This window comes from Shewanella morhuae (assembly GCF_003028295.1).
Lineage (GTDB): Bacteria > Pseudomonadota > Gammaproteobacteria > Enterobacterales > Shewanellaceae > Shewanella > Shewanella morhuae.
In genome coordinates, this window is sequence record NZ_PYSG01000003.1 from 288357 (window position 1) to 403699 (window position 115343).

The following is a 115343-nucleotide window of genomic DNA, read 5'->3' on the forward strand; positions in this document are numbered from 1 at the left end:
CCTGCGATTGCTGAAGGTAATGCTGAAGCGGGAAAAACGAAAATCATTGTCTGTTCAGCCTGCCACGGTATGGACGGTAACAGTATGATCGATATGTACCCTAAACTTGCGGGCCAACACGCCACTTACCTCCAAAAGCAACTACATGATTTCCGTAGTGCAGCACAAACGGGCGGTAAAGATGGTCGTATGGATCCTATCATGAGTGGCATGGCAATGCCTCTAAGCGATCAGGATATTCTCGATATTAGCGCATATTTTTCTAGCCAAGCGATTCAAGTGGCTGAAGCAAAAGATGTCCCTGAGTTAGGCGCTAAACTTTATAAAGGCGGCGATGTTTCTCGTGGTATCACTGCTTGTATGGCATGTCATGGTCCAGATGGTAAAGGCGCTGAGCTTGCTGGTTTCCCGACATTAGCAGGCCAGCACGCTAGTTATATCAAAATCCAGCTAACAAAATTCCGTGAAGTGGGTCGTCATAACGATCTGAACGGTATGATGCAAGATGTCGCTAAAAAATTAAGCGATAATGATATTGATGCTTTATCTAAATACCTTTCTACTCTGAAGTAATCTTAGTTTAGTAATTTTAAAAGGGTGTACTGTCACCCTTTTTTTACACCACCAAGTTGACGTGGACGTAAACTGCAAAGATTCGTGCTTGACATAGATCACAGATTTCTGTTTAATAAGCCCCGTACCGAGATAAACCCATCTGTTTGTATAAAAAGATTAATAATAACTCACAGGTTTCGGTATCATTGACATTCAAGATATAAGAATAAAGACAACTAATAACAATAATATACTTAAGACCACTCTATATAATAATAACAAGAGTCGTGATTTCAACTTGAGATCCAGGTCAGTACTATTTTGTAAGGGATGGCCGATAACGCCAATTTGCTTCTAGCAAAACACCTTGCACTCAGGGTAACTTGCCCCCATCAGGACATCAGTTTACACGATGTAAACTGTAGCAAAGGAAGCGATAAGCTTAGGATGCACTGGCTGGATGCTTGTTATCACTGGAAGATACTTAAGTAACAAGGATGGTTAACTAAACGTCAAAGACGACGATGCTATAAAAGATGTGTCGCGAGACTATCTACGGAAACTGTGGTCAGGATGGCAACAGAAAAAAATAAAGTGTCTGGAAGACCATTAACAATAAAATGCAGGGAAAGCAGTAAAAAAAAGAAGGATACCGACCGGGAAAGTCGCATAGCAAGTATGGATACTTGGAATCAGGATAAGGTGCTAAAGCACCCTTTATAAGGCGGCAGTTTAACTGCCGCCTTTTTTCTTTGATGCAACACACCGCTAAAGCCTAAAATGTGCACTCAACCAATATAATTGGTACAATCAAAGCCTTAATCACCATTTCAGCAGACTCAATGCGCAGATGCCCTCTTTGTCATAACAGTCAAACACGACTCCTTTATCAAGATAGAAAGCGGAGTTTTTATGTCTGCAAGACATGTGAGTTAACCTTTGCCGATGCTAATAGCCATTTACCTCCAGCGGCTGAGAAACAAAGATATGGCCGTTCACGTATTGCATCGAAGCAAAAACAGTTATCGCAATTTATTTTGCCGCTGTTAGCACAATTAGAGCAGCAACAGGCTGGCAGTTTATTGGGGCTGAATTTTGGACGCACTCTCGATAACGAAAGCCTAGCAACCATAGAAAATGCGGGCCACAAATTAAATCAATATGATCCCTTTTTTGCTCCTAATCATGATGCTCTAAAACAAGAATATGATTTTATCTGCTGTTATCGGGTTTTTGAGCATTTTCAGTATCCAATAAAAGAGTGGGCTTTACTCACTCGACTACTGCGTTGTGGTGGTTGGTTGGCGATAAGCACGCCATTACTGACTGAATTGGATGGTTTTGCTAAGTGGCATTATAAGAACAACCTTACCCATGTGAGCTTTTACCAGCGAGAAACCTTCGAGTACCTAGCAAACAATAGCGATTTTGAGCTATTATTTGCCGCAAAGGATCTCGTTTTGATGCAAAAAACATCATAATCTGGTATAACACTCGGCCTAATTTCGCACCTTGTAGATAAGCTCAACCTTAGTCTGCAGGGCCATACGTTGTAAACAATTGAGAAGACCATGTCTCGTAGCAAGAAAACACGCAAGGGCGGCGAGAACAGCCCTAAGTTGCAGCCAAGAGTGAAAAAGCAAGATCGCGCAGTGGCTACTGGCAAACGCAAAGAGAAAGAATCAGGTAATAAATCAGGTAGTCGCCATAATGAAGGCTTAATTTTAGCGCAAGCGCCGCAACAGCAGGCAGCTAAGAAAAAAGATCCTCGTCATGGCAGCAAAAAACCGGTGGCATTAGCGATTCCAGCTGCTGCGGTAACAGATAAAGCTGTTCAGTCTAAAGTAAAGCAAGCTAAGCTGACTGACGAACAAAAGCTGCTGAAATTGGAAGAAGATCCGAGACTTAACCAATTACTAGATATGCTAGAAGAAGGTCGCGATCTTAATGATGTTGACCAAAAATGGTTAGATCAACAGCTAAATAAAATTGAGACTCTAATGGTTAAGCTTGGAATTAGCGACGATATGGATGCTGATGCGCCTTCATCTCCAGCTAAATCTTTGTCTGACGATGAGTTGTTCGATAAGTTTGAATCCGGTGCGGACTTGCTCAAAGATTATCAAGACAAGTTCTAACTGCTAAGCCATAGGGGTTGTAGTATTTGTACTATGACCCTTATGCCGTTCATATAAGGAGTCTTTGTGCCTACCGCTATTATTACTCTCGGTTTGATCATCATCGTTGCGCTAAGTAGCTATGCCGCCTTCTTAATTTTGAAACTCAAACAGCAAAAAAAACGTCAACAGACCGAACAAGCGGAGCGAGAAGTCACTGCGAACGCGAAACGAGCTAAAGTTTTAGATGATATCCGCTATATTGCGACGGCAATGATTGAAGATCGTTGTGAAATCTCTGAAGGCGTTGTTCGGATTGGTCGATTATTTGAAATTTTATCCTTAAGTGAACGTGTGGCTCCTGAGTATCCTTCACTATTCCAACACTTTGAACTCATCAAAGAACATCCCATTATGGATGCTCGACAAGCCTTACCAAAGCAGCAAAGAATGAAGTTAGACTTAATCAGAATGAAGTCTGAAGCGGCATTAGAACAAGGCATTAGCGATGATGCGAAAAAACTTTCAGACTACCAACCCAAAGCAATGCATTAAACGACTACTATCTCAGCCTCAAAACGGCTTAATTAGGTAGTTTTGAGGTTAGCTTTAACGTTATCTTAGCCACGACCTCCCCCCTTGGCTGGTTTTAAACATTCATCTCACCCTGCGCGCAAAATAACCTATCAGTTACAGATAAACGTCATGGTTTAGTCGATATTGTGTCATTTCTAAAAAAACAGACCTCATTTTTACAACATAGATCAAGGTTATTTACTAAAGAACCTTGCATACTTCGCCTGTTGCTAATTTACCCCTCGGAGGACACATCTTGAAGCAGCCCACTCAGATTAGCTGGGATCAATCGATGATCGAAAAATATAACTACAGCGGTCCCCGTTATACCTCTTACCCAACGGCACTGGAGTTCGATGATGCATTCACCGAACAAAACCTGCTCACGGCTATTGAACATAGCAAAAGTGATAAACTGTCGCTGTATATTCATATCCCGTTCTGCGCCAAGCTTTGCTATTACTGCGGCTGTAATAAAGTCATTACTCGTCATCAACATAAAGCCGATCAGTATATTGAATACTTAAGCCAAGAAATTATTAAACGTGCGCCGCTGTTTAAGCATTACAGTGTGACACAAATGCATTGGGGCGGCGGCACACCAACTTTCTTAACCCCAGAACAGATTCTTACGCTAACGGCATTAATTAAAGCCAACTTTAATTTTGCAGATAAAGGCGAATTTTCGATTGAAGTCGATCCCCGTGAAATTGAGCTTTCTATGCTTGATACTCTTAAGGAGGCCGGCTTTAACCGTATCTCCATCGGCGTACAAGATTTCAATAAACAAGTGCAAATTGCCGTTAACCGTGAACAAGATGAGCAGTTTATTTTTGATCTGATGGCCAAAGCTAAAGCCATGGGCTTTGTGTCAACCAACATAGATTTAATCTACGGTTTGCCTCATCAAACACCAGAGACGTTTGCGGTCACTATGCAGCGTGTTTTAGATTTATCGCCTGACCGTTTATCCGTATTTAACTATGCTCACTTACCTGCGCGTTTTGCTGCTCAGCGTAAGCTCAAAGATGAGCATATGCCTTCCCCAAAACAAAAACTCGAAATGCTACACCAAACTATCGAGACCTTAACAGGTGCAGGTTACCAATATATTGGTATGGACCACTTTGCGAGACCCGATGACGAGTTAGCCAAATTACAACGCGAAGGTAAACTGCACCGTAACTTCCAAGGTTATACCACCCAAGAAGAATGCGATTTGTTAGGGCTTGGCGTTTCGTCTATCAGTCAGATTGGTGACTGCTATGCACAAAACCAAAAAGATATCCGTCCTTATTATGACGCTATAGAAAATGCGGGCCATGCTCTGTGGAAAGGTTGCAGCCTAAACCGCGACGATGAAATTCGCCGCGTAGTGATTAAGCAGCTGATTTGTCATTTTGAATTAGATATGGCGAAAATTGATGAGAAACTAGGGATTAACTTCGAAACCTATTTTGCTGAAGATCTTAAGTTGATGCAGACATTTATCAATGATCAGTTAGTTGAAATCGTTGATAGGCAGATCACTATCAGCCCAACAGGCCGTTTGTTGATCCGTAATATTTGTATGTGCTTTGACCTTTATTACCGTCAAAAAGCACGTCAGCAACAGTTTTCGCGCGTGATCTAAAGCGCCTATGGCCGCAGTTGCTAATATTGATAATAAAAATCCGACCTAGAGTCGGATTTTTTATTGACCAATTTTTCAAACACTTAAAACTGACTTACGCCTTAGCGGCATACAGCGCTTTGCGCTCACTGTCTGATAAAAAGGCCATTTCTACGCCATTGCGTTGCACCTGTGCGAGCTCAGCATCGGTTAATTTGAGTTCAGATTTAGCAATACGATACTCGTGATTAATATCGATAGCGCTCACACCAGGATCATCGGTATTAAGGCTTATTAATACACCGGCATCCATAAAGGTTCTAAAAGGATGTTCAGCATAAGAGGCCACTGTAGAAGTATGCAAGTTACTGGTTGGACAAGATTCAATACCGATACGATGCTTAGCAAGGTATTCCATCAGCTTAGGATCGTGAATTGCGTTCACACCATGACCAATTCGCGTAGCCCCAAGTTCTTGAATCGCTTGCCACATACTTTGTGAACCCGCCGCTTCACCGGCATGGGCCGTAATCGCAAGGCCAGCATCACGCACACGCTTAAAGTGATCGTTAAATAACTCTCCAGGGAAACCTAATTCATCGCCTGCTAAGTCCATCGCCACGAGATGTTGTTTATGGGCGAGTAAGCCTTCAAGTTCTTGAGTACAAGCAGCTTGACCGAATGAGCGTGACATTATACCAATCAGATTAATCTTCACATTGTAGTCTTTGATGCCCGCTTTAACGCCGTCGATTACCGCTTCAACAACGCCTTCAATCGGTAACTTATGGTTCATGGCCATATAGTAAGGACTAAAACGTAGCTCAGCGTAATCTAAGCCAGACAACGCCGCATCGGCGACGTTTTCATAGGCAACGCGTTTAACCGCATCCAAATCTGCAAGTACGGCAACCATCCAATCGAGCTTCTTTAAGAAGGCGACTAAGCTAGTTTCTTTGCCTTGAATTTGCACAAAAGGAGCAAGAGCCTCTAAAGAATCGGCAGGTAGCGCAATGCCGTGTTGGTGTCCTAGTTCCCAAATGGTGTTTACTCGTACATTACCGTCTAGGTGACGATGCAAATCTACCAATGGAATGGATGTATCAATCATATTTAACCCCTATTTGAACTACCCAGCCAATGCTTTTGTTATTTGGTCGCGGGCGGACACTAAGTTTAACATGCATTTTCAGGGGCATTTATGCGCCAAACGCATTTAAATTCACATTCTGTCACAATTCTGCTTAATATCCATACAAGGCACAGCTGTATCCATCAGGCATAATGACTTGAATAACTAAAATATCAGGGATCTTACATGCACAAACTCTTAACCCCCAGTTTATTGATATGCGCACTTAGCGCCTGCAGCGCCACTCAAACCACAAACAATATTCAACCCGTAGCGCCACAAACAATATCGGCAGTCCAATCGCAAGTTGAGCCCATTGCTCCCGCGCTACAGGCTATTATCGACCAAAGTTGGCAATTACAGCTCAGCGCGAGCCCTGAAATGGCTTACAGCATGGGTGATGCCAGTGCCGCAGGAAAGTTAGCAGATCTTTCGCCAGCGGCGCTCGCTAAGCTCAATCAAGGCCAAATCGCAGTATTAGCACAGCTCAAAGCACTCGACCGCAGCAGCTTGAGTAAAGAAGATAGGATTAACGCGCAAATACTGGAAGATCAGATCCAAAACGATGTCGACCTGTACCGCTTTAAAGATTATTACTTGCCCATTACGGCGGAAAGTGGTTTCCACGCTTATATCACGTCAATCGCACAAGGTAGATTCAACACCCTTGAGGATTACCACAACTATATTGCCAAACTCAATGCACTCCCAACTTATTTTGCCCAGCAAACTCATTGGCTAAAACAAGGATTAGCCGAGGGAATAACACCACCTAAAGTGACACTTAACGGCTTTGAAGACAGTATCAGTGCTTATATCGTCCCTGTGGAAAATAGCGGTTATTTCAAACCTTTTACGCAATACCCCAGCTATTTCACTGAGGCACAAAAAGCTCAGCTAACCCAAGAGGGTCGCGCTTTAGTTGAACAAAAAGTGTTACCGCTGTACCAAAACTTTTATAACTTTATGACCCAAGAGTACATTCCTAATGCTCGGGAAAATATCGCCGCCAACAGCTTACCTAACGGCGCAGAGTTTTATGAAAATCGGGTACGCTACTATACGACCTTAAATATGACATCGGCGCAAGTGCATGAGCTGGGCTTAAAAGAAGTACAGCGTATTCGTCAAGAGATGGAACAAGTCATCAAGTCCGTTGGCTTTAAAGGCAGCTTTGCCGACTTTTTACATTTCCTACGGACCGATCCACAGTTCTACACCACCAGTGCCGAACAGTTACTCAAAGAAGCAGCCTTTGTCGCTAAAAAAGCCGATGCAATGCTACCTAAATACTTTGGTAAACTCCCACGTAAAACTTATGGTATAGCGCCGGTTCCCGCTGAAATTGCGCCAAAATACACCACAGGACGGTATTCAGGCTCTAATAGCGATGACGAACCCGGTTACTATTGGGTTAACACTTATGCGTTAGATAAGCGCCCACTCTACGAGCTAGAAGCGCTAACTTTGCACGAAGCTGTACCCGGTCATCATCTACAAATTTCACTCAACTCTGAGCTAACGTCACTCCCTGACTTTCGTCGTTATGGTTATATCTCTACCTTTGGTGAAGGTTGGGGACTGTATTGCGAATACTTAGGCTTAGAGGCGGGTTTCTATCAAGATCCTTATAGTAACTTTGGGCGTTTAACCTATGAAATGTGGCGCGCGGCGCGCTTAGTTGTTGATACCGGCATGCATGCCCAAGGGTGGAGTCGTCAGCAAGCTATCAACTTTATGGCGAGTAATACCGCGTTATCATTGCATAATGTTACCACTGAAATTGACCGTTACATTTCATGGCCAGGACAAGCCTTATCCTACAAGATTGGTGAGTTAACCATCAAGCGGTTACGCACTAAGGCTGAACAGGAACTCGGCGATAAGTTTGATATTCGTACCTTCCATGATGCAGTGCTCGAAAATGGCTCAGTACCTATGCCAATTCTCGAACAGCAAATTAATGATTTTATTGAAGCTAAAAAGGCGACACGCTAAGTTAATCACAACCATGGGAGTCGGTATTTTCAGACTCCCATGGTTGTCTGTTACACTCTAGTAAACCATTCAAACCAAGTGATTTCGACTGAGTATGAGCCAAGCCAAAGCGATTTTTTCAACTGAACACGATTTAAATACCTCAGAGCAACAAGCTTTCTGGCAAAGCGTTGTGCAAGACACACTGATCGCAGCCGATGGTATCACGCTGGCTTATATGATGGTTGAGCACCCACAAGCACATGCCACTATCGTCATCAGCAGTGGCCGCGTTGAATCCTATTTAAAATACCAAGAATTAGTCTTCGACTTATACCAACAAGGTTACTCGGTTTATGCTATTGATCACCGTGGCCAAGGCCTATCGGATCGGATGACAAGCAATCCTCATATGGGTCATGTGCAAAAATTTACTGATTATGTCGATGATTTTGCGTTGTTTATACACACAAAGGTATTACCACAAAACAACAAACCATTACTGCTGCTCGGCCATTCTATGGGTGGGGCGATTGGTACACTCTATTTAAGACAGTATCCTAAAATTTTTACGGCTGCTGCTTTTTCTGCACCCATGTATGGCATCAAATTACCGATGCCAAAAAAAATCGTGCGTTGGTTAGCTAGTAAACTTGATAGCACGCTCAATGGTGGTGAGCCTAACTATGTGCTTGGAGGGCAAAATTATAAACCTGTATCATTCAACAATAATGAGCTAACTCACTGCCAAAGTAGATATCAAGCTTACCGAGAGTTATATGATGCAGTGCCTAAATTGCAATTAGGCTCCCCCACCAACCGTTGGTTAATTGAAGCCCTAAATGCGGCAGATGCCTGCGTTATAGCTACGGCACAAATGGACACTCCCATACTGGTATTACAGGCTAGTGAAGATAGAATTGTTGATAATGCGGCTCAAAATCTCGCCGTAAGTGCCCATTGCCAATTAAAGGTCATTACTGGTGCCGCTCATGAGATTTTTATAGAAAAGGATGCCTATCGCAACCAAGCATTAAATAATGTACTTGATTTTTTTACACACTACGCCGCTGAAGGGAAGAATTAACAAGTTGAATAAAATCTGTTTGGTTTAGTGCTCGGCTAAATAAATAGCCCTGATAACTATCACAGCCAAGTTCAGCAAAGGCTTGATATTGCTCAGGAGATTCAACACCTTTAGCGATAACCCGCAAATTGAACTGCCGTGCCGAGACGATTAGTGCATTCACTCTTTGCGGCATGCTGATTAACGACTCAACACAACTTATATCCAACTTAACCGCCGCTAATGGCTGGTTAACAAGGCAGTTCAGGGCACTCGAGCCAGAACCAAAATGATCGAGTACGATACTCACACCAGCATCAACTAACTTACGAATTCGCTGCTCAACAAACTGTGGCTGCATCAATAGTGCCGTCTCGTTGAGTTCAATACCCAATTGTTCGTTGGTAACCTCATATTCCTTCACGAGCGTAACAAATGCATCGACAAAATCTGCCTGACCAAAGGAGAATGTACTGATATTTAGCGTTAGCGTAGGCAACGATCGGCCCTGCTGCTCCGATTGCTGAATAAATTGGCATACTCTTTTAGTGGCCCAAAGATCAAGCTGAGTAATTATCGCCCCTTGCTCTGCTAACGCAATAAATTCTGCAGGAGCAATATACTCTCCATCAGCGCGATACCAGCGAGTAAGCACTTCGGCAGAAATCAGTTCACTATTCACATTCATCACGGGCTGAAACATTAACGTCAGACTCTCTTTTTTTAATGCCTCCTGTAACTCTCGTAACAATTGTTCATCGCGGCTCTGATGTAAGTCCATTTCTGAATGATAAAAAGCGCATCCTGCTTGATCGGTTTTCTTAGCATTTAATACGGCTAATTCAGCTCGATACATGACTAGAGCAGGATCTAGCATTTCTATACTATCCAATAAACAAATACCGATATTCGAGTTAAGCTCAAAGTAATGACAGCCATAATGAAACGGTCTGGCAATCACTTGGCGTAACTCGCTGGCAATCGCTAAAGAGCGACGCGCAGCAATAGCAGCATCTATTGCTAAATCCTTCGCAAGTAACACAAAATGACCTGATTCTAGCAAAGTCACAATAACGTTTTCAGTGAAATAGCTCGATAACCTAGCAACAACTTGTGTCATTAATCGTTCTAATTCATGTGAACTCAATGTTGTAACCAAACCTAAACTATCAATCTCAACAAGGAACAATGCACCCCACTGACCGGCACTATTTCCTTCGATTAAAAACTGCGACAAACGCGCCATAAAGACATCAGGTAACATCTTTCGACCCGCGACCGATTGATCGACAAGCGCAGTAATTGCGGCATGATTCTTTGCACTTTCAGACACGTCGATATGAATGCCTATCATACGTGTAGGACGGCCTTGAGGATCCCAATCGACCAGCATGCCTCGATCCAGTACCCAGACGTAATGCCCATCTCGATGTAGCAAACGATGCACACTTTCAAACTCTTTACTCTTACCACTCACGTATTCTTGCAAAGCATCTAATACACTATGTTTATCGTCCGGGTGTAAACGAGTTTCCCATGTCAAAAATACCTCCGCCAATTCATCTGGTGCATAACCAATCATCTCCTTCCAACGATCAGAAAGAAAAACTTCACCAGTACTAATATTCCAATCCCAAATACCATTGCGTGAGCTTTCCACCGCAAATAGCCAACGCAGCTCACTATCATTGAGTTGCTGAACTGTCCGCTCTAACCGCTGATGTGCTTGCTGTAAACTTGATTTTAATGATAAAACCTCCGATGAACCCCAAGGAATCAATACAGAAAAAGCAGACGTTCCAACATTTTTTGCAGCCTGACTCAATATATGTAATGGACGAATGACTAAAAAATATAGCATCAAGGTGAAGCCGATTAATAGCAGACCTCCAATCCCCCAAATCCGTATAAAACGTTGCTGCAATTTTGAGGATGCTTCAATTGCCAGAGGAGCTAAATCAGACTCTAAATAGATCAAATCTATCGCTCCACCATACTGCGGGATAACAGGATAGTAAGCTTGAATCGTTAAGCGTTGAAAGTTAACTAAAATCTGGGGAAGAAAAGCCTGAGTCACTACTTGATGTCTTGCGGCATCAAAACCATCAATAACTTGTATCGCGTTGCTATCACGCCACACAGTATGGTTTGCAAAACGAATTCGGCTCTCTGCATCGACTAGGATATAAACCATAGTGTTCGTATCAAGCCCAGTCAAAGCAACCTCTTGCTCAATACGCTCTACATCCTGAGAAGATTGCGCTGATTGAACCACATTCTGCATACGAAATAATTGTTGTTTAATTAGTGCTGACTGTCGTTGAGCAAGCTCCACCAGTACCTGCTCACTTTCAAACAGGTATTCACCTATGACTAACACTAAATATAGCGTTAGCATGCAAAGGGGAAGTAGTACCGCGAGTGAAAGCTTACGAAACATAACTGGCATAAAGCCTTTAATAGGAATTGGTTTTATATGCTAACGGGAAATTAATCACTAAGCAAAAGGACTTATCGCTGTTAGCGAGATCTGCATGTAAATAATTAACTGGTTGTATAAAAATAAGAATTAGTAGCCTAAAGAAACGATTAACAACAGTTCAATTTATCCATAAAAAGCAGGTAGAATAATGCCAATTACTTTAATTATATGATCTAATAAGTCGTCACTTTCTCACCTGGCAAAGTATGAACTAAAGCATTCGTACAGCAACGAAGCCTCTCTGAGCAAGGCGGGAGACTGATGGCTAAGGATCTCAGCCATTTTATTCAGTCTGAATTTGGCGTGACATTCAAACAAGCTAATATCTACCGTTTACTTCATCAATTGGGTTTTTTATGGATAACCACTCGCTCTCGCCACCCGAAACAATCGGAAGCTGTGCAAGCAGCTTTTAAAAAACTTCCTAATGGCAACGATCCGTGACACCCCGGGGCATGTTGCGCTCGCTCGCATTGATGTTTGGTTTCAAGATGAAGCCAGATTTGGTCAACAAAATACTACCCCCCGTATTTGGGCCAAGAAAGGGACGCGTCCACGCGCAGTAAGGCAGCAACAGTTTGAATCGGCGTATTTATATGGCACAGTGTGTCCTGCAACTGGCGCAACAGAAGCGATTATTGCCACATGCTAACAGCAAATACATGTACCAACATTTAAAGTTAATTTCTGCTGCAACGTCATTTGGGCGCCACGCCCTGATCATTATGGACGGCGCTGGCTGGCATCAACAAGCGTTAGCCGACGACTTTGATAATCTGACTGTCCTCAAGCTGCCTCCTTACTCACCCGAACTCAACCCCATAGAGCAAGTCTGGCAATGGCTACGCCAAAATGTGTTAGCCAATCGCTGTTTTAGTGGTTATGACGAATGCTCCATCGCATGGAATAGCTTCATTGAGAATAAAGAAAGGGTGAGCAAATTGTGCTTAAGACAATGGGCAATGTTGAGCAGTTAATTAATATAAATGTTATTTTACCATGGAATTTTAAAAAGTAGGTGCAGTTGCCTAGACGCTTACTAAACATCGGATAAATACGTAAATTTGTTATTAAAAAACATAACGAAAAAAGCCTCATCTTTCGATGAGGCTTATCTCTTTATGTTGGCGGAGCGGACGGGACTCGAACCCGCGACCCCCGGCGTGACAGGCCGGTATTCTAACCAACTGAACTACCGCTCCTTTAAGTTAACGCTTACACATTAACCTAAATTAGGCGCTTGGCGATGACCTACTCTCACATGGGGAGACCCCACACTACCATCGGCGCGTTTGCGTTTCACTGCTGAGTTCGGGATGGGATCAGGTGGTTCCACAAGGCTATTGTCACCAAGCAAATTCTGTTTATTACCGTGTCCATCACTGGCTCACGTTAATAATAATTCGGAAAGCTGATTTCTTGCTTGAGTTCGACAAGTACAAGGATGTACTTATGTCATAAATGCAGGAGCATTTTATGACCACTTTATTAAGTGTCACTATTCGTCTAAGGCCATATAAAACCCATCTGGGTTGTATGGTTAAGCCTCTCGAGTCATTAGTACATGTTAGCTCAACGCCTCACAACGCTTACACACCATGCCTATCAACGTCCTAGTCTCGAACGGCTCTTTAGAGGAATTAAATTCCTAGGGATGACTCATCTCAGGGCTCGCTTCCCGCTTAGATGCTTTCAGCGGTTATCGATTCCGAACGTAGCTACCGGGCAATGCCATTGGCATGACAACCCGAACACCAGCGGTTCGTCCACTCCGGTCCTCTCGTACTAGGAGCAGCTCCCTTCAATCATCCAACGCCCACGGCAGATAGGGACCGAACTGTCTCACGACGTTCTGAACCCAGCTCGCGTACCACTTTAAATGGCGAACAGCCATACCCTTGGGACCGACTTCAGCCCCAGGATGTGATGAGCCGACATCGAGGTGCCAAACACCGCCGTCGATATGAACTCTTGGGCGGTATCAGCCTGTTATCCCCGGAGTACCTTTTATCCGTTGAGCGATGGCCTTTCCATTCAGAACCACCGGATCACTATGACCTACTTTCGTACCTGCTCGACGTGTATGTCTCGCAGTTAAGCTGGCTTATGCCATTGCACTAACCGTACGATGTCCGACCGTACTTAGCCAACCTTCGTGCTCCTCCGTTACTCTTTGGGAGGAGACCGCCCCAGTCAAACTACCCACCAGGCACTGTCCCGAACCCCGATAAGGGGCCGCGGTTAGAACATCAAAACTACAAGGGTGGTATTTCAAGGACGACTCCATCATGACTAGCGTCACAACTTCATAGTCTCCCACCTATCCTACACATGTAGGTTCAATGTTCAGTGCCAAGCTATAGTAAAGGTTCACGGGGTCTTTCCGTCTAGCCGCGGGTATACGGCATCTTCACCGCAATTTCAACTTCACTGAGTCTCGGCTGGAGACAGCGTGGCCATCATTACGCCATTCGTGCAGGTCGGAACTTACCCGACAAGGAATTTCGCTACCTTAGGACCGTTATAGTTACGGCCGCCGTTTACCGGGGCTTCGATCATGAGCTTCTCTTGCGATAACCCAATCAATTAACCTTCCGGCACCGGGCAGGCGTCACACCGTATACTTCCTCTTGCGAGTTTGCACAGTGCTGTGTTTTTGATAAACAGTTGCAGCCACCTGGTATCTGCGACTCCCGTCAGCTTAGAGAGCAAGTCTCATCACCAACAGGAGCGTACCTTCTCCCGAAGTTACGGTACCATTTTGCCTAGTTCCTTCAGCCGAGTTCTCTCAAGCGCCTTGGTATTCTCTACCCGACCACCTGTGTCGGTTTGGGGTACGATTCCCACTAACCTGAAGCTTAGAAGATTTTCCTGGAAGCATGGCATCAACTACTTCAGTCCCTTAGGACCTCGTCATCAGCTCTCAGTCTGCACACTAAAGTGCGATTTCCCGGATTTGCCTAAGAAATCAACCTACCACCTTAAACGCGGACTACCAACGCCGCGCTAGCCTAGCCTTCTCCGTCTCTCCATCGCAGTTAGCGGAAGTACAGAAATATTAATCTGTTTCCCATCGATTACGCCTTTCGGCCTCACCTTAGGGGTCGACTCACCCTGCCCCGATTAACGTTGGACAGGAACCCTTGGTCTTCCGGCGAGGGGGTTTTTCACCCCCTTTATCGTTACTCATGTCAGCATTCGCACTTCTGATACCTCCAGCGTGGGTTACCCCTTCACCTTCAACGGCTTACAGAACGCTCCTCTACCGCGCAGTCCTAATGGACCGCACCCGTAGCTTCGGTGACTAGCTTAGCCCCGTTACATCTTCCGCGCAGGCCGACTCGACTAGTGAGCTATTACGCTTTCTTTAAATGATGGCTGCTTCTAAGCCAACATCCTAGCTGTCTAAGCCTTCCCACATCGTTTCCCACTTAGCTAGTACTTTGGGACCTTAGCTGACGGTCTGGGTTGTTTCCCTTTTGACGACGGACGTTAGCACCCGCCGTCTGTCTCCCGAGTAGTACTCACTGGTATTCGGAGTTTGCAAAGGGTTGGTAAGTCGGGATGACCCCCTAGCCTTAACAGTGCTCTACCCCCAGTGGTATTCGCTCGAGGCGCTACCTAAATAGCTTTCGAGGAGAACCAGATATCTCCGAGTTTGATTGGCCTTTCACCCCCAGCCACAAGTCATCCGCTAATTTTTCAACATTAGTCGGTTCGGTCCTCCAGTTGATGTTACTCAACCTTCAACCTGCCCATGGCTAGATCACTCGGTTTCGGGTCTACACCTTGCAACTAAACGCGCAGTTAACACTCGGTTTCCCTACGGCTCCGCTATTCGCTTAACCTCGCTACAAAATGTAAGTCGCTGACCCATTATACAAAAGGTACGCAGTCACGGTCTCAAGAACCGCTCCCACTGCTTGTACGTATACGGTTTCAGGTTCTATTTCACTCCCCTCACAGGGGTTCTTTTCGCCTTTCCCTCACGGTACTGGTTCACTATCGGTCAGTCAGGAGTATTTAGCCTTGGAGGATGGTCCCCCCATATTCAAACAGGATGTCACGTGTCCCGCCTTACTCGTTTTCATCTATGGTTAGTTTTCATGTACGGGGCTATCACCCTGTGCCGCTGAGCTTTCCAACTCATTCCACTAACACCCCATAGACTTAAGGGCTAATCCCCGTTCGCTCGCCGCTACTAGGGGAATCTCGGTTGATTTCTTTTCCTAAGGGTACTTAGATGTTTCAGTTCCCCTCGTTCGCCTCTACACACTATGTATTCATGTGCAGATAACAGCTTATGCTGCTGGGTTCCCCCATTCGGACATCGTTAGCTCAAATGCTTGTTACTAGCTCGCCAACGCTTTTCGCAAGTTACTACGTCCTTCATCGCCTCTGACTGCCAAGGCATCCACCGTATACGCTTAGTCGCTTAACCATACAACCCAAATGAGTTTCACTCATCTGCGCCGCATTGCGACCAGCTTGGTTTTACTTGTCTCACTCCCGACCAGGAAGTGGACGCGCCTTAGACGTGAAATACTCTGCCACCACAGCAAAATACTTCACTTTGAATATTCAAGACACTTAATAAAGTGTTTGAGAACTCATGATGCAAGTGTTTCCACACTTACATCGGTTTGTAATTAACATAACGACAGACATCATCATGTTAATCACTATCAGCTTTCCAAATTGTTAAAGAACAACATCTACCTGCAAGAGGGATGTTTCGCTCTGCTTCTCCTAAGAGAAGTTAAACAAGCAATCTGTGTGAACACTCAACAAACATTAAGTTAGTCGTATAGGTAAGGAGGTGATCCAGCCCCAGGTTCCCCTAGGGCTACCTTGTTACGACTTCACCCCAGTCATGAACCACAAAGTGGTGAGCGCCCCCCCGAAGGTTAAGCTACCCACTTCTTTTGCAGCCCACTCCCATGGTGTGACGGGCGGTGTGTACAAGGCCCGGGAACGTATTCACCGTGACATTCTGATTCACGATTACTAGCGATTCCGACTTCATGGAGTCGAGTTGCAGACTCCAATCCGGACTACGACGAGCTTTGTGAGATTAGCTCCACCTCGCGGCTTTGCAACCCTCTGTACTCGCCATTGTAGCACGTGTGTAGCCCTACTCGTAAGGGCCATGATGACTTGACGTCGTCCCCACCTTCCTCCGGTTTATCACCGGCAGTCTCCCTAGAGTTCCCACCATTACGTGCTGGCAAATAAGGATAGGGGTTGCGCTCGTTGCGGGACTTAACCCAACATTTCACAACACGAGCTGACGACAGCCATGCAGCACCTGTCTCACAGTTCCCGAAGGCACAAGTCCATCTCTGGTCTCTTCTGTGGATGTCAAGAGTAGGTAAGGTTCTTCGCGTTGCATCGAATTAAACCACATGCTCCACCGCTTGTGCGGGCCCCCGTCAATTCATTTGAGTTTTAACCTTGCGGCCGTACTCCCCAGGCGGTCTACTTAATGCGTTAGCTTGAGAGCCCAGTGTTCAAGACACCAAACTCCGAGTAGACATCGTTTACGGCGTGGACTACCAGGGTATCTAATCCTGTTTGCTCCCCACGCTTTCGTGCCTGAGCGTCAGTCTTTGTCCAGGGGGCCGCCTTCGCCACCGGTATTCCTCCAGATCTCTACGCATTTCACCGCTACACCTGGAATTCTACCCCCCTCTACAAGACTCTAGTTCGCCAGTTCAAAATGCAATTCCCAGGTTGAGCCCGGGGCTTTCACATCTTGCTTAACAAACCGCCTGCGCACGCTTTACGCCCAGTAATTCCGATTAACGCTCGGACCCTCCGTATTACCGCGGCTGCTGGCACGGAGTTAGCCGGTCCTTCTTCTGTAGGTAACGTCACAGTAACGGGCTATTAACACGCTACCTTTCCTCCCTACTGAAAGTGCTTTACAACCCGAAGGCCTTCTTCACACACGCGGCATGGCTGGATCAGGGTTGCCCCCATTGTCCAATATTCCCCACTGCTGCCTCCCGTAGGAGTCTGGGCCGTGTCTCAGTCCCAGTGTGGCTGATCATCCTCTCAGAACAGCTAGGGATCGTCGCCTTGGTGAGCCATTACCTCACCAACTAGCTAATCCCACCTAGGTTCATCCAATCGCGAAAGGCCCGAAGGTCCCCTTCTTTCCCCCGTAGGGCGTATGCGGTATTAGCAGTCGTTTCCAACTGTTATCCCCCTCGACTGGGCAGATCCCTAGGTATTACTCACCCGTCCGCCGCTCGCCGCCTCAGAAGTAAACTCCCTTGCGCTGCCGCTCGACTTGCATGTGTTAGGCCTGCCGCCAGCGTTCAATCTGAGCCATGATCAAACTCTTCAATTAAAGTTTTTTGCTTCTCAACCTCTTATAAATAAGAAGCCAATCAGCGGCTCAATGAATTCTGATTTTTTTGTCTCCACATCCTTATAAAGGAAGCAGAAACAAACTGTACATATTGCTATGAACACTCATTGTTACATTGATTTAAATTTTTGACTGCCAACCCGAAGGCTAAGCAGTTTCGATTAACTCAACACCTGTGAGTGTCCACACAGATTTCTTGTTTTATATTGTTAAAGAGCAACTCAATCTCATCAGAGAATCTGAGTACCACACTGAGCATCAAATGCTTCCAAGTGGCTAGGGCTGCGTATTCTACGCATTTCCCATTGTGCGTCAAGGAGTTTTTACAAACTTTCTCAACACTCATCAATCAGTAAACTTATCGATGAACTGTCACATCAGGCGGCTTAACGCTGTCTGCCGTGTCAGTGGATGCGCATTATAGGGAGATTGAGAAAGTGCGCAACCCCTATTTTTGAGATCATTGTCATTTTCTCGCTGTTAGCGGAATATTTGACCTGACCAGCTAGTTTTTAACCTTTATAATAGAAAAAACCACTCAATTAGGGACTTTTCTATGTCAGAACCACTCAGAACTTATCAAGGCACTTATCCTCAATTAGGCAATAACGTATATGTAGATGAAGCTTCAGTGCTTGTTGGTGATATTGCTTTAGATACGGATGCCAGTATCTGGCCTATGGTGGCGGCACGTGGTGATGTGAACCATATTCGAATTGGTAAACGCTCAAATGTACAAGATGGCAGCCTATTGCACGTAACTCGAAAGTCCGCTTCTCGTCCCGATGGTCATCCACTGATCATTGGTGATGATGTGACAATTGGTCACAAGGCTATGCTTCATGGCTGTAAAATCGGTAACCGTGTATTAGTAGGTATGGGTGCAATTATTCTTGACGGTGCAATTTTAGAAGATGATGTGATTTTAGGTGCGGGCTCATTAGTCCCACCGGGTAAAGTATTGGAGAGTGGCTACTTATATGTAGGAAGCCCGGCGAAGCAATCACGCCCATTAACGGCGGCCGAAATTGCCTTTTTACCAGAGTCTGCTGATAACTATGTCAGATTGAAAAATGAGTACATGCTTGAACTACAAAAAAGCTAGTCACTATAGATAGTCAGAAAGGCGGTAAAGACTGATTAGTTTCTGCCGCCTTTTGCTATCAGCTGCCTTAAATCTCTTTTCATTGCAGTTAGCCTAAATGAACGGCACCAAACTCATCGAAGTCTTCGGCTGCAATTAAATCTTCTGCTATTTCCTCAGCATCAAATCTTACCGCATCAAACAATGCCAACATAGCCGCAGCTTCAGAACTTGGCTGCTCAGAAAAATCATTCAGCTCGGCTAGCTTATTTGAACTGATATAACATTTGATATTCATTCCTTGCGATTGCGCTATAAAACAGATTTGCCCTTGGGCATCGTCCCAGTACTGTAAATCGGGGAAAAGAATACTTTGATTCATGCTTCCAACTTAGGCTCAGCCATTAGTTTATCCCTCAAAAGACTCAATACCACTTGAGTGTCGGGTTCAACACCTCGCCATAGGGTAAAGCTCTTAGCCGCTTGCCCCACTAACATACCCAGTCCATCAATAACTTTCGCGGCACCTTGAGATAATGCCCATTGGTTAAAAGCGGTCATTGAGGCGCCATACATCATGTCATAGCAAACGGTTTGCGTAGTGATGATGCGCGCAGGTACGGAAGGTAATTCACCGGCAAGGCTAGCCGAAGTAGAATTAATGATGATATCGAACTCACCTGTAAGCTCACTCATTTGAATCACGCTGACTTTACTCGCGTAGGCGCCATCATTAACCGCGATAAAAATATCAACTAAACCTTGTGCCTTACTGTGAGTGCGATTGCTGATGGTAAGCTGTGCAATACCTGCATTTAATAGCGGCAGAATGCAACCGCGTGCGGCGCCGCCTGCACCGATAAGTAATACTTTTTTATCGTGCAAACTGCCTAAGTTCGCGATGAGATCGGCCACCAGCCCTAAGCCATCGGTGTTATCACCGCGAATAGTGCCATCAGGCAATAAAGTTAAGGCATTCACCGCGCCGGCGAGTTTGGCCTCTGGACTGATACTGTCACACAGTGCAAAAGCTTGTTCCTTAAAAGGCACCGTCACATTGGCACCTTTGCCACCCGCGTTGAAAAACGTAGTCAACGAGGCTTCAAAACTATCAATTGGTGCAAGAATGGCTTCGTAAGCCAATGACTCTTGGGTGAACGCAGCAAACTGACCATGGATGAACGGTGATTTACTGTGGCGAATAGGGTTGCCGAACACTGCGTATCTGTCTGTCATAGCGATATTAAACTTTCAGTTTGATGGCTTTGCAGTCTACCGCGCTTTTAGGTCCACGCAAGCCGAATTATGCTCAACTGAATTTCACACTATGTTTCACGCTATAATGCGCCATCGGCTCAATGCACTCTATTCAGTGAACGACTATACCAATGAACTGGCTTAAGAAAATTTTTAGTAAACACACTCAAACTCCAACAGAGGATGATCGCGATCCGAATCAATCTAATGCCTATGACTTAATTGGTGGCGAAAAGGTACTCCGTGCTATTGCTCAATGCTTTTATCAGAAGATGGCAAGTTCGGAAGAAACAACAACCTTGTTTGCTATTCATAGAGCGCCAATTGCGGAATCAGAACAAAAGCTGTTTGAATTTTTAAGTGGATGGCTTGGCGGGCCGCAACTCTATCAGCAAAAACATGGCCATCCAGCATTGCGAGCACGACACATGCATTTCGCCGTTGATGAGGCGATGCGTGACCAATGGTTGTTGTGTATGAAGTTTGCGATTGAAGAGAACATTAAAAAGCCAGAACATCGAGCCGCCATTTATGAGGCGATTTCAACTCTGGCTGATCATATGCGTAATTAATAATAATGTGGATGTGGCGTCCACTTTTTAAGATTAACGACTAAACCCAGTCGCGAGGCTTGAGATAGTTATCATACAAGTCAGCCTCTGGGCTGCCAGCCTCTGGGGTGTAAGCATATTGCCAACGCACTAATGGTGGTAATGACATTAAAATTGACTCAGTACGGCCACCCGTCTGCAACCCAAACAAGGTACCTCGATCGTACACTAAATTGAACTCAACATAGCGACCACGGCGATACAATTGGAACTGACGCTCACGCTCACCAAAGTCAATATCTTTACGACGCTCAACAATCGGCGCATAGGCCGTTAAAAAGCCATTACCTACCGCTTGCATAAAGCTAAAGCTCTTATCAAATCCTTCTTGATTCAAGTCATCAAAAAACAATCCACCCACGCCACGGGTTTCATTACGATGCGGTAGGAAGAAATACTCGTCACACCACTTTTTATACTTGGGATAAACCTCATCGCCGAAGGGCGCGCAAATGTCCTTAGATGTTTGATGCCACTCGCGCACATCTTCCTCAAATGGATAATAAGGTGTTAAGTCAAAACCACCACCAAACCACCACACGGGATCAGCGCCGTCTTTTTGGGCGATGAAGAAACGCACATTAGCGTGAGTTGTTGGGATATAAGGGTTATTAGGATGGATCACTAAAGAAACCCCCATAGCTTCAAAGCTACGACCGGCTAATTCAGGGCGATGAGCTGTAGCAGATGCCGGCATAGCTGCGCCTGTCACATGGGAAAAGTTAACTCCAGCTTGTTCGAACACAGCGCCTTGAGTTAATACTCTGCTGGTGCCGCCACCGCCTTCAGCGCGGGTCCATGAATCGGCAGCAAAGCTTGCTTGGCCATCCAGAGCCTGTAGCCCAGTACAAATTCGATTTTGAAGATCGAGTAAAAAAGCTTTAACTACTGCAACATCTGGCACGCTCATCTTATTATCCTTACTTGTATTGGATCATTGTCCATTTCGTAAAATTTTTCCGCTACGCGCATCAATAATGGTCGATGGCTGACGTTGTACGCCTAATTCGCCTAATACCAGTGCATCAATTTTACCTTCAAAATTGATGAGGATTTCTTCGGCAGCTAATGCAGGTTCTTCACCGGCAAGATTAGCACTGGTCGAAACTAAAGGTTTATTAAGCGCGCGGCATAGGGCTTGTACCTCCGCGTGAGCTGACACCCGCACTGCAATAGAGTCAAATTCACCACAGAGGTATTTTGAAACATGCGCCTTGATTGGCATCACAAAGGTAAAAGGACCTGGCCACTTAGAAAATGCAAATTCGAGCTGCTCAGCCGTTAATTGCGCTTCATCAACATAGGCTAACAGCTGCTGAAAATCACTGGCGACTAAGATCAGTCCTTTTTGCCATGGGCGCTGTTTTACCGCCAATAACTTTTGAATAGCAGTGTCGTTATCAGGGTCGCAACCTAGGCCATAAACCGCCTCGGTTGGATAAGCGATAACGCCACCTTGAAGAATAATGTCTTTTATATCGGATGGGTGTAGCTGCAACATCTTAGGATCACCTTTTGAGTATTGTCGATTTCTACAATCAAGTTCTTGGATAAATTCGAATACTGACCAGCCCATCAACGGTCAGCCGAAGATTATACGCAAGCCAGTTTCATCGGCCAAATAATAAGATGCAGATCACACAATAAACTACAGTGGTCTTTTGTATTTACAGCTTTTTTGCGGACATTCTACGCGCATACCTGCCGCCCCTTTACGCTCAACTAAAATCCCAAAACCACAACTCGGACAATTTTCAGCCACGGGTGGATAATTCACAATAAACTTGCACTTAGGATAAGCGCTACAGGCATAAAAACTCTTTCCAAAACGGCTGGTTCTATGCTCAAGTTTACCCAGTTTGCACTCAGGGCAAGGAATGTCAGGCTGATCGCGCGTTTGATCCTGTTTTTCAATATGCGTGCAGCTAGGATATTGTGTACAACCGATAAAAATACCAAATCGACCAGACTTTACGGCCAGTTCATGCCCGCATGCGGGACACACAGAGCCTTCTATCACTTGCGTTTCAATCGATTCATGTTGTACTAAAGGGCGCACATAATTACAGCTGGGATAGTTATTACAACCGAGAAAACCACCATGCTTACTGTGCTTCACCGATAACTCACTGCCACATTCAGGACAAAGCTCGTATTCTTTTTCCAGTGCGTGTTCGTGGGCACTAAATAATTGTTCATCGATCTTAGACATAATCATTCACCACCTGTCGTAGCGCATTAGGATATCAAGCGCTGTGCCATCAAGAAATTAATGGCATCAAAAAAGGAGGTCTTAGCCTCCCTTCTCTCATAATGCATCTCTTGCAACGATTAAGAATGTAGCCTGCCTTCCGGTTGCTCGAAGATTAAATCTTCCATTTGCTCGTAAGCGGATTCATGACCGGGTGCATTGAATAACACCATCAAGATAACCCACTTCAAATCTTCTAAAATCAGTGTTGGTTCATCCAACTCCATGACTCTATCGATCACCATTTCACGGGTTTCAACATTTAGCACTGTCACTTGCTCTAAAAACAGTAAGAAACCGCGGCACTCAACATCCAGTTTTTCCATTTCGTCTTTTGTATAAATACGAAACGAATGCTGATCATGATTACAAAGATAAGGCTGATCGCCTTCTTGTAATTCAGCTAAGCGCTCTAACCAAGTTAACGCTTTTAAAATCTCGGACTTATGAAATCCAGCGCGAGTGAGTTCTTTGGTTAACTCGTCTTCATCAACGAGTAATTCAACTTCACTGTGAACATAGTTTTCAAATAGATACATGAGGATATCAAACATGGCTAGCTCCTCTTTACTCTGACGTAACCACCGGGTATTGCGATAACCCAACCTTGTAATTCTAGTTCAAGCATTTGTTCTAACACCAGATCTATCGTTTTCCCACTATGTTCAACTACAGCATCAAGGGTTGTAGTTTCATAACCTACACTAGCTAACAGCGACGAAAATGGCAAATCACAAACATCATCCTGCTGTATATGGTGCTGCAGCCTCAATTCTTCAAGGTGAAAAGCGGTTAAACTTGCTAATTCTTCCACTATATCGGCCGCGGTCTCTACAAGTTTTGCGCCATCACGTAATAAATCATGACAACCCTGATGGTAACCACCGAGAATTGAGCCAGGAACGGCAAACACCTCACGCCCTTGCTCCATTGCTAGCCTCGCAGTGATTAAAGAGCCACTTTTACGGCAAGCCTCAACCACGAGAGTGCCAAGAGAAAGACCGCTAATAATGCGGTTTCGTTTCGGAAAATTACCCGCAAACGGCCCAACATCTGGCCAAAACTCGCTAAGTATACAGCCTTGCTGCTGAATATCATGATAAAGCTGCCGATGTTTACGTGGATAAATCGTCTCTATGCCAGTACCCAGCACGGCAATTGTCCGTCCGTGATAATCAACACAGGCTTTATGAGCCGCGCCATCAATCCCCATCGCCATGCCGCTACAGATACTAAATCCCATCGATGACATCTCTGCAGCAAGTTGATAAGCAATCTGTAAACCTCCCGGCGATGCATTACGACTGCCAACAATAGCAAGCGAAGGCAATGCGAGAGCTTCTATACACCCTTTCAAAAACAAGACCGTAGGCGGATCAGTAAGCTGCTTTAAGAGTGGCGGATAGAGCGGATCGGAGAAACAAAGTAAATGATGGTCAGCTGATTGCTGTTGCCATTCAAGGGCGATATCTACTTTTTGATAATCAATAGCAAGGCTCTGGAGCAGATGCTTAGATAAAGGTAGCGCTTCTTTCTCGTGCTCTAACCTTTGCCTAAGATCGTCCACTTCCATGTGCGTTAATAATTGTTGGATCTTAGCGGGTCCCAGCCCAGATACAGCGCCAACAATTAACCAATCGACCAAGTATTCAGAAATTATTGCCCCCTGAAGGCTAAAGACTCTGGTGCGACTAATTTATCGCCAACACGGACAGGGCGCTCAGTCGTGACGATTAATCCTAAACTCACTTTATCGAACACCTTAAATACTAACAATTTACCATGATAGATATCCGGCATTTGAATGGCACGATCAGTAGACGTTGAAGCAATTAAGTTTTCGTAAGCAGTACGTTCGATAACAGGCACCGGCATACCATTTTGGTCGATGACAATCACCTCACCATCACGGAAAATTGAAAACACCACTCCAGGCTCAATACCATCTTCAGTCCCCTTATCAAGATAAACGACATTCAGCTTGCCCGCTTCACGTAAATTCGACTCTGTAGCCAAGACTAAGGCCGGAGCCTTTAACTCTGCAGATTTTGGCGTGAAGTAAGCAGACATTAAAGAATCACTTCCCATCGGTAGCACTCTAAAGCCAGCTTTGGTTTCGCGAAAACTGCTTAATAACTTGATCTTTGAAACCTTGCCGGACTCAATCACCTGTCCAGTCGAAGCTAAAATGGCTTCTTGACCTAACACGTCACCCGATTCTTTATTCAAAAACTCGCGGCCGCGTTCATAAGCACCGTATTTTTGCCCCAGCGGTAGAACGCCATCGATATAAATTACATCACCAACAATGTGATGACGTGATGGGCTTTCACCTGATAGCACCATAGGTTGTTCAGCAAGCCAGTTATTATCAACCACTCGATTTTGAACTAGATATTGCTCTATCAAAGTGAGATCAACAGCTGGTATTGCATTGCTTTTAGCAATAACCCGCCCCTCTGGACTCTTCTTTATATGCGGCTTAGCACTATCACTAGAGGCACCATTACGTACTAATCGAGGTTGACCATCGACAAATACCAGAGTGAGCTGATCGCCAGGGTAGATGAGATGGGGATTAGCTATCTGTGGGTTAACATCCCACAAGCGTGGCCATTTCCAGGGATCATTTAGAAACACAGTGGAAATATCCCAAAGAGTGTCGCCCTTTTTCACTACATATGACTCAGGATATCCCGCTTTTAGCGTGAGAGTATCGGCGGTAACAAACGTACAATTTAAAGTCATTAACGCGATTAAAATTAACCGTTTCATGGGCATTTCCATGTTGTTTGGCTCTTAGTTTGAGCTTTTACTATTATTGATAGGAACTAAAGATTAAAATTAACCCATTAGCATCAGTGAGTATAACTAACTGATAGGTATTTGACAGACTTGTTAAGAGTTTATGTATGACACTATTAAAAGTTTTACAATTTCCCGATGAAAGATTACGGACACAAGCCACACCTATCACTGAGTTTAATGCTGAATTGCAGACTCAAATCGATGATATGTTCGAAACCATGTACCAAGAAAAAGGAATTGGATTAGCTGCAACTCAAGTGGATTACCATAAACAGCTTATTGTTATGGACTTACAAGATGAAGTCGAGCGGCCAAAGGTGTTTATCAACCCTGAGATTATCGCCAGTAGTGGTGACTTCTGCAACGAAGAAGGCTGCCTATCGGTTCCTGGTATTTATGCCAAAGTTGATCGCGCTGAATTTGTTACAGTAAAAGCCTTAGACAGGCACGGTAATGAATTTATTATTGAGGCTGATGAGCTCTTCGCTATCTGTATTCAACACGAAATGGATCACCTCAAAGGTAAATTGTTTGTTGATTATCTATCACCGCTAAAACGTCAGCGGATCAAACAGAAACTTGAAAAAGCGGCCCGATTGGACGCCAAAGAAGCATAGGATTAGATTTGAAACCACTCAACATCATCTTTGCCGGAACACCAGATTTTGCAGCTCGCCACTTACAAGCACTGTTGGACTCACACCATAATGTGATTGGCGTTTATACCCAGCCCGATAGACCTGCAGGTCGCGGCAAGAAGCTAACCGCAAGTCCAGTAAAAGAACTGGCCATAGCCAATAATATCCCTGTTTATCAACCCGGTTCATTACGTAAAGAGCCAGCACAACAACAGCTTGCCGAGCTTAATGCCGATATTATGGTAGTGGTTGCTTACGGTCTAATTCTGCCAAAAGTCGTACTAGATACACCACGTTTAGGCTGTATTAATGTTCACGGTTCTATTTTGCCACGCTGGCGCGGTGCAGCGCCTATTCAGCGCGCACTGTGGGCGGGCGACACTGAAACGGGTGTGACTGTCATGCAAATGGATGTCGGCTTAGACACGGGAGACATGCTGCTTAAAACCTATCTACCAATTGAAGATAGCGACACTTCAGCCAGTCTTTACGAAAAACTGGCGGAACAAGGCCCTGTTGCCCTATTGCAAGCCCTCGAAGGCTTAGCTAACGGTACCTTAACCGCCGAAAAACAAGATGAAGCCTTAGCCAACTACGCTGAAAAACTCAGCAAAGAAGAAGCCAGGCTCGACTGGAATAAATCTGCCAAACAACTTTGGCAAGAGGTCCGAGCCTTTAATCCTTGGCCAGTGAGTTACTTTGAGCACCAAGGCAATACCATTAAGGTGTGGCAAACTCAAGTTAGCGAAACCACCAGCACAGCCGCTCCGGGTACGATTATCAGCGCCAGCAAGAAAGGCATCGACATCGCCACTGCCGATGGCGTGCTAACCCTGCTAAGCATGCAGCTACCGGGGAAAAAACCGCTCAGTGTTGCTGATATTCTCAATGCTCGAGGTGAATGGTTTAGCCCAAATACTCGCCTCGCAAGCGAGGCACAATAGCCATGAACTTGCGCGCGCTGGCAGCTAAAGCCATCTTCGAAGTATTAGAAAAAGGTGTGTCACTGTCAGTGGCACTGCCCGATCAACAAAAGCATCTTGCCAGCGGCAAAGATAAAGCCTTACTCGCTGAGCTTTGCTACGGCGTGATGCGCACTCTGCCACAAATAGAAAAACGCATCAGCGAATGCCTTGAGAAACCCCTCAAAGGTAAACAAAGGATTATCCACCAGCTGTTGATCATTGGGTGTTATCAGCTTTACTTCACTCGCATTCCAAGCCATGCCGCAATTTCAGAAACTGCCGAGGCCTGTCGCCAATTAAAATTTGAAGGCATGGTTAAGGTTGTAAACGGTGTCCTACGCAACATTCAGCGTCAGCTTTCGCCACTAAGCACAGAGTCTGATACGTTAAGTTACAACACACCCGCTTGGTTGATTAAGCGCTTAAAAGAAGCTTATCCCGAGCAGTGGCAAGAAATTATCCAACAGAGTCATGAGCGCCCACCTATGTGGCTGCGTAATAATCGCTTATCCCAGAGCCGTACCGAATACCTCGCCGCCTTAGCCGAACTTGATATTGAAGCGAGCGAAGGCACTAGCGCCGATGCCATTCTCTTGGCCCATCCCAAGGATGTCGCCACCCTGCCACGCTTCCATGACGGTGCGGCATCAGTACAAGATGGCGCAGCGCAATGGGCGGCGACACTGCTTGCCCCACAAGCTAATGAGCTAATACTTGATGCCTGCGCAGCGCCCGGTGGAAAAAGCTGTCATCTACTCGAGCTTGAGCCGAGTATCAAACTCGTCGCCGTCGACTTTGATGCCAAACGCCTCGAGCGCGTGCAACAGAACCTTGACCGCCTATCATTAAAAGCTGAGCTTATACATGGTGATGCGGCCAATATTGACTCATGGTGGCAAGGTGAACAATTTGATCGTATCTTACTGGACGCGCCTTGCTCTGCCACAGGAGTGATTCGCCGTCATCCCGATATCAAGTGGTTACGTAAAAACCATGACATTGAAGAGCTCGCAGGGCTACAACAGCAAATTCTCGATCATTGCTGGAAATGGCTAAAACCGGGCGGTACGCTGCTGTATGCCACTTGCTCGATTTTACCGCAGGAAAATCGCGACCAGATTAGTGCGTTTTTAGAAAGAACGGCAGATGCTAAGCTAGATACATTACCCCAGCAAAATTCGCCACAAGATATAGGTTGGCAAATCACGCCAGGACAAGACAATATGGATGGGTTTTATTATGCCCGTTTATTAAAAGCGACCGATTAGGAAGTAAGCAAGGCCATGAAAATTATCATATTAGGCGCAGGTCAAGTCGGGGGAACCTTGGCAGAAAATTTGGTAGGTGAAAACAATGACATCACCATAGTCGATAATGACAAATCCAGATTACGCGCCCTGCAAGATAAATACGACCTTCGCGTTGTAACAGGCCACGCAGCTAACCCTGATGTACTCAGAGAAGCGGGCGCGGAAGATGCCGACATGCTAATCGCCGTCACTAACAGTGATGAATGCAACATGGCCGCCTGCCAGATTGCTTACACCCTTTTTGGTACCCCCACTAAAATTGCCCGAATTCGTTCAGAACCTTATTTGGCAATGCGCGATAAACTGTTTATCGACAGTGAAACGAAAAATAGCGATGGTCGTCCCCGCGGTGGTTTTGTGATCGATGAGTTAATCGCCCCTGAACAGTTAGTGACTGCTTACATTCAACGTCTTGTTGAGTATCCTGGCGCATTGCAAGTGCTCGAATTTGCCGAGGGTCGCCTAAGTTTAGTGGCTGTTCGTGCCTATTATGGTGGCCCGCTGGTGGGTAATGCTTTAGCGGCACTTCGCGAACATATGCCAAATATTGATACCCGGGTCGCGGCAATTTTTCGCCAAGGTCGAGCAATTATGCCCCGCGGCACCACGATTATCGAGGCCGATGACGAAGTCTTCTTCGTTGCTGATAGTCGTCACATTCGCGCAGTCATGAGCGAAATGCAAAAACTCGATAGCACCTACCGCAATATTATGATCGCTGGCGGCGGTAACATAGGATTAGGCTTAGCCAAACGCCTTGAACGTACTCACTCAGTCAAGTTGATTGAGCATAAATATGAGCGGGCAGAAGCCTTATCGGAACAACTCGAAAATACCACCGTATTTTGCGGTGACGCATCAGATCAAGAATTACTGCTTGAAGAACACATAGACCAAACCGACGTATTCATTGCCGTTACCAATGATGATGAAGCCAATATCATGTCGGCTTTATTAGCCAAACGCATGGGCGCAAAAAAAGTCATGGTATTGATCCAGCGCGAAGCCTATGTTGATATCGTGCAAGAAGCGAATATTGATATCGCAATTTCACCACAACAAGCGACGATTTCAGCCCTATTAACCCATATTCGTCAGGGTGATATTTGTAACGTTTATTCGTTACGCCGCGGCGCGGCAGAAGCGATTGAGGCCATTGCCCACGGTGATTCAAGTACGTCAAAAGTGGTTGGTAAAGCCATTGGTGATGTGAAATTACCACCAGGTACTACAATTGGCGCCCTTGTCCGTAATGACGAAGTACTGATGGGCCACGATAAAACAGTGATAGAACAAGGCGATCACGTCATTTTGTTTTTAGTGAATAAAAAATTTGTTGGCGAAGTCGAGAAACTTTTCCAACCCAGTGCTTTTTTCTTTTAAACCTCTAAGCCCTATCCATGCTGAACTTTAGACCGCTATTGTTTATTTTAGGGCTGTTTTTGTCGATGCTGACAGCCTTCATGTTAATTCCACTACTTCTTGCTATATTCAATGGCGAAGAAACCGTGGGCTCTTTCATGCTATCTGCTTTATTAACTGGCATTAGTGCCAGCCTGTGTTTGCATAATGGGCAGAGTAAAACCATCAATCTTAATATTCGCGATATGTTCTTATTGACCAGCTTAACGTGGTTAATCGTCAGTTTATTTGCTGCCATGCCCTTTACCCTTTACCACGGCATTGGTTACACGGATGCTTTCTTTGAAACCATGTCAGGTATCACGACCACCGGCTCTACCGTCCTATCGGGTTTAGATACCATGGATCACAGTATCCTGATTTGGCGCTCTTTATTACAGTGGTTGGGCGGTATCGGCTTTATTGTGATGGCGGTAGCCATTCTGCCTTTTTTAAACGTCGGCGGAATGAGGCTATTTAGAACAGAATCCTCCGATTGGAGCGATAAAGCGGTTCCTCGTACTCAGAGTATGGCTAAGTATCTATTTCTTGTGTATATCACCCTTACCAGTATCTGTTGCGTAGCCTATCATCTTGCGGGCATGACTTGGTTTCAAGCCGTTAACCATGCTATGACTACCCTATCGACTGGCGGTTACTCAACCTCTGATAACTCAATGGCGGCATTTTCAAACTCTGCTCATTGGGTCGGTGTGGTGTTTATGGCTGCGGGTGGCCTGCCGTTACTGATGTTTGTACACAGCATACAGCAAAGAGATGTGCGGATTTGGAACGATGCTCAGGTTAAGGGCTTTCTGTTTTTTCTGACCATAGTGTCTTGCTCTATTGGATTTTGGCTATGGCAAACCCGCGATATCGCATTACTTGATGCATTGCGTTTATCCAGCTTTAACGTGGTTTCAGTGGTGACCACCACAGGTTATGGCTTAACGGATTACGGTGCTTGGGGCGCCTTTGCAAACATTGCTTTTCTATTTTTAATGTTTGTCGGCAGCTGCTCAGGCTCTACCTCTGGCGGGATAAAAATTTTCCGTTTTCAAATTGCTGGCGCTATTATGCGCGAGCAATTAAAACAACAGTGTCATCCGAATGGTATTTTTAGAGAACGCTACAATAACCGCATCATCAGTGAAGATATTGTGCGTTCACTGATCACTTTTGTGCTGTTATTTATGATGGTTATCGTGGGCTTATCAGTGATTTTAGTATTAACGGGACTCGACCCGATGACGAGCTTTACCGGTGCAATCACCGCGGTTACAAACGTAGGCCCAGGTTTAGGCCCTATTATCGGCCCTGCGGGTAACTTTTCGACGCTACCCGATGTGGCTAAATGGGCATTGGCTCTCGGCATGTTACTCGGACGCTTAGAGATATTGACCGTAGCGGTATTATTTCACCCGAGTTTCTGGAAGTATTAATTCTGTAGAGCTTGGATACTAAAAAGGCGCTTAACTTGTTAAGCGCCTTTTCTATTAAGCCTGACTCGTCCTAAATAGCGGTAACGTCGACTAATTCAAGCAGATGATCGGCATAGACCTTCACATCTTCCCAGTCGGTGTAATCGATAACCGACTTAGGATCGGTTGGGCCTTTGGTCATCTTCATAATCAACTGGATCATCCACCGGTCGTACCAAGGCCATGAAGGATAATCCACTTTACCGGCAATAATTTTAAGGTCTGCAGGTGTCCAAGGTGATAGTGTAATAAACTTTTGCAGATATTTATTATTCTCTGGGATGCGCTTTTCAGGGTTTCTCGCCACCACGTTGACGCAAAAGAAACTGTTTGGTAAGGCATCCAAAGCACGTGCATGCTGCTCAATAAATTGAAACACACTTTTATCATAACTGCCGTAGAGTACACAGGCGCCTAAAGCAACGGCTTGATAATCAGACCAGTTAATAGACTTAGCTGCTGCACTGTTGATATCAATGAGATCAACTTGAACTCCACGTAATATTAATTGGTCGGCAATTGCACTGGCTATCTTGGCGGTGTGGCCGCCACGGGTAAAATAAAGCACAAGAACACGTATCATAGGAAATTCCAAATCTACTCAGTTAGTAGGCTATTGTGGCAAGATTACGCGACATAAACCTCTGATAGGATCACAAAGTAGTCGTATCTCATATTCTTAGATGCAAAAATTGAGATCTACATGGCTGAGCAGTATGATTACGTTGACAGATGTGTTCAATTAGAATTATCTAATAAAAAGCGATAAAGTGAGTGACCTTATGCAAAATGATATAGATGTAGCTGCAATGGTAACTAATGCAGAAAGTGCGGCAAAATGGCTCAAAGCTATAGCGAACCCTTATCGCCTAATGATTTTGTGCCTACTACTCGACAAAGAGTTGAGCGTAACTGAGCTTAATGCCACGGTGCCTTTAAGCCAGTCGGCACTATCCCAACATTTAGCAGTATTACGTACTGAAGATTTGGTTGATACCCGTAAGAGCTCGCAAATTGTTTACTATAAGCTCAAGGACGAACAGGTAACTCAAGTAATTTCAATTCTGTATAGCCGCTACTGCGCGGCATAATACGGCAAATCAGTAAAGTTAAGCTCTAGCATTTTATGCCACTGGGGCTTAAATATCGTTAAGCTTGGCTAAACCGGTTACCAAAAGCGTCAACCTTATCCCAATCAGTAAACTCGAAGGTGCCCGAGATATCAGTAGGGCCTTTTGTCACCCACATGATGAAACGTATCATAGTTCTATCGAATAAACCGTATTTAGGATAATCAATTTTACCCGCAAATACTTCTAACAGCTGTGGTTGCCATAATGATAATTGCAGAAATTTTTGCATGTAAGGGTTAGTTTCTGGTGTATTTTTTAACGGTTTGCGCGCCACAACATTAACGGTAAAAAAACCATTAACCTTAGTATTTAATACTGCATGGTGGCGATTTACAAACTGGTAAAGCGCCGGTCTATGCTTACCATAACGAATGCTGGCACCAATCAATACTTTGTCAAAATCAACCAAGTTCAAAGCTTCAGCCTGTTCTAATGTAACTAACGAAACTTGTTCACCAGCTTGCTCAGCAATGAGCTTCATTTTTTGGCAAATAGCTAAGGTTTGGCCATCTATTGTTGAATAGATTATTAATGTTTGCATGATTAGTTCTTCCAAAAAGTTGGCGTAAACAAAATGAGTAAAGTAAAGACTTCTAATCGCCCAAAAAGCATAGCAATCAAGAGTACCCATTTAGCGCCATCACCAATACTGGCATAGTTGCTGGCAACGGCGCCTAAACCTGGGCCTAAGTTATTAAGGCATGCTGCTGTCGCGCTAAAAGCGGTAATATCATCAAGCCCTAGCGCCATCAGAGCGAGCATAGATACAACAAAAACAAGGGCATAAGCTGAAAAGAACCCCCACACTGCATCAATAACGCGATCAGATAGCACTTTAGAACCAATACGAATCGAAAACATCGCTTTAGGATGGACTAAACGTTTTAACTCACGGGAGCCTTGCAATAATAATAGAATAATACGGATAACTTTAATGCCGCCAGCAGTAGAGCCACCACAGCCGCCAATAAAACTTGAAAAAATCAATAGGATGGGTAAAAAGAGTGGCCATAAATGGAAGCTTTCACTACCAAATCCTGCGGTAGTCGCCACCGATACCACCTGAAATAACGCATGATCGAGTGTTTCTTCAGGTGTATCGTAAATGCCAGACTGGTAAAGGGTTACAAAACAGATCGCCGTCAAGGTAAACTGAATCGCCACCAGCATTTTAAATTCAGTATCTTTAAAATATACTTTTACGTTGATACCTCTGCGGGAAAACGCCGCAAAATGCACACTAAAATTGACGGCTGAAACGATTAAAAAGAACGCACAAATAAGATTAATCGCAGGGCTATCAAAATAGCCCATACTGGTATCATGGGTAGAGAATCCGCCAATCGCAATCGTCGAAAATGAGTGACAAACCGCATCAAAAAGACTCATACCCGCCAACCAATAAGCGCTTGCACAAACAACGGTAAGGAATAAATAAATATACCACAGTGCCTTAGCTGTTTCGGCAATACGCGGGGTCATTTTATTATCTTTCACCGGTCCAGGAATTTCTGCCCGATATAGCTGCATTCCTCCAATCCCTAGTACAGGTAAAATAGCTACGGCTAATACGATAATCCCCATACCACCGAGCCATTGCAGCAAATGTCGATAAAATAAGATGGCTTTAGGTAGGGAATCAAGCCCTTCGATAACGGTTGCACCAGTGGTGGTTAATGCCGAAAAAGATTCGAAGAAACTATCCGTCCAGCTAAGATCTGGCTCGCTAGAGAATATAAAAGGTAATGCACCAATCGACCCCAGTACGGTCCAAAATAGAACAACAATAAGAAACCCCTCTCGGGTTCGTAACTCTTCTTTACAGCGACGATTAGGATACCAAAGCCAGAAACCAATAAACAAACTGACAAAAAAGGCTTGCACAAATGCTGTACCACCACCATCGTTGTACCATACGGCAATTAGTGCTGGGGGCAACATAGTGATGGAAAACAAGCCGACTAATAGGCCTATAATTCTTATTATTGTTTTATATTGCATTACGCGAGTTCAATTATTCCATAGGCTGCAAAGGTATTTTCAGCATTTAAGCTATTTTGGCATAGTTTACGCAGGCATCACAGCTCAAACTCAGGCAGCAAACTTCCCTGGCTAAGTGTTGCCAGCAACTCACAAAGTAATGCTTGTTGCTGCCGTCCGATTTCAAACTCAATATCAACAGCCTCAGTAAATTGCTTATCAATAATCACCGCATCTACTTGCTGTAAGACATGCTCAACGTCGCGCAGCTGCGCATAATCACAATGCAACTTGGCGGGATAACGTAACTGTTTTAGTCGCGTCGGCAATTGAACCAAACCTTGCCTTAAGCCCGACGTATAAGCCCGAACCAGTCCACCTACGCCTAGCTTAGTACCGCCATAATAACGCACCACAACAGCACCCACTTCGCCGATATTCGCCCCTTGCAACACAGCTAACATAGGGCGACCAGCACTGCCGGCAGGTTCGCCGTCATCACTCGAACCAATCAAGACGCTATCATCCGGTGCGCCAGCCACAAAAGCTGAGCAATAATGGCTTGCGCCGGGATAGTCACGCTTTATGTCAGTGAGTACTAACTTAAATTTATCAAAGCTATCGCAATGAAACAGAAAAGAGATAAAGCGGCTATGCTTTATCTCTTCTTCGACCACGATATCTTCACAGGGAACGCTATAACTTTCGAGCACATATCCGCCCTAACGCTTACCGATGATCAAGTCAAACCGAATTCACGAGTCATATTCTCGTTCCTATCTTGATGTACTATGACGTTATCCTCAATACGAATACCGCCAAAAGGCCTTAACTCATCCACGGTTTTCCAGTTAATCTGCTGGCTACGATCATCTTGTTTTAGCTCATTAAGCAAGGTATCGATGGTGTATAAACCTGGTTCCATCGTCAGCACTTGGTTTGGCGCTAAAACTCTAGTACAACGCAGAAACGGATGAGCCGCTGGCGCAGCAATATGAGTACCGCGTTCATCGTGGGAGAAGCCGCCAACATCATGCACTTGCAGACCCAACATGTGACCTAAACCATGGGGGAAAAAAGCACTGGTAATGCCCTGTTCGACCAAGCCTTGGATATCACCAGTGGCGAGATCAAAATCCAGCAGCATTTGCGCGATTTTAGCGTGGGTAGCCAAATGCAAATCTGGATAACGCACCCCTGGGCGCATCATGTCGATGAGCTCTAGCTGTGCTTTATTCATTGCCGCGATCAACTCATCAAAACGATTCTTCTCAAATGCATAGGTACGAGTGATATCAGAGGCGTAACCAAAGTAATTTGCTCCCGCATCGATTAAAAATGACAAACGACGCGTAGGATTTTGATTTTCTAATGCGGTGTAATGCAAAATAGCTGCATTTTGGTTGAGGGCGATAATATTACCATAGGGTACTTCGTTCTCGCCCTGACCGACTGCAGATAAATAGTGCTGCTGAATTTCGAACTCACTCGCACCATTATAAAAAGCATTTTTAGCCGCTAAATGCCCCTGCACTGCGATGTGGTTAGCGCGGCGCATACATTCCAGTTCATATTCGGTTTTGGTACTTCTGTGATAATGCAAATAACTCATTACTGCATCGGGGTTACGGCTAGTAAATCCCAATACTTCAGCCACATCTAAATGTTCCCCCAGATACGCCCAATTCGCGATATCTGTTGGTAATAATTCGGCGACCTTATCGGCCTTAGTTAATAATTTAATATCAAAATGCTCAGTCCAAAACATCTCTGGCACATCAGAAACTTTATGCCAAAAATCAACGGGACGATAAAAAATCAATTGCGGCTTATCGCGGCCATTAACCACTAACCAACAGTTTGGATTGTCCAAAACAGGTAACCACGCCTTGAAGTGCGGATTGGTCTTAAAGGGATAATTAATATCATCCAAAAACATCCGATGGGGCTGACCCGAATGGATCACTAAACCAGAAAAGGCTTCTCGAGATAAAACCTCTGCAACTCGACGATTTAATTCGGCAATATGGGCACGATAGTGATGAGCCAGCTGATCCATTTGTCATCTCCTGCAATGAATAAAAGTTAATAATATGTGCCAGATTTGCTCACATTATCTTAATCTGATCATGAACAACAGATTCACCCAAAACGATAAATTGTTACTCAATCTAAGATGTATAGCCACTAAGTAAGGGACGATAAGCATGTAACTATCTGATTATATTTTAAGTTATATTAAAATATAATATAACTTAAGCTTTGAACTTCTCAGGTAAACAGCTACAAAGACCTATTTATCGGCAAAGTAATCTAATGCATTCTAAGTGTATTGTACTCTGTGCAGTGTATCACAAAGGTGAAAAACCACTCTAGCTGGCAACAAATTAAACAGTCGTTTAAATTGAGTGTTGTAATTTTTCGAATTTCAAAGCACACTGACATACAACTGGTCAAATGATGGCCGAAGCTGCTGTGAGATAGAGAGTTGTACTAATCACCAACACATAATGGTGGGTATTACTTTTAAGCCAAAAGGAAGCAAGCAATGATCTACCAAAGTCCTACAATTCAAGTTGAGTTACTCGAGGATAATATTGCCAAGCTGTGCTTTAACGCACCCGGTTCGGTGAATAAATTCGATAGAGAAACCCTCGCCTCGCTCGATGCAGCATTAGATAGCATCAAGCAAGATTCTAATATCAAAGCATTAGTGCTGACCTCAAGTAAAGACACCTTTATTGTAGGTGCCGATATTACCGAGTTTTTAGGTTTATTTTCGCAAGATGACGCAGTTCTGCTCTCTTGGGTTGAACAAGCTAACGCTGTATTTAATAAACTCGAAGATTTGCCTTTCCCAACAGCATCAGCAATCAAAGGCTTTGCCTTAGGTGGCGGCTGTGAAACTGTTTTGGCAACCGATTTCCGTATCGCAGATACCACAGCCAAAATCGGTTTACCTGAAACTAAACTCGGCATCATCCCAGGTTTTGGTGGCACGGTTCGTTTGCCACGCGTGATTGGTGCAGATAACGCACTTGAGTGGATAACCACAGGTAAAGACCAACGCGCTGAAGATGCATTAAAAGTCGGTGCTGTCGATGCTGTGGTTGCACCGCAAGTACTAGAAGCCGCTGCGATTCAAATGCTGAAAGATGCGGTTGCTGAGAAGCTAGATTGGCAAGCACGACGTAAGCGTAAGCTATCGCCGCTCACGCTGCCAAGACTTGAAGCTATGATGTCATTTACTACTGCTAAAGGCATGGTGTTTGCGGTTGCGGGTAAACACTACCCTGCACCAATGGCAGCCGTTAGCGTGATTGAGCAGGCATCAACTAAAGGCCGCACTGAAGCATTACAAATCGAACATCAAGCCTTTATCAAGTTAGCTAAAACTGACGTAGCTAAAGCACTTATTGGTATTTTCCTTAATGATCAATTTGTTAAAGGAAAAGCGAAAAAAGCAGGTAAGTTAGCCAAAGCAGTAAACAATGCGGCCGTATTAGGCGCAGGCATTATGGGCGGCGGCATCGCCTACCAAAGTGCCAGCAAAGGTACACCAATTGTCATGAAAGACATTGCCCAGCCAGCATTAGATTTAGGCCTCAATGAAGCCGCTAAACTACTGACGGCGCAAGTTGCCCGTGGCCGCTCAACGCCTGAAAAAATGGCTAAAGTACTGAACAACATTACGCCTTCATTAGATTATGCTGCGGTCAAACACAGTGATATCGTCGTAGAAGCCGTTGTTGAGCATCCAAAAGTTAAAGCACAGGTTTTAGCCGAAGTTGAAGGTTATGTGAGTGAAGATACGATTATCGCATCAAATACCTCAACGATTTCAATCAACTTGCTCGCTAAGAGCATGAAAAAACCTGAGCGTTTCTGCGGTATGCATTTCTTCAACCCAGTGCACAAAATGCCATTAGTTGAAGTCATCCGCGGCGAGCATAGCTCTGAAGAAACTATCGCTTCAGTTGTGGCTTACGCCAGCAAAATGGGCAAAACACCCATAGTAGTTAACGATTGCCCTGGTTTCTTTGTTAACCGTGTACTTTTCCCTTACTTTGCCGGCTTTAATGGCTTACTTGCCGATGGTGGTGACTTTGCCGCTATCGACAAAGTGATGGAAAAACAATTCGGCTGGCCAATGGGCCCAGCTTACCTGCTTGATGTAGTAGGTTTAGACACAGGTCATCATGCTCAAGCAGTTATGGCCGAAGGTTTCCCTGACCGTATGGGTAAATCTGGTACTGACGCCATTGATGTGATGTTTGACAATAAACGTCTTGGCCAGAAAAACGGTAAAGGTTTCTATGTCTATTCAGTCGATAGCCGTGGTAAGCCAAAGAAAGATGTCGATCCAGCGAGCTACGGCCTATTGAAAGATGCCTTTGGCGAGTTAAAAGCCTTTGAAGCTGATGACATTATTGCCCGTACTATGATCCCGATGATCATCGAAACCGTGCGCTGTTTAGAAGAAGGTATTGTCGCATCGCCTGCCGAAGCGGATATGGGCCTAGTTTATGGTTTAGGCTTTCCACCATTTAGAGGCGGCGTATTCCGTTATTTGGATACCATGGGTGTCGCAAACTTTGTGGCCTTAGCCGATAAATACGCTCACTTGGGCGGCCTGTATCAAGTCACAGATGCGATGCGTGCAAAAGCCACCAATAACGGTAGCTACTACCAAGCCTAATTAGCGGGAAAGGAATTTAATCATGAAACAAGCTGTTATCGTAGACTGTATTCGTACTCCTATGGGCCGTTCTAAAGCAGGCGTATTTCGTAATGTGCGTGCAGAGACTCTGTCTGCCGAATTAATGAAAGGTCTGCTGCTGCGTAATCCGCAACTCGACCCAAACCTGATTGAAGACGTGATTTGGGGTTGCGTGCAACAAACCCTAGAGCAAGGCTTCAACATCGCCCGTAACGCTTCGCTATTAGCGGGCATTCCAAAGACTGCTGGCGCTGTGACGGTTAACCGTTTATGCGGATCGTCAATGGATGCAATCCATCAAGCGGCACGTGCAATTATGACTGGTATGGGCGACACCTTTATTATTGGTGGTGTTGAACACATGGGCCACGTACCAATGAGCCATGGGGTCGACTTCCACCCAGGTCTTGCCAAGAACGTGGCAAAAGCCTCTGGCATGATGGGTTTAACGGCTGAAATGCTAGGTAAACTTCACGGTATTACCCGTGAGCAGCAAGATGCTTTTGCAGTACGTTCACATCAACGTGCCTATGCTGCGACTGTAGAAGGCCGCTTTGCCAAGGAAATCTATGGCATTGAAGGTCACGATGCTAACGGCGCCTTAATTAAAGTACTGCAAGACGAAGTAATCCGCCCAGAAACCACAATGGAATCTCTGGCGGCACTGCGCCCAGTATTTGACCCGGTAAATGGTACTGTAACAGCGGGTACTTCTTCTGCATTGTCTGATGGCGCTTCAGCTATGCTGATCATGGAAGAATCTAAAGCACGCGCACTTGGCTTGCCAATTCGTGCACGTATTCGCTCTATGGCGGTTGCAGGTTGTGATGCGGCGATTATGGGCTATGGTCCAGTTCCTGCCACGCAAAAAGCACTGGCTCGCGCCGGTATTACCGTTGCAGATTTAGATGTGATTGAACTTAACGAAGCATTTGCAGCGCAGTCTTTACCTTGTGTAAAAGATTTAGGCCTAGCAGATGTGGTTGACGACAAAATCAACCTCAACGGCGGCGCGATTGCACTAGGTCATCCATTGGGCTGTTCAGGCGCACGTATCTCTACGACGCTGATCAACTTGATGGAAGACAAAGACGCGACCTTAGGTTTAGCAACTATGTGTATTGGTTTAGGCCAAGGTATCGCAACAGTATTCGAACGCGTTTAATTTATTGTTCGAATCATTAAAGCCGGAACACATGTTCCGGCTTTTTTATATTAAAAATTAGCTATCACTCTATTTACAGCCGTTGTACATAACAGAATCTATAAATGTTCCACGTGAAACATTTAATATCTCACATGAATAATGACTCCCAATGATACCCCAGAACAACTCACAAATTTAAATCATCAACTTGGTTTATCATGGGTGCTGGAGTAACATTAGCTCATTCTGCTTAAACGTTCAGTAGAGGTAATATGAACGACGCTTTCTCAACCGCACAGCATAAACTCGACGCCCTTGGCTTACGCTGCCCAGAACCCGTAATGATGGTACGTAAAACAGTAAGACAAATGGCAGCTGGTGAGACACTACTGATCATTGCTGATGATCCTGCAACAACGCGCGATATTCCAAGTTTTTGTGAGTTTATGGATCACACTCTTATCGCCAGTAAAACAACGCAAACACCCTATCAATATTTGATCAAAAAAGGCCTTTAAGTCGTATAGCAATACAATAACTCTAATCTACTGTGGGAGCATAAAGTTATGCCAAAACTGTTGGGTATTGCCTATAAGACTACAAGGCGCGGCACTATGAACGAAGTTTTCTGCGCTAACGTCACCCAATTGAAAGGTGTAGAGAACGATATCTTTGGCCGTCCAGGTAAGCGCCAAGTAACGATTATCTCCCAGCAACAGTGGCTACAGGCATGCCAGAGTATTCAGGCTGATTTACCCTGGATAACTCGCAGAGCAAACTTGCTTATTGATGGTCTGATGTTTAACCGTGCAGACGTAGGTAAACATTTACTGATCGGTGAGTTACGCTTAGAAATTACCGGCGAGACTGATCCCTGCCAAAAGATAGAAATAGCTCATACTGGCTTAGAAGCGGCGTTGAGCCCAGATTGGCGCGGCGGTGTAACCTGCCGAGTTATACATAATGGTATGATCCACCTCGGTGACGACGTCGAAATATTGATAGTCACCATCTAAATCCCGTCTCTTATCTTAAACTCCTTCAGCTCGCTAAACACAAACGCTTTGTTTGCTGCTTTATTTTACCCACGACATGCCCTCAGTCATCACTTGAAACAGTATTTACGTTCTCCTTCTTAGCTATTTATGCGATAACTAGGTTAAACATTAACAAAACTTAATTTTGCGATAAATACAATTTGAGTAGTCCATAAGAACGAGAACAGGAAGTGACATGTTTAAACCTAAACTTACCCCGCTTTACATCGCCCTCACTCTAGGGATAAATACCTTCGTAGTAAATGCCGCAGACACTAAAGAATCAACATGGAATGTTAACGCACCAGCAAATTCCCCCTTACAACAAGTCAATATTGATGTGAATGAGGGAACATGGATGAACCTCAGTGTCAGCCCAGACGGTAAACATATCGTCTTTGACCTACTCGGAGACATTTATCAAATTCCTGTCAATGGAGGTGAGGCTAAGCCATTAGCACGGGGAATTGCTTGGCAGATGCAGCCCATCTATAGCCCAGATGGCAAGCACATTGCATTTACTTCAGATGCCGATGGCGGAGATAATATTTGGATAATGGATGCCGATGGCAGCAATCCACGAACCGTCACCCAGGAAACGTTCAGACTATTAAACAGCCCAGCTTGGAGCCCTGATTCTCAGTATCTTGTTGCCCGTAAGCATTTTACCGCTAGTCGCAGTTTAGGCGCTGGCGAAGTATGGCTCTACCACGTCGCAGGTGGAGAAGGCATTAAACTAACCGAACGCCCTAATGAAGAGAAGGATTTAGGTGAACCGGCATATTCGCCTGATGGCCGTTATATCTACTTTAGCCAGGATGATACGCCTGGTAAGTCCTTCCACTACTCAAAGGACTCGGTAAATGGCATCTATAAAATTAAACGCTATGATACTCAAAGCGGTGATATCGAAATACTAATTGAAGGTACCGGTGGTGCAATTAGACCAACACCGAGCCCTGACGGTACTAAGCTTGCCTATATCAAGCGGGATGATTTTCAATCAGCGCTTTATTTGCTAGATCTAAAGTCTGGCGAAAGCACTAAACTGTTTGGCGAGCTAGACCGCGATATGCAAGAAACTTGGGCAATTCATGGTGTCTACCCAACAATGGCGTGGACTCAAGATAATAAGGATATTTTCTTCTGGGCGAAGGGAAAGATTAACCGCTTAAATATTGCTAATAAAACAGTTACTCATATTCCATTTAATGTAAAAACCGAGTTAGCAGTTCAGCCCTCAGTGCGTTTTAAGCAAAATATAGATAACGATGTTTTTGATGTGAAAATGTTGCGTATGGCGCAGGTATCCCCAGATGGCAATAAGGTGGTATTCGAAGCACTGGGTAAAATTTGGTTAAAATCATTACCAGACGGAAAAATGTCACGTTTAACTGAACTCAGCAACGGGATTGAAGAACTGTATCCACAATGGTCCCGTGATGGTAAAAATATTGTTTTCACCACTTGGAACGACCAAGACCAAGGGACAGTTCAAGTGATTAGCGCTAACGGTGGTAAGCCTAAGCAACTCACGTCTGACCCAGGAAAGTATGTCGAAGCCACCTTTTCCCCCAATGGCGAACTTGTGGTGTATCGCAAAGCTCAAGGCGGTAACCTTACACCTCGAACTTGGTCGCAGGAACCAGGACTATATAAGGTCGATATCAAAGGTAAAAACAATAAAAAAATCAGCACTGATGGCTACCAAGCACAATTTGGTGCCAATGCCGAACGTATCTTTTTTATGGATAGCAGCGAAGATGAAACACCACAGTTAGCCTCCATCAACTTAGATGGCTTCGATAAGCGGGTTCATTACAGTAGCAAACATGCGACTGAGTTTAGAGTTTCACCCGATGGTGAACAACTCGCGTTCGCTGAACGCTTTAAGGTATGGGTGACTCCTTTTGCCAAGCACGGCGAGACTGTTGAGATTAGCCCCAATGCCAGTAACCTACCCGTTAGTCAATTAAGCGTCCGCGCCGGTGAAAGTATCAGCTGGAATAGTAAGAGTGATCAACTGTATTGGACACTCGGCCCTGAGCTTTATCAAGCTAAGGTTGATACTCAATATCTCAACAAAGATCAAAAAGCCCAACCAAACATTATTAATTTAGGCTTTACCGAAAATGCAGATGTTCCACGTGGAACAATCGCCTTCGTCGGTGGCAAAGTGATTACCATGGAAAACGACCAAGTCATTGATAATGGCGTGGTCATAGTCAAAGACAATCATATTGTCGCCGTTGGTGATACCAATATTACCATTCCTAAAGATGCGCAGATTATCGATATCAAAGGTAAATCAATCATGCCGGGGCTATTCGATGCTCATGCCCATGGACCACAGGCGGATGATGAAATTGTGCCACAGCAAAACTGGGCATTATATTCAGCCCTTTCCTTGGGTGTCACCACTATTCACGATCCATCGAATGATACCTCTGAGATTTTTGCCGCTTCCGAACAACAAAAAGCAGGACATATCGTCGGCCCGCGTATTTTCTCTACTGGTACTATTTTATATGGCGCCAATGCACCGGGGTATACGTCGCACATCGACTCACTTGATGATGCCAAGTTTCACCTTGAGCGCCTTAAAAAAGTCGGCGCGTTTAGCGTAAAAAGTTACAACCAACCACGCCGTAATCAGAGGCAGCAAGTGATTGCTGCCGCACGTGAACTCAAAATGATGGTTGTTCCTGAAGGTGGCAGTTTGTTGCAACACAATCTCACTATGGTCGCTGATGGCCATACTACGGTTGAGCATTCTCTACCCGTTGCGACAATTTATGATGATATCAAACAATTCTGGAGCCAAACTAAAGTCGGTTACACGCCAACCTTAGTCGTCGCTTACGGAGGCATTTCTGGAGAAAACTATTGGTATGATAAAACCGATGTATGGGCACATCCGCGCCTATCCATGTATGTGCCAGCAGATATTTTACAAGCTCGATCAATGCGACGCCCACATGCGCCCGATAGCCATTACAATCATTTCAACGTAGCTAAAGTTGCAAATGAACTCAATAAGGTCGGTGTTCATCCCAATATAGGTGCCCATGGACAGCGGGAAGGTTTAGCAGCACATTGGGAAATGTGGATGTTTGCCCAAGGCGGCATGAGCAATATGGAGGTACTTAAAGCTGCCACTATTAATCCAGCAACAACTTTTGGTATGGAACATCAACTTGGGTCTATTAAACAAGGTAAGCTCGCAGACTTGATCGTGATTGATGGTGACCCACTCGCTGATATACACGTCACTGACAGAGTCAGTTATACCATGGTCAACGGCAAGCTTTTTAACGCTGAGACAATGAATGAGCTTAATGGGGATAAAGAAAAACGTCAGCCGTTTTTCTTTGAGAAAATCTAAGTTAATTCTAAAAGGCTAAAATTGCAGAATAGTTTGTTGCTGTAACTATTTTGGCCAGCAATACATAACCTTAAAAATCAAAAGGCATGTTCCACGTGGAACATGCCTTTTTGTCTCTGGATTTTAAATAGCACTGTGGTGCGTATGGCCGTCAAAAAATCAGCCAATAAAGTGATTAATGCTTCTCAAGATTATGCGTAAGTTAACTGAGTTCAACACATGCCTGATACGAAATACAATCGACTAGGTGATCGTTCACCATACCTACCGCCTGCATAAAGGCATAACAAATTGTTGGGCCGACAAAATTAAAGCCCTGCTTCTTTAATGCTTTAGACATAGCTTCTGATTCTGCTGTCTGTGTCGGAATCTGCGACATTGATGTGAATTGATTAACTATGGGTTTGCCACCAACAAAACTCCATAAAAATTCAGAGAAATCCTTTCCATCCGCTGTATAAGCTAAATAACCTTTAGCATTCTTGATGATAGAATTCACCTTTAAGCGATTGCGTACTATGCCAGCGTTTAACATTAACTCTTCAACTTTCGCTTCATCAAAAGTCGCAATCACTTCAGGCTCAAAATTGGCAAAGGCTTGTTCATAGTTTTGTTGTTTCTTCAGGATAGTGATCCAAGATAATCCGGCCTGCTGCCCATCTAAACATAACTTGGCAAATAGCTCCCGAGGATCTCGAACCGGTCGCCCCCACACTTTGTCGTGGTATTCCCTATATAAGGGATCATCACTTACCCAGCCGCAGCGGATCTCATCCATCTCACATCCCCTATTGTTTTAATTAAGAAGGTAGAAAATAACCTACATAAGCAGATATCTACAAGGTATAATCGAAACCATTTTCTATTCAGGCTGACGGCAGTAGACAAGTAGACATGACGACAAAACACGACGTAAAAACATTCCAGGGTTTCATTCTCACCCTGCAAGAATATTGGGCACAGCAAGGCTGTGCAATCGTTCAACCTCTAGATATGGAAGTCGGCGCGGGTACATTCCACCCACAAACTTTCTTGCGTTCTTTAGGGCCAGAACCTATGAGCAGTGCCTATGTGCAGCCATCGCGCCGCCCTACAGACGGTCGTTACGGTGAAAACCCTAACCGTTTACAGCACTACTACCAATTCCAAGTCGTGTTGAAGCCTTCTCCTGACAATATCCAAGAACTCTATTTAGGCTCACTGCAAGCATTGGGTATTGATACTCAAATCCATGACATCCGCTTTGTAGAAGATAACTGGGAATCTCCAACGCTAGGCGCTTGGGGCTTAGGCTGGGAAATATGGCTCAACGGTATGGAAGTGACTCAATTTACTTACTTTCAACAGGTTGGCGGCATCGAATGTAGTCCGGTCACAGGTGAAATCACCTATGGTCTTGAACGTCTAGCCATGTATATTCAAGGTGTTGATAGTGTTTATGATCTCGTTTGGACCGATGGTCCGCTGGGGCGCATCACCTATGGTGATGTATTCCATCAAAACGAAGTCGAGCAATCGACCTATAACTTTGAGCACGCCGACGTAGATTTTATGTTTACCTTATTCGATCAGTGCGAAAAAATGTGTCAGCATTTATTGTCACTGGAAAAACCGTTACCTCTACCCGCCTATGAGCAAGTAATGAAAGCCTCACACGCCTTCAACCTACTCGATGCTCGCCACGCCATTTCAGTTACCGAGCGCCAACGCTACATCTTACGCGTTCGAACTATGGCAAAAGCGGTCGCTGAATCTTATTATCAGGCACGCGAAGCACTTGGCTTCCCAATGTGTAAGTAGAGGTAAAAACATGAATTTTGAAAACTTACTCATAGAGTTAGGCACGGAAGAATTACCACCTAAATCATTACGTAAACTAGCTGAATCATTTTTAGCTAACTTTACCGAAGAACTCACCAAAGCCGATTTAGCGTTTAGCTCAGCCGTTTGGTACGCAACGCCACGTCGTCTGGCGATTAACATCACTGAACTTGCCCTTGCACAAGCCGACAAAGTGGTTGAAAAACGCGGCCCCGCTGTGAGTTCTGCCTTTGATGCTGAAGGTAAACCGACTAAAGCCGCTGAAGGTTGGGCACGTGGCAATGGCATTACCGTTGAGCAAGCCGAGCGTTTAGCTACAGATAAAGGCGAATGGTTAGTCCATAACGCCAAAGTAGAAGGCGTTGAAACCAAAAGTTTAATTGCAGCTATGGCGCAGCGTGCACTCGATAAACTGCCTATTCCTAAGCCAATGCGCTGGGGTAATAATAAAACCCAATTTATCCGCCCTGTCCATACTGCCACTATGTTGTTAGGCAGTGAGTTGATTGAAGGTGAATTATTAGGTATTAAATCGGCACGTACCATTCGCGGTCACCGCTTTATGGGTCTCAAGCAGTTTGAATTAGCGCATGCTGATAACTACCTTACTGAGCTAAAAGAAAAAGGTAAAGTCATCGCCGATTATGAAAGCCGTAAAACGTTAATCAAAGCTGATGCCGAAAAAGCCGCTGCTAAGATTGGTGGCGCAGCCGATATCGAAGAAAACCTGCTTGAAGAAGTGACCTCTTTAGTTGAATGGCCGGTGGTATTAACCGCAAGCTTTGAAGATAAGTTTTTGGCCGTACCGTCTGAAGCTTTGGTCTACACCATGAAGGGCGATCAGAAATACTTCCCTGTTTTTGATGCTGCGGGTAAATTGCTACCCAACTTTATCTTTGTAACCAACATAGAATCTAAAGACCCAGCACAAATTATCTCTGGTAATGAAAAAGTTGTCCGTCCACGTTTAGCCGATGCCGAATTCTTCTTTAATACCGATAAAAAGCACACTCTAGAATCGCGCCTGCCAAGCCTTGAAACCGTATTATTTCAAAAGCAATTAGGCACATTAAAAGATAAAGTTAACCGTATCAGCGCCCTAGCCGCTTATATTGCGGAGCAAACTGGCGTTAATACCGTTGATGCAGCCCGTGCAGGTTTATTATCTAAAACCGATTTAATGACCAATATGGTAATGGAGTTTACCGACACTCAAGGCACTATGGGTATGCATTACGCCCGCCTTGATGGTGAAACTGAAGCCGTTGCTTTAGCACAGGAAGAGCAATACAAGCCTAAGTTCTCTGGTGATACAGTACCAACAGCGGGCGTATCTTGCGCCGTCGCATTAGCAGATAAGCTTGATACATTAGTCGGTATCTTTGGCATTGGCCAAGCACCTAAAGGCGCAGCGGATCCATTTGCCCTACGCCGCGCGGCCATTGGCGTACTACGTATCATAGTTGAAAATAAGTTACCGCTTGATTTGGTTGACCTTATTACTAAAGCACAAGCACTACACGGCACTAACTTAAGCAACGCCAATGCAAGCGACGAAGTGTTAGAGTTTTTAATGGCACGTTTTCGTGCTTGGTATCAAGATAAAGGCATAGGTGTTGATGTGATCTTAGCCGTGCTTTCACGTCGTCCAACACGCCCTGCTGATTTTGATAGTCGTGTCAATGCGGTATCTCATTTTAAAGGCCTAGAAGCTTCTAGCGCACTTGCGGCAGCGAACAAACGTGTATCTAATATTCTCGCTAAGGTTGAAGGGACTTTACCGACAACCATCAATGCGAATTTATTAACCGAAGTCGCAGAACAAGCATTAGCAGCCAAATTAAACGAGCTGCAACCACAGTTAGCACCATTATTTGCCAATGCCGATTACCAGCAAGCATTAACTCTGTTGGCAGGCCTACGTGAAAGCGTAGATAAGTTCTTCGAAGATGTAATGGTTATGGCAGATGATGATGCTTTGAAAAACAATCGCTTAGCTTTATTAAATAACCTACGAGAGCAGTTCTTGCACGTAGCAGATATTTCACTACTGCAATAACGATACGGTACTTACGCTTTATAAAAACGCGCTAACTAGCGCGTTTTTTTATTGTCCCGATTTTATTTAGCCCTTAAACGATGCGCCTAATTTAGCTAAACGGTAGGAATCTACATAACCTGAATTAGGGATAATGAGTATCGAAAAATCTACATTTAACAAACTAAATCAATGCTATAAATGAGTAGTTTGAAACGAAAAATCTATTTTCCGACTGAATGCGCATATCAAGGCGCTCTGTCTAACCCCATAGCGAGCTATGGTTAGACAGAGCAACGCAGAGAGGCCCGAAAAGATGCCTATTCAGCGGATCTGCTTATACCGAGCTCAGGTTACATAATAAAAATGTGCTAAATAGTAGATATAAAAAGGGAAAGCCTAAGCTTTCCCTTAATTACTAACTTCATCACGCGTCACTTAAAACGCATTACCTAGCTAGCACTATACGTCTAAGTTTGCCACGTTCAACGCGTTAGCTTCGATAAACTCGCGACGTGGTTCAACTTGATCACCCATCAAACAAGTAAATAACTGATCGGCACCCACGGCATCATCAATCGTTACTTGCAACATACGGCGTGATTCAGGATCCATTGTAGTTTCCCACAATTGCTCAGGGTTCATCTCACCCAATCCTTTATAACGTTGGATATATAAACCGCGTTTGGCTTCCGAAATCGTCCAATCTAGTGCTTCAAGGAAGCTATCGACTTCTTTAACACGTTCGCCACGCTGTACATAACCACCTTCTTCAATCATGCCTTCTAACGCTGCACCTAACTTACCGATACGTTGATAATCGCTTGATTGGAAGAAATCATAAGTAAACAGATAATTAGTGTCGATACCGTGTTTACGAATAGTGACTTTAGGCAGATAAACTTTACGCTCTGGATCCAGAATTGGCTCAGCAGAATACAAGACGCCGCTACTCTCCATTTCCACCAGCTCATTAATAAAGGCATCGATCCATTCTTTCATCTTGCCTTCATCGGCCAACATCTCATTGGTGATCATTGGGTGGTAAAGCATACGGTTAGTAATATGTGTTGGATAGCGCTGTGCTAAACGAGCCACAATGGCTTCTACTTCACGATATTGAGTCACTAAACGCTCTAACGGTTCACCAGACATTCCCATTGCGCCCTGCGTCGGGTACACAATAGTGCCATCCAATGCTTGAGTTGTTAGGTATTGAGTCAACGCAGGCTCATCTTTAAGATACTGTTCTTGTTTACCCTTTTTAACTTTGAATAAAGGTGGCTGAGCAATATAAATGTAACCACGCTCAATCAATTCAGGCATTTGACGGAAGAAAAAGGTCAACAGCAAAGTACGAATGTGCGAGCCGTCGACGTCAGCATCCGTCATGATGATGATGTTGTGATAACGCGTTTTATCAGGGTTATATTCATCGCGACCAATGCCACAGCCAAGTGCCGTGATAAGTGTGGCCACTTCTTGAGAAGACAGCATCTTATCGAAGCGCGCTTTCTCAACGTTTAGAATTTTACCTTTAAGTGGCAAAATCGCTTGGTTTTTACGGTTACGCCCCTGCTTGGCACTACCACCAGCAGAGTCACCTTCCACAATATAGATTTCAGAAAGACCTGGGTCTTTCTCTTGGCAATCGGCCAGCTTACCTGGCAAACCACCTAAATCGAGTGCGCCTTTACGACGAGTCATTTCACGGGCTTTACGCGCCGCTTCACGGGCACGAGCCGCATCAACAATCTTACCGACGATTAACTTAGCATCTGAAGGGTTTTCCAACAGATAATCGTTCAGTTTTTCACCCATGGTTTGCTCAACCGCGGTTTTCACTTCGCTTGAAACCAGTTTATCTTTGGTTTGTGAGCTGAACTTAGGATCAGGTACTTTAACAGAGATAACAGCAGTCAAACCTTCGCGGGCATCGTCGCCAGTCGCGCTAGTTTTACCTTTTTTGTTATAGCCTTCATTTTCCATGTAACTGTTAAGGTTACGCGTTAAAGCACTACGGAAACCGACTAAGTGAGTACCGCCATCACGTTGTGGAATATTGTTGGTAAAACAGAAGATACTTTCTTGATAACCATCATTCCACTGCATAGCCACTTCAACAGTAATACCGTCATCACGTTCTTGAATGAAGTGGAACACATCTTTGTTGATGGGTGTTTTATTGCGGTTCAAGTAATCAACAAATGCGCTAATGCCGCCTTCGTATTTGAATAATTCATTTTTATTATCGCGTTCATCAATCAGGCGGATACCCACGCCTGAGTTGAGGAATGACAATTCACGCACACGTTTTGCCAGAATTTCAAAATGAAACTCGATATTACTAAAAGTATTTTCACTTGGCCAAAAACGGATTTCAGTACCGGTTTTAGTCGCATCACCAATCTCTTTTATTGGCGCATCAGGTACGCCGTGTGTATAAAATTGCTCATACACTTTGCCTGCACGACGAATGGTCATCTGCAGCTTTTTAGATAAAGCATTAACTACCGACACGCCCACACCGTGTAAGCCGCCAGACACTTTATAAGAGTTATCGTCAAACTTACCACCGGCATGCAATACCGTCATAATAACTTCAGCTGCCGATACACCCTCTTCTTCATGGATAGAAACCGGAATACCACGGCCATCATCCTTAACAGACACAGAGCCATCAACATGGATAGTAATCGTAATTTCACTACAGTGGCCGGCTAAGGCTTCATCGATAGAGTTATCGACTACTTCGAACACCATATGATGTAGACCCGTACCGTCGTCGGTGTCACCAATATACATCCCAGGTCTCTTACGTACTGCATCAAGGCCCTTAAGGACCTTAATACTCGAAGAATCGTAACTATTCTCTGACATATTATTCTCTCAATGGTTATTCAATTACCGTTACACGTCCCTGTTCCACATGGAACATCCTACTAGGAGGCGTGTGTAACGAATCGACTATTGCAGCAGGATCGATAGCGGTCACAAACACTTGTGCTCCGGTATCCGTTAACTGCTTAAGCAATAGCTGCCTATGCTGTGCATCCAACTCGGACGGAAGATCGTCCACAAGATAAATACTGTGCTTATCTATTTGTTGTTTGAGCAACTTTCCCTGTGCAATACGCAGTGCACAGACTAATAATTTTAATTGACCACGGGACAGGGCATCCTGCGCTGGCAAAGTGCCTACACGGAGTCTAAGATCAGCTTTATGGGGACCGCTGACGGTATGACCTGTGGCCAAATCTCTGGAATATTGATTTTCGAGTAGTTCAGCAAAATCCGTTTTACTATCCCAGCCGCGCGTAAATGAAACCTTCACATCTACACTCGGTAAAAACTCCCCGATTATACCCTTAAGTAGCTCATTTAACGAGTCTACATAATGGTTTCGTATTTCGGTAACCTGCTCGGCATAACGTACAAACTCTTGGTCCCAAAATTGAATATTACTATAGGATGAGCCATTTCTAAGTAGTTGATTTCTTTGTTTAAGAACTCGTCTAACATTCACCCAAGCAGTGTAAAACTGTGGATCAGCATGAAATGCTCCCCAATCGATAAATTGTCGACGAGATTTAGGGCCTTCAAACAGTAGAGAAAAACTTTCAGGCGTGATCACTTGGATAGGTAAAGTTTCAGCCAGTGTCGATAATCGTTTAACTTTTTCGCCATCAATTTTTACTTCGGTCTCACCACTACGAAACCGTCGTAAACCGATTTTACTGTCACCACGCGCTAGGTTTAACGTGGCAAATAAGGTCAACTTCTCATCATCGTTATTAATCACGCGCTGGGATAAATGGCTGCGAAACGAGCGTCCCATGCCAAGAAAATAAATCGCCTCAAGAATACTAGTTTTGCCACTGCCATTTTGGCCGTAAATCAAGTTAATCCCCGGTGCAGGAATTAGCTGGGCAGATTGAATATTACGAAAGGCTTCGATATTAAGACGAGTCAGGCTCATGTATTACTCATAGCGCCGCGTAAACAGCATAGACAAAGACTCATAGCACTTAGCATATCGAGCTCGCTGCTGACCGTCAAAACGACTGGAACATAAATGAAGGAGTCGCCAATGCTGCATATTAAACATAACGCCGCGCTTAGGCGGCATCAGCATTAAAGACAAAGGAACTAACACGGATAGCGTAAAAATAGAGCTTATAAGCGCATCGGCATAACCACATACATGGAATCTTCTTCCAAATGGTTTTCGATTAGGGCACTGGAGTTACCATCAATCAGCGTGATACGTACATCGTCTGACTTAAGATTGTTAAGCACGTCCAGTAAATAACTTACGTTAAAACCAATTTCTAAGGCTGGATGATTGTATTCAACATCGATGATCTCTTCCGCCTCTTCCTGCTCAGGATTATTAGCAGTGATTTTTAGCAAACCATTTTCGAGTTGAATGCGTACGCCACGGAATTTTTCATTAGATAAAATAGAGGCACGTGTCAGCGCTTGCTTTAAGTGATTACGACTCGCTATCACAATTTTATCACCACCCTTAGGCAGTACACGTCGATAATCAGGAAAACGACCATCGACTAATTTACTGGTAAAAACGGTATTACCGGTCGTGGCTCGAATGGCGTTATCGCCAATAGCAATCGTGATATCAAGATCATCCGACTCTAATAAACGTGCCATTTCCATTATGCCTTTACGCGGCACAATCACTTGTTTTTCAGGTAATTGCGCTTCAATCTTTCGATGACTTAAGGCTAGACGATGGCCATCAGTCGCAATCGCACGTAACGTATTACCTTCGGTTTCAAACAGTAAACCATTGAGGTAATAGCGCACATCTTGGTTAGCCATAGAAAACTGCGTTGAATCAATAATCGACTTTAACATGCCCTGCTTTATGCTAAATTCAATCTCTGCTTGGAAAACTTCAACGTTAGGATATTCTTCCGCGGGTAAAGTCGCTAACGAAAAACGGCTGCGGCCTGAACGCAGCAACCATTTGTTATCTTGTTGTTCGACTTTTAATTCACTTTGTTCTGGTAAAGATTTAACAATATCGAGTAGCTTCCTAGCCGGCACTGTAGTGCGGCCTTCAGCGATATCGCCGTGAATAGCGGCTTGGCCAACGAGTTCAACTTCTAAATCTGTGCCGGTCAATTTAAGTGTGTGACCACTTACTTCTACAAGAAGATTCGACAAAATTGGCACATTATGGCGCTTTTCAACGGCACCACAGACCAATTGTAACGGCTTTAATAGGGTGTCCCTATCAATTGAGAATTTCATCGTGTCCAAATTCCTTGTTTAAGAAGATAAAGTTCTAATTAAATTAGCGTAATCTTCTTTTATATCGTGACTTTCTTCCCGTAGCTGAGCAATTTTACGACAGGCATGCAATACAGTGGTGTGATCTCGACCACCAAAAGCATCACCTATTTCCGGCAAGCTTTGGTTAGTTAATTCTTTAGATAACGCCATTGCAACTTGTCTTGGCCGCGCCACACTGCGTGAACGGCGTTTAGACAACATATCAGCCATCTTAATCTTGTAGTATTCCGCTACGGTTTTCTGAATATTGTCTATAGTGACTAATTTTTCTTGAAGTGCCAAGAGGTCACGTAAAGCTTCACGAACAAAATCAATGGTTATTGGCCGACCGGTGAAGTTAGCGTTAGCAATAACACGGTTTAACGCCCCTTCCAGCTCTCGCACGTTAGAACGTAAACGCTTGGCAATAAAGAAGGCCACTTCATCAGGCAAATTAATGCCACTTTCTTGTGCTTTACGCATCAAAATCGCGACACGGGTTTCTAACTCGGGTGGTTCAATTGCTACCGTTAAACCCCAGCCAAAGCGCGATTTTAATCTATCTTCGACACCATCGATTTCTTTTGGATAACGATCCGATGTTAAAATAATTTGGTGATTACCCTCAAGCAAGGCATTGAAAGTATGAAAGAACTCTTCTTGTGATCTGTCTTTGTTGGCAAAAAATTGAATATCATCAATAAACAATGCATCGACGCTACGGTAGTAACGCTTAAATTCTTCGATCGCATTATTTTGCAGTGCTTTAACCATATCCTGCACAAAACGCTCGGAATGCATATAAACCACTTTGGCATTGGGATTATTTTTAATGATCCCGTTACCGACAGCATGTAACAAATGCGTCTTACCCAAACCCGTACCGCCATACAAGAAAAGTGGGTTATAAGCACCACCTGGATTTTCAGCCACTTGCATTGCTGCAGCTTTACCTAATTGGTTTGACTTACCTTCAACGAAGTTATCAAACTGGTAGCTTGGGTTAATGTTACTGCGATGATTTGCATTCGCCATAGGCTCAGCTTGGACATTAAATGTTGTACCCACAGTCGCTTTAGTTTGAGTATACGGAGTCCGAGTTGGCGCAATAGGTGCCGGCACGCTAGGCTTTTTCGCCGAAGGGCGACTACCAATATCAAAACGTAATTTAGGCGCATTACTGCCCATTTGCTCAATAAAGAACTGATTAATTATATTAATGTATTTATCTCTGACCCAATCAAGCACGAAGCGGTTGGGCGCATAAAGCACCAGAGTATCTCCATCCATTTCAGCTTGTAACGGTCTGATCCACATACTAAACTGCTGAGCAGAAAGCTCATCTTGCAGACGTCCGATACATTGTTGCCAAAGTGAAACCGCCACTTAGTTATCCCCAAAAGATCATCAAAAAAGAGGTGTATTCTATAGCGAGATCTCAATGATCGCCATCCTTAAAAAATATTTATCCCCAGCGAGATCATTCTGCTTAAAACTCGTCGATCATCAAAGATCTAAAACGATCCTTTTATTCTGCACTAAGCGCAAATCCTGCTTTATTAAGCGATCCACATTGATCTATAATAGAGGCCCTTAGATCGGCTTGAACATAGGCTTAACTACTATATGTAGTGTCTATGCACAGAGTTATCCACATCTTATAGTGTATTTTGAGGATTAATCTAAGGACTCGCTGGCAGAAATAAAATACTTACTTACTTTCGTTGTTGACGGGACTCAGTAAAGTGATTACAATTCGGCCTCTTTTTTGCCCTTACCTCTAACTTTGGAGATAAGGATATATTCACTAATAACAAAGACGGATTGCCATCATGAGTAAACGTACTTTTCAACCTAGCAACCTGAAGCGCAAGCGTTCTCACGGCTTCCGCGCTCGTATGGCTACTGTAGGCGGCCGTAAGGTGCTTGCACGTCGTCGTGCGAAAGGTCGCGCTCGTTTATCTGCTTAATAAGTGGGTAACTAGTTGACTAGCTATACCTTTACGCGGGAGTTACGTTTGTTAACTCCCGCGCAATTTAAATCTGTATTTTCCAATCCCATCAAAGCATCTTCTGCTGAAATTACCTTGCTCGCTATTCCTAACACGGAACAACATCCGCGTATGGGCCTTACTGTTGCTAAACGTTATGTAAAACGCGCTAACCAACGCAACCGTATTAAACGCGTAATAAGAGATAGTTTTCGCTTAAATCAACACGACATTCCTCATCTTGATATTGTTGTGCTTGTCAGAAATGGCGTGATGGAAATGGAAAACGCTGAAATCAACAAATTGATAGAAAAGCTATGGCGCAAACTCAGTCGCCGCTACAATGGCTAGCGACCACGTTTATTCGTGGCTATCAAGTATTCATAAGCCCTATACTGGGCCCTAGATGCCGTTTCAATCCCACCTGCTCTCACTACGCTATTGAAGCAATAAAAGTGCATGGAACTGCAAAAGGTTGTTGGTTTGCATTGAAACGCATATTAAAATGTCACCCTTTACATCCCGGCGGTAGTGATCCCGTCCCCCCTAAAAATGACAGGTGTAATAAATAGGCTATGGAATCTCAACGCAATATATTGCTCATAGGACTACTGTTTGTCAGCTTTTTGCTGTGGCAACAGTGGCAAACGGATAAAGCTCCTAAACCCGTTACAACCGAATCGTCATTAGTGGCGAACGCGGCAAGCTCACACAGTGCCGATGTTCCAGAAGCTGATACTGGTGTTCCTGCTGCAGCTGTAACAGCAAACAGCAAACTGATTACCGTAAAAACTGATCAGTTAGATATTCAGATTAATCCTGTTGGTGGTGATATCGTATTTGCTGCGTTAGTTTCGCACAAAATGGAACAGGACAAAGAGCAGCCATTCGTATTGCTTGAGCAAACGAAAGATTTCACTTATATCGCCCAAAGCGGTCTAATTGGTCGCGATGGTATCGACAGCAGTGCAAAAGGTCGGGCGTTATATAACACCGCAGCCACTGAATATACGTTAGCTGAAGGCCAAGACACCTTAGAAGTGCCGTTAACCTACGTAGCTGACAATGGCGTAACTTATACTAAAGTATTCGTATTCCATCGCGGTAAGTTCAATGTTGATGTTGATTATAAAATCAATAATACTTCGACAACACCGTTACAAGTTCAGATGTATGGTCAAATTAAGCAAACCATTAAACCGTCTGAAAGCAGCATGGTTATGCCCACCTATCGTGGCGCTGCATTCTCAACGCAAGATGTGCGTTATGAGAAATACAAGTTTGATGACATGGCAAAAGGCAACCTGAACCAAGCGACATTGGGCGGTTGGGCAGCCATGCTACAACATTATTTCGTTTCAGCTTGGATCCCACCTGCTACCGACAGCAATACTATTTTTTCTAGTGTTAGTGCCGGCGGTTTAGCTAATATTGGTTTTCGCGGCGCAGTATACGATATTGCACCTGGATCAACTCAAGAAATCAGCTCACAGTTCTATGTTGGTCCTAAGGATCAAAAAGCACTGTCTGCAATCTCTGATACCTTAAACCTAGTCGTTGATTACGGTTTCCTATGGTGGTTAGCGGTTCCAATTCACTGGTTACTGATGTTCTATCAGTCATTTGTTGGTAATTGGGGTGTCGCTATTATCCTGATCACTTTAACCGTCCGTGGTTTACTGTTCCCGCTAACAAAAGCACAGTACACCTCAATGGCGAAAATGCGTAACCTACAACCTAAATTGACAGAGTTGAAAGAACGCTTTGGTGATGACCGTCAAAAGATGGGTCAGGCCATGATGGAACTGTATAAGAAAGAAAAAGTTAACCCTATGGGTGGCTGTTTACCTATTATTTTACAGATGCCAATCTTCATTGCCTTATACTGGGTATTGCTAGAAAGCTTCGAACTACGTCATGCACCATTTATGTTATGGATCCACGATTTATCGGTACAAGATCCTTACTACATATTGCCGTTGCTGATGGGCGTATCTATGTTTGTGATGCAGAAAATGCAGCCTATTGCACCGACAATGGATCCAATGCAAGTGAAAATGATGCAGTGGATGCCAGTCATCTTTACCGTATTCTTCCTGTGGTTCCCATCAGGTCTAGTATTGTACTGGTTAGTAGGTAACATCGTTGCTATCACGCAACAAAAGATTATTTATGCAGGTCTGGCGAAAAAAGGCTTAAAATAAGCCTAAGATTTCCAAGACTCTAGCGCATCGTTACATATTAATATGAACGATTGACACTAAAAGGCGGCTTAATTGGCCGCCTTTTCCTTTATATGATTAGTAGACATTAGTTGGGTAGGTATTCTTGTGACAACTGACACTATTGTGGCTCAAGCCACCGCGCCCGGACGTGGCGGCGTTGGCATCATTCGAATTTCAGGCAACAAAGCCTGTGATGTCGCTATGGCCGTATTAGGTCATCTTCCTAAAACTCGATACGCCGATTATTGTGATTTTAAAAGTGCATCGGGCCAAGTGATAGACCAAGGTATTGCGCTATTTTTTAAAGGACCTAATTCCTTTACTGGCGAAGATGTACTTGAACTGCAAGGCCACGGTGGACAAATCGTTCTCGACATGTTGATCAAACGTGTAATGGAAGTCGGTGGCATTCGTATCGCAAAACCCGGTGAGTTCAGCGAACAAGCCTTTATGAACGATAAGCTCGATTTAACCCAAGCTGAAGCGATTGCTGACCTTATTGACGCAACCAGTGAGCAAGCCGCTAAAAGTGCGCTGCAATCTTTGCAGGGTGAATTTTCTAAGGAAGTCCACGAGCTAGTGGACCAAGTCACTAATCTACGTTTATACGTAGAAGCTGCGATTGATTTTCCCGATGAAGAAGTCGACTTTTTAAATGATGGCAAAATTGCGAATGCACTCTATAAAATCATCAACAAACTCGACCTAGTACAAGCCAGCGCGAAGCAAGGTTCTATCATCCGTGAAGGCATGAAAGTCGTGATTGCAGGTCGTCCTAATGCCGGAAAATCGAGTTTATTAAATGCATTAGCCGGTAAAGAGTCGGCGATTGTGACCGAAATAGCCGGTACAACACGTGATGTATTACGTGAACATATTCACTTAGATGGTATGCCACTGCACATTATTGATACCGCAGGTCTACGTAATACTACTGATACAGTTGAACAAATTGGCATTGAGCGAGCATGGCATGAAATTAATACAGCCGATCGCGTACTGTTTATGGTTGATGGCACCACAACTGCCGCCGTGGATCCCCATGATATTTGGCCAGACTTCGTCGATCGCCTGCCTGCAAACTTGGGCGTAACTGTGGTTCGTAATAAAGCCGATCTCACTGGTGAAGACTTGATGGTGACCGAAGAACAAGGTTATAGCGTCTATCGGATCTCGGCTAAAACAGGCCTAGGTATCGAAGAATTAAAACAGCACTTAAAGTCACTTATGGGTTATCAGAGTAATCTCGAAGGTGGTTTTATCGCCCGTCGTCGTCACTTAGAAGCCCTTGAATTAGCAGCTGAACACTTACAACTAGGTAAAGAACAGTTAGAGGTTTATTTAGCAGGAGAGCTACTGGCCGAAGAGCTACGTATGTGCCAATTAGCATTATCAGAAATTACTGGCCGCTTCACCTCAGATGATTTACTCGGCAAGATTTTTAGCTCTTTCTGTATCGGGAAGTAAGATTCTCGCCGTGTAAACTGCTTTCTAGCTAAGGCTTGTTGTGCTCAACAAGCCTTTCTTTTAACTAAAATCTCGTCAATTCCGCTTATATTCATTACTAAATCCCTCTCGTTTTACGTGCATAAATCCCAGATTTACACACCATCTCATAGAGACAAGCCTTGTTTTACCTTATGATGACTCCGTATTAGCACCTGAATACAGCCCTAAAAAGGGAGTAAACGAGTGCATTTCAGCTAAATTATCTACAAAAGGTATCGTCATAAATGGCAAAGATTGAAGTAATAGTCGGCACAACATTGGGCAGTGCAGAGTACGTCGCTGACGAAATGATGGCGCAATTGACAGAACAAGGGCACCAAGTTCAAGTACATTTAACGCCAACACTGTATGAAATAGATACCCATGCTCTATGGATTATCGTGTCATCAACTCACGGGGCAGGTGATCTTCCAGATAATATTCAGCCTTTTTTTAACGAAATTACCGAGCAGAAACCGGATCTCAGCCAAGTAAATTTCGCCCTATGTGCAATTGGTGATTCAAGTTACGACACTTTTTGCCAAGGCCCCGAAAAATTAATTTCAGCGATTCAACACTGCGATGCAAAAGCTTTTGTGGATAAGATCCAGATCGATGTACAACTCGATCCTGTACCAGAAGACCCTGCCCTTGCATGGTTAGCGCAATGGCAACAAGATATTTAAGATCGCATATAGAATAAGGTCGCGATCTATGTACAGTTTAGATCATACTTACCCACAATTTACTTATAAAAAGTATAAAACTGTGGATAAGCTATTATTTAGATCTGATCAACCTCTGTACTATTCACACTCCGATCTGCTTAATGATCGACCCTGTGGATAAGTAGCCGATCTATCCCCATGTTTAATGCAGTTAGATCGCAATCAGATCACAGGATCCAGATCATGCTAAGTAATGATAAATAAGGATAATTAGGCTTATACACAGAAAATAGCGATCCTAATAGTAAACATAATAAGAAGATCTATATAAAGATCTTAAGATCTATTAGTCCGGATCAACTCGATCGAACAGCGTAAAATGATCATTCACCTATCGCAAAGCAAGTGCTAAAATACGCAGCTCGTACTGAGTCTCTTAGCAATTAAAGGTAGTGGAATGCATTTTCATGAACGGTTTGATGTTATTGTTGTTGGTGGTGGTCATGCCGGAACTGAAGCAGCGCTAGCCGCAGCAAGAATGGGATCTAAAACATTATTACTAACGCACAATATCGATACGTTAGGACAAATGTCATGTAATCCAGCAATCGGTGGCATAGGTAAAGGCCATTTAGTGAAAGAAATTGATGCCTTAGGTGGTTCAATGGCAATCGCAACCGATTATGCAGGCATCCAATTTAGAACCTTAAATTCAAGTAAAGGACCAGCAGTACGAGCAACACGGGCACAAGCAGATCGTGCATTGTATCGTCAAAAAATCCAAAATATATTACAAAACCAACCTAATTTACGTATATTCCAACAAGCCGTAGATGACTTAATTGTTGAAAATAATCAAGTAGTTGGTGTCGTGACTCAAATGGGATTAGCTTTTAAATCCCCTACTGTTGTACTAACAACAGGTACATTTTTAAGCGGTAAAATACACATAGGTTTAGAAAACTACAGCGGTGGCCGTGCAGGCGATCCACCCGCTATTGCATTAGCAAATCGTTTACGTGAATTACCGATTCGAGTAGGTCGTTTAAAAACGGGTACACCACCGCGTATCGATGCTAACACCATTGATTTTTCACAAATGGCTGAGCAAAAAGGTGATTCTCCTTTAGCGGTAATGTCGTTTATGGGGGATGTTAGTCATCATCCAAAACAGATTTCTTGCTGGATCACCCACACCAATGAAAAAACCCATGAGATTATTCGTGGTGGTTTAGACAGAAGCCCAATGTATTCAGGAGTAATTGAAGGTATTGGTCCACGTTATTGCCCTTCAATTGAAGACAAAATTCATCGTTTCGCAGATAAATCTTCACATCAAATTTTCATTGAACCTGAAGGCTTAAATACCAATGAGATCTACCCTAACGGGATTTCTACTAGCTTGCCTTTTGATGTGCAATTGAATTTAGTTCGCTCTATTCAAGGCATGGAAAACGCGGAAATTATGCGCCCTGGTTATGCGATCGAATATGATTATTTCGATCCTAGAGATCTAAAAAACTCATTAGAAACTAAAGCGATTAATGGTTTGTTCTTTGCGGGACAAATCAATGGCACTACGGGCTATGAAGAAGCGGCTGCTCAAGGTTTATTAGCAGGCATGAATGCTTCACTGCAAATTCAAGGTAAAGAAGCTTGGTGTCCACGTCGTGATGAAGCCTATCTTGGTGTATTAGTTGATGATTTATCAACACTTGGTACCAAAGAACCGTATCGCATGTTCACAAGTCGCGCCGAATATCGTTTATTGCTGCGTGAAGACAATGCTGATATTCGTTTAACTGCAAAAGGTCGTGAATTAGGCTTAGTTGATGATATCCGCTGGGCGGCTTTCAGTGAAAAATTAGAATCTATTGAACTTGAGTTACAAAGATTACGTAGCCAGTGGGTTCATCCTAATTCACCATTGCTTCCAGCATTAAATCCGCATTTAAATACACCTATTTCACGCGAAGCTTCTTTTGAAGAATTATTGCGTCGTCCTGAAATGGACTACAGCAAGCTAATGCAGATCGAAGGTTTTGGTCCAGGACTTGAAGATCCACAAGCTGCAGAGCAAGTTCAGATCCAAGTTAAATACTCGGGTTATATTCAACGTCAGCAGGAAGAGATCAACAAAGCCGTGCGTAACGAGAACACAGGTTTACCTTTAACACTCGATTACAAAGAAGTACCTGGTTTGTCGAACGAAGTGATTGCTAAGTTAAATAACCATAAACCAGAAACCATAGGTCAGGCATCACGGATCTCTGGTGTTACCCCTGCGGCTATTTCAATTTTATTAGTGCATCTCAAAAAGCGTGGCTTATTACGTAAGAGTGCCTAAAAGCTAGTTTAATCGCTGCTTAGGTCATAGAAGGGAAGCATTCAGGCTTCCCTTCATCGTTTTCGGGCTTCATAATAGCCTTCGCATTCATAATCGTATTTTTGTTGAGGTTGCTCCGTGTTATCTGCCCAGTTAGAGGCTTATTTAGCCGAAATTAATTTGCCCGCAACTATCGAGCAAAAAAAACAACTAATTGATTTTGTTGGCATGCTCAACAAATGGAATAAAGCCTATAACCTAACGGCAGTTAGAGATCCTGAGGCTATGCTAGTGCGTCATATCATGGACAGCTTAGTAGTTTCAAAACATCTGCAAGGTGAGCGTTTTATCGACGTGGGTACAGGACCGGGTTTACCGGGTATTCCGTTAGCGATTATGAATCCAGATAAACAATTTGTGTTATTAGACAGCTTAGGTAAACGTATTCGTTTTCAAAAACAGGTATCGTTTGAATTAGGCATTCATAACATCAGTTCCGTTGAAAGTCGTGTAGAAGCTTATCAGCCAGAGCAAAAGTTCGACGGTGTTTTAAGTCGTGCATTTGCTTCAATCCAAGATATGCTAACTTGGTGCCATCATCTACCCGCCGAACATGGACAGTTTTATGCGCTTAAAGGCCAGTTGAATGATGAAGAAATGCAACATATCCCAGGCGGGTTTGCAGTAAAAGAAGTCATCGAGCTTAAAGTGCCTAAACTCGATGAACAAAGACATTTATTGAAAATAATCAAAGAATAACAGGCTTGAAAGTGATGAATAAATTCATATTCAAGCAAGGGCAATAAACCAGCATTTACATACAGGGTGATATTGTGGGTAAAGTAATTGCCGTGGCTAACCAGAAAGGTGGCGTAGGAAAAACAACTACTTGCGTTAACCTTGCCGCTTCGTTAGCAGCAACAAAACGTAAAGTATTATTGATCGATCTCGATCCCCAAGGTAATGCCACTATGGGGAGCGGCGTCGATAAATATGAGGTTGAAAATACCGCCTACGAATTACTGGTTGAAGACAAACCCTTCGACGAGCTAGTGATTAAAAATACTGCGGGTAAATATGATCTTATTGCTAGTAATGGTGATGTGACAGCAGCAGAAATAAAACTAATGGAGTTTTTTGCTCGCGAGGTGCGTTTACGCCATGCGTTAGCGCCGATTAAAGATCAATATGATTATATCTTTATCGATTGCCCTCCTTCATTGAACATGCTGACGGTAAACGCTATGTCTGCTGCTGATTCAGTACTCGTGCCAATGCAGTGTGAATATTATGCACTTGAGGGCTTAACTGCATTGATTGATACCATTACTAAGCTTGCCGCAATGGTCAATCCTGGGCTTTGTATCGAAGGGATTTTACGTACTATGTATGATCCGCGTAATCGTTTATCTAATGATGTGTCCGATCAGCTAAAACAGCATTTTGGTGACAAGGTATATCGTACTGTGATCCCGCGTAATGTCAGATTAGCTGAAGCGCCGAGTTTTGGTGCCCCGGCTATGTATTACGATAAATCCAGTGCCGGCGCTAAGGCGTACCTAGCACTTGCGGGTGAAATGATCCGTCGTTCAGAACAACAAACTCAGGCTAAGCAAGCGTAAAGGATCACCATGACGTTAAAAAAAAGAGGATTAGGCAAAGGGCTAGATGCCCTACTGAGTAATAGCCATGCAGCCAGCAAAAAGCACATCGAAGAAGCTGGTGCTATTGAAAAAAAAGAAGAACTTATCCATCTCGATTTAGACTTATTACAACCGGGTAAGTATCAACCACGTAAAGACATGTCACCTGAAGCGTTAGAAGAATTAGCGCACTCTATTCGCAATCAAGGCATTATTCAGCCCATCGTTGTGAGACAAGTGACCAATGATATGTATGAAATCATTGCTGGCGAACGTCGCTGGCGTGCAGCGCAACTTGCTGGTTTAAATAAAATACCCTGTATTGTCAAACAAGTCCCCGACGAAGCCGCTGTTGCTATCGCTTTGATTGAAAATATTCAACGTGAAGACTTAAATGCCATGGAAGAAGCCATTGCATTACAACGTTTAATGCAAGAATTTGAGCTAACTCACCAACAAGTTGCCGATGTTGTGGGAAAATCCCGAGCGAGTGTATCTAACTTGTTACGTTTAAACGGTTTAAATGAGCCGGTGAAACGATTACTTGAGTATGGCGATATTGATATGGGCCATGCACGCGCTTTGTTGGCAATTGAGGGAGAAGAACAAACAAATCTTGCGAGATTAGTGGCAGCTAAGGAATTAACCGTTCGTGAAACTGAACGATTAATTAATCAAACCTTAAATCCATCCAAACCAGCCGAAACTACGACTAAAGATCAAGATGTTTGTCGTTTAGAACAGCAGTTAATTGAAAGATTAGGCGCCAAGGTTTCTATTGCTCATAGTAGTAAAGGAACGGGGAAAATTGTAATTAACTATCAGAACCTCGCTGAATTAGACGGGATTCTTAGTAAAATACACTAAGTTCTGTAGATTAACTGTTTTTAATGTAAATTTGTGACATGTGCAAATATTACATTTTACTTGTTTGGTGTGAGATAACGTTAAAAGTGCTGTTTTTCCTCATCTCAAAGTTGCAATGAAGGCGTTAAACGGTATACTTTCGCAAGCTTTTTGTGCATCGACTAAATACGGATATTTGTCATCCGGTCATCGAAACAAAAAGTAAAAATGCGGAGATGATGAATTGAGTAAGGTTTTAGCGCGTCGTGGCCGGTGGTCAGCCTATAAATTGGTGATGATGCAGGCGGCGGTCGCTGGGGGTACTTCAATTCTCTTTTTCGCCGTGTGGGGAGTTCAGTTTGGCTATTCTGCATTAGCAGGTGGTTCAATTGCTGTACTCCCTAATTTTGTATTCGCAACCCTCGCTTTTTCCCACACGGGAGCAAGTTCAGCTGCAAAAGTCATAAAGACTTTTTACTGGGGGGAAGCGGTAAAGTTGCTGTTAACCATCGCAATGTTTTCGTTTGTATTTATCAATATTAAGGTCGCTTTTATGCCGCTTTTTGTTTGCTATGTGCTGGCGCTAACTGTGCATTGGACAGCTCCTTTATACTTCAAGCAAAGTTAAGTGGGATGAATCATGGCTGCAACTGGTGAAGCGTTAACACCGCAGGGCTATATCCAACACCACCTTACCAACCTAAGTGTTGGTGAAGGCTTTTGGACATGGCACATTGATTCGTTGTTCTTTTCGGTTGGTCTTGGTGTTCTGTTCCTGTGGATTTTCCGCAGCGTTGCTAAAAAAGCGACTTCAGGTGTTCCTGGCAAACTTCAATGTTTTGTCGAGATCCTTGTAGAGTTCGTTAATAACAGCGTTAAAGAAAGTTTTCATGGTCGCAATGCTCTGATCGCGCCTTTAGCTCTGACCATTTTTGTATGGGTATTCATGATGAACCTCATGGATTTGATGCCGATAGATTGGCTGCCTCACGCAGCAAGTTTGATTGGTATTCCCTATCTTAAAGCGGTTCCGACTACTGACGTTAACATCACTTTTAGCTTAGCTATTGGTGTGTTCTTGCTGATTATTTTCTACAGCATTAAAGTCAAAGGTGTGTCTGGGTTTGTTAAAGAACTGACACTACAGCCCTTTAACCATAAGGCAATGATACCCGTCAACCTCCTATTAGAGACTGTTACTTTAGTTGCTAAGCCTATTTCATTGGCATTGCGACTGTTTGGTAATATGTACGCAGGTGAGTTGATCTTCATCCTTATTGCGCTGATGTATGGTACCAACTTGTTATTATCTACCCTAGGTGTGACTCTGCAACTGGGTTGGTTAATTTTCCACATTTTGATTATCACACTGCAAGCGTTTATCTTCATGATGTTGACCATTGTTTATTTAAGCATGGCACATGAAGATCATTAAGGATTGCTGAAGAAATTTTAAACTAAATCATCAACTAACATAGATTTAGATACTGGAGATACTGATGGAAACGATTTTAGGCATGACAGCCATTGCTGTTGCTTTGCTGATTGGTATGGGTGCACTTGGTACTGCTATCGGTTTCGGCTTATTAGGCGGTAAGTTCTTGGAAGGCGCTGCGCGTCAACCAGAAATGGCTCCTATGCTACAAGTTAAAATGTTCATCGTAGCGGGTCTTCTTGACGCCGTAACAATGATCGGTGTTGGTATTGCATTATTTATGCTGTTTACCAACCCATTGGGTGCAATGCTGTAAAAAACGCTTCTGTCTTAACTCTAAATAGGAGGCTGTTGTGAATTTCAACGCTACCCTAATCGGTCAGACGGTCACCTTTGTTATCTTCGTGTGGTTTTGCATGAAGTTTATTTGGCCCCCTTTGATGAATGCCATCGAAACGCGCCAAAAAAGGATTGCTGACGGTCTAGCTGACGCTGATCGTGCGGTAAAAGACCTGGAGTTGGCACAAGCGAAAGCGACTGACCAACTAAAAGAAGCCAAGGTAACGGCAAACGAGATTATTGAGCAAGCTAACAAGCGCAAAACTCAAATAGTCGAAGAAGCCAAAACCGAAGCAGACGCTGAGCGTGCTAAAATCATCGCTCAGGGTAAAGCAGAAATTGAAGCTGAACGTAATCGCGTGAAAGAGGATCTGCGCAAGCAGGTTGCTACTCTAGCCATCATGGGTGCTGAGAAGATCCTTGAGCGTTCTATAGATCCAGCCGCCCACAGTGACATAGTTAATAAACTAGTCGCTGAAATTTGATAAGGGAGTTGAGTTATGGCTGAATTAACCACCATCGCTCGCCCTTACGCAAAGGCAGCTTTTGACCTTGCAATTGAACAAGATGCAGTTGATACCTGGGTAGAAATGCTCACGTTTGCTGCCATGGTAAGTGAAAACGAAACCATGCAACCACTGTTAGCTGGCTCTTTAGCCAGTACTAAGCTTGCAGCACTCTTTATTAGTGTGTGTGGTGAGCAAGTCAATGCGCAAGGCCAAAACCTGATAAAGGTAATGGCTGAAAACGGTCGCTTAAAGGTACTACCTGCTGTATCTCAGTTATTTACTGAATACCGTAATGAGTGGGCAAAAGAAGCTGAGGCCACTGTGGTTTCTGCAACTGAGCTTAGCTCTGAACAAAAGCAGCAGATTAGTATTTCTTTAGAGAAACGTCTCGCACGCAAAGTTAAGCTGAATTGTAGCACTGACGCCGCGCTCATAGCCGGTGTAATCATCAAGACAGGAGACCTAGTCATAGATGGCTCGGTCCGCGGTAAGTTATCGCGTCTGTCTGATAAGCTGCAGTCGTAATTGGGAGTTTGAGCATGCAACTGAATTCCACTGAAATCAGCGATCTGATTAAGCAGCGGATCGAGCAGTTCGAAGTCGTTAGCGAATCTCGTAACGAAGGAACTATCGTTGCGGTAAGTGACGGCATCATCCGCATCCACGGCCTAGCCGATGTGATGCAAGGTGAGATGATCGAATTGCCTGGTAACCGTTTTGCAATCGCGTTGAACCTTGAACGTGATTCTGTCGGTGCCGTAGTAATGGGTCCTTATGCTGATTTAGCAGAAGGCGTAAAAGTAAAAACGACTGGCCGTATTCTGGAAGTTCCAGTTGGCCGTGGCCTATTAGGTCGCGTTGTTAACACTCTAGGTGAGCCTATTGACGGAAAAGGACCTATCGAAAACGATGGTTTCTCTCCTGTTGAAGTAATTGCTCCTGGTGTTATTGAGCGTCAGTCGGTAGATCAACCCATACAAACAGGTTATAAAGCCGTTGATGCCATGATCCCTATCGGTCGTGGTCAACGTGAACTGATCATTGGCGACCGTCAAACTGGTAAAACAGCAATGGCGATCGACGCAATCATCAACCAGAAAGATTCTGGCATTAAATGTGTGTACGTAGCGATTGGCCAAAAAGCCTCTACTATCGCTAACGTAGTACGCAAGCTAGAAGAACACGGTGCTTTAGCTAATACTATTGTTGTGGTTGCAACCGCTTCTGAAGCCGCTGCACTGCAATATTTAGCACCTTATTCTGGTTGTTCTATGGGCGAATATTTCCGCGACCGCGGTGAAGATTCTTTGATCGTATACGATGACCTGTCTAAGCAAGCAGTTGCTTACCGTCAGATTTCGTTATTGTTAAAGCGTCCACCAGGCCGTGAAGCTTACCCAGGTGACGTATTCTATCTACATTCACGTTTGTTAGAGCGTGCATCACGCGTTAACGCGATTTATGTAGAAAAGTTCACTAAGGGTGCAGTAACAGGTAAAACTGGTTCATTAACCGCGTTGCCTATTATTGAAACTCAAGCAGGTGACGTATCTGCATTCGTACCGACTAACGTAATTTCGATTACTGACGGTCAGATCTTCCTAGAAACAGACCTATTTAACTCAGGACTTCGTCCAGCGGTTAACCCAGGTATTTCTGTTTCTCGTGTTGGTGGTGCGGCTCAGACTAAAATCATCAAGAAACTGTCTGGTGGTATTCGTACCGCGCTAGCACAGTATCGTGAACTTGCTGCGTTCTCACAGTTTGCATCTGATCTTGATGATGCAACTCGTGCTCAGCTAGAGCATGGTGTGCGTGTTACCGAACTGATGAAGCAAAAGCAATATGCTCCAATGAGCGTAGCCGCTCAAGCTGTGTCTATTTTTGCAGCTGAAAAAGGTTACCTGAAGAGTGTTGAGCTGAACAAGGTCGGTAATTTCGAAGCCGCTCTGCTCTCGTTCATGAACAGCGAGCATGCTGCTTTAATTAAGCTTATTAACGATACTGGCGATTATAACGCTGAAATCGAAGCGGAATTAAAAGCTAGCCTCGACAAGTTCGTAGCAACCCAAACCTGGTAACAATGATAGAGGTGTCTTAAGACACCTCAGGTCCAGATTGGAGAGTAGAGATGGCCGGCGCTAAAGAGATTAAAACCAAGATCGCGAGTGTTAAAAATACTCAGAAGATCACGTCCGCCATGGAAATGGTGGCAGCCAGCAAAATGCGCAGAGCGCAGGAACGCATGGCTGCAAGCCGTCCATATGCGGAAAGCATGCGTAAGGTGATCGGTCACGTAGCGCAAGGTTCTCTCGAGTATAAACACCCCTATTTGGAGGTGCGAGAGGCTAAGCGGGTTGGTTACATTGTTGTGGCAACCGACCGTGGTCTTTGTGGTGGTCTGAACGTTAACCTTTTCAAAAAGGTTATGGCAGACATGAAAATCTGGAAAGCCCAAGGTGCAGAATTTGAATTTTGCCCTATTGGTGCACGTAGTGTTCAGTTTTTCAAAAACTTCGGTGGACAAGTGTCTGCTCATGCTTCAGGTCTTGGCGATGCTCCAAAGCTCGCAGACTTGATCGGGACAGTCAGTGTCATGCTTGAAGCTTACAACGAAGGCAAACTGGATCGTCTGTATGTAGTGTTTAACAAATTTGTGAACACTATGACGCAGACTCCTGTGATCGAGCAGCTGCTACCTTTGCCTAAATCGGAAGACGATGAAATTGCTCATCGTTGGGATTATATCTACGAGCCAGATCCAAAAGCACTTTTGGATACGTTATTGGTTCGTTATGTAGAATCTCAGGTTTACCAAGGTGTTGTTGAAAATATTGCGTCTGAGCAAGCTGCCCGTATGGTGGCAATGAAGGCCGCAACAGACAACGCTGGTGAGCTAATCGACGACTTGCAATTGGTCTATAACAAAGCACGTCAGTCTGCGATTACGCAGGAACTGTCGGAAATTGTTTCTGGCGCCTCTGCGGTTTAGGTTAGGTAACGAATACAAGTTTTAGAGGATTAATCATGAGCACAGGTACTGTTGTCCAAGTGATTGGCGCGGTTGTGGACGTCGAGTTTCCGCAAGATGCTGTACCTCAGGTATATGACGCTCTGAAGATCACAGGTGAAGGCACTTGTAATGGTTTGGTGCTGGAAGTTCAGCAACAGCTAGGTGGTGGCGTAGTCCGTACCATCGCTATGGGTTCTTCTGATGGTCTGCGTCGCGGTCTTGAGGTCGTAAATACGGGTTCACCTATTTCTGTTCCAGTTGGTACTGCCACTCTTGGTCGTATCATGAACGTATTAGGTGAGCCTATTGATGAAGCGGGTCCAATCGGTGAAGTTGAGCGTTATGAAATTCACCGTGCAGCGCCTTCATATGAAGATCAATCGAGCTCTACTGAGCTATTAGAAACGGGTATCAAGGTTATCGACCTTGTTTGTCCGTTTGCTAAGGGTGGTAAAGTCGGTTTGTTCGGTGGTGCGGGTGTTGGTAAAACAGTTAACATGATGGAACTGATTAACAACATCGCTAAAGCCCACTCGGGTCTTTCTGTATTCGCCGGTGTAGGTGAACGTACTCGTGAAGGTAACGACTTCTACTACGAGATGAAAGATTCTGGCGTTCTCGATAAAGTGGCCATGGTTTATGGTCAGATGAACGAGCCACCAGGTAACCGTTTGCGCGTTGCACTGTCAGGTTTGACAATGGCAGAAAAATTCCGTGACGAAGGTCGTGACGTATTGTTGTTCGTTGACAACATTTACCGTTATACCTTAGCCGGTACTGAAGTATCTGCATTGTTAGGTCGTATGCCTTCTGCGGTAGGTTATCAACCAACATTGGCTGAAGAGATGGGCGTTCTGCAAGAACGTATCACTTCAACTAAGACGGGTTCTATTACCTCTGTACAAGCGGTATACGTACCTGCGGATGACTTGACCGATCCGTCACCAGCAACAACCTTCGCTCACTTAGATGCGACTGTTGTACTGTCACGTCAAATTGCTTCACTGGGTATTTACCCAGCGGTTGACCCATTGGATTCGACTTCACGTCAATTAGATCCATTGGTTGTTGGTCAAGAGCATTATGATGTTGCTAACGGCGTGCAAACTGTACTGCAACGTTACAAAGAGCTGAAAGATATTATTGCGATTCTGGGTATGGATGAATTGTCAGATGATGACAAGACTATGGTATTCCGTGCTCGTAAGATTGAACGTTTCTTGTCTCAGCCTTTCTTCGTAGCAGAAGTCTTTACTGGTTCTCCTGGTAAGTACGTTTCTCTTAAAGACACTATCCGTGGCTTTAAGGGTATTCTGAATGGTGAGTTCGATCACCTGCCAGAACAAGCGTTCTACATGGTTGGCTCAATCGATGAAGTCATCGAGAAAGCGAACAAAAAGAAATAACTGAGTAGTAATACTTAGTTTTTTAAGGAGAACGGGATGGCAGCCATGACAGTACATCTTGATATAGTAAGCGCTGAGAGCAACATCTTTTCTGGTCGTGTAGCAAGTCTACAAGTGACTGGTTCAGAGGGTGAGTTGGGCATAATGCATGGTCACGCTCCTTTACTTAGTTATATCAAACCTGGCATGGCGCGCATCGTCAAGCAAGACGGTAGTGAAGAAGTGTTTTACCTTTCAGGTGGTATTCTGGAAGTACAACCCTCTTCAGTTTCCGTATTGGCTGATGTGGTTATGCGTGCCAAAGATATTGATGAGCAAGCGGCATTAGAAGCTAAGCGTCGTGCAGAAGCCCATATGGCAACTGCAGGTGCTGATTTCAATTATGACGCAGCTATGGTTGAGCTATCAAAAGCAATGGCTCAATTACGTGTTATTGAAACCATCAAGAAAAACATTGCCAGATAAGGTTATTGTTTGTGAAAAAAGGCGACCATAAGGTCGCCTTTTTTGTATGTTAAATAAATCAACACATATTTATATGTGTTGATTTATTTAACATACTATCCATTTCGCTTTTCAATGTGCTTTTTGTTAAAATCGCGCCGCTAATACCAATCGTATTAAATATCTGTTCATTCATTGGGAGTTTAACTTGCTTTAGACAAGGCGAAGGCTTGAAAGCATAGTGGTGCTCTGTCGAAAGTCTTAAACGCAGTATAAAGCGCGTTGCCATGCAGTTAAATCAGCTTAGATAGTTAATGTGATTGGTATACGACCCTAATTTTCACCCTTTTGGGTATTTGTTCAAGGACATGATAATGGCATTAAACGTAGTGATCTTAGCGGCAGGCAAGGGAACTCGGATGCGTTCAGATCTTCCTAAGGTCTTACACCCGATTGCACATAAAAGCATGGTGCAGCACGTTATTGATACGGCTAAAAGCTTAGGTAGTGATGCAATTCAATTAGTTTATGGCTATGGTGCTGACAAATTGCAAGCCGCGCTTGGTGAGCAGGATGTGCAATGGGTATTACAGGCAGAGCAGTTAGGTACAGGCCATGCGGTGGCGCAGGCTAACCCGAATATCAGTGACGATGACACTGTGCTTATTCTTTATGGTGATGTGCCACTTATCCAGCAATCAACATTAATAGACTTATTGGCTGCACGACCTGATAACGGTGTTGCTGTGTTAACGGTGAATCTAACTAACCCAATGGGTTATGGCCGGATTGTACGTGACGATGGCAAAGTCGTCGGCATTATCGAACAAAAAGATGCCAGTGCTGAGCAATTACTTATTAACGAAATCAACACCGGCATTATGGTCGCCCCCGGTAAGCAACTTAAAGACTGGCTTAGCCGCTTGTCGAACAATAATGCTCAAGGCGAATATTATCTAACTGATATTATTGCAATGGCGCATAGCGATGGTGTGGCTATTGATACTGCCCAGCCGCAATCGGCGATTGAAGTGGAAGGCGCAAATAACCGCGTGCAATTAGCGCAGCTTGAACGTGCTTACCAAGCCCGTGAAGCGGAAAAGTTAATGTTAGCAGGAGCAAACCTTCGCGATCCTAACCGTATAGATATTCGTGGTGATGTCACAGTCGGTATGGATGTGATGATTGATGTAAACGTAGTATTTGAAGGTAAAGTGGTGCTGGGCAATAACGTCAGCATTGGCGCTGGTGCGATTTTGATTGACTGTGAGATTGCTGATAACGCAGAGATCAAGCCTTACTCTATTATTGAAGGTGCTAAGTTGGGGGTTGCAGCCAGTGCTGGCCCATTTGCCCGTTTACGCCCAGGCGCTGAGCTTAAACAAGATGCGCATATTGGTAATTTTGTTGAAGTGAAGAAAGCTATTATTGGTGTGGGCTCTAAAGCTGGACACTTAGCTTATTTAGGTGACGCGATAATAGGTGATGGTGTGAATATTGGTGCGGGTACTATTACCTGTAACTATGATGGCGCAAATAAACATCTAACAGTAATTGAAGATAATGTTTTTGTTGGTTCTGATACCCAGCTGGTGGCTCCCGTCACTATTGGTAAGGGCGCAACCTTAGGCGCGGGTTCTACTATTACTCATAATGTGGCTGAAAATGAATTAGTGATCACCCGTGTTAAACAAAAACACCTTACGGGTTGGAAACGTCCAGTAAAAATTAAAAAGTAACTTATAAAACTTAATCCCCAAAAGCGACTACATGTCGCTTTATTTTTTAGATTTTACTTTGCTTAAATAAGAGAATTACCCGCGCTTATTTAAGGTCTGATTAATGTTGGTGTGTTAAAGGTTTTGTTGTTTTTCAATAAGTTAGATATAGATCACACGCAATTGTAAATTCATGTAAAGAACTATAAATAAAAACACTTCTCATTTATATTGCCTGCAATTTATGAGGCTTCAAATTAATTAGAGGTGTTGGCAATGACATTTAAGTATTCAGGTGTAGGTTTAGCAGTATGGGCAGCACTCAGTGCTATGCCTGTTTTGGCAGAAGATGCCGCTGCAGATAAAAGTCTAAAAGCAGAAAATATTGAACGAATTAATGTCACTGGCCGCACTTTTAATGATTATAAAGTTGGTACAGCCTCTGGTGCTATGCGCGGTGATATTGACTTAATGGATACGCCGCAATCAGTCAATGTGATCCCAGACTTTGTGACCGATGAACAACTAGCCACTAACCTTGCTGAAGTGTTAGTTAATGATTCAAGTGTTACAGCGGGAACAACACGCTGGAACCGTCAAGTTTTTAGCATCCGTGGTTTCGAATTAGATTCTGGCAATGGTTACCTTATTAATGGCCACCAGCAATGGTCTCACTATGTACAGCCTATCGAAACCTTACAGCAGGTCGAAGTCTTAAAAGGCCCTTCGAGTATGTTGTATGGTCAATCTGGCCCTGGTGGCTTAGTGAATATGGTCACTAAAAAGCCAACCTACGATTCTATGCTCGATTTAGGATTTGATACCGATGGTTACGGTTCTACTCGTGCTCAGCTAGACGCGGGTGGTAGTATAAATGAAGCACAAAGTATTCGTTATCGTACTGTGTTGGTTAAGCAAGATACAAAATACTGGCGTGAATATTCCGCTAATGATGAGAATCAAGAGCGCGACCGTTGGTTAGGCTATCTCAATGTGGAATTTGACCTAAGCGATGATGTACTGCTGTCGGTTAAATACGATCATACTCAAGATAAAGCCGGTATTGATGCCGGTGGTTGGTTAGATAAACAAGGTAATGTTGTCGGCAATCGTAAAACCGTTTGGGATGCTCCTTGGGCTTTTACCGATAATACTGTGTCGAACTTAGGTGCAGATTTAACTTGGCACATGAGTGATAACTGGAAAGTTAAAGGCGGTTATAACGATCAACAGTTTGATCGCCAGCGTTTTGATTCCGCACCGCAATATACAGTCGATCCATTCACCGATGGTTATAGCATTAAGCCATTTGACCGTTACGATGATTGGCAACATAAAACTGCTTATGTTGATTTCACCGGTGAATTTGCTCTGGCAGGTATGGAACATCAACTGCTGATAGGTGCTAACTATGTAGATTATTTCTATCAACAGCAAATTCATCGTGGTGCAACCCAAATTGTAACGCCTGGTCAGCCTGTTGTTAAACCAGATCTGGATTATCATTCAAAGCCTAAAGGCGATGCGAGTACCTATAAGTATTATGGTTTCTATCTGCAGGATTTAATGACGCTCAATGATCAATGGAAACTACTTGCTGGCGTACGTTACGACGAACAAAAGAAAGACGGTGAGGGTGAAAACAGTTATGCCGTGTCGCCTAAGTTTGGCGTAATTTACTCGCCAATGGCTAATGGCAATATCTACGTTAACTATTCAAAAAGTTTCACACCACAAGGTGCTGTTAATAACGAATTCGATGTCAATAACGATCTAAATTTACAGCCTGAATACGGTATTCAGTATGAAGTGGGTACTAAGTGGGAATTGTTTGACGACAGATTACTGTTAACTGCAGCTGTGTTTGATATCACACTTGAAAACATCACAATTTCAGAGAAATTATCCACACCAATAGGTGATTATACTGATATTACAACGCAAGGCGGCGAGCAAAAGCATCGTGGTTTTGAAATGGGTGCTCAAGGTCAGTTAGGTGATAGTTGGTTTGTGACTTCATCAATGATGTATTTAGATGCTGAATACCAAACGGGTGATGCCAAAGATGGTAAAACACCTATTGATGCCCCTGAGTGGTCGGCTAATATCTGGACTCGTTATGAATTATCAGATGCATTAGCCTTTAACTTTGGTGCCATTTATGTTGGTGAACGCTTCGCTAATACAGATAACAGCATTACTAAAGATGGTTATGTGCGTTTTGATATCGGTGCCGCCTACACTATGGATATCATGGGTAAAGATGTGAGCCTGCGTGCTAACGTTAGAAACCTATTCGATACTGAATATTTAGACGGTGGCAGCGATAAAATGGTCACCATCGGTCAAGATCGTAACTTTAGCGTTGCTGTTGAAGCCAAGTTCTAATATTTATTCCGATTTAGCCTTATGAAGGCCGCTTCCTTAATGGAAGCGGCTTTTTTGTTGGTATGCTCTGGTCTAAATTTGGGGTATTCAGATTGAAAAATGCGCTATTTTGCATGAAATAGCACTTCAAAAAGCTAGTAAAAAAATGCGATTTCATTATAATGCATCTTTCGAATCGAAACTTAATTGAAAGATTTTATGAATAAACGAAACACACAACAACGTCGCCACAGTATTATCACCATATTAAATGAGCAAGGTGAAGTGAGCGTTGATGAGTTATCGTTAAGATTTGAAACCTCAGAAGTCACCATTCGTAAAGATCTTGCCACGCTTGAAAAAACGGGCCTATTACTGCGCCGTTATGGTGGCGCAGTGGCGATTCCCGATGAAGTCACCCAACAGTTTTCTGCCAAAATAGCGCCCAATAAATTATCTATTGCGAAAACCGCAGCGCAGCTGATTAAAGATCACAATCGCATCATTATCGATAGCGGCACGACCACCTCAGGTTTAATTGAACAACTGAACGATAAGCGTGGGCTGGTGGTCATGACCAATGCGCTGCACCTTGCCAATGCCATCCATGAACTCGAAAACGAGCCAACTTTATTGATGACCGGTGGAACTTGGGACCCGCATTCAGAATCCTTTCAAGGCCAAGTCGCCGAGCAAGTGTTGCGCTCATATAACTTTGACCAACTGTTTATCGGTGCCGATGGTATCGATCTTAAGCGTGGCACCACCACCTTTAACGAGTTAACTGGCCTAAGCAAAGTCATGGCTGAAGTTTCCCGTGAAGTGATCGTTATGGTCGATTCAGACAAAATAGGCAAACGGATCCCCAACTTAGAGTTGCCGTGGGCCAAAGTTAGTGTGTTGGTCACTGACGATCGTATCGACGAGAGCACGCTAACACAAATTTCAAATCAGGGCGTACTAGTGCTGTTAGCGCCCTACGCTCACGAGTGAGTACAAAATAGCTTAACAACTTCATTTTTAATTTATAGGTAAAGACTATGTGTGGAATCGTAGGCGCTGTAGCGCAAAGGGATGTGGCTGAAATTCTGGTAGAAGGCTTACGCCGCTTAGAATATCGCGGATATGATTCCGCAGGCGTTGCCGTTATTCACAATGGTGAACTCAATCGCACACGACGCGTTGGCAAAGTACAAGAGCTGTCAGCTGCACTTGAAACCGATCCATTAGCGGGCGGAACAGGTATCGCGCACACTCGCTGGGCAACCCACGGTGAACCTAGTGAGCGTAATGCTCATCCGCATTTATCGGAAGGTGATATCGCGGTGGTGCATAATGGTATTATTGAAAACCATAATAAACTGCGCGAGATGCTTAAAGGTTTAGGCTATCACTTCAGTTCAGATACAGATACCGAAGTAATTTGTCACTTGGTACACCATGAGCTGAAAACTAACAGCACTTTGCTTTCTGCCGTGCAAGCTACAGTTAAACAACTCGAAGGCGCCTATGGCACTGTTGTGCTCGATCGCCGCGACAGTGAACGCTTGATTGTAGCTCGATCAGGTAGTCCTTTAGTGATTGGTTTTGGTCTAGGTGAAAACTTTGTCGCCTCTGATCAACTGGCGCTATTACCTGTGACTCGCTCATTCGCATTCTTAGAAGAAGGTGATGTGGCCGAAATCACTCGCCGCAGTGTAAGCATTTTCGACTTAAACGGTAACGCAGTTGAGCGTGAAGTGAAAGAGTCTGAAGTGACACACGATGCCGGTGATAAAGGTGAATATCGCCATTACATGTTAAAAGAGATTTACGAGCAACCATTGGCACTGACACGCACCATCGAAGGCCGCATTGCTAATAAGCAAGTATTAGACACGGCTTTTGGTGATAATGCTGCTGAGTTTTTAAAAGATATCAAACACGTACAAATCATCGCCTGTGGTACTAGCTACCATGCGGGCATGGCGGCGCGTTACTGGTTAGAAGATTGGGCTGGCGTATCTTGTAACGTCGAAATTGCCTCTGAGTTCCGTTATCGCAAGTCGCACTTATTCCCAAATAGCCTGTTGGTGACGATTTCACAGTCTGGTGAAACTGCCGATACCTTAGCGGCCATGCGCTTAGCAAAAGCAATGGGTTACAAAGCCACATTGACGATTTGTAATGCGCCAGGTTCTTCACTAGTACGTGAATCAGACATGGCTTACATGATGAAAGCTGGCGCCGAGATTGGTGTTGCATCCACTAAAGCGTTCACGGTACAGCTTGCTGGTTTATTAATGTTGACTGCGGTGATCGGTCGCCACAATGGTATGTCTGAGCAAATGCAGGCTGACATCACTCAAAGCCTACAATCTATGCCAGCTAAAGTGGAACAAGCTTTAGGCTTAGATGCTGCGATTGCTGAACTGGCTGAGGATTTTGCCGATAAACACCATGCGTTATTCCTTGGCCGTGGCGATCAATACCCGATTGCGATGGAAGGCGCGTTAAAGCTGAAAGAGATTTCTTACATTCATGCTGAAGCCTATGCCTCTGGCGAATTAAAACACGGCCCATTAGCGCTTATTGATGCCGATATGCCAGTAATTGTGGTTGCGCCAAACAATGAGTTGTTAGAAAAGCTTAAATCGAATGTCGAAGAAGTGCGTGCTCGTGGTGGCTTAATGTATGTATTTGCCGACGTGGATGCCGAGTTCGAGTCGGACGACACGATGAAAGTGATCCCCGTGCCACATTGTGACATCTTTATGGCACCGCTGATTTACACCATTCCATTACAGCTATTGTCATACCACGTTGCATTAATTAAAGGTACTGACGTAGATCAACCACGTAATCTAGCAAAGTCTGTAACTGTCGAATAAATATTGTTTATAAATAAAAACCGCCTGTGGGAGAGTAATAAAATCTCATACCAAGCAATAAAGTATCATACTGAGTATTAAAGTGTCATACTAAAAGGCAGCGTTCTAATCTGTACGCTGCCTTTTCTAAAATGTTTATATCCCTAAGTAAGATGACTTTGTGGTCAGGTGTTCTGGATTAATTATCATAGTTTTCCTAGTGACGCACCATTAACTCGTCCCTGTAAAACTTCGATGTTTTAGAAGGTCACTGGTACAACAATGCCAATTCTAACTATCCCTCTAGCGGTTCGTTCAGCTAAAAGATTTTGCCCCAAAGCGAACCAGAGGCGAGCATGATTCAGTTCTTTTGAAGTGTATAGTTTTACTTGGCCAGCCGCTAACTTAACTTCCTGAAATTACATTTGGTAAACTGGTGAATCTTGTCGAATTAAAAAATGACATTCTTTTTTCTTGTGATACCAAATCAAAATTAGCAATATGATGCTCTTTGGCTACTACTGAAGGTGAAAATAAACGGCATCTTAAATCGCTTGAATCTAACTCGACTATTAGCCCTGTTGCATCCAAATCTCTACATGACTGTAGTACTTTATGTTTCGATGAAGGAAACTTAGTCTTAAATATTTCGTTGTACTTAGGCTCAAAGTATCTAATTAGACCTGCTTCAATTAGCCCTATTTTTTGTTTCTTATTCGGTGGGTTACTAACGGCATTAAAGAGACGTCTCTCATTTTCCTGTGTATTATTAGCATCCTTTGCCATCCCATCCATAGACGAGAACACCTGACCATTTTCGAACTCATACATAAATACCACAATCTCATTATCAGGATATTCTTGCGCTGTTAAAGCTAATATTTTCTGAAAAGTCGAATGACTCTTCAACCTATCAAAAGCAGAACGATTTGCTTTGTTTCCAATCGCCTGTCCAACATAAAGTACTTCATAATCATTCAACGTATTATCTTCATGATCATACTGGCAAGCCAGTATGGTAGCAGGCAGGTAGTATTCTCCTACAGTTCCATTCGATAATCGATATATTACTTCTCTATGGGGATAAGAACATTCAATTGTAGCGCCTTTGTCAATTTTCCAATAATAGTTATTAACCTCCACTCTTCTTTCTTCACCATCTACCTTATAGCAAAGTGTTCCAGAAAATATATTGTTTTCATGTTTTAGTGTAGAGGGGTCAAAGTAAGGGGTTGGACGCATAGCTATTATATATATATTACACTTGGCAAGTTGCTCTTCTTGAGCGGGGCTTACTTTATTATCGCCCAACAGTTGGTGTGCTGGAGTCATAAATGTTAAACTATTCATGTATCCATAAGCATATTCAGTTACAAATTTTCTTTTCATATTTGTTCTCTAAGGCCTATAAAACAGTTTTATTGAGCAGGATTGCTATAAAAAATACCTTATATATTTTTGTTTTTGTTAGCAACAAAGAAAGAGCAACGAACTGTTTTAATGAAAAATTTACCCGTAAAGTAAATCGTGAAGATGAATGCAAAGGCGCCTTTTGGGAAGGTCGCTTCAAATCCCAAGCTCTGCTAGATGAGTAAGCTTTACTGGCTTGTATGATGTACGTAGATTTAAACCCCATTCGAGCTGGTATCGCCGACTCTTTTCAATCCTCTGATTTTACATCGATTCAGGAGCGAATTAACTCGTTAAACTCACTCAATCGCCCATTAACTATCTCAACCTTACAAACAGACTCCTCAACCAATCAAGCTCATATTCCCTACAAATCCTTGGTCCAGCACGCCTGAATGAGCAAGAGGGCATTCCGTTTTATTTTACCGACTATCTCGAACTCATTGATTGGACGGGTCACGCCATTCGCCTTGATAAAAAAGGCTATATCGATAATCAACGGCCCAAACTGCTCAATGAATTAGTTATTGCGCCCGATGTATGGCTCACATCTACCAAAGAATTTCGTCGTCAATACAGTGGCATAAGTGGTCGATGGGATGGCATGTTCGAGTTAAAAAAGTAGCACAACAGCGGCAAATGATGTAAAGGTAAAGCCTCAAGCCAAGCGTTACATCCTTAAGCACATCACTGCCCACGATTCAGCGCTTAGGATTATTTTTGTTTATCCGAAAAACGTAGCACGCTTTTGTCCCAAACTTTGTCAGTTGTAAATTACTAGGGAGCTGCAAAGTGTTTCCAAGTTGGCCAAATTTTGGGAACGCGAAAAAGCGTCTGCTATTATATCTATGACGATTCACTTTGATAAATTGGTGTTACACTCATAAAAAATCGATTAGTGAGGTATTGATATATGAGTACCAAAGAGTGGATTTATCAAGATAATGAGCTGTTTGGGCTTTATCAGGAAATTACCTTCGACAAGGATAATGACAATCCCGCTGTTATTGAAATAACCAATCCTATTGATTTTAAAATAATTTATGAGTCGAATGCTGAAGGTAAATTTTTCGGAAGGCTGGACGCTGAAATACCAGCAGATGTGTTTGATAAAATTGCGATTGCTTGGTGCAAAAAGCGAAAGTTGCAAGGTGCTTTAGGTGGTCCAGTTGGTTTGGAGCTTGGGGGGCCAAACTGTGATTGGGATTAGGCCTGATTTACATCTTATATAAGTGAGAGTGAATATATGAACTATTTTGAAGAGGACCCCTTCTAGGTAACGTAAACCTGGAGGGTGTATGAAAAAGCTAAAATCACATTACATACAGACTATTAATGAGGAACATTCAAAATATTTATGGTGGCGATATCCCACTATTCGTAGCGGTTTCCATAAATATTTTAGTACTAAACAAGAAAAAAGTTTTTACTTCATGCATTTGATTGAATGCAAGGGGTATCCAGTTAAACTTCGTGCAGCTCGTGGGAAACTGCTAGCAGATTCTTGGGATGATTACCCTTCTCATGTCTTTGATGTAGCAAAAAGTTGGAAGCATAACTCAAAAAGAAAGCACCAATATTACCGTTTAGGTTGATAGTACTATAAGGTCATCAGCTCTAAAAAAGAGAGTTAATAAAGTTGCATACTAAAACCATCGTCATTATGCTCGATTAACGAGCTAATATCGGTGGTTTTTTTATGGCTTCACGATTAAAGGGCTGCTCAGAGCAGCAATTTGCCAAATGGATAAAGGAAGGTCGAGGTAGTGGCCTGCATGCAGACTACAAACCTTGGTTAACCGTTAGGGATTTTCCATCTTTAGGGCGTGTTCATCGTGTATTTGGCCACAAATCGCAAAGAACCCATCACCTTTTTTCTGATATAGAACTTTCGGTATTTCTTATGCTGGAGTGGCACTGCGAAGTCTCCCAGATCCGCGAGCAATTTCCGCTTGAGCGCGATATCACCCGCCAACTGGCGAGCGACGCTGGGATCAAACATCCAAACATCGCAGGCGTTGATCAGTATATGTCGTCGGATTTTTTGGTCGATTCTACCGATGAGGAAGAGCCAAGGTTTGTATTGCAGGCAAAGCATTCCTCGGCTTTGAGTGATGTGAGAACTGTCGAAAAAGTTGAACTCGAACGTCTCTATTGGCAGGAGAAAACCTTGCCTTGGTATCTGATCACAGAACAAGACGTGCCTGATGTGGTGACTAGCAACATCAAATGGCTCTATTCGGCACAAAGGGAAGAAGCTCTGGACGCTGAGCTGGCACTGCAGCAGATCGAATTCTATGCCCATCATTTCAAAAAGAACCCGAATAAGACTGTACTAGCTTTGTGCAAGGAGTTGGATGCGGCCTATGAGTTGCCGCTCGGCGAATCGCTTTACGAAGTAAGATGCTTGCTAGCCAAGCGTTATTTCTCCTTCGATATCTTCATTCCGACCACCAAACTCAAGGCGTGTGATTTGAACGCTGGAGAGCTAGGTTTTATCAGGGAGGCATACCTTGTTTCGAATCAATGAGGTTCTTAAGTTTGGTGAGCACAGATATCGAGTTCTGCAGCAACTCGGCGAGTATTTGGTATGGATAGATATCGATGACGCAACTGCTTTTCCTGAATTAATATTGACGAGCGAACTGATAAGGGCAATTGATCAGGAAAATCTTGAACGTATAAATGATCCGTATAAAGAACTTTCCTTTGAAACACCTATTGAAGGTAGTGTTGCTAGAACCAAGCGCGATACAAACTACGTATTAATTAAACCATTGCTTGCTCTACCAGACTTTTATAGACCTCAAAGCCGCGGGGCGGTTATCAAAGGCATCCTTGTTGAGCATGGTTCAACTAAACAGACGTTATATCGGTTGGCGCGTCGTTACTGGCAGCGTGGGCAGACGCCGAACGCTCTATTACCTGATTATAAAAATTCCGGTGGCAAGGGTAAACGCCGGGTGGCCAAGGATAAAAAGCTTGGGCGTCCGCGTAAATATGAGCCAGGAACCGGGGCTAAAATTGATGAATTTATTGAACGTCTTTTTCGTATCGCAATTGACCGTTATCTCTTGAAAGATAAGGGCCATTCGTTCCCTTATGCTCATCGTCGTTTCGAGACTCTGTATTTAAATTATTTTCCTGATACGCCTCAAGAAGAATTGCCCAGTAACTGGCAGATGATGCACTTCTACAAGCGCGAGTATTCTCAACCTGAAAAGCTAAGAAAGCGTGTGTCGAACGTTGAATATAATAAAGATATCAGGCCCCTTCATAGTACTGCCAATACTCAAGTGCTTGGACCAGGATCTCGTTACGAGATAGATGCCACCATAGCTGATCTTTATCTTGTATCAGATAGTGAGAGGGCAAACATCGTTGGCCGTCCCGTTGTTTATATGGTTATTGATGTCTTCAGCCGAATGATTGTTGGTTTCTATATTGGTTTTGAAAATGCCTCCTATGCTGCAGCTATGCAGGCTTTGTTTATGGCCGCTACCGATAAAACGTCGTACTGCAAAGAGTTAGGTTTTGATATTGAATCGGATGATTGGCCTAGTGTAGGTCTACCGGATGCCATTCTAGCTGATAGAGGTGAGTTACTGGGTCATCAGATTGAGAATCTGGAGAGCAGTTTTGCAGTCAGAATAGAAAATACGCCGCCCTACCGAGGTGATGCAAAAGGTATTGTTGAACGTAATTTCAAAACTATTCAGGCTTCCTTTGGTCCGTTTGTGCCTGGTTATGTCTCGGGTACTATGGTAAAAAAGCGCGGTGGAAACGACTATCGGCTAGACGCGAAGCTAACAGTAAAAGAGTTTTCTCAGATCATTATCTCATCAGTGCTTTATCATAATCGGTACGCAGTACTTGAAAAGTATGACAGAGATTCAGATATGCCGACTGATCTGCCTACAACCCCTATTCACTTGTGGAACTGGGGTTTACAGCACCGAACAGGACGCTTGCACCAAGCTGATGAAGATGCGCTTCGTATCGCCCTTTTGCCAAGAAAAACGGCTACTTTGTCTGAGTTGGGAGTTTGCCTATTCGGTATTTACTATACGTCTTCTGAACTGCTGCAGTTGGGTTGGACGCATAGAGGGAAGGATGTGAAGCGTCCAGCCAATATGGAAGCGGCTTACGATCCACTAGTTGCCGATAGAATTTACCTTTTTCCGGAAAGGGGTAATAACAAGTATTGGGTATGCAACTTGGCTGACCGATCAAGAGAGTTTCAAGGCGCCTCGTTTTGGGATGTCTGGCAACTTCGTGATGAACAGAAAATGACGACTGGGCAAGCTCGTGTGCAGTCGAAGGCAAAGAAACGGCAACATGAGCAATTTGTCATCGATAAGATAGCTCAAGCGGAAAAGACTGCACCTGATACTTCGGGGATCTCCAATGCAGAGCGGATACGTTCTATCAACGAGAATAAGCGGGAAGAAAAGGCCAGGGAGAGAACTGAGAAGGCGCACAATCCCGTTACAAAGGATAATAGAAAACCTGGTAAGGTGATCCACCTTGTAAACCCTGAGCCGGACTTGGATTATCCCGATTATATCGATGAACTGTTTGGGGAGGATGACTGATGTCATTACCAGATAACTTTGTCGATGCCGTTTACATCGATCCTGGTCTCGAACGCTATCGCGGTAATCCGCTGATTGAGGCTCTGCCGCCTATAATGGATTTACAAGACCTCAAGGTCAAGCTAACAGGTAAGGTGGAGTTCAACCCTAAAGACTGTTATGTAAAAGGGCATATACGTGCTCACGAGATTAGTGCACTACTCGATGATTTTTTCCAGCCACTGTCTATTCACAAGCAGTTAGAGGAGAAGATATCGGTCATGATCCGCGGTGGTTATGTGGGGCGTAATATAGCGGACGGTTCCCTGAATAAGAAGATGCAGGAAGGCTACCAAAGGATTATGTCAGGAGCTACGAACGATTTTCGTTTTACACAATCGAACTCGACGGCAAAGAGCATGTCATTGATTGGCTGTTCTGGTAGCGGCAAGAGTTCGACCATTAATCGTATTCTCGCGACTTATCCGCAAGTCATTTATCATCAAAAATATAACTTCATTCAGATGCCCTATCTGAGAATCGAATGCCCGTCAGATGGCTCGTTGAAGAGTTTATGCCTAAATTTCTTCCGCGAAGTTGATCGTACCCTCCATACTGGATATGAAGAAAAGTATGCACGCAAACGCCATAGTACTGAAGTCCTGCTTTCTCTTATGGGACAGGTGGCAACACAGCGGGCAATAGGTGTTTTAGTCATAGATGAAATTCAACGGTTAACGTTGAAGCGTTCGATAAGCAAAGAAGCGATGCTGGAGTTTTTCGTTGCGCTTGTAAACGTGGTTGGGGTGCCAGTTGTGATGGTCGGCACACCCAAGGCTAGGCCTATATTTGAAATGGAGCTTCAGGCTGGTCGACGCAGTGCTGGGTTCGGTTCGCTGTTTTGGGAGCCTATGCAACAAGGTTTAGTTAAAGCGGATCCTAAGACGGGAAAATCGAGAAGAACCGAATGGCAGGCATTTACTGATAAGCTTTGGCAATACCAGTGGTTGAGCAATCGTGATGAGGTGTTGAGTGATGAAATTCGCGATTGCTGGTTTGATTTGTCGCAGGGAGTAATCGATATAGTCGTGAAAATATTCGTGCTTGCACAGATGCGAGCTATATCTACGGGGTTGGAACGGATCACCACTAAATTGTTGCAGACCGTATATGAGCAAGAGTTAAAGCCAGTACATCCCATGTTGGACGCTTTACGTAGAGATGATCCTCAGCTTATCGTTAAATATTCAGATTTACAGTTACCTGGGATTGATAAGCGCCTTATTGAGCTAAGGAGACTAATTGAAGAGCGGCAGGGCGAAAAAGAAAATGAAGCGGCCTTTGCCGGTGATGAGAAAGCTATGCGGCTGTATACCATGTTACAGGCTATGGGATGCGACTCAGCATTGTTGCAGCCACTGATTGTTAATGCTTTCAAGCAGCATCCCAATTTGTCTCTTCCTGAGCTAAGCGGAATTATTCTGGACTGGTATTCGAAGCCTTCCGAACCTCCTAAAAAGGTCAAAACTCAGACTATTAAGCTCTCGGATTGGCATACACTGCCTTCCGAAGATTTGAGGTTCAAATTCTCTCAGGCTGGCAAAGGGCGGCTTTACGAAGAGTTGAAATACGGTAAAGAATTGTTCGACGTGCCTAAGTGGCTGAAGAAAGTAGGTTGATATGTTGGGCTTTCCTTTGCCTTATCGCGATGAACTGCTGTACAGCACTATTGCGAGGCATGGGATCCACAGTGGTATAGCTTCGCCAAAGGAGCTGTTATTTGAAGTATTCGGTGATACTAAGATCATTGCTTCGTCAGATTTGCCATCGCACCTACAACATATCGCAGCACTCTATCCTGAAGAACTTGAGATTACACCGCTCGATTTGCTCTATCGAAATACTCTTTTTCCTTTGTATGCACCTTTCGTAGGCGAAATAAAACGGATAGCTCTAGTTAAGGAGCTTACGGCAAACAGTAAAAGTTCTGTTCATCTCTCGGTCGGGGTGGTGGCTTCGCGTATAAGACAGCCTAAATACTTAAGATATTGTCCAGCCTGTATGATCGAGCAGTTAAGCAAACATGGAGAATGCTATTGGCGGCGCGATTGGCAAGTTGCTGGTTCCGAAATTTGCCTTGTTCATGGCAAGCTCATAGATTCACAAATATTTCGCCACGATGTGCATAGGCATGAGTTTTTAGCCGCTGATTTGACTATTTGCCCTCAGGTTGAACAGCTTCAAGGTGAATGGCAATACAACTTGCTTGCTGAAAGTATTAATGACTTATTGAACCTAGGTGTTGTGCTTGCACCAGAGTTTTCTCAATGGAGTCTTTGGTACGCCAATCTAGCAGCTAACCACTTATTCACTCGTGGCTCTTTTATACGTCATGACCTTATCCGTGACAAAGTCCTTAGATTTTGGGGCGCAAACTGGCTTTCCCGATACGGGCTAATGCCAAATGACAACGAAGCTAATTGGCTTAAAAGTATATTTCGTAAACACCGTAAGGCTGTTAGCTACTTAGAGCATTTAGTTGTACTTCATGCCTTCTTAGAACCTAGATGGAAGCTGGCAAGTGTCATCGATACTGTTATGCGGCTCAAGCCAGATAAGAAAAAATCGAGCAAGATACTTAGTGGAACAGATAAACATTTACTGAATGAATGTCGCAATCGATGGCGAAAAGCCATAGAAATACAAGGAACCAAGCAAGCACGCCTCAATGGTTTTGATGATCTTTACGCTTGGCTTTATCGTCGTGACAGAGATTGGTTACTCAAAACAAATCAGGTTAATAAAATGCCGCAACCAAAACATAAAGCAAAAGTTGACTGGCAGAGACGAGATCGAGATACAGTTAAAAAGCTGATACGCATTCGTGAATCGAGCGAGTTACTGCAGGATATGCCCAGACGTTCAATAAACTGGTATCTAAACCAGCTTGATCATAAGGCTAGTATTGAAAAACACTTGAAATTACTTCCCTTGTGCAGATTGTTTTTTGATCGTTATTGTGAAAATATCTTTGAATATCAAATAAGAAGAATAACCGGAACAGTTATATCTCTTATGTTGGATGACGAGCCGCTCAAACGCTGGCAAGTTTTGAGAAAATCAGGACTTAGCGAAGAACGCCTCACCGAACAAGCAAGCCTATTTCTAAAGGAAATTATTGGGATTTGAACGGTACTACGCATCTTAAGGGATTTAAAGACGATACTTGGATCAATGGTATCGGTGATCTATTCCGTAAAAAGGATAGTAAACAATGGGGAATTAACCTCAGTATTTATCCAAGTAAAGATAACGGCCCTGATGCAATTATCCTCTCTAATGCACCTATCCTTATACGTAAGTACATAATCAATCCGACCAAAGATTATTATCGTAAAGATTTTCAAAAGACGATTGAAATCTCTACAACCAGTAATTGGCAAGTTGATAAGCTCGAAAATTGTCCTGCTCTTGAAAGACGATTACCCAAGGAATTGGGTCAATACTGTTTTGTGTTTCAACTGACTGACGGAACTAGGGTGTACCTACCTCAGTTTGAGTTGGCGCGAGCACTATTCTTCCATAATGCCTATTTAGCCCGTGCTTCGGTGGTTCACGATCTATTGAGTAATGAGTTTTCCCTTGAGCAAGATGGTGATAAGACCATCATCAATGTACTGGAAACCTTTTCTGGAAACTGGGAGTTATTCAATGATTATGGTTATCGTCGATTAATCGCTTGGTTGCTGATGGACAAAGATTCTAGGTCTTCATATGAGAGTATCGGCAATTACCAATTGAACGATGGATTCGATGTGGGGCAATACCGGCGTTGGGCCTTTAGGTTTGACCCTCCAGCGCTAAAAGGAGCTAAGTTGAAACTGAAGGGGCATTTTGATCTCAAGACTAATACTCTGTTTGTCTATGAAATATCCAGCATTTTAAATATACCTACTGATCTGCCGGAACATATCGAATTTTTCAGCCCCAAATTTTATTCCCAAGTAAACGGACAGGGCCGAGCAGCCAGAACAGGAGCTGATCGCCCACCTAATCATGATATCGACGAAACCGCAGAGGGAAGTCGTGATAATAAGCCTGTCATGATAAGCGAAAATACTACGGAGTTTGAGTTTGACCGAGCAGTGCAAACATCTAAGGTCAGCAAGAAAAGAAAGTCTGTGGGCCGCGGCCAAAAAGATACAGAGGAACCAAGTAAAGCTTCTAGCGATGTCAGTACTGAAGAGCAGGGACCAAACGGTGATCTGCCGAGTGCTGAATGGGATAATTTGAACGAGCAAACGGACGATGCTCACTTGTATCTGAATAAGTTCGATAGCTATTTCCAAATGCTTAACTTACTCGAGGAGAAGCACGGCTGCGAGGTCGTAAAGTACCCGCTCAGAAAGCTGCCCGCGGTTGGCAAATGCAAAAGGCATATTCTGGAAACGGACGGTAACCCTAGATGCTTGTCGGTCACTCATATCACTGTAGAAACAAGTGGTTATTACCTATTGGAGGTTGATACATCTGATTCCAGTAAGGCGTTGTCTACAAAAGTAATCCGTGCCAGCGCAATTGGTGACATAGAGTCACACCTACATGAGATAGAAAAACAACTGCTAAAGGCTTCCTTGTCTTGGCCTAAGGAGCATCTGAATGCTTTAGTTGGTAATGAAAATCACTTTTGGGTTCCGCATCAGAAGTCTGGTAAAGGAGGAGCCTTAAGCGAAAAAGAGGTTGTGAAATGGAGTGATAGGTTTTTTGAATCCCTTACATAACTAATGTTTATCGATAGACTTATCAGCTATCGATACTGAGTGCCTTAGTCTATTTTGTTATCGATGCCCGTTTATCATTGACCCAGTGGTACAATATCGATATAAGACACTAAATAACTGTATTTTTAACAACACTATGTCTACTCATTCAAAAGCTGAACGTAAAGCCTTAGGCGCCTATTACACACCTAACAACTTAAGCCAAGTGTTGTGTGATTGGGCTATTCGTGCCCCTGATGAGGTTGTTTTAGAGCCTAGTTTCGGGGGATGTGGTTTTTTAGAAACTAGTGTCAATACGCTGAGATTATTAGAGTGCGAAGCTCCAAACAACCAACTTTACGGGGCTGATATTGACCTGAAAGCATTTGACTTTCTATTTGATAAATTAGGTAAAATTGCAAGTATTAGCAATCGTTTTATCTGCAAAGATTTTATTCAAACAACAACGCAAGACTTTGGTTGTGTTGAGTTTGATGTTGTCATTGGTAATCCACCTTACGTTTCTATGCATAATATGTCTGAACATCAGCGGGCTAGTTGCAAAAAAATTCTGAGAGAATCCCCTTATGCAGATGAAACAATAGGAAGTAATGCGAGTCTGTGGGCTTTTTTTCTGCTTCATTCTCTATCTTTTCTTAAAAGAAATGCACGAGTAGCTTGGGTGCTACCCAGTAGTGTGCTTCATGCTGATTATGCAAAAGCTTTGCTTTCAATATATAAAAAACACTTTGAGAGTCTTAAGGTGATAAAACTCAACCAAAGATTTTTTCAGTCATCAGGAGCAGATGAAATATCCGTTGTTTTATTAGCTGATGGTTTCAACAATCAGCCTAGGGATAGTGCAATCATTCAGTACTCTGTTGCTGAGGATTTGAGTTCACTTAAAGAAAAAGTGACAGTTAGTAGCGAGTTGCAACAATTTTTTCCTGAAAACTATAAATACTCTTTAATGACTTCAGCAGTCATAACACTTATGAATAGATTGGAACAAAGTCACTTAACTCAACGAATGGGAGAAATATCAAACGTCGTTATAGGGATGGTGACTGGTGACAATAAGAAATTTGTTCTTAGCGAGAAAGAAACAAACGATCTGAACCTTGAGCAAAGAGATTTACGACCTGTAATTGGGCGTTTTTCGCAATTAAAAGGGATTATTCATACTCCAGCTAGACATAACCGAATAGTTCAAGAGGGTCACAAATGTCTACTTGTATGCCCTGAGAATTTGCAGGTGAAAAATTCTTCAGTCAGAAGTTATTTAGCAAAATTTGACCGAAATAAACGTAAGACTAATAGAACTTTTGCAAAAAGAGTGAATTGGTATTATCCAGATGATGGTCGGTATCCTGATGGATTTCTTTCATATATGTTAGATAAAGGGCCTAGATTGGTCATTAATACTTCAAATATTAATTGTACTAACTCTATTCATCGGGTGTTCTTTACAAATAACATGAGCTACACAGAGAAAAAGGCTATTGCAGCATCTTTCTTATCATCTTACTCTCAACTTTCTGCAGAATTAGTAGGGAGATCATATGGTTCTGGTGTCTTGAAACTTGAGCCTACAGCGGCAAAGAATATTTCTATCTTTACTAGCGCGAAAGTAATTAAAGCACTCTCGCATATAACACCTAAGATAGACGCATTGGTTGCTGAAGGGAGGGTAGTAGAAGCTCAAAAAGTAGTAGATAAGGTTATCTGTGAAGCGGAAGGAATACCCTTAAGTGATTTTGATGAATTAAATAAATGTGCTCAAATGTTAAGGCAAGATAGGTATCGTGGTCTTAGTAGAAGTTAGTTTTTAATATTTTAAGGATATGAAATGCAAAATAATGAGCATTCCGCAGAGGGAATTAAAAAAAAACTTATAGATAGACTTTCTAGTGAATCGATTGATATTAGTGAAATATTAACATTGTCAACGGAATTATCTAAATTAGATCTTGATAATGTTCGTTTTACTATTGATGCTGACCATGTGAGTAGGTTGGGATTAGAGCTTGTGTCTAAAAAAGAGACGGCATTATCTGAAATAATTAAAAATGCATATGATGCAGATGCAGATACTGTAAATGTTGATTTCTTCACTGAAGACAATAAATCTTGGCTTGAAATCATTGACAATGGTTCAGGAATGAGTCGCAATGAGTTAATTAATGGTTTTATGCGAATCTCTACGAGTATGAAAAAGAATGTAGAGTATTCTCAAAAATATAACCGTAAGCGAGCTGGAAAAAAAGGAATAGGCCGTTTTGCGACACAGCGGTTGGGTTTAAAGTTAACTGTTATTACAAAGCGAAGTATTGATAGCAGTTGTTTGAAAATTGAAATTGACTGGCGAGAATTTGAATCAGATAAAGAACTCATTGCTATTTCAAATAAAATCGTAAAAGTAGATTCTGAGTGTTTTCAACGATATCAGTTTGAATCTGGCACATTATTAATAATAAATGATTTGAGAGATAGTTGGACAGAGAATCAGATTAAGCGAGCATATCGTTACACATCAGGCTTATTGTTGCCGTTTCCAGTTTCTAAAGTAAAAAACGAAAATAGTAGTTTAATTAATAAACTAGATGATCCTGGCTTTTTGGTTGTAATAAAAAGAGTTATGGACGGAAATGTTATTAATATAATTGATGTCAATGATATGTATTTGAAGCATGCGCTTGCTGAAATAGAAGGTTGGATTGATGATAAAGGTAAAGGGTTTTGGAAAGTAAAAAGTAATTACATAAAGTACGATTCTGGTAAAAAAAATTATATTACAAAAACCCTTTCTCAGTATCAAGAGAAAGACCAAGAAGTTATTGAAAACATTTCGGTTAGTGAAATTCGCAATGTTAGCTTTAAAGCATATTACTTTAGCCCTAAAGCGGTTTCTCACGTCCCTAAGTTACTAAATTCTACAGTGACTGAAAATTTACGGGACTCCGGTGGTATTCGTTTATACAGGAATGGTTTTCGTGTATTACCTTACGGGGAGAAATTTGATGATTGGCTTCGGCTTGATTTTCACTCAAAGGTTCGGACGATTTTACCATCGATAGGTAATCAAAACTTTTTTGGTGTTGTGGAAATTACGCCAGATACACAAGGGTATTTCGAAGAAGTAGCATCTAGAGAAGGGTTGTTAGAAACGGATGCTTTCAATGAGTTAAGAGAATTTGTTTCTTCTGCTATTTTATCGGCAATTGTCGACTTTAGTTATGCATTGGGGCAAACCAAAGTATTTGCAGGAGAAAAGGATTATATAAAAAAGGAAAGGGTCACGTTAAAAGAGGCACTGGAGGAATTAACTGAATCTATAGAGCAACTCGAAAAATCTCCAGAGTCGGAGAGAGATTCTGTTCCCCCCAATGGAACCTTGTTTGATGAGAGCCAAACTGAACAAAATAAAAGCAGCACTGAAGGTTCTAGAGTTATATCTAATGAGTTAATTGAAAGTATTGTAAAGCAGACCAAATACTTAATTGATAAAACTGAAATGTATAGAATTCTTGCTGGCTTAGGCTTATCGATGGCCGAGTTTACTCATGAAGTAAAATTTTCGATTCTAAAGGTTTCGGATAACTTATCAAAGTTGAGAGAAATAGTTAAAAAACAAAGCGTTGATTGTGAAATTGATCCGGTTTTTTTTGCTGTCGAAAACTTAAGGTCTTATACCTCGTTTTTTGAAGCTAGTTTTCAATCCTTAACAGATAAAGAAGGGGTATTAATCGATTTAAGAAGGTTTGTTAATGAGTTTATTGAGGTACTGAAAGACACCAAGCATGAAGATGAGCAAATAGATATAAGTATTTCTTTAAAAGGTGTTGACTTTGTTGCTCCTAAAGCGCATAGGGCTAATTTTGACTCTGTGTTAGTTAACTTGTACTCCAATGCGAAAAAAGCGATTTATCGTGCAGGAGTTGTAGGTCGAATTCAAATTGAACTTGAAGAAACTGAAGATACTGTAGAAATGATTTTCAGTGATAATGGCTGTGGAGTTCCAGAAGAAAACAGAGGTAAGATATTTGAAGAGTTTTTTACTACTAATACTCAGGTATTTAGTGCTTCTGAGAATCAGCAAATGTTAGGTATGGGCCTCGGGTTGACTATTGTTCGAGAAATAGTTGAAGGCTTGGGTGGAGAAATCGATTTAATCACGCCTAAGGAGGGATTCTCTACTTCTATCCAGGTATCTTTACCTAAAGCAGACGAAAAGGATATCGAAGATGACTTTTAAAATAGCGGTTGTTGATGATGAGGACGTAAGTAACTTGCTTAACAACATAAATCTGTGCGGGCTGTCTTATACACATATCAAACCCAAGTCCTTTCAAGAAGATATAGAAAATATTACCGATGACTATGATTTGGTTCTGATGGATCAGAAGCTAGCTGGTAATATAGACAAGGTTCCATATATGGGGACTACACTCATTCAAGAGTTGAGGACCAGAATGGCCGAAAATAAGCTAATACCAAAGCCTGTAATTTTATGGTCAATAGCCGGAAACATAACTAGCTATCAAAACGAAAAGTCTTCTCATAATCTTGTCGATGCAGTCTGGAACAAAGAATGGTTACATCACAGTAATTCTGGTGGGAGAGATGAATGCTCAAAAAAAATAAAAACTCTCGTGTCAGGTTACAAAATTATCACATCTATTCTTCGTGAATATAAATCTGGTAATGACATGACTGCGTCGCAATTAGCTGCACAAATTTTTGGAATAAAACCAGAAATGATCGGAGGGTATATTCCTGAAGCAGTATTAGGCCACCTAGTTAATAAAAACCATCATATTACGCATACTCTTTCAAACTTTCTTATCAATGCAGTTCTTAGATTTAACGGCTTTCTTATCGATGAACTGACATTGGCCTCAAGGTTGGGGGTTGATGTAAGTTGTGACGAATGGGAGGCGCTAAAACAGAATTATTTAAGCGATTTCAAATATGATGGGGTTTACTCGGACTTTTATTCACGATGGTGGGCATCTGAGTTTGAGGTGTGGTGGCTGGATAAAATATCTTCTGAGCACCCTGCAAATTTAGAAGCAAAAGATAGAGTGGAGTTGTTAAATCAGAAATTCAATCTCTCTTTAATTGCTGCAAAGCCTGCGAATAATCATATTGAAAGTCGGTTTTGGCATTGTTGTGTTATTGATAGGGTACCAATCGATGAATTGGATAGCTATAAGGTGACTTCCTCAGAACGTCGAGAATGGCAAGATCATTTTTATGCCAGTTTCGACGCAATAAACGAAAAGAAACATAAAGAGCATGGGTATGAGTTAACGCAAAGGGATAAGGAAAGGTTTTTAAGGACTAGAAGAGAGAGAACTCATGGATGAGATTGAATTATCTAACGCTTTAGAAGATTTGTGTGAGGTTCTTGAATCCTTTTTTGGTAAGGGAGTGAGAGATGTCTCTGGACTAAAGCAGGCTATTTGTCGGCTTAAAATACGAACAGGAAACCCTAAGCAAAAGGAATACCCCCTAAGTGTTAATATCGCGCGTTTGAGCTTTGATATACCAACTACTCATAAGCATACTTTACCAATTGGAGTAGTGGACTCAATTTTAACCTTATCAATTAAAATGGGCTTCCGAGAGCCGATAGCATCATTTTATTGTATCAATGAGATGAATATAGACTTTGAGTTGTCAGCAAACGATAAGGAAGGGAGACCCATAAAAAGTGCTTGGCATTTAGACTATCATGATGTTAAAGGAGATGAGCATTTTTCTCATCCACAATTTCATTTTCAGTTTGGTGGAAAAAAGTTGAGAGAGTCTTTACGAGTAGACTGCGAGCATTTTAATACCGGTGAATTGCTACTTATGGAAAGTCCTCGTTTAATGCATCCACCTATGGATCCTATTTTAGCAATAGACTTTATATTTAGTAACTTCCTTGGAGAAGCGAGTTGGAAAGCACTGAGGCAGAAGCGTAGTTTCATCAAAATTCACAAAATTAGTAAGGACGCATTTTGGAGGCCATACTTTGAGGGGATATCAAATTATTTGTCAAACCCAACGAGTTCCAAACAGGCTCTTGGTCTACAACCAAGTTTGTAATTATTAATTTAAAGCTATCCAGAAGGTATCGATATATTTACCTTTGATGAGATTAGCCTGTTAAAAGAAGTTATAAACAAAAATAGTGGAGAATAAAAACTACCTAATGTATGAGTTCAAATGGAGTTGTTGCTGATAATTGATGATTTACTGACGAAGTTGAATTTTAGTATGATACTTTATTTAGTAAAAAAATCTCAATGTTGGAGTGTCTTTACATTTTAGTATGATACTTTATTTTTTAGCAACTAAGCTTTTTTTCCAAAAGCAATGTTCGTAGAAGGCTACAGTGTGATACTTTATTACTCTCCCACACCGCCTTGTTGGCGGTTTTTTTATTTAGAGTAATAATGACTTTTCATTCATAGTAATAACGAATGCTGGTGGCTTAGCCTTTTATGCTGCTATGGTATCTAGCTCGTGTTGCTTTTTTGCCTCAATTCGTTTCCATACTTTTTCATGGAAGTAAAAAACCACTGTGTTGATAGCGGGTTCTACTAGTGCCACTGCACCACCTATTATCACACTGCCAGTGAGCAAATAGGTTACGGTAAAAGCAACGCTAAAATGAAGTACGGCAAAAGTAAGTGTCTTAGTCATGATCTTATCCTCTAAATTGGTTCCCAAAGGGAATAGCTAGATGATAACGCTTCTCATTAAAGTTAACAGCTGTGTTTTCAGATTAGTTTAAACGGTTTTATCTATTGGTCAGACTTTAAAAACATAAAGCCCTCACAGTGGAGGACTATGGGGTGTTTAGTCGAAAATTCAAGTTGTTTTAATCAACTAGTAGTGCCAAGGGAAAGCTGAAAAATCCTGATCGCGCTTTTCGAGGAAAGCATCACGCCCTTCCTGTGCTTCGGCACTGGCATAGGCTAAACGTGTGGCTTCTCCAGCAAATAATTGCTGACCGACCATACCATCATCAGTCATATTAAAGCCGTACTTCAGCATACGCATCGCGGTTGGTGATTTAGAGTTAATCTCTTTAGCCCACATTAACGCTTCGGTTTCTAGTTCAGCATGGGGAACGGATTTATTGACCATTCCCATATCAAAGGCTTCGTCAGCGCTGTAGTTAAAACCACAGAAGAAGATTTCTCGGGCACGCTTTTGGCCGATCATTTTTGCTAAATAAGCGCTGCCATAGCCTGAGTCGAAACTCGCTACATCGGGATCGGTTTGTTTAAATATGGCGTGTTCTTTTGAGGCTAAGGTTAAGTCACATACAACATGTAAACTATGGCCGCCTCCTACTGCCCAACCTGGCACAACGGCAATGACTACTTTAGGCATAAAGCGAATTAAGCGCTGTACTTCTAATATATGTAGGCGTCCCATTCTGGCTTGATCAGCTTTACCTTCTTCGGCGCCTTCGTATTTGTAGCCATCTTTACCACGAATCCGTTGATCGCCACCTGAGCAGAACGCCCAGCCACCATCTTTTGCCGAAGGGCCATTACCTGTTAGCAGTACACAACCTACATCTGACCATTGGCGCGCATCGTCGAGAGCGATAAATAATTCATCAACGGTTTTAGGTCTAAATGCATTGCGGCACTCTGGGCGGTTTATGGCGATACGCACAGTGCCATGGGCTTTAGCTCTGTGGTAGGTGATGTCGTCAAATTTAAATCCACTGACTTCATCCCATAGGGTGGGATCAAAAATATCTGATACTTGTTGGGTCATAATACATAGGCCTTTGTACTGTAATGTCTCAAAGGCTAGGCGGAATAACATATAAGGTCAATCACCTAAGCTTAAACCTTAGCGTGTGTTAGCAAAATTCTGTTTACCTATAAGAGTGATAATTACAGGTGATCACATAAATAAAGCTGATTGTCCTTACTAAACACAGGATGTTCAGGTGCCATAGTGCCGCAATAATTAGTTTTAAAGTCTGCAATTGACTCTGGAGTCATTGGGATTTGATTAAATGCATTAAGTTCTAATGTCGATAAACGCTCGACGATGTCGGTTCTTACCTTGGCCAATTTATGGTCGATTTTTATGATTTTTGTTCCCGTCATAGAGTCAACTTTATCCTCTATTTTTTTTACCATTACTTCAGTCTTGGCAATAGGTGCATCCAGTTTGTCTGTTTCTGTATATAAGTAATATAATGCGCCAGCAAGTAGCGCCAATATGAGCCAACCTTTCATCTTTTAGTCCAACATAAGTGAATAACCATTAATAATATGGGTATAATAAGCTAGTTTTCGCCCAATATTAAAGCAGTAAAAGGCCGTAACGATGAAGTCAGAATCAAATAACAAGGATTACTCCAAAACGGATCGAATTAAAATTCATCAACCAGATGCGAGTAAAGCGGATCGCTTTAGCCCTGGTAATCGAATTTATGTCCGAGCTATTGATGGTTTATGGACGAGTGTGCGCCGCCGAATGGGTTGGATAACAATGCTATTCTTCCTACTTTTACCGTGGATCCCATGGGGGAACCGCCAAGCCGTATGGTTTAATTTAGGCGAACAAAAGTTTCATGTTTTCGGTTTAACCATTTGGCCCCAAGACCTTACCTTGCTTGCTGCCATTTTTGTTATCGCTGCTTTTGCACTGTTTTTTGTGACGACATACCTTGGCCGGGTTTGGTGTGGATATACCTGCCCGCAAACCGTATGGACATTTATGTTCATTTGGTTTGAAGAAAAGCTCGAAGGAGCACGTAACAAGCGTATTAAGCTTGACCAAATGCCGTGGAGTTTTAATAAAATATGGCGAAAAACGGCTAAACATACCGCTTGGATACTGCTTTCCCTGATGACGGCAATGACCTTTGTGTCCTATTTCGTGCCCAGCCGTGAAGTCTATATAGATGTGTTTACGCTTAATGCCTCTGGTGGTATCTACTTCTGGGTGGTGTTTTTCACGCTTGCAACATACGGTAATGCGGGTTGGATGCGTGAAATCATGTGTATTCACATGTGCCCTTACGCCCGTTTCCAAGCGGCCATGTTTGATAAGAATACCTATATAGTTGGTTATGATACAAAGCGTGGTGAGACTCGTGGCCCGCGTTCACGTAAAAATGATCCTAAAGAATTAGGTTTGGGTGACTGTATCGACTGTGATTTATGTGTTCAGGTATGCCCTACTGGGATCGATATCCGCAACGGGCTACAGTATGAGTGTATTAACTGTGGTGCATGTATCGATGCTTGCGACAATACAATGGATCGCATGGGTTACGCTAAAGGACTCATCAGCTATACCACCGAGAACAAGTTAGAAGGTATAAAAGAAAAAGTACTACGACCTAAACTGATTGGTTATGGTGTGGTGCTAACGGTGATGATATTAGTCTTCTTATACGCCAGTGCGACCATAGCGCCAGTCCGTATGGACATCATTCGTGATCGCAATCAGCTATATAGGGAGAACAATCAAGGTTTGATTGAAAATACCTTTACCTTGAAAATTCTTAACAAGACTGAAGAGTCTCATGAATACACTATGAGTGTTGAAGGCTTAAATAACTACAAATGGTATGGACCGACATCCGTCACTATTGCAGCGGGCGAAGTATTAACCTTACCTATTAGTATTGGTATCGATCCAGTTGAGCTTTCTCGCTCAGTGACCAACATAGCGATACAAGTAAAAACTCAAGTTGATGGGCAAGAGGTCGTGGTTGAACAAGAATCTCGCTTCTTTAGTCCATAAATACCGTCTTTAGTACGAGTTTGATATTAGTGACTCGCACATATTGACCTAAGACGCATAAAAAAGGGCTTTTTAGCCCCTTTTTTATGCGTATCGTTTGATAAATAAACGTCTAAACGGTAAAACATAATTTTCTCACGAAAAGCTCTTGCACAAAATCTCCTGCTGCCTATAATGCGCATCCACTGACACGGCGATGCGCGTAAGCGATACGGCGAGTGAGGTTGAATTGAACAGGTTACTCTCTGTTGAGAATGGCAGTTAATTCAACAGCAGCAAGAAGTTGTAAAAAACTCCTTGACGCACAATGGGAAATGCGTAGAATACGCAGCCCTAGCCACCTGGAAGCATTTGATGCTCAGCGTGGTACTCACATTCTCTGATGAGATTGAGTTGCTCTTTAACAATATAAAACAAGAAATCTGTGTGGACACTCACAGGCGTTGAGTTAATCGAAACTGCTTAGCCTTCGGGTTGGCAGTCAAAAATTTAAATCAATGTAACAATGAGTGTTCATAGCAATATGTACAGTTTGTTTCTGCTTCCTTTATAGGGATGTGGAAACAAAAAATCAGAATTCATTGAGCCGCTGATTGGCTTCTTATTTATAAGAGGTTGAGAAGCAAAAAACTTTAATTGAAGAGTTTGATCATGGCTCAGATTGAACGCTGGCGGCAGGCCTAACACATGCAAGTCGAGCGGCAGCGCAAGGGAGTTTACTTCTGAGGCGGCGAGCGGCGGACGGGTGAGTAATACCTAGGGATCTGCCCAGTCGAGGGGGATAACAGTTGGAAACGACTGCTAATACCGCATACGCCCTACGGGGGAAAGAAGGGGACCTTCGGGCCTTTCGCGATTGGATGAACCTAGGTGGGATTAGCTAGTTGGTGAGGTAATGGCTCACCAAGGCGACGATCCCTAGCTGTTCTGAGAGGATGATCAGCCACACTGGGACTGAGACACGGCCCAGACTCCTACGGGAGGCAGCAGTGGGGAATATTGGACAATGGGGGCAACCCTGATCCAGCCATGCCGCGTGTGTGAAGAAGGCCTTCGGGTTGTAAAGCACTTTCAGTAGGGAGGAAAGGTAGCGTGTTAATAGCGCGTTACTGTGACGTTACCTACAGAAGAAGGACCGGCTAACTCCGTGCCAGCAGCCGCGGTAATACGGAGGGTCCGAGCGTTAATCGGAATTACTGGGCGTAAAGCGTGCGCAGGCGGTTTGTTAAGCAAGATGTGAAAGCCCCGGGCTCAACCTGGGAATTGCATTTTGAACTGGCGAACTAGAGTCTTGTAGAGGGGGGTAGAATTCCAGGTGTAGCGGTGAAATGCGTAGAGATCTGGAGGAATACCGGTGGCGAAGGCGGCCCCCTGGACAAAGACTGACGCTCAGGCACGAAAGCGTGGGGAGCAAACAGGATTAGATACCCTGGTAGTCCACGCCGTAAACGATGTCTACTCGGAGTTTGGTGTCTTGAACACTGGGCTCTCAAGCTAACGCATTAAGTAGACCGCCTGGGGAGTACGGCCGCAAGGTTAAAACTCAAATGAATTGACGGGGGCCCGCACAAGCGGTGGAGCATGTGGTTTAATTCGATGCAACGCGAAGAACCTTACCTACTCTTGACATCCACAGAAGAGACCAGAGATGGACTTGTGCCTTCGGGAACTGTGAGACAGGTGCTGCATGGCTGTCGTCAGCTCGTGTTGTGAAATGTTGGGTTAAGTCCCGCAACGAGCGCAACCCCTATCCTTATTTGCCAGCACGTAATGGTGGGAACTCTAGGGAGACTGCCGGTGATAAACCGGAGGAAGGTGGGGACGACGTCAAGTCATCATGGCCCTTACGAGTAGGGCTACACACGTGCTACAATGGCGAGTACAGAGGGTTGCAAAGCCGCGAGGTGGAGCTAATCTCACAAAGCTCGTCGTAGTCCGGATTGGAGTCTGCAACTCGACTCCATGAAGTCGGAATCGCTAGTAATCGTGAATCAGAATGTCACGGTGAATACGTTCCCGGGCCTTGTACACACCGCCCGTCACACCATGGGAGTGGGCTGCAAAAGAAGTGGGTAGCTTAACCTTCGGGGGGCGCTCACCACTTTGTGGTTCATGACTGGGGTGAAGTCGTAACAAGGTAGCCCTAGGGGAACCTGGGGCTGGATCACCTCCTTACCTATACGACTAACTTAATGTTTGTTGAGTGTTCACACAGATTGCTTGTTTAACTTCTCTTAGGAGAAGCAGAGCGAAACATCCCTCTTGCAGGTAGATGTTGTTCTTTAACAATTTGGAAAGCTGATAGTGATTAACATGATGATGTCTGTCGTTATGTTAATTACAAACCGATGTAAGTGTGGAAACACTTGCATCATGAGTTCTCAAACACTTTATTAAGTGTCTTGAATATTCAAAGTGAAGTATTTTGCTGTGGTGGCAGAGTATTTCACGTCTAAGGCGCGTCCACTTCCTGGTCGGGAGTGAGACAAGTAAAACCAAGCTGGTCGCAATGCGGCGCAGATGAGTGAAACTCATTTGGGTTGTATGGTTAAGCGACTAAGCGTATACGGTGGATGCCTTGGCAGTCAGAGGCGATGAAGGACGTAGTAACTTGCGAAAAGCGTTGGCGAGCTAGTAACAAGCATTTGAGCTAACGATGTCCGAATGGGGGAACCCAGCAGCATAAGCTGTTATCTGCACATGAATACATAGTGTGTAGAGGCGAACGAGGGGAACTGAAACATCTAAGTACCCTTAGGAAAAGAAATCAACCGAGATTCCCCTAGTAGCGGCGAGCGAACGGGGATTAGCCCTTAAGTCTATGGGGTGTTAGTGGAATGAGTTGGAAAGCTCAGCGGCACAGGGTGATAGCCCCGTACATGAAAACTAACCATAGATGAAAACGAGTAAGGCGGGACACGTGACATCCTGTTTGAATATGGGGGGACCATCCTCCAAGGCTAAATACTCCTGACTGACCGATAGTGAACCAGTACCGTGAGGGAAAGGCGAAAAGAACCCCTGTGAGGGGAGTGAAATAGAACCTGAAACCGTATACGTACAAGCAGTGGGAGCGGTTCTTGAGACCGTGACTGCGTACCTTTTGTATAATGGGTCAGCGACTTACATTTTGTAGCGAGGTTAAGCGAATAGCGGAGCCGTAGGGAAACCGAGTGTTAACTGCGCGTTTAGTTGCAAGGTGTAGACCCGAAACCGAGTGATCTAGCCATGGGCAGGTTGAAGGTTGAGTAACATCAACTGGAGGACCGAACCGACTAATGTTGAAAAATTAGCGGATGACTTGTGGCTGGGGGTGAAAGGCCAATCAAACTCGGAGATATCTGGTTCTCCTCGAAAGCTATTTAGGTAGCGCCTCGAGCGAATACCACTGGGGGTAGAGCACTGTTAAGGCTAGGGGGTCATCCCGACTTACCAACCCTTTGCAAACTCCGAATACCAGTGAGTACTACTCGGGAGACAGACGGCGGGTGCTAACGTCCGTCGTCAAAAGGGAAACAACCCAGACCGTCAGCTAAGGTCCCAAAGTACTAGCTAAGTGGGAAACGATGTGGGAAGGCTTAGACAGCTAGGATGTTGGCTTAGAAGCAGCCATCATTTAAAGAAAGCGTAATAGCTCACTAGTCGAGTCGGCCTGCGCGGAAGATGTAACGGGGCTAAGCTAGTCACCGAAGCTACGGGTGCGGTCCATTAGGACTGCGCGGTAGAGGAGCGTTCTGTAAGCCGTTGAAGGTGAAGGGGTAACCCACGCTGGAGGTATCAGAAGTGCGAATGCTGACATGAGTAACGATAAAGGGGGTGAAAAACCCCCTCGCCGGAAGACCAAGGGTTCCTGTCCAACGTTAATCGGGGCAGGGTGAGTCGACCCCTAAGGTGAGGCCGAAAGGCGTAATCGATGGGAAACAGATTAATATTTCTGTACTTCCGCTAACTGCGATGGAGAGACGGAGAAGGCTAGGCTAGCGCGGCGTTGGTAGTCCGCGTTTAAGGTGGTAGGTTGATTTCTTAGGCAAATCCGGGGAATCGCACTTTAGTGTGCAGACTGAGAGCTGATGACGAGGTCCTAAGGGACTGAAGTAGTTGATGCCATGCTTCCAGGAAAATCTTCTAAGCTTCAGGTTAGTGGGAATCGTACCCCAAACCGACACAGGTGGTCGGGTAGAGAATACCAAGGCGCTTGAGAGAACTCGGCTGAAGGAACTAGGCAAAATGGTACCGTAACTTCGGGAGAAGGTACGCTCCTGTTGGTGATGAGACTTGCTCTCTAAGCTGACGGGAGTCGCAGATACCAGGTGGCTGCAACTGTTTATCAAAAACACAGCACTGTGCAAACTCGCAAGAGGAAGTATACGGTGTGACGCCTGCCCGGTGCCGGAAGGTTAATTGATTGGGTTATCGCAAGAGAAGCTCATGATCGAAGCCCCGGTAAACGGCGGCCGTAACTATAACGGTCCTAAGGTAGCGAAATTCCTTGTCGGGTAAGTTCCGACCTGCACGAATGGCGTAATGATGGCCACGCTGTCTCCAGCCGAGACTCAGTGAAGTTGAAATTGCGGTGAAGATGCCGTATACCCGCGGCTAGACGGAAAGACCCCGTGAACCTTTACTATAGCTTGGCACTGAACATTGAACCTACATGTGTAGGATAGGTGGGAGACTATGAAGTTGTGACGCTAGTCATGATGGAGTCGTCCTTGAAATACCACCCTTGTAGTTTTGATGTTCTAACCGCGGCCCCTTATCGGGGTTCGGGACAGTGCCTGGTGGGTAGTTTGACTGGGGCGGTCTCCTCCCAAAGAGTAACGGAGGAGCACGAAGGTTGGCTAAGTACGGTCGGACATCGTACGGTTAGTGCAATGGCATAAGCCAGCTTAACTGCGAGACATACACGTCGAGCAGGTACGAAAGTAGGTCATAGTGATCCGGTGGTTCTGAATGGAAGGGCCATCGCTCAACGGATAAAAGGTACTCCGGGGATAACAGGCTGATACCGCCCAAGAGTTCATATCGACGGCGGTGTTTGGCACCTCGATGTCGGCTCATCACATCCTGGGGCTGAAGTCGGTCCCAAGGGTATGGCTGTTCGCCATTTAAAGTGGTACGCGAGCTGGGTTCAGAACGTCGTGAGACAGTTCGGTCCCTATCTGCCGTGGGCGTTGGATGATTGAAGGGAGCTGCTCCTAGTACGAGAGGACCGGAGTGGACGAACCGCTGGTGTTCGGGTTGTCATGCCAATGGCATTGCCCGGTAGCTACGTTCGGAATCGATAACCGCTGAAAGCATCTAAGCGGGAAGCGAGCCCTGAGATGAGTCATCCCTAGGAATTTAATTCCTCTAAAGAGCCGTTCGAGACTAGGACGTTGATAGGCATGGTGTGTAAGCGTTGTGAGGCGTTGAGCTAACATGTACTAATGACTCGAGAGGCTTAACCATACAACCCAGATGGGTTTTATATGGCCTTAGACGAATAGTGACACTTAATAAAGTGGTCATAAAATGCTCCTGCATTTATGACATAAGTACATCCTTGTACTTGTCGAACTCAAGCAAGAAATCAGCTTTCCGAATTATTATTAACGTGAGCCAGTGATGGACACGGTAATAAACAGAATTTGCTTGGTGACAATAGCCTTGTGGAACCACCTGATCCCATCCCGAACTCAGCAGTGAAACGCAAACGCGCCGATGGTAGTGTGGGGTCTCCCCATGTGAGAGTAGGTCATCGCCAAGCGCCTAATTTAGGTTAATGTGTAAGCGTTAACTTAAAGGAGCGGTAGTTCAGTTGGTTAGAATACCGGCCTGTCACGCCGGGGGTCGCGGGTTCGAGTCCCGTCCGCTCCGCCAACATAAAGAGATAAGCCTCATCGAAAGATGAGGCTTTTTTCGTTATGTTTTTTAATAACAAATTTACCTATTTATCCGATGTTTATGTCGGTTTATGTCGTATATCAAAGGTATCATCTTTATAAGCAGCTTATCTGTTTCGTGAGCCTCAGTAGTATTGACCCACGCCACAGATCTTAGGCTAATTAAGCGTTATAATGCCCCATATTTTGTGAGTACTGTAAATGAATTGTCGTCTTGGATGCGGTGCTTGCTGTATCGCACCTTCAATCAGTAGCAAAATTCCTGGTATGCCTGACGGTAAGGCCGCTGGCGAGCGTTGTGTACAGCTGAGTGATGCCAATTTATGTTTGATTTTCGGCTCACCTGATCGCCCCGCTGTTTGCAGTGATTTTGATGCATCAGTAGATGTATGTGGTCATACGAACGATGAGGCACTTTGGTTGCTTAGCCAACTCGAATCTCAAACAGCTCATTAAGTTTATCGCGGACAGGTGAAATATGCAGTTAACTCGTTATACCGATTTTGGCGTTCGAACCTTAATGTATTTGGCTATTCAGCCAGATAGGACTACTTTATTTAGAATTGCTGAGATTACGCAGGTATTTGATTTATCTCCAAATCATATTTCTAAGATCGTACATCATTTAGGGAAGTTGGGTTATCTTGAAACCATTCGCGGTAAAATGGGCGGTTTTCGTTTGGGCAAACCTGCGTCTGAAATTAATCTTGGCCAGTTAGTGCGATCGTTAGAAAACTCTTTAGTAGCGATTGATTGTAGTAAGCCTTATTGCCTATTTACGCCAGCATGTAAGCTGAAAGGTGTGTTGGCCCAAGCGGTTGCTGCCTATTTGAATGTGCTCGATCAATATAGTCTGTTGGATATTGTGAGTAATCGTAATGAGTTACTAGCTCTGTTGCCAGATTTGTCTATCTCAGTGTTACAGTTGGATTAGCCCCATCGGCGGGTGAAATATTAATAAAGAGTAAGCTTGATGCTGGAACCAGATCAATTCCTTCTATTTTAAGCCTTTGTAGATTAGCCCTAAGGAAGTGTATTGTTTCTGGATAGGGATGTGCTATCGCTACCAGATTACCTTCTGCATGTGCCTGAGTGATCATTGAGCTAAATTGTTTTTCAAGTGCATTGGCACTGGTATCATTGTCTAAGAAAAGTTGGCGTTTTAGTAATGGAACGCCTAGTTGATCAGCTTTATCCCCCGCCTTAGTGAACCGAGTTGTCATACTATCGACAAAATACAGCTGTTTCTGTTTAAGAGTTTCCATAATCCATAGCATGGGATCGTCAAGTTGTGTCAGTAAGCTGCCCATATGATTATTGGCGCCTTTGGCGAAGGGGACACTGTTAATTGCATCAATAACAGTGTGGCGAATTTGTGCTTCTGTCATGGTATTAGTTAATCCGCCCAGTCCTAATGTTTTGCCGTTGAGTGCTTGCATGGGTAAATGCAGCATAATCTCATGGCCTTTCTCATGGGCAGTCTTGGCGAGCTGTTTACCCAGTGGTGTGTGAGGCAATACTGAGAGTGTCACTCCACTTGGTAACGCTAATACAGTTTCATCACTCTGGCGATAACCAATGTCATCAATAATGAGGGCTATTTGAGCGGCATAACTTTGAGAGCTACTTAGGGTTAGCAGGAGTAATGAATACAATAAGCGCACAATTTCTTCTTATTAGTCATAATGCTATATCAATACTCATATTAAGAACTAAACGATTTTGAGTGATAGCATGGGCTGATAGGGTATCGATTATAGCGATAATTTTATTGACTGAACCCGTTGTTTAAATTGGCTTAGATATTTGCATTAACGGGGTTAGCTATAAAGCTAAAGGATTAGGCTCGTAACTGAGCCTAATCCAACGCTATTGATAAAGTATCCGCACACCTGTGGTGGTGATAGATAATACCGACTAGCGGCAGTATCTCGCTGGATCGACGGCCTTACCTTTGTGCCTTATTTCGAAGTATAAGCCTGGCTCACTTTGCCCACCTGAGCGTCCGACTAAAGCTATCTCTTCACCCGTTTTAACCATGTCGCCAGGTTTTCTTAATAGGGTTTGGGCGTGGCCGTAAAGGCTCATATAACCCTTACCATGGTCGATAACCATCACTAAGCCAAAACCGCGTAACCAGTCAGCATAAATAACTTTACCACCGGATACTGCACGAATATTTTGTCCTTCAGGCGCCGATAGCATAGTGCCTTTCCATACCACTTGGCCTGAGCGTAGGCTACCAAAGCTGGCACTGACACGACCTTTAGTAGGCCACTTTAACTTGCCATTTTGTTTACCAAAGCCTTCCATTGATGGGTTATCTTTCATCGCCCGCAATGCTTGCTCAACTACGCGCTTTAAGCTGGCTTCTTCAATTTGCATCTGTTCAAGCTCAGCCCCCTTAGAGTTTAAGGTTCGTTGTAGTTCATTAATGGTCAGTTGACGCTGATTTTGCTCTTGGCTCAGGCGTTTAGCTTGTACTTGCTGATCGCTCACAAGCTGAGTTAATTGTTGCTGTTTACTCGTTTGTGAAACCTTGATTTCATCTAGCTCAGTCAAGGTTTGCTTTAATTCATTGATCGACTTCATTCGTGCGTTATTGAGGTATTGGTAATAGGCCAACATACGCTCGATAGTGGCAGGACTTTGTTGATTGAGTACCATCTTAGTGTAATCATGGTTACCAGCAAGGTAGGCACTAGATAGCTGTTTAGATAGCGTTTTTTGCTGCGTAACCTTAAGGTTTTCTAATTCTTCTTGGCGTATTTTTAACTCTGCGAGTTTAGTGTCTATCTGCGCTAAATTATTTTTAGTGCTGTTGACCTTTTTAGCCGCAGACGCAATAGCCTCTTCATCGCTTCGTAGCAATGACAGTAATTTCTCTCTTTGCTTATCGGTAGTTTTTAACGCACTTTTTTGTTTATTTATTTGCGTTTGGATTGATTTCAACTCGGACTGACGCTTCGATAAATCAGAAGCGTTTGCCGAAAAACATAACATCATAAAGCCAGCAATAATGCTGGCTTTAATAAGGAGTCGAATGCTCACTAGGTAACGGTTACTCTTTAATGTGGATTAAGGGCTTACCTGTCATCTCTGCTGGAATGGCTTCGCCTATCAAGCTCAAGATGGTGGGTGCTACGTCGCTTAGCTTACCACCGGTATCGATAGTTGCATCGCGTCCCACAAAGATAAATGGTACTAATTCACTGGTGTGAGCTGTATGAGCCTGACCTGTAGTTTCATCGGTCATTTTCTCGGCGTTGCCGTGATCGGCGGTAATAATGCATTCACCGCCCACTTTTGCTAGTGCATCAACCACACGTCCAATACACGCATCGACAGCCTCACAAGCTTTAACCGCAGCATCAAAATTACCCGTGTGGCCAACCATGTCGCCATTAGGGTAGTTACAGATGATTACGTCATATTTAGTTGACTCAATTGCCGCCACTAATTTGTCGGTTAACTCCTCTGAACTCATTTCAGGCTGTAAGTCGTAGGTCGCAACTTTAGGTGAGTTAATTAGGATGCGATCTTCACCTTCAAATGGCTCTTCTTTACCGCCGTTGAAAAAGAAGGTCACATGAGCATATTTCTCTGTTTCAGAGATGCGTAGTTGAGTGCGGCCTTGCTTTTCAAGCACTTCACCTAAGGTGTTTACTAGGTTTTCAGACGGGTAAGCGATAGGTGCTGTGATGTCGCCAGCGTACTCAGTTAATGTAACAAAGTGCATTTTAGGCACGACAGCGCGCTCGAAACCATCAAAGTCTGGGTTAATAAAGCTACGGGTAATTTGGCGGGCACGGTCAGCACGGAAGTTCATAAATATTAGTGCATCGCCATCTTGCAAGGTGGCAACTTGGCCATCGGCATCGGTGATAGCTGACGAAGAAACAAATTCGTCGTTCTCGTTCCGCTCGTAAGCCGCTTCTAATGCAGTAATAGCATTATCGAATTGGAACTTTGCTTTGCCTTGAGTGATTAAATCGTAGGTTTGCGACACGCGATCCCAACGGTTATCTCTGTCCATTGCAAAGTAACGACCAATAATCGATGCAATGCGGCCATGGCCTAATGTCGTAAACAGATCAGCAAAATGGCTCAAGCTGCCCTTTGCACTGCGTGGTGGTGTATCGCGGCCATCGAGGAAAGCGTGCAAATAAACCTTAGTCGCACCGCGAGCTACTGCCATACGGCACATTGCTTCGATATGCTCTTCATGGCTGTGTACGCCACCGGCAGAAAGTAGCCCCATAATGTGCACCGCACCGTCGGCTTTAATCGCTGAGTCTATTGCATCACATAGGACTGCGTTTTTCTCAAACTCATGATCTGCAATGGCTTTACTAATGCGAGTGAGTTCTTGATAAACCACACGGCCAGAGCCTAAGTTAATGTGGCCAACTTCAGAGTTACCCATTTGACCATCAGGTAAGCCAACATCTAAACCAGAACCTGAAATCAAACTGTGGGGATATTGGGCATTGAGACGGTCGAGTACAGGAGTCTTTGCGTGAAAAATCGCATTGTTATGCGTGTTTTCTCGGTAGCCCCAGCCATCGAGGATCAACAACGCGAGTGGACGTTTAGCTGTCGTCATGGTGATTCCTTAAGTTTTATAGAAGCGATAGAAATCTGAAATTGGTTAAATATTACTACGTTAGTGGGGGATGAAAAAGCGCTTTACCCCGATTAAGGTCATCGAATGGCTAATTCGTTCGATTAGCGGGCCTGCTTGTGGCAAACACAGAGAGAATTGCGCTAAAAGTGCGAGCTGGAACTGTGACTAAACTGCTGCAATCTGCCAAGGCAATCGGTATACTCTGTGCCCTTATCGAATTTTCGCCATTTATGCGGGCAATCATCATGCAAGAATATATCGAATTTTTTAAAGCTCACTCAATGTTAAGTCTAGCTTGGGTGGGATTATTTGTTGTGCTCGTTGCGAGTCTCATCAAATCAAGCATGTCAAAAATCAAAAATATTTCCCATCAAGAATTGACGATTATGGTCAACAGACAAGATGCAAAAGTGGTTGATGTGCGTTCGAACGACGAGTTCCGCAAGGGCCATATTGTTGATGCACTTAACGTTACGCTAGCGGATATTAAAAATAATCAGATATCCGCCCTTGAAAAGTATAAAGCCAGTCCCATTATATTAGTATGCAATGCTGGCATGACCTCGTCTCAAGCCGCTCAGCTTTTGGGTCAGCAAGGTTTTGAAAACCTGTATAACTTAAAAGGTGGTATGGGTGAATGGCAGGCAGCTAATATGCCTGTTTCAAAAAGCAAAAGATAAGTTGTCGGCGGCATTGATAATTTAAACTGCATGTTATTTTGGATATCGCAGTATTGAATCATCAATGTTTGGCATACTGATCCTACAGTGACTAATGGCTTAAATAAGTTGTTGGACAGGTTTGATCGATACCCGAATCTGGGTACAAATTGGCATGATACTAAGCACTAATACAGTTCTTGGATAAGATAAGCCACGAGCCAATTTATATTTAAGTAATAATTGGCTTTCAAATAATAATTGGCTTTCAACGAAAAGCTGAAACAACATTGATAGGATAAGTAGGAAATTATGGCTGAAGTAGCAAACAACGAACAACAAGCCCCACAATTCAATATCCAACGTGTTTACACTAAAGATGTGTCTTTCGAAACACCTAACAGCCCTGCGGTATTCCAAAAAGAATGGAACCCAGAAGTTAAGTTAGATTTAGACACTCGCAGCGCTAAGCTAGCTGATGACGTGTATGAAGTTATCCTGTCTTTAACTGTGACGGCACAAAATGAAGGCGAAACTGCTTTCCTATGTGAAGTACAGCAAGCGGGTATCTTCTCTATCACAGGTCTGACTGAGCCACAATTGGCCCACTCATTAGGCGCATATTGCCCTAACATCCTATTCCCATATGCTCGCGAAACCGTGGGCAGCTTAGTCGGTCGTGGTACTTTCCCACAACTTAACTTAGCACCAGTTAACTTCGATGCGCTGTTTGCTCAATATGTGCAGCAACGCCAAACCGCTGCGACTGCACCAGCGACTGAAGAAGCTAACGCTTAATCACATGAAAAATACTGCTGATATCACGGTATTAGGGGCGGGCTCTTATGGCACCGCCCTTGCCATTTCTTTGGCTAGCAATGGTCATAAGACCTTGTTATGGGGGCATAACCCTGCCCACATGCAAACGCTGGCGCAAGATAGATGTAACCAAGCATTTTTGCCAGGCATTGCATTTCCTGAATGTCTGCACATCGAAGCCGATTTAGCGACCGCCTTAGCTGCCAGTAACAATGTGTTAGTGGTAGTGCCAAGCCATGTGTTTGGCACTGTGCTAAAACAAGCTCAACCTTTGCTCCGTAGTGATGCACGCATTGTATGGGCGACGAAAGGGCTTGAGCCTGAAACCGGACGTTTGTTGCAAGATGTGGCCCGTGATGTCTTAGGTGAGCAATATCCGCTAGCGGTGTTATCTGGGCCAACATTTGCGAAAGAATTGGCCATGGGATTACCCACTGCTATTGCAGTTGCAGGCACTTGCCCTAAGTTTACCCACGAATTAATTGAACTATTACATAGTCCAAAACATTTGCGGGTTTACGCCAACGACGACTTTACCGGCATCCAACTGGGTGGCGCAGTAAAGAACGTAATCGCGATTGGTGCGGGCATGTCCGACGGTATCGGCTTTGGTGCCAATGCCAGAACAGCCCTGATCACCCGTGGTTTAGTCGAATTAACGCGTTTAGGCGAAGCCTTAGGGGCCAATGCGGCCACCTTTATGGGAATGGCGGGATTAGGCGACTTAGTGTTGACCTGTACCGACAACCAATCCCGTAACCGTCGTTTCGGTTTAGCTTTAGGTAAAGGCAGCGATGTGATGACAGCGCAGGCTGAAATCGGCCAAGTGGTTGAAGGTTATCGCAATACCAAAGAAGTGTTTACGCTTGCGAAACGTCTTGGGGTTGAAATGCCAATCACTGAGCAAATTTACCAAGTCTTGTACCAAGGTAAATCGCCCGTCGATGCTGCTAAAGAATTGCTCAGCAGAGAGAAAAAATCAGAAACGCCGACGCAATAAACCGCGAGCCGTGATGATGCTGAATAAAAGAAAGGGTGCTAAAATAGCGCCCTTTTTTGTGTCTGTTCGCATAGCCTTTAAATGTTAGCTTCTGATGTTGCCGATATCAGGCGATATTTCCTGCATCCATGAAGGTTAAAGGGCAAATAGGGCATTTGTTGCCTAGCGTTTGGCCACTATCTTGCTTTGTTAGTTATTCGTGCGCTTAGGTTTATCGTGCGAACTTGGATTTAAGGTTTATCGTTTCAACGGTTGTTCAGGTTGCCGTATAAACTGAGTGTGGTTTGCCAATATCAATCAATTTATCTGTGTGGAGTAATAGCGTGAAACATCATGATGTCATTATTATCGGAGCCGGCGCCGCGGGATTGATGTGTGCAGCGACAGCGGGTTACCGAGGCCGTGATGTACTCGTACTGGATAATGCCAAGCAAGCTGGGCGTAAAATTCTCATCAGCGGCGGCGGGCGTTGTAACTTCACCAACCTTAAAGTCGAGCCCGCTAATTTCCTTTGTGGTAATCCCCACTTTGTTAAGTCGGCACTCGCACGTTATCCGTCGCAGCAGTTTATTGAACTGGTCGAGCGCCACGGCATTGAATACCACGAACGCGACCACGGCCAATTGTTCTGTAATGACTCGGCCAAAGAGATAGTCACTATGCTATTGACCGAGTGCGAATGGGCGGGCGTTACCATTAAGCTGCGCACCGATATTCTGGCCGTTAAAAAGACCGAGGCAGGGCGCTTTGAGCTCAATACTTCTAACGGCGAATTGAGCTGTGACTCACTGGTTATCGCCACCGGCGGTTTATCCATGCCTAAACTCGGCGCTACGCCTTACGGTTATCAACTGGCCGAGCAGTTTGGTCTCAAAGTATTGCCAACTCACGCGGGTTTAGTGCCTTTTACATGGCACAGTGAAGATAAAATTCGCTTCGAACCTTTGTCGGGCATAGCCGTACCGAGCCGCATTACCGCCAAAGATGGCACTGCATTTAGCGAAGCGTTGCTATTCACTCACCGCGGCTTATCTGGCCCTGCAATTTTGCAGATTTCCAACTATTGGAAAGCGGGCGAAACCATAGAAATCGATCTCTTGCCGAATATGGATTTGGCACAATTGCTAGAGCAACAATTCGCCGCGCATCCAAAACAAAGCCTGCGTAACACTCTCAGCCAATGGTTGCCTAAACGGCTGGTTGAAGTGCTATTCGATGAAGCCTTGCTAAACAAAGCGTTAAATCAGCTTGTGCACGCTGAACGGGCAAAATTGGTTGATGATATACACCGCTGGACATTATTGATGAATGGCACCGAAGGCTACCGCACCGCCGAAGTGACCTTAGGTGGTATTGATAGTCATGAGTTGTCATCTAAAACCATGGAAGCCAGCAAAGTCGCAGGACTCTACTTTATCGGGGAAGTCATGGACGTAAGTGGTTGGTTAGGCGGGTTTAATTTTCAATGGGCCTGGGCATCCGGCGTCGCCGCAGGGCAAGCGGTGTAGCCCATATCTTGCATAAGAGTGATGAAATTAAAACGAAGACTATTTGAATTCAACGAAGACAATCTTTTGAGGTAAAAACTCATAATGAAAATAACTCTTTGATAGTTAAATTAAAAGATTGTCTTCGTTGTTAATGCGAATTTGTGGTTAGTTTTTTTTAGGCTCACCTGGTAATAACGATAAACCTAATTCAGATAAAAACGCATTATGCTTTTTCAGCGCAACCTCTATTGAATTTTCTATCTCAACCAGTTTTTGCTGCTCTTTCGCGAGATCAATTTTTACCGCATCTTTAGCGGTACTGACGTAACGAGAAATATTAAGGTTGAAATCGTTTTTTTCAATCTCTGCCATCGACACGCGGCGCGAATAACGCTCTTCTTCACTGCGGAATTGATAGGTCTCAACGATTTTTTTAATATCGTTGGGTTCATCACCTTTGCCTTCGCGTAACCTATTCTGACGTTTACCTTTTTCATAATGTTCGCTGGCATTAATAAACAATACATCGTCGTACTTTTTGCATTTTTTCAGCACTATTATGCAAACGGGGATACCCGTAGAGAAAAACAAGTTGGCAGGCAAACCAATGACAGTATCGATATGGCCATCGTTGAGTAATTTCGTGCGAATACGTTGCTCTGCGCCGCCTCTAAATAATACGCCATGGGGCAAAATAATCGCCATGGTGCCTTCATCACTTAAAAAGTGAAAACCATGCAGTAAAAAGGCAAAATCGGCAGCAGATTTTGGTGCTAACCCATGGCTTTTAAAACGGAAATCTTCACCCTGTGCT

General features: G+C 43.7%; 92 protein-coding genes, 2 tRNA genes, 6 rRNA genes and 2 pseudogenes (2 of these 102 cut by a window edge). 69 read left to right on the top strand and 33 right to left on the bottom strand.

Translation table 11 applies throughout. The features are described 5' to 3' along the window. The 5 genes from C9I43_RS15925 to hemN all read left to right on the top strand — a co-directional run. Positions 1 to 573: the 3' portion of a c-type cytochrome gene (locus tag C9I43_RS15925; protein WP_076501431.1), read on the top strand. The gene continues 51 nt to the left of window position 1, outside the view; 573 of the gene's 624 nt are visible here — the last part of the coding sequence; the start codon falls outside the window, past its left edge; its stop codon occupies positions 571 to 573. Between the two features lie 824 nt (positions 574 to 1397). Beyond that, positions 1398 to 2036, top strand: a complete 639-nt coding sequence (locus C9I43_RS15935) for a class I SAM-dependent methyltransferase (RefSeq protein ID WP_107885179.1) — start codon at positions 1398 to 1400, stop codon at positions 2034 to 2036. 90 nt (positions 2037 to 2126) lie between these two features. After that, a complete protein-coding gene (gene yihI / locus C9I43_RS15940; protein ID WP_107884458.1) occupies positions 2127 to 2693 on the top strand; it encodes a Der GTPase-activating protein YihI in 567 nt (188 codons plus the stop codon). Positions 2694 to 2759: 66 nt separating this feature from the next. Beyond that, a complete protein-coding gene (locus tag C9I43_RS15945) occupies positions 2760 to 3227 on the top strand; it encodes a DUF2489 domain-containing protein (RefSeq protein WP_107884460.1) in 468 nt (155 codons plus the stop codon). Positions 3228 to 3504: 277 nt separating this feature from the next. After that, positions 3505 to 4881 carry an oxygen-independent coproporphyrinogen III oxidase gene (gene hemN / locus C9I43_RS15950; protein ID WP_076501440.1) on the top strand — a complete coding sequence of 459 codons (1377 nt, stop codon included), beginning with the start codon at positions 3505 to 3507 and terminating at the stop codon, positions 4879 to 4881. A 94-nt stretch (positions 4882 to 4975) separates the two neighbouring features. Here the strand turns inward: hemN and add are convergent, their stop codons facing one another. Beyond that, positions 4976 to 5971: an adenosine deaminase gene (add, locus tag C9I43_RS15955; protein WP_076501443.1), complete on the bottom strand. Its 996-nt coding sequence runs from the start codon at positions 5969 to 5971 to the stop codon at positions 4976 to 4978. Positions 5972 to 6178: 207 nt separating this feature from the next. On the opposite strand from add, the gene C9I43_RS15960 reads away from it, so the two are divergent. Together C9I43_RS15960 and C9I43_RS15965 are read left to right on the top strand one after the other, a co-directional pair. Continuing rightward, the gene (locus tag C9I43_RS15960) at positions 6179 to 7990 is read left to right on the top strand and encodes a DUF885 domain-containing protein (RefSeq protein WP_107884464.1); all 1812 of its coding nucleotides are present in this window, start codon (positions 6179 to 6181) and stop codon (positions 7988 to 7990) included. Between the two features lie 94 nt (positions 7991 to 8084). Further along, positions 8085 to 9056: an alpha/beta fold hydrolase gene (locus C9I43_RS15965; RefSeq protein ID WP_107884466.1), complete on the top strand. Its 972-nt coding sequence runs from the start codon at positions 8085 to 8087 to the stop codon at positions 9054 to 9056. Here the strand turns inward: C9I43_RS15965 and C9I43_RS15970 are convergent. Further along, on the bottom strand, positions 9025 to 11475 hold the full coding sequence (locus C9I43_RS15970; RefSeq protein WP_107884468.1) for a GGDEF domain-containing phosphodiesterase: 2451 nt from the start codon (positions 11473 to 11475) through the stop codon (positions 9025 to 9027). The genes C9I43_RS15965 and C9I43_RS15970 overlap by 32 nt on opposite strands. A 255-nt stretch (positions 11476 to 11730) precedes the next feature. On the opposite strand from C9I43_RS15970, the pseudogene C9I43_RS15975 reads away from it, so the two are divergent. Then, positions 11731 to 12494 (top strand): annotated as a pseudogene (locus tag C9I43_RS15975) (IS630 family transposase); the annotation flags it as partial. A 148-nt stretch (positions 12495 to 12642) separates the two neighbouring features. Here the strand turns inward: C9I43_RS15975 and C9I43_RS15980 are convergent. The 4 genes from C9I43_RS15980 to C9I43_RS15995 form a co-directional block, all read right to left on the bottom strand. After that, positions 12643 to 12719, bottom strand: a tRNA-Asp gene (locus C9I43_RS15980). Positions 12720 to 12755: 36 nt separating this feature from the next. Next, positions 12756 to 12871: ribosomal RNA gene (rrf, locus tag C9I43_RS15985) — 5S ribosomal RNA — on the bottom strand. A gap of 182 nt (positions 12872 to 13053) precedes the next feature. Beyond that, positions 13054 to 15958: ribosomal RNA gene (locus tag C9I43_RS15990) — 23S ribosomal RNA — on the bottom strand. 371 nt (positions 15959 to 16329) lie between these two features. After that, positions 16330 to 17872: ribosomal RNA gene (locus C9I43_RS15995) — 16S ribosomal RNA — on the bottom strand. 577 nt (positions 17873 to 18449) lie between these two features. On the opposite strand from C9I43_RS15995, the gene C9I43_RS16000 reads away from it, so the two are divergent. Continuing rightward, entirely contained in the window at positions 18450 to 18998 is a 549-nt protein-coding gene (locus C9I43_RS16000) for a gamma carbonic anhydrase family protein (protein ID WP_076501755.1), read from the top strand. Positions 18999 to 19086: 88 nt separating this feature from the next. Here C9I43_RS16000 and C9I43_RS16005 read toward each other — a convergent pair whose 3' ends face one another. Next, entirely contained in the window at positions 19087 to 19359 is a 273-nt protein-coding gene (locus tag C9I43_RS16005; RefSeq protein WP_076501752.1) for a DUF1488 family protein, read from the bottom strand. Then, complete coding sequence (gene aroE / locus C9I43_RS16010) at positions 19356 to 20213, bottom strand: shikimate dehydrogenase (protein WP_107884470.1); 858 nt, start codon at positions 20211 to 20213, stop codon at positions 19356 to 19358. The genes C9I43_RS16005 and aroE overlap by 4 nt, the downstream gene beginning before the upstream one ends. A gap of 152 nt (positions 20214 to 20365) precedes the next feature. Between aroE and C9I43_RS16015 the strand changes: the two genes are divergently transcribed. Next, positions 20366 to 20806 carry a group II truncated hemoglobin gene (locus C9I43_RS16015; RefSeq protein WP_107884471.1) on the top strand — a complete coding sequence of 147 codons (441 nt, stop codon included), beginning with the start codon at positions 20366 to 20368 and terminating at the stop codon, positions 20804 to 20806. Between the two features lie 40 nt (positions 20807 to 20846). Here the strand turns inward: C9I43_RS16015 and hemF are convergent, their stop codons facing one another. The 6 genes from hemF to C9I43_RS16045 all read right to left on the bottom strand — a co-directional run bounded on the left by hemF (position 20847) and on the right by C9I43_RS16045 (position 25883). Then, on the bottom strand, positions 20847 to 21755 hold the full coding sequence (hemF, locus tag C9I43_RS16020) for an oxygen-dependent coproporphyrinogen oxidase (protein WP_107884473.1): 909 nt from the start codon (positions 21753 to 21755) through the stop codon (positions 20847 to 20849). A 24-nt stretch (positions 21756 to 21779) separates the two neighbouring features. Continuing rightward, the gene (gene tsaC, locus C9I43_RS16025) at positions 21780 to 22346 is read right to left on the bottom strand and encodes an L-threonylcarbamoyladenylate synthase type 1 TsaC (RefSeq protein WP_107884475.1); all 567 of its coding nucleotides are present in this window, start codon (positions 22344 to 22346) and stop codon (positions 21780 to 21782) included. A 147-nt stretch (positions 22347 to 22493) separates the two neighbouring features. After that, positions 22494 to 23057: a DNA topoisomerase family protein gene (locus C9I43_RS16030; protein ID WP_107885181.1), complete on the bottom strand. Its 564-nt coding sequence runs from the start codon at positions 23055 to 23057 to the stop codon at positions 22494 to 22496. A 119-nt stretch (positions 23058 to 23176) separates the two neighbouring features. Next, positions 23177 to 23650 (bottom strand): DUF494 family protein, encoded by a 474-nt coding sequence (locus C9I43_RS16035; RefSeq protein ID WP_076501740.1) that lies wholly within the window; start codon positions 23648 to 23650, stop codon positions 23177 to 23179. Between the two features lie 2 nt (positions 23651 to 23652). Continuing rightward, positions 23653 to 24741, bottom strand: coding sequence for a DNA-processing protein DprA (dprA, locus tag C9I43_RS16040; RefSeq protein WP_107884476.1), 1089 nt, complete (start codon positions 24739 to 24741; stop codon positions 23653 to 23655). 11 nt (positions 24742 to 24752) lie between these two features. Then, entirely contained in the window at positions 24753 to 25883 is a 1131-nt protein-coding gene (locus C9I43_RS16045) for a LysM peptidoglycan-binding domain-containing protein (protein ID WP_107884478.1), read from the bottom strand. Positions 25884 to 26008: 125 nt separating this feature from the next. Between C9I43_RS16045 and def the strand changes: the two genes are divergently transcribed. Genes def through C9I43_RS16070 form a run of 5 tightly spaced genes read left to right on the top strand, consistent with a single transcriptional unit; the run spans position 26009 to position 31660 of the window. Next, the gene (gene def / locus C9I43_RS16050; RefSeq protein ID WP_076501735.1) at positions 26009 to 26521 is read left to right on the top strand and encodes a peptide deformylase; all 513 of its coding nucleotides are present in this window, start codon (positions 26009 to 26011) and stop codon (positions 26519 to 26521) included. 8 nt (positions 26522 to 26529) lie between these two features. Beyond that, on the top strand, positions 26530 to 27486 hold the full coding sequence (gene fmt, locus C9I43_RS16055; RefSeq protein WP_107884480.1) for a methionyl-tRNA formyltransferase: 957 nt from the start codon (positions 26530 to 26532) through the stop codon (positions 27484 to 27486). Positions 27487 to 27488: 2 nt separating this feature from the next. Continuing rightward, on the top strand, positions 27489 to 28775 hold the full coding sequence (rsmB, locus tag C9I43_RS16060) for a 16S rRNA (cytosine(967)-C(5))-methyltransferase RsmB (protein WP_076501729.1): 1287 nt from the start codon (positions 27489 to 27491) through the stop codon (positions 28773 to 28775). 15 nt (positions 28776 to 28790) lie between these two features. Next, positions 28791 to 30200, top strand: a complete 1410-nt coding sequence (gene trkA, locus C9I43_RS16065) for a Trk system potassium transporter TrkA (RefSeq protein ID WP_076501726.1) — start codon at positions 28791 to 28793, stop codon at positions 30198 to 30200. A gap of 17 nt (positions 30201 to 30217) precedes the next feature. Further along, positions 30218 to 31660, top strand: a complete 1443-nt coding sequence (locus tag C9I43_RS16070) for a TrkH family potassium uptake protein (protein WP_076501724.1) — start codon at positions 30218 to 30220, stop codon at positions 31658 to 31660. Positions 31661 to 31730: 70 nt separating this feature from the next. Here C9I43_RS16070 and hemG (C9I43_RS16075) read toward each other — a convergent pair whose 3' ends face one another. Continuing rightward, the gene (gene hemG, locus C9I43_RS16075) at positions 31731 to 32282 is read right to left on the bottom strand and encodes a menaquinone-dependent protoporphyrinogen IX dehydrogenase (protein WP_076501721.1); all 552 of its coding nucleotides are present in this window, start codon (positions 32280 to 32282) and stop codon (positions 31731 to 31733) included. 199 nt (positions 32283 to 32481) lie between these two features. Here hemG (C9I43_RS16075) and C9I43_RS16080 point away from each other — a divergent pair, with 199 nt between their 5' ends. Further along, a complete protein-coding gene (locus tag C9I43_RS16080) occupies positions 32482 to 32790 on the top strand; it encodes an ArsR/SmtB family transcription factor (RefSeq protein ID WP_076501717.1) in 309 nt (102 codons plus the stop codon). 58 nt (positions 32791 to 32848) lie between these two features. Here C9I43_RS16080 and hemG (C9I43_RS16085) read toward each other — a convergent pair whose 3' ends face one another. From hemG (C9I43_RS16085) to pepQ, 4 genes are all read right to left on the bottom strand, one after another. Continuing rightward, complete coding sequence (gene hemG, locus C9I43_RS16085) at positions 32849 to 33373, bottom strand: menaquinone-dependent protoporphyrinogen IX dehydrogenase (protein ID WP_076501715.1); 525 nt, start codon at positions 33371 to 33373, stop codon at positions 32849 to 32851. A gap of 2 nt (positions 33374 to 33375) precedes the next feature. After that, a complete protein-coding gene (locus tag C9I43_RS16090; RefSeq protein ID WP_107884482.1) occupies positions 33376 to 34833 on the bottom strand; it encodes a TrkH family potassium uptake protein in 1458 nt (485 codons plus the stop codon). A 77-nt stretch (positions 34834 to 34910) separates the two neighbouring features. Continuing rightward, positions 34911 to 35525, bottom strand: coding sequence for a YigZ family protein (locus C9I43_RS16095; RefSeq protein ID WP_107884484.1), 615 nt, complete (start codon positions 35523 to 35525; stop codon positions 34911 to 34913). Between the two features lie 26 nt (positions 35526 to 35551). Then, the gene (gene pepQ, locus C9I43_RS16100; protein WP_107884486.1) at positions 35552 to 36871 is read right to left on the bottom strand and encodes a Xaa-Pro dipeptidase; all 1320 of its coding nucleotides are present in this window, start codon (positions 36869 to 36871) and stop codon (positions 35552 to 35554) included. A gap of 489 nt (positions 36872 to 37360) precedes the next feature. Here pepQ and fadB point away from each other — a divergent pair, with 489 nt between their 5' ends. The 5 genes from fadB (at position 37361) to C9I43_RS16125 (ending at position 45101) form a co-directional block, all read left to right on the top strand. Continuing rightward, the gene (gene fadB, locus C9I43_RS16105; protein WP_107884488.1) at positions 37361 to 39511 is read left to right on the top strand and encodes a fatty acid oxidation complex subunit alpha FadB; all 2151 of its coding nucleotides are present in this window, start codon (positions 37361 to 37363) and stop codon (positions 39509 to 39511) included. Between the two features lie 22 nt (positions 39512 to 39533). Beyond that, on the top strand, positions 39534 to 40697 hold the full coding sequence (gene fadA, locus C9I43_RS16110; protein ID WP_107884490.1) for an acetyl-CoA C-acyltransferase FadA: 1164 nt from the start codon (positions 39534 to 39536) through the stop codon (positions 40695 to 40697). Between the two features lie 254 nt (positions 40698 to 40951). Then, the gene (gene tusA, locus C9I43_RS16115) at positions 40952 to 41197 is read left to right on the top strand and encodes a sulfurtransferase TusA (RefSeq protein WP_076501699.1); all 246 of its coding nucleotides are present in this window, start codon (positions 40952 to 40954) and stop codon (positions 41195 to 41197) included. Positions 41198 to 41245: 48 nt separating this feature from the next. Continuing rightward, the gene (locus C9I43_RS16120; protein WP_107884492.1) at positions 41246 to 41695 is read left to right on the top strand and encodes an MOSC domain-containing protein; all 450 of its coding nucleotides are present in this window, start codon (positions 41246 to 41248) and stop codon (positions 41693 to 41695) included. 217 nt (positions 41696 to 41912) lie between these two features. After that, the gene (locus C9I43_RS16125; RefSeq protein ID WP_107884494.1) at positions 41913 to 45101 is read left to right on the top strand and encodes an amidohydrolase family protein; all 3189 of its coding nucleotides are present in this window, start codon (positions 41913 to 41915) and stop codon (positions 45099 to 45101) included. A gap of 202 nt (positions 45102 to 45303) precedes the next feature. Here the strand turns inward: C9I43_RS16125 and C9I43_RS16130 are convergent, their stop codons facing one another. Continuing rightward, complete coding sequence (locus tag C9I43_RS16130; protein ID WP_076501693.1) at positions 45304 to 45879, bottom strand: DNA-3-methyladenine glycosylase I; 576 nt, start codon at positions 45877 to 45879, stop codon at positions 45304 to 45306. 116 nt (positions 45880 to 45995) lie between these two features. Here C9I43_RS16130 and glyQ point away from each other — a divergent pair, with 116 nt between their 5' ends. Continuing rightward, positions 45996 to 46901 carry a glycine--tRNA ligase subunit alpha gene (glyQ, locus tag C9I43_RS16135; protein WP_006083814.1) on the top strand — a complete coding sequence of 302 codons (906 nt, stop codon included), beginning with the start codon at positions 45996 to 45998 and terminating at the stop codon, positions 46899 to 46901. Between the two features lie 10 nt (positions 46902 to 46911). Further along, a complete protein-coding gene (gene glyS / locus C9I43_RS16140; protein ID WP_107884496.1) occupies positions 46912 to 48981 on the top strand; it encodes a glycine--tRNA ligase subunit beta in 2070 nt (689 codons plus the stop codon). Positions 48982 to 49422: 441 nt separating this feature from the next. Here the strand turns inward: glyS and gyrB are convergent, their stop codons facing one another. The 4 genes from gyrB to dnaA all read right to left on the bottom strand — a co-directional run bounded on the left by gyrB (position 49423) and on the right by dnaA (position 55644). Then, entirely contained in the window at positions 49423 to 51840 is a 2418-nt protein-coding gene (gene gyrB / locus C9I43_RS16145; RefSeq protein ID WP_076501688.1) for a DNA topoisomerase (ATP-hydrolyzing) subunit B, read from the bottom strand. A 16-nt stretch (positions 51841 to 51856) separates the two neighbouring features. Further along, entirely contained in the window at positions 51857 to 52939 is a 1083-nt protein-coding gene (gene recF / locus C9I43_RS16150; protein ID WP_107884498.1) for a DNA replication/repair protein RecF, read from the bottom strand. A 197-nt stretch (positions 52940 to 53136) separates the two neighbouring features. Further along, positions 53137 to 54237, bottom strand: a complete 1101-nt coding sequence (gene dnaN, locus C9I43_RS16155) for a DNA polymerase III subunit beta (RefSeq protein WP_107884500.1) — start codon at positions 54235 to 54237, stop codon at positions 53137 to 53139. Positions 54238 to 54255: 18 nt separating this feature from the next. Then, positions 54256 to 55644, bottom strand: a complete 1389-nt coding sequence (dnaA, locus tag C9I43_RS16160) for a chromosomal replication initiator protein DnaA (protein WP_076501679.1) — start codon at positions 55642 to 55644, stop codon at positions 54256 to 54258. A gap of 446 nt (positions 55645 to 56090) precedes the next feature. Here dnaA and rpmH point away from each other — a divergent pair, with 446 nt between their 5' ends. From rpmH to C9I43_RS16255, 19 genes are all read left to right on the top strand, one after another. Then, positions 56091 to 56228, top strand: a complete 138-nt coding sequence (rpmH, locus tag C9I43_RS16165; RefSeq protein ID WP_006083827.1) for a 50S ribosomal protein L34 — start codon at positions 56091 to 56093, stop codon at positions 56226 to 56228. A 15-nt stretch (positions 56229 to 56243) separates the two neighbouring features. Further along, on the top strand, positions 56244 to 56600 hold the full coding sequence (gene rnpA, locus C9I43_RS16170) for a ribonuclease P protein component (RefSeq protein ID WP_076501676.1): 357 nt from the start codon (positions 56244 to 56246) through the stop codon (positions 56598 to 56600). Then, positions 56567 to 56821, top strand: a complete 255-nt coding sequence (gene yidD, locus C9I43_RS16175) for a membrane protein insertion efficiency factor YidD (protein WP_076501674.1) — start codon at positions 56567 to 56569, stop codon at positions 56819 to 56821. Before rnpA ends, yidD begins: the two co-directional genes overlap by 34 nt. 3 nt (positions 56822 to 56824) lie before the next feature. Beyond that, entirely contained in the window at positions 56825 to 58453 is a 1629-nt protein-coding gene (gene yidC, locus C9I43_RS16180; protein WP_076501672.1) for a membrane protein insertase YidC, read from the top strand. 126 nt (positions 58454 to 58579) lie between these two features. Continuing rightward, positions 58580 to 59941, top strand: coding sequence for a tRNA uridine-5-carboxymethylaminomethyl(34) synthesis GTPase MnmE (mnmE, locus tag C9I43_RS16185; RefSeq protein ID WP_107884502.1), 1362 nt, complete (start codon positions 58580 to 58582; stop codon positions 59939 to 59941). 266 nt (positions 59942 to 60207) lie between these two features. Next, complete coding sequence (gene mioC / locus C9I43_RS16190) at positions 60208 to 60648, top strand: FMN-binding protein MioC (protein ID WP_076501668.1); 441 nt, start codon at positions 60208 to 60210, stop codon at positions 60646 to 60648. A gap of 439 nt (positions 60649 to 61087) precedes the next feature. Continuing rightward, on the top strand, positions 61088 to 62977 hold the full coding sequence (mnmG, locus tag C9I43_RS16195) for a tRNA uridine-5-carboxymethylaminomethyl(34) synthesis enzyme MnmG (RefSeq protein WP_107884504.1): 1890 nt from the start codon (positions 61088 to 61090) through the stop codon (positions 62975 to 62977). Positions 62978 to 63094: 117 nt separating this feature from the next. Next, positions 63095 to 63715, top strand: coding sequence for a 16S rRNA (guanine(527)-N(7))-methyltransferase RsmG (rsmG, locus tag C9I43_RS16200; RefSeq protein ID WP_107884506.1), 621 nt, complete (start codon positions 63095 to 63097; stop codon positions 63713 to 63715). Positions 63716 to 63789: 74 nt separating this feature from the next. Continuing rightward, a complete protein-coding gene (locus C9I43_RS16205; protein ID WP_076501662.1) occupies positions 63790 to 64578 on the top strand; it encodes a ParA family protein in 789 nt (262 codons plus the stop codon). Positions 64579 to 64587: 9 nt separating this feature from the next. Further along, positions 64588 to 65466, top strand: coding sequence for a ParB/RepB/Spo0J family partition protein (locus C9I43_RS16210; RefSeq protein WP_107884509.1), 879 nt, complete (start codon positions 64588 to 64590; stop codon positions 65464 to 65466). A gap of 223 nt (positions 65467 to 65689) precedes the next feature. Beyond that, complete coding sequence (locus C9I43_RS16215; protein ID WP_076501658.1) at positions 65690 to 66073, top strand: ATP synthase subunit I; 384 nt, start codon at positions 65690 to 65692, stop codon at positions 66071 to 66073. 12 nt (positions 66074 to 66085) lie between these two features. After that, positions 66086 to 66880, top strand: coding sequence for a F0F1 ATP synthase subunit A (gene atpB, locus C9I43_RS16220; RefSeq protein ID WP_107884511.1), 795 nt, complete (start codon positions 66086 to 66088; stop codon positions 66878 to 66880). Between the two features lie 64 nt (positions 66881 to 66944). Beyond that, entirely contained in the window at positions 66945 to 67196 is a 252-nt protein-coding gene (atpE, locus tag C9I43_RS16225; RefSeq protein WP_006083840.1) for a F0F1 ATP synthase subunit C, read from the top strand. A 37-nt stretch (positions 67197 to 67233) separates the two neighbouring features. Continuing rightward, positions 67234 to 67704, top strand: coding sequence for a F0F1 ATP synthase subunit B (gene atpF, locus C9I43_RS16230; protein WP_076501654.1), 471 nt, complete (start codon positions 67234 to 67236; stop codon positions 67702 to 67704). Positions 67705 to 67719: 15 nt separating this feature from the next. Beyond that, positions 67720 to 68253, top strand: a complete 534-nt coding sequence (gene atpH, locus C9I43_RS16235; RefSeq protein WP_076501652.1) for a F0F1 ATP synthase subunit delta — start codon at positions 67720 to 67722, stop codon at positions 68251 to 68253. A gap of 14 nt (positions 68254 to 68267) precedes the next feature. Further along, positions 68268 to 69809: a F0F1 ATP synthase subunit alpha gene (gene atpA / locus C9I43_RS16240; protein ID WP_076501650.1), complete on the top strand. Its 1542-nt coding sequence runs from the start codon at positions 68268 to 68270 to the stop codon at positions 69807 to 69809. 50 nt (positions 69810 to 69859) lie between these two features. Then, positions 69860 to 70720, top strand: a complete 861-nt coding sequence (gene atpG, locus C9I43_RS16245; protein WP_076501648.1) for a F0F1 ATP synthase subunit gamma — start codon at positions 69860 to 69862, stop codon at positions 70718 to 70720. A 35-nt stretch (positions 70721 to 70755) separates the two neighbouring features. Beyond that, the gene (gene atpD, locus C9I43_RS16250) at positions 70756 to 72147 is read left to right on the top strand and encodes a F0F1 ATP synthase subunit beta (RefSeq protein WP_076501646.1); all 1392 of its coding nucleotides are present in this window, start codon (positions 70756 to 70758) and stop codon (positions 72145 to 72147) included. Positions 72148 to 72183: 36 nt separating this feature from the next. Then, the gene (locus C9I43_RS16255) at positions 72184 to 72612 is read left to right on the top strand and encodes a F0F1 ATP synthase subunit epsilon (protein ID WP_076501644.1); all 429 of its coding nucleotides are present in this window, start codon (positions 72184 to 72186) and stop codon (positions 72610 to 72612) included. A 58-nt stretch (positions 72613 to 72670) separates the two neighbouring features. Here C9I43_RS16255 and C9I43_RS19110 read toward each other — a convergent pair whose 3' ends face one another. Then, a complete protein-coding gene (locus C9I43_RS19110; RefSeq protein ID WP_107884512.1) occupies positions 72671 to 72880 on the bottom strand; it encodes a hypothetical protein in 210 nt (69 codons plus the stop codon). A gap of 85 nt (positions 72881 to 72965) precedes the next feature. Between C9I43_RS19110 and glmU the strand changes: the two genes are divergently transcribed. From glmU to glmS, 4 genes are all read left to right on the top strand, one after another. After that, on the top strand, positions 72966 to 74330 hold the full coding sequence (glmU, locus tag C9I43_RS16265) for a bifunctional UDP-N-acetylglucosamine diphosphorylase/glucosamine-1-phosphate N-acetyltransferase GlmU (protein ID WP_107884514.1): 1365 nt from the start codon (positions 72966 to 72968) through the stop codon (positions 74328 to 74330). Between the two features lie 255 nt (positions 74331 to 74585). Further along, on the top strand, positions 74586 to 76697 hold the full coding sequence (locus C9I43_RS16270) for a TonB-dependent siderophore receptor (RefSeq protein ID WP_107884517.1): 2112 nt from the start codon (positions 74586 to 74588) through the stop codon (positions 76695 to 76697). A gap of 198 nt (positions 76698 to 76895) precedes the next feature. Continuing rightward, positions 76896 to 77669, top strand: a complete 774-nt coding sequence (locus C9I43_RS16275; protein WP_107884518.1) for a DeoR/GlpR family DNA-binding transcription regulator — start codon at positions 76896 to 76898, stop codon at positions 77667 to 77669. 47 nt (positions 77670 to 77716) lie between these two features. After that, positions 77717 to 79546, top strand: a complete 1830-nt coding sequence (gene glmS / locus C9I43_RS16280) for a glutamine--fructose-6-phosphate transaminase (isomerizing) (RefSeq protein WP_107884520.1) — start codon at positions 77717 to 77719, stop codon at positions 79544 to 79546. Between the two features lie 384 nt (positions 79547 to 79930). Here the strand turns inward: glmS and C9I43_RS16285 are convergent, their stop codons facing one another. After that, complete coding sequence (locus C9I43_RS16285; protein ID WP_146157141.1) at positions 79931 to 80914, bottom strand: hypothetical protein; 984 nt, start codon at positions 80912 to 80914, stop codon at positions 79931 to 79933. A gap of 104 nt (positions 80915 to 81018) precedes the next feature. Between C9I43_RS16285 and C9I43_RS19115 the strand changes: the two are divergent. From C9I43_RS19115 to C9I43_RS16345, 12 genes and pseudogenes are all read left to right on the top strand, one after another. Beyond that, positions 81019 to 81617: pseudogene (locus tag C9I43_RS19115) on the top strand (transposase); the annotation flags it as partial. Positions 81618 to 81848: 231 nt separating this feature from the next. Next, the gene (locus C9I43_RS16295; protein ID WP_107884524.1) at positions 81849 to 82145 is read left to right on the top strand and encodes a hypothetical protein; all 297 of its coding nucleotides are present in this window, start codon (positions 81849 to 81851) and stop codon (positions 82143 to 82145) included. A gap of 88 nt (positions 82146 to 82233) precedes the next feature. After that, complete coding sequence (locus tag C9I43_RS16300) at positions 82234 to 82530, top strand: hypothetical protein (RefSeq protein ID WP_107884526.1); 297 nt, start codon at positions 82234 to 82236, stop codon at positions 82528 to 82530. A gap of 104 nt (positions 82531 to 82634) precedes the next feature. Continuing rightward, positions 82635 to 83465, top strand: coding sequence for a TnsA endonuclease C-terminal domain-containing protein (locus C9I43_RS16305; RefSeq protein ID WP_107884528.1), 831 nt, complete (start codon positions 82635 to 82637; stop codon positions 83463 to 83465). Beyond that, positions 83449 to 85530 carry a TnsB C-terminal domain-containing protein gene (locus tag C9I43_RS16310; protein ID WP_107884530.1) on the top strand — a complete coding sequence of 694 codons (2082 nt, stop codon included), beginning with the start codon at positions 83449 to 83451 and terminating at the stop codon, positions 85528 to 85530. Before C9I43_RS16305 ends, C9I43_RS16310 begins: the two co-directional genes overlap by 17 nt. Next, complete coding sequence (locus C9I43_RS16315; protein ID WP_107884532.1) at positions 85530 to 87188, top strand: AAA family ATPase; 1659 nt, start codon at positions 85530 to 85532, stop codon at positions 87186 to 87188. The genes C9I43_RS16310 and C9I43_RS16315 overlap by 1 nt, the downstream gene beginning before the upstream one ends. A gap of 1 nt (position 87189) precedes the next feature. Further along, positions 87190 to 88698: a TnsD family Tn7-like transposition protein gene (locus C9I43_RS16320; RefSeq protein WP_107884534.1), complete on the top strand. Its 1509-nt coding sequence runs from the start codon at positions 87190 to 87192 to the stop codon at positions 88696 to 88698. Then, on the top strand, positions 88695 to 90290 hold the full coding sequence (locus C9I43_RS16325) for a Tn7-like element transposition protein TnsE (RefSeq protein WP_107884535.1): 1596 nt from the start codon (positions 88695 to 88697) through the stop codon (positions 90288 to 90290). Before C9I43_RS16320 ends, C9I43_RS16325 begins: the two co-directional genes overlap by 4 nt. Before the next feature lie 136 nt (positions 90291 to 90426). After that, entirely contained in the window at positions 90427 to 92094 is a 1668-nt protein-coding gene (locus tag C9I43_RS16330) for an N-6 DNA methylase (protein WP_107884537.1), read from the top strand. Between the two features lie 24 nt (positions 92095 to 92118). Then, positions 92119 to 94524: an ATP-binding protein gene (locus C9I43_RS16335; protein ID WP_107884539.1), complete on the top strand. Its 2406-nt coding sequence runs from the start codon at positions 92119 to 92121 to the stop codon at positions 94522 to 94524. Next, positions 94514 to 95638 carry a hypothetical protein gene (locus tag C9I43_RS16340; protein ID WP_107884541.1) on the top strand — a complete coding sequence of 375 codons (1125 nt, stop codon included), beginning with the start codon at positions 94514 to 94516 and terminating at the stop codon, positions 95636 to 95638. Before C9I43_RS16335 ends, C9I43_RS16340 begins: the two co-directional genes overlap by 11 nt. Beyond that, positions 95631 to 96365 (top strand): hypothetical protein, encoded by a 735-nt coding sequence (locus C9I43_RS16345; protein WP_107884543.1) that lies wholly within the window; start codon positions 95631 to 95633, stop codon positions 96363 to 96365. The genes C9I43_RS16340 and C9I43_RS16345 overlap by 8 nt, the downstream gene beginning before the upstream one ends. Before the next feature lie 396 nt (positions 96366 to 96761). On the opposite strand, the gene C9I43_RS16350 is transcribed toward C9I43_RS16345, so the two are convergent. The 3 genes from C9I43_RS16350 to C9I43_RS16360 all read right to left on the bottom strand — a co-directional run bounded on the left by C9I43_RS16350 (position 96762) and on the right by C9I43_RS16360 (position 98530). Next, entirely contained in the window at positions 96762 to 96965 is a 204-nt protein-coding gene (locus C9I43_RS16350) for a DUF2061 domain-containing protein (RefSeq protein WP_076501634.1), read from the bottom strand. Between the two features lie 186 nt (positions 96966 to 97151). Then, positions 97152 to 98057, bottom strand: a complete 906-nt coding sequence (locus C9I43_RS16355) for a 1,4-dihydroxy-2-naphthoyl-CoA synthase (protein ID WP_076501758.1) — start codon at positions 98055 to 98057, stop codon at positions 97152 to 97154. A gap of 122 nt (positions 98058 to 98179) precedes the next feature. After that, positions 98180 to 98530: a hypothetical protein gene (locus tag C9I43_RS16360; protein ID WP_107884545.1), complete on the bottom strand. Its 351-nt coding sequence runs from the start codon at positions 98528 to 98530 to the stop codon at positions 98180 to 98182. Positions 98531 to 98621: 91 nt separating this feature from the next. On the opposite strand from C9I43_RS16360, the gene ccoG reads away from it, so the two are divergent. The 7 genes from ccoG to C9I43_RS16395 all read left to right on the top strand — a co-directional run bounded on the left by ccoG (position 98622) and on the right by C9I43_RS16395 (position 106868). Next, complete coding sequence (gene ccoG, locus C9I43_RS16365; RefSeq protein ID WP_107884546.1) at positions 98622 to 100049, top strand: cytochrome c oxidase accessory protein CcoG; 1428 nt, start codon at positions 98622 to 98624, stop codon at positions 100047 to 100049. A 633-nt stretch (positions 100050 to 100682) separates the two neighbouring features. Then, positions 100683 to 102224 (top strand): 16S ribosomal RNA (locus tag C9I43_RS16370). Positions 102225 to 102595: 371 nt separating this feature from the next. Then, positions 102596 to 105500: ribosomal RNA gene (locus C9I43_RS16375) — 23S ribosomal RNA — on the top strand. A gap of 182 nt (positions 105501 to 105682) precedes the next feature. After that, positions 105683 to 105798 (top strand): 5S ribosomal RNA (gene rrf, locus C9I43_RS16380). 36 nt (positions 105799 to 105834) lie between these two features. Continuing rightward, positions 105835 to 105911, top strand: a tRNA-Asp gene (locus tag C9I43_RS16385). Between the two features lie 224 nt (positions 105912 to 106135). Continuing rightward, positions 106136 to 106390 carry a YkgJ family cysteine cluster protein gene (locus tag C9I43_RS16390; protein WP_076497485.1) on the top strand — a complete coding sequence of 85 codons (255 nt, stop codon included), beginning with the start codon at positions 106136 to 106138 and terminating at the stop codon, positions 106388 to 106390. A 22-nt stretch (positions 106391 to 106412) separates the two neighbouring features. Further along, positions 106413 to 106868, top strand: a complete 456-nt coding sequence (locus tag C9I43_RS16395) for an Rrf2 family transcriptional regulator (RefSeq protein ID WP_107884548.1) — start codon at positions 106413 to 106415, stop codon at positions 106866 to 106868. On the opposite strand, the gene C9I43_RS16400 is transcribed toward C9I43_RS16395, so the two are convergent. From C9I43_RS16400 to gpmM, 3 genes are all read right to left on the bottom strand, one after another. Continuing rightward, on the bottom strand, positions 106843 to 107598 hold the full coding sequence (locus tag C9I43_RS16400) for a divergent polysaccharide deacetylase family protein (RefSeq protein WP_107884550.1): 756 nt from the start codon (positions 107596 to 107598) through the stop codon (positions 106843 to 106845). The two genes, C9I43_RS16395 and C9I43_RS16400, sit on opposite strands and share 26 nt — an antisense overlap. Before the next feature lie 253 nt (positions 107599 to 107851). Then, positions 107852 to 108985, bottom strand: a complete 1134-nt coding sequence (locus tag C9I43_RS16405) for a murein hydrolase activator EnvC family protein (protein ID WP_107884552.1) — start codon at positions 108983 to 108985, stop codon at positions 107852 to 107854. A 10-nt stretch (positions 108986 to 108995) separates the two neighbouring features. Beyond that, positions 108996 to 110540: a 2,3-bisphosphoglycerate-independent phosphoglycerate mutase gene (gene gpmM, locus C9I43_RS16410; protein ID WP_107884554.1), complete on the bottom strand. Its 1545-nt coding sequence runs from the start codon at positions 110538 to 110540 to the stop codon at positions 108996 to 108998. 266 nt (positions 110541 to 110806) lie between these two features. Between gpmM and C9I43_RS16415 the strand changes: the two genes are divergently transcribed. The 4 genes from C9I43_RS16415 to C9I43_RS16430 all read left to right on the top strand — a co-directional run bounded on the left by C9I43_RS16415 (position 110807) and on the right by C9I43_RS16430 (position 114547). Continuing rightward, positions 110807 to 111241, top strand: a complete 435-nt coding sequence (locus C9I43_RS16415) for a rhodanese-like domain-containing protein (RefSeq protein ID WP_076497523.1) — start codon at positions 110807 to 110809, stop codon at positions 111239 to 111241. Between the two features lie 291 nt (positions 111242 to 111532). Next, on the top strand, positions 111533 to 112018 hold the full coding sequence (gene secB, locus C9I43_RS16420; protein WP_076497476.1) for a protein-export chaperone SecB: 486 nt from the start codon (positions 111533 to 111535) through the stop codon (positions 112016 to 112018). A 4-nt stretch (positions 112019 to 112022) separates the two neighbouring features. Continuing rightward, positions 112023 to 113039, top strand: coding sequence for an NAD(P)H-dependent glycerol-3-phosphate dehydrogenase (gene gpsA / locus C9I43_RS16425; RefSeq protein ID WP_076497474.1), 1017 nt, complete (start codon positions 112023 to 112025; stop codon positions 113037 to 113039). A gap of 323 nt (positions 113040 to 113362) precedes the next feature. Beyond that, a complete protein-coding gene (locus C9I43_RS16430; RefSeq protein ID WP_107884556.1) occupies positions 113363 to 114547 on the top strand; it encodes a BaiN/RdsA family NAD(P)/FAD-dependent oxidoreductase in 1185 nt (394 codons plus the stop codon). A gap of 147 nt (positions 114548 to 114694) precedes the next feature. Here C9I43_RS16430 and C9I43_RS16435 read toward each other — a convergent pair whose 3' ends face one another. Then, positions 114695 to 115343 carry the 3' portion of a type I restriction-modification system subunit M gene (locus C9I43_RS16435; protein WP_107884558.1) on the bottom strand. It continues 1001 nt past the right edge of the window, so the window shows 649 of its 1650 coding nt (coding positions 1002–1650); its start codon lies off the right edge, out of view; it ends in the stop codon at positions 114695 to 114697.

Bases quoted from the DNA above. Each gene is read 5' to 3' on its own strand.
- C9I43_RS16035 (WP_076501740.1), bottom strand. From the start codon at position 23,650: ATGTTTGATATCCTCATGTATCTATTTGAAAACTATGTTCACAGTGAA.
- rpmH (WP_006083827.1), top strand. From the start codon at position 56,091: ATGAGTAAACGTACTTTTCAACCTAGCAACCTGAAGCGCAAGCGTTCT.
- C9I43_RS16090 (WP_107884482.1), bottom strand. From the start codon at position 34,833: ATGCAATATAAAACAATAATAAGAATTATAGGCCTATTAGTCGGCTTG.
- ccoG (WP_107884546.1), top strand. From the start codon at position 98,622: ATGAAGTCAGAATCAAATAACAAGGATTACTCCAAAACGGATCGAATT.
- secB (WP_076497476.1), top strand. From the start codon at position 111,533: ATGGCTGAAGTAGCAAACAACGAACAACAAGCCCCACAATTCAATATC.
- C9I43_RS16000 (WP_076501755.1), top strand. From the start codon at position 18,450: ATGTCAGAACCACTCAGAACTTATCAAGGCACTTATCCTCAATTAGGC.
- tsaC (WP_107884475.1), bottom strand. From the start codon at position 22,346: ATGTTGCAGCTACACCCATCCGATATAAAAGACATTATTCTTCAAGGT.
- C9I43_RS16125 (WP_107884494.1), top strand. From the start codon at position 41,913: ATGTTTAAACCTAAACTTACCCCGCTTTACATCGCCCTCACTCTAGGG.
- C9I43_RS16005 (WP_076501752.1), bottom strand. From the start codon at position 19,359: ATGAATCAAAGTATTCTTTTCCCCGATTTACAGTACTGGGACGATGCC.
- atpB (WP_107884511.1), top strand. From the start codon at position 66,086: ATGGCTGCAACTGGTGAAGCGTTAACACCGCAGGGCTATATCCAACAC.
- C9I43_RS16210 (WP_107884509.1), top strand. From the start codon at position 64,588: ATGACGTTAAAAAAAAGAGGATTAGGCAAAGGGCTAGATGCCCTACTG.
- C9I43_RS16030 (WP_107885181.1), bottom strand. From the start codon at position 23,057: ATGTCTAAGATCGATGAACAATTATTTAGTGCCCACGAACACGCACTG.
- C9I43_RS16120 (WP_107884492.1), top strand. From the start codon at position 41,246: ATGCCAAAACTGTTGGGTATTGCCTATAAGACTACAAGGCGCGGCACT.
- C9I43_RS16390 (WP_076497485.1), top strand. From the start codon at position 106,136: ATGAATTGTCGTCTTGGATGCGGTGCTTGCTGTATCGCACCTTCAATC.
- C9I43_RS16345 (WP_107884543.1), top strand. From the start codon at position 95,631: ATGGATGAGATTGAATTATCTAACGCTTTAGAAGATTTGTGTGAGGTT.
- atpH (WP_076501652.1), top strand. From the start codon at position 67,720: ATGGCTGAATTAACCACCATCGCTCGCCCTTACGCAAAGGCAGCTTTT.
- C9I43_RS16355 (WP_076501758.1), bottom strand. From the start codon at position 98,057: ATGACCCAACAAGTATCAGATATTTTTGATCCCACCCTATGGGATGAA.
- C9I43_RS16340 (WP_107884541.1), top strand. From the start codon at position 94,514: ATGACTTTTAAAATAGCGGTTGTTGATGATGAGGACGTAAGTAACTTG.
- C9I43_RS16305 (WP_107884528.1), top strand. From the start codon at position 82,635: ATGGCTTCACGATTAAAGGGCTGCTCAGAGCAGCAATTTGCCAAATGG.
- hemG (WP_076501715.1), bottom strand. From the start codon at position 33,373: ATGCAAACATTAATAATCTATTCAACAATAGATGGCCAAACCTTAGCT.
- hemF (WP_107884473.1), bottom strand. From the start codon at position 21,755: ATGAGCGTGCCAGATGTTGCAGTAGTTAAAGCTTTTTTACTCGATCTT.
- C9I43_RS15965 (WP_107884466.1), top strand. From the start codon at position 8,085: ATGAGCCAAGCCAAAGCGATTTTTTCAACTGAACACGATTTAAATACC.
- atpG (WP_076501648.1), top strand. From the start codon at position 69,860: ATGGCCGGCGCTAAAGAGATTAAAACCAAGATCGCGAGTGTTAAAAAT.
- fadA (WP_107884490.1), top strand. From the start codon at position 39,534: ATGAAACAAGCTGTTATCGTAGACTGTATTCGTACTCCTATGGGCCGT.
- gyrB (WP_076501688.1), bottom strand. From the start codon at position 51,840: ATGTCAGAGAATAGTTACGATTCTTCGAGTATTAAGGTCCTTAAGGGC.
- dnaN (WP_107884500.1), bottom strand. From the start codon at position 54,237: ATGAAATTCTCAATTGATAGGGACACCCTATTAAAGCCGTTACAATTG.
- C9I43_RS19110 (WP_107884512.1), bottom strand. From the start codon at position 72,880: ATGGCAACGCGCTTTATACTGCGTTTAAGACTTTCGACAGAGCACCAC.
- C9I43_RS16130 (WP_076501693.1), bottom strand. From the start codon at position 45,879: ATGGATGAGATCCGCTGCGGCTGGGTAAGTGATGATCCCTTATATAGG.
- C9I43_RS16275 (WP_107884518.1), top strand. From the start codon at position 76,896: ATGAATAAACGAAACACACAACAACGTCGCCACAGTATTATCACCATA.
- gpsA (WP_076497474.1), top strand. From the start codon at position 112,023: ATGAAAAATACTGCTGATATCACGGTATTAGGGGCGGGCTCTTATGGC.
- tusA (WP_076501699.1), top strand. From the start codon at position 40,952: ATGAACGACGCTTTCTCAACCGCACAGCATAAACTCGACGCCCTTGGC.
- add (WP_076501443.1), bottom strand. From the start codon at position 5,971: ATGATTGATACATCCATTCCATTGGTAGATTTGCATCGTCACCTAGAC.
- C9I43_RS16320 (WP_107884534.1), top strand. From the start codon at position 87,190: ATGTTGGGCTTTCCTTTGCCTTATCGCGATGAACTGCTGTACAGCACT.
- glmS (WP_107884520.1), top strand. From the start codon at position 77,717: ATGTGTGGAATCGTAGGCGCTGTAGCGCAAAGGGATGTGGCTGAAATT.
- C9I43_RS16415 (WP_076497523.1), top strand. From the start codon at position 110,807: ATGCAAGAATATATCGAATTTTTTAAAGCTCACTCAATGTTAAGTCTA.
- yidD (WP_076501674.1), top strand. From the start codon at position 56,567: ATGGCGCAAACTCAGTCGCCGCTACAATGGCTAGCGACCACGTTTATT.
- C9I43_RS16330 (WP_107884537.1), top strand. From the start codon at position 90,427: ATGTCTACTCATTCAAAAGCTGAACGTAAAGCCTTAGGCGCCTATTAC.
- C9I43_RS16300 (WP_107884526.1), top strand. From the start codon at position 82,234: ATGAAAAAGCTAAAATCACATTACATACAGACTATTAATGAGGAACAT.
- C9I43_RS16045 (WP_107884478.1), bottom strand. From the start codon at position 25,883: ATGGAAATGCCCATGAAACGGTTAATTTTAATCGCGTTAATGACTTTA.
- C9I43_RS16255 (WP_076501644.1), top strand. From the start codon at position 72,184: ATGGCAGCCATGACAGTACATCTTGATATAGTAAGCGCTGAGAGCAAC.
- fadB (WP_107884488.1), top strand. From the start codon at position 37,361: ATGATCTACCAAAGTCCTACAATTCAAGTTGAGTTACTCGAGGATAAT.
- mnmG (WP_107884504.1), top strand. From the start codon at position 61,088: ATGCATTTTCATGAACGGTTTGATGTTATTGTTGTTGGTGGTGGTCAT.
- glyS (WP_107884496.1), top strand. From the start codon at position 46,912: ATGAATTTTGAAAACTTACTCATAGAGTTAGGCACGGAAGAATTACCA.
- aroE (WP_107884470.1), bottom strand. From the start codon at position 20,213: ATGACAGACAGATACGCAGTGTTCGGCAACCCTATTCGCCACAGTAAA.
- pepQ (WP_107884486.1), bottom strand. From the start codon at position 36,871: ATGGATCAGCTGGCTCATCACTATCGTGCCCATATTGCCGAATTAAAT.
- mioC (WP_076501668.1), top strand. From the start codon at position 60,208: ATGGCAAAGATTGAAGTAATAGTCGGCACAACATTGGGCAGTGCAGAG.
- C9I43_RS15960 (WP_107884464.1), top strand. From the start codon at position 6,179: ATGCACAAACTCTTAACCCCCAGTTTATTGATATGCGCACTTAGCGCC.
- rsmB (WP_076501729.1), top strand. From the start codon at position 27,489: ATGAACTTGCGCGCGCTGGCAGCTAAAGCCATCTTCGAAGTATTAGAA.
- C9I43_RS16395 (WP_107884548.1), top strand. From the start codon at position 106,413: ATGCAGTTAACTCGTTATACCGATTTTGGCGTTCGAACCTTAATGTAT.
- C9I43_RS15935 (WP_107885179.1), top strand. From the start codon at position 1,398: ATGCGCAGATGCCCTCTTTGTCATAACAGTCAAACACGACTCCTTTAT.
- C9I43_RS16335 (WP_107884539.1), top strand. From the start codon at position 92,119: ATGCAAAATAATGAGCATTCCGCAGAGGGAATTAAAAAAAAACTTATA.
- recF (WP_107884498.1), bottom strand. From the start codon at position 52,939: ATGAGCCTGACTCGTCTTAATATCGAAGCCTTTCGTAATATTCAATCT.
- atpD (WP_076501646.1), top strand. From the start codon at position 70,756: ATGAGCACAGGTACTGTTGTCCAAGTGATTGGCGCGGTTGTGGACGTC.
- yidC (WP_076501672.1), top strand. From the start codon at position 56,825: ATGGAATCTCAACGCAATATATTGCTCATAGGACTACTGTTTGTCAGC.
- glmU (WP_107884514.1), top strand. From the start codon at position 72,966: ATGGCATTAAACGTAGTGATCTTAGCGGCAGGCAAGGGAACTCGGATG.
- yihI (WP_107884458.1), top strand. From the start codon at position 2,127: ATGTCTCGTAGCAAGAAAACACGCAAGGGCGGCGAGAACAGCCCTAAG.
- C9I43_RS16295 (WP_107884524.1), top strand. From the start codon at position 81,849: ATGAGTACCAAAGAGTGGATTTATCAAGATAATGAGCTGTTTGGGCTT.
- atpE (WP_006083840.1), top strand. From the start codon at position 66,945: ATGGAAACGATTTTAGGCATGACAGCCATTGCTGTTGCTTTGCTGATT.
- C9I43_RS16015 (WP_107884471.1), top strand. From the start codon at position 20,366: ATGAACTGGCTTAAGAAAATTTTTAGTAAACACACTCAAACTCCAACA.
- C9I43_RS16285 (WP_146157141.1), bottom strand. From the start codon at position 80,914: ATGAAAAGAAAATTTGTAACTGAATATGCTTATGGATACATGAATAGT.
- glyQ (WP_006083814.1), top strand. From the start codon at position 45,996: ATGACGACAAAACACGACGTAAAAACATTCCAGGGTTTCATTCTCACC.
- C9I43_RS16315 (WP_107884532.1), top strand. From the start codon at position 85,530: ATGTCATTACCAGATAACTTTGTCGATGCCGTTTACATCGATCCTGGT.
- C9I43_RS16080 (WP_076501717.1), top strand. From the start codon at position 32,482: ATGCAAAATGATATAGATGTAGCTGCAATGGTAACTAATGCAGAAAGT.
- trkA (WP_076501726.1), top strand. From the start codon at position 28,791: ATGAAAATTATCATATTAGGCGCAGGTCAAGTCGGGGGAACCTTGGCA.
- atpA (WP_076501650.1), top strand. From the start codon at position 68,268: ATGCAACTGAATTCCACTGAAATCAGCGATCTGATTAAGCAGCGGATC.
- C9I43_RS16070 (WP_076501724.1), top strand. From the start codon at position 30,218: ATGCTGAACTTTAGACCGCTATTGTTTATTTTAGGGCTGTTTTTGTCG.
- C9I43_RS15970 (WP_107884468.1), bottom strand. From the start codon at position 11,475: ATGTTTCGTAAGCTTTCACTCGCGGTACTACTTCCCCTTTGCATGCTA.
- gpmM (WP_107884554.1), bottom strand. From the start codon at position 110,540: ATGACGACAGCTAAACGTCCACTCGCGTTGTTGATCCTCGATGGCTGG.
- C9I43_RS16360 (WP_107884545.1), bottom strand. From the start codon at position 98,530: ATGAAAGGTTGGCTCATATTGGCGCTACTTGCTGGCGCATTATATTAC.
- C9I43_RS16270 (WP_107884517.1), top strand. From the start codon at position 74,586: ATGACATTTAAGTATTCAGGTGTAGGTTTAGCAGTATGGGCAGCACTC.
- hemG (WP_076501721.1), bottom strand. From the start codon at position 32,282: ATGATACGTGTTCTTGTGCTTTATTTTACCCGTGGCGGCCACACCGCC.
- C9I43_RS16350 (WP_076501634.1), bottom strand. From the start codon at position 96,965: ATGACTAAGACACTTACTTTTGCCGTACTTCATTTTAGCGTTGCTTTT.
- def (WP_076501735.1), top strand. From the start codon at position 26,009: ATGACACTATTAAAAGTTTTACAATTTCCCGATGAAAGATTACGGACA.